The sequence below is a fragment of the Amycolatopsis sp. lyj-346 genome, assembly GCF_046548975.1.
GTDB lineage: Bacteria > Actinomycetota > Actinomycetes > Mycobacteriales > Pseudonocardiaceae > Amycolatopsis.
Map to the genome: position 1 here is coordinate 962728 of NZ_JAJPWT010000002.1, position 113188 is coordinate 1075915.

96 protein-coding genes, 2 tRNA genes and 1 pseudogene (1 of these 99 cut by a window edge) are annotated in these 113188 nt (G+C 72.4%); 44 read left to right on the top strand and 55 right to left on the bottom strand.

Going from position 1 to position 113188, the window contains the following annotated elements:
* Nucleotides 1-749, top strand: partial view of a hypothetical protein gene (locus ACLJQE_RS10845; protein ID WP_410639013.1) — the 3' portion only. It extends 49 nt beyond the left edge of the window; the window shows 749 of its 798 coding nt (coding positions 50-798); the start codon falls outside the window, past its left edge; it ends in the stop codon at nt 747-749.
* A gap of 13 nt (nt 750-762) precedes the next feature.
* Here ACLJQE_RS10845 and ACLJQE_RS10850 read toward each other — a convergent pair whose 3' ends face one another.
* Nucleotides 763-1644 carry a TIGR03854 family LLM class F420-dependent oxidoreductase gene (locus ACLJQE_RS10850; RefSeq protein WP_410639014.1) on the bottom strand — a complete coding sequence of 294 codons (882 nt, stop codon included), beginning with the start codon at nt 1642-1644 and terminating at the stop codon, nt 763-765.
* Between the two features lie 53 nt (nt 1645-1697).
* A complete protein-coding gene (locus tag ACLJQE_RS10855) occupies nt 1698-2135 on the bottom strand; it encodes a MarR family winged helix-turn-helix transcriptional regulator (protein ID WP_410639015.1) in 438 nt (145 codons plus the stop codon).
* Between the two features lie 70 nt (nt 2136-2205).
* Between ACLJQE_RS10855 and ACLJQE_RS10860 the strand changes: the two genes are divergently transcribed.
* Both ACLJQE_RS10860 and ACLJQE_RS10865 read left to right on the top strand, forming a co-directional pair.
* Complete coding sequence (locus tag ACLJQE_RS10860) at nt 2206-2598, top strand: DUF5313 domain-containing protein (protein ID WP_410639016.1); 393 nt, start codon at nt 2206-2208, stop codon at nt 2596-2598.
* A 33-nt stretch (nt 2599-2631) separates the two neighbouring features.
* Nucleotides 2632-3567, top strand: coding sequence for an RluA family pseudouridine synthase (locus tag ACLJQE_RS10865; RefSeq protein ID WP_410639017.1), 936 nt, complete (start codon nt 2632-2634; stop codon nt 3565-3567).
* Between the two features lie 19 nt (nt 3568-3586).
* On the opposite strand, the gene ACLJQE_RS10870 is transcribed toward ACLJQE_RS10865, so the two are convergent.
* Nucleotides 3587-4189 carry a hypothetical protein gene (locus ACLJQE_RS10870; protein WP_410639018.1) on the bottom strand — a complete coding sequence of 201 codons (603 nt, stop codon included), beginning with the start codon at nt 4187-4189 and terminating at the stop codon, nt 3587-3589.
* A 218-nt stretch (nt 4190-4407) separates the two neighbouring features.
* Between ACLJQE_RS10870 and ACLJQE_RS10875 the strand changes: the two genes are divergently transcribed.
* Together ACLJQE_RS10875 and ACLJQE_RS10880 are read left to right on the top strand one after the other, a co-directional pair.
* On the top strand, nt 4408-4983 hold the full coding sequence (locus ACLJQE_RS10875) for a dihydrofolate reductase family protein (protein ID WP_410639019.1): 576 nt from the start codon (nt 4408-4410) through the stop codon (nt 4981-4983).
* A 75-nt stretch (nt 4984-5058) separates the two neighbouring features.
* Complete coding sequence (locus ACLJQE_RS10880; RefSeq protein WP_410639020.1) at nt 5059-5685, top strand: alpha-ketoglutarate-dependent dioxygenase AlkB; 627 nt, start codon at nt 5059-5061, stop codon at nt 5683-5685.
* A 2-nt stretch (nt 5686-5687) separates the two neighbouring features.
* On the opposite strand, the gene ACLJQE_RS10885 is transcribed toward ACLJQE_RS10880, so the two are convergent.
* From ACLJQE_RS10885 to ACLJQE_RS10895, 3 genes are read right to left on the bottom strand one after another with little or no spacing between them, the layout of a single operon-like run.
* Complete coding sequence (locus ACLJQE_RS10885; RefSeq protein ID WP_410639021.1) at nt 5688-6965, bottom strand: cytochrome P450; 1278 nt, start codon at nt 6963-6965, stop codon at nt 5688-5690.
* A gap of 53 nt (nt 6966-7018) precedes the next feature.
* Nucleotides 7019-7663, bottom strand: coding sequence for a class I SAM-dependent DNA methyltransferase (locus tag ACLJQE_RS10890; protein WP_410639022.1), 645 nt, complete (start codon nt 7661-7663; stop codon nt 7019-7021).
* A gap of 11 nt (nt 7664-7674) precedes the next feature.
* The gene (locus tag ACLJQE_RS10895) at nt 7675-9336 is read right to left on the bottom strand and encodes a peptide-N4-asparagine amidase (protein WP_410639180.1); all 1662 of its coding nucleotides are present in this window, start codon (nt 9334-9336) and stop codon (nt 7675-7677) included.
* Between the two features lie 128 nt (nt 9337-9464).
* On the opposite strand from ACLJQE_RS10895, the gene ACLJQE_RS10900 reads away from it, so the two are divergent.
* The gene (locus ACLJQE_RS10900; RefSeq protein ID WP_410639023.1) at nt 9465-10460 is read left to right on the top strand and encodes a LacI family DNA-binding transcriptional regulator; all 996 of its coding nucleotides are present in this window, start codon (nt 9465-9467) and stop codon (nt 10458-10460) included.
* Between the two features lie 81 nt (nt 10461-10541).
* Nucleotides 10542-11750, top strand: coding sequence for an MFS transporter (locus tag ACLJQE_RS10905; protein WP_410639024.1), 1209 nt, complete (start codon nt 10542-10544; stop codon nt 11748-11750).
* A gap of 55 nt (nt 11751-11805) precedes the next feature.
* Here the strand turns inward: ACLJQE_RS10905 and ACLJQE_RS10910 are convergent, their stop codons facing one another.
* Both ACLJQE_RS10910 and ACLJQE_RS10915 read right to left on the bottom strand, forming a co-directional pair.
* Nucleotides 11806-12714, bottom strand: a complete 909-nt coding sequence (locus ACLJQE_RS10910; RefSeq protein ID WP_410639025.1) for an ROK family protein — start codon at nt 12712-12714, stop codon at nt 11806-11808.
* The gene (locus ACLJQE_RS10915; RefSeq protein ID WP_410639026.1) at nt 12711-14135 is read right to left on the bottom strand and encodes an APC family permease; all 1425 of its coding nucleotides are present in this window, start codon (nt 14133-14135) and stop codon (nt 12711-12713) included. The genes ACLJQE_RS10910 and ACLJQE_RS10915 overlap by 4 nt, the downstream gene beginning before the upstream one ends.
* A gap of 136 nt (nt 14136-14271) precedes the next feature.
* On the opposite strand from ACLJQE_RS10915, the gene ACLJQE_RS10920 reads away from it, so the two are divergent.
* A complete protein-coding gene (locus tag ACLJQE_RS10920) occupies nt 14272-14514 on the top strand; it encodes a helix-turn-helix domain-containing protein (RefSeq protein ID WP_410639027.1) in 243 nt (80 codons plus the stop codon).
* On the opposite strand, the gene ACLJQE_RS10925 is transcribed toward ACLJQE_RS10920, so the two are convergent.
* On the bottom strand, nt 14511-14741 hold the full coding sequence (locus ACLJQE_RS10925) for a hypothetical protein (RefSeq protein ID WP_410639028.1): 231 nt from the start codon (nt 14739-14741) through the stop codon (nt 14511-14513). The genes ACLJQE_RS10920 and ACLJQE_RS10925 overlap by 4 nt on opposite strands.
* An 83-nt stretch (nt 14742-14824) precedes the next feature.
* Here ACLJQE_RS10925 and ACLJQE_RS10930 point away from each other — a divergent pair, with 83 nt between their 5' ends.
* From ACLJQE_RS10930 to ACLJQE_RS10950, 5 genes and pseudogenes are all read left to right on the top strand, one after another.
* Complete coding sequence (locus ACLJQE_RS10930; protein WP_410639029.1) at nt 14825-16315, top strand: MFS transporter; 1491 nt, start codon at nt 14825-14827, stop codon at nt 16313-16315.
* Between the two features lie 2 nt (nt 16316-16317).
* Nucleotides 16318-16875, top strand: a complete 558-nt coding sequence (locus ACLJQE_RS10935) for a TetR/AcrR family transcriptional regulator (RefSeq protein ID WP_410639030.1) — start codon at nt 16318-16320, stop codon at nt 16873-16875.
* Between the two features lie 170 nt (nt 16876-17045).
* On the top strand, nt 17046-17597 hold the full coding sequence (locus ACLJQE_RS10940) for a snapalysin family zinc-dependent metalloprotease (protein WP_410639031.1): 552 nt from the start codon (nt 17046-17048) through the stop codon (nt 17595-17597).
* Nucleotides 17598-17706: 109 nt separating this feature from the next.
* Entirely contained in the window at nt 17707-18840 is a 1134-nt protein-coding gene (locus ACLJQE_RS10945) for an alpha/beta hydrolase (RefSeq protein WP_410639032.1), read from the top strand.
* Between the two features lie 237 nt (nt 18841-19077).
* A pseudogene (locus tag ACLJQE_RS10950) lies at nt 19078-20310 on the top strand (family 43 glycosylhydrolase); the annotation flags it as partial.
* Nucleotides 20311-20436: 126 nt separating this feature from the next.
* Here ACLJQE_RS10950 and ACLJQE_RS10955 read toward each other — a convergent pair.
* The 7 genes from ACLJQE_RS10955 to ACLJQE_RS10985 all read right to left on the bottom strand — a co-directional run bounded on the left by ACLJQE_RS10955 (nt 20437) and on the right by ACLJQE_RS10985 (nt 31643).
* Complete coding sequence (locus ACLJQE_RS10955) at nt 20437-22662, bottom strand: beta-L-arabinofuranosidase domain-containing protein (RefSeq protein WP_410639033.1); 2226 nt, start codon at nt 22660-22662, stop codon at nt 20437-20439.
* A 97-nt stretch (nt 22663-22759) separates the two neighbouring features.
* On the bottom strand, nt 22760-25441 hold the full coding sequence (locus ACLJQE_RS10960) for an RICIN domain-containing protein (RefSeq protein ID WP_410639034.1): 2682 nt from the start codon (nt 25439-25441) through the stop codon (nt 22760-22762).
* A 38-nt stretch (nt 25442-25479) separates the two neighbouring features.
* The gene (locus ACLJQE_RS10965; protein WP_410639035.1) at nt 25480-26556 is read right to left on the bottom strand and encodes an RICIN domain-containing protein; all 1077 of its coding nucleotides are present in this window, start codon (nt 26554-26556) and stop codon (nt 25480-25482) included.
* A gap of 120 nt (nt 26557-26676) precedes the next feature.
* Nucleotides 26677-28557, bottom strand: a complete 1881-nt coding sequence (locus ACLJQE_RS10970) for a glycoside hydrolase family 127 protein (protein ID WP_410639036.1) — start codon at nt 28555-28557, stop codon at nt 26677-26679.
* Between the two features lie 49 nt (nt 28558-28606).
* Nucleotides 28607-29410, bottom strand: a complete 804-nt coding sequence (locus ACLJQE_RS10975; RefSeq protein WP_410639037.1) for a carbohydrate ABC transporter permease — start codon at nt 29408-29410, stop codon at nt 28607-28609.
* A complete protein-coding gene (locus ACLJQE_RS10980) occupies nt 29407-30333 on the bottom strand; it encodes a carbohydrate ABC transporter permease (RefSeq protein ID WP_410639038.1) in 927 nt (308 codons plus the stop codon). Before ACLJQE_RS10980 ends, ACLJQE_RS10975 begins: the two co-directional genes overlap by 4 nt.
* A gap of 2 nt (nt 30334-30335) precedes the next feature.
* The gene (locus ACLJQE_RS10985) at nt 30336-31643 is read right to left on the bottom strand and encodes an ABC transporter substrate-binding protein (RefSeq protein ID WP_410639039.1); all 1308 of its coding nucleotides are present in this window, start codon (nt 31641-31643) and stop codon (nt 30336-30338) included.
* Nucleotides 31644-31821: 178 nt separating this feature from the next.
* On the opposite strand from ACLJQE_RS10985, the gene ACLJQE_RS10990 reads away from it, so the two are divergent.
* Nucleotides 31822-32853: a LacI family DNA-binding transcriptional regulator gene (locus ACLJQE_RS10990; protein WP_410639040.1), complete on the top strand. Its 1032-nt coding sequence runs from the start codon at nt 31822-31824 to the stop codon at nt 32851-32853.
* A gap of 12 nt (nt 32854-32865) precedes the next feature.
* Here ACLJQE_RS10990 and ACLJQE_RS10995 read toward each other — a convergent pair whose 3' ends face one another.
* Nucleotides 32866-34773, bottom strand: coding sequence for an RICIN domain-containing protein (locus tag ACLJQE_RS10995; protein WP_410639041.1), 1908 nt, complete (start codon nt 34771-34773; stop codon nt 32866-32868).
* 124 nt (nt 34774-34897) lie between these two features.
* On the bottom strand, nt 34898-35506 hold the full coding sequence (locus tag ACLJQE_RS11000; RefSeq protein WP_410639042.1) for a TetR/AcrR family transcriptional regulator: 609 nt from the start codon (nt 35504-35506) through the stop codon (nt 34898-34900).
* A 155-nt stretch (nt 35507-35661) separates the two neighbouring features.
* Here ACLJQE_RS11000 and ACLJQE_RS11005 point away from each other — a divergent pair.
* From ACLJQE_RS11005 to ACLJQE_RS11015, 3 genes are all read left to right on the top strand, one after another.
* Nucleotides 35662-35730: transfer RNA gene (locus ACLJQE_RS11005), tRNA-Arg, on the top strand.
* A gap of 7 nt (nt 35731-35737) precedes the next feature.
* Nucleotides 35738-35810, top strand: a tRNA-Tyr gene (locus ACLJQE_RS11010).
* A gap of 25 nt (nt 35811-35835) precedes the next feature.
* The gene (locus tag ACLJQE_RS11015) at nt 35836-38067 is read left to right on the top strand and encodes a hypothetical protein (RefSeq protein WP_410639043.1); all 2232 of its coding nucleotides are present in this window, start codon (nt 35836-35838) and stop codon (nt 38065-38067) included.
* Nucleotides 38068-38121: 54 nt separating this feature from the next.
* Here ACLJQE_RS11015 and ACLJQE_RS11020 read toward each other — a convergent pair whose 3' ends face one another.
* Nucleotides 38122-39591, bottom strand: a complete 1470-nt coding sequence (locus ACLJQE_RS11020) for an FAD-dependent oxidoreductase (protein WP_410639044.1) — start codon at nt 39589-39591, stop codon at nt 38122-38124.
* 1 nt (nt 39592) lies between these two features.
* Nucleotides 39593-40495, bottom strand: a complete 903-nt coding sequence (locus ACLJQE_RS11025; RefSeq protein WP_410639045.1) for an AurF N-oxygenase family protein — start codon at nt 40493-40495, stop codon at nt 39593-39595.
* A 103-nt stretch (nt 40496-40598) separates the two neighbouring features.
* Here ACLJQE_RS11025 and ACLJQE_RS11030 point away from each other — a divergent pair, with 103 nt between their 5' ends.
* Nucleotides 40599-42170 (top strand): adenylate/guanylate cyclase domain-containing protein, encoded by a 1572-nt coding sequence (locus tag ACLJQE_RS11030; protein ID WP_410639046.1) that lies wholly within the window; start codon nt 40599-40601, stop codon nt 42168-42170.
* A 46-nt stretch (nt 42171-42216) separates the two neighbouring features.
* A complete protein-coding gene (locus tag ACLJQE_RS11035) occupies nt 42217-43137 on the top strand; it encodes an alpha/beta fold hydrolase (RefSeq protein WP_410639047.1) in 921 nt (306 codons plus the stop codon).
* 36 nt (nt 43138-43173) lie between these two features.
* Here ACLJQE_RS11035 and ACLJQE_RS11040 read toward each other — a convergent pair whose 3' ends face one another.
* Complete coding sequence (locus tag ACLJQE_RS11040; RefSeq protein WP_410639048.1) at nt 43174-44187, bottom strand: zinc-dependent alcohol dehydrogenase; 1014 nt, start codon at nt 44185-44187, stop codon at nt 43174-43176.
* 81 nt (nt 44188-44268) lie between these two features.
* Here ACLJQE_RS11040 and ACLJQE_RS11045 point away from each other — a divergent pair, with 81 nt between their 5' ends.
* From ACLJQE_RS11045 to ACLJQE_RS11055, 3 genes are all read left to right on the top strand, one after another.
* The gene (locus tag ACLJQE_RS11045) at nt 44269-44877 is read left to right on the top strand and encodes a TetR/AcrR family transcriptional regulator (RefSeq protein WP_410639049.1); all 609 of its coding nucleotides are present in this window, start codon (nt 44269-44271) and stop codon (nt 44875-44877) included.
* On the top strand, nt 44874-46499 hold the full coding sequence (locus ACLJQE_RS11050; protein ID WP_410639050.1) for a CocE/NonD family hydrolase: 1626 nt from the start codon (nt 44874-44876) through the stop codon (nt 46497-46499). The genes ACLJQE_RS11045 and ACLJQE_RS11050 overlap by 4 nt, the downstream gene beginning before the upstream one ends.
* A gap of 130 nt (nt 46500-46629) precedes the next feature.
* The gene (locus tag ACLJQE_RS11055) at nt 46630-48552 is read left to right on the top strand and encodes a DNA/RNA non-specific endonuclease (RefSeq protein WP_410639051.1); all 1923 of its coding nucleotides are present in this window, start codon (nt 46630-46632) and stop codon (nt 48550-48552) included.
* A 1-nt stretch (nt 48553) separates the two neighbouring features.
* On the opposite strand, the gene ACLJQE_RS11060 is transcribed toward ACLJQE_RS11055, so the two are convergent.
* Nucleotides 48554-49210, bottom strand: a complete 657-nt coding sequence (locus ACLJQE_RS11060) for a GntR family transcriptional regulator (protein ID WP_410639052.1) — start codon at nt 49208-49210, stop codon at nt 48554-48556.
* A 45-nt stretch (nt 49211-49255) separates the two neighbouring features.
* Between ACLJQE_RS11060 and ACLJQE_RS11065 the strand changes: the two genes are divergently transcribed.
* Nucleotides 49256-49678 (top strand): VOC family protein, encoded by a 423-nt coding sequence (locus ACLJQE_RS11065; RefSeq protein WP_410639053.1) that lies wholly within the window; start codon nt 49256-49258, stop codon nt 49676-49678.
* A 104-nt stretch (nt 49679-49782) separates the two neighbouring features.
* A complete protein-coding gene (locus ACLJQE_RS11070; RefSeq protein WP_410639054.1) occupies nt 49783-50523 on the top strand; it encodes a sigma-70 family RNA polymerase sigma factor in 741 nt (246 codons plus the stop codon).
* Here ACLJQE_RS11070 and ACLJQE_RS11075 read toward each other — a convergent pair.
* The 5 genes from ACLJQE_RS11075 to ACLJQE_RS11095 are packed head-to-tail and all read right to left on the bottom strand — an operon-like array spanning nt 50513 to nt 55980.
* Complete coding sequence (locus tag ACLJQE_RS11075) at nt 50513-51550, bottom strand: acyl-CoA dehydrogenase family protein (RefSeq protein ID WP_410639181.1); 1038 nt, start codon at nt 51548-51550, stop codon at nt 50513-50515. The two genes, ACLJQE_RS11070 and ACLJQE_RS11075, sit on opposite strands and share 11 nt — an antisense overlap.
* 8 nt (nt 51551-51558) lie before the next feature.
* Nucleotides 51559-52479, bottom strand: a complete 921-nt coding sequence (locus ACLJQE_RS11080) for an acyl-CoA dehydrogenase family protein (RefSeq protein ID WP_410639055.1) — start codon at nt 52477-52479, stop codon at nt 51559-51561.
* Nucleotides 52476-53606 (bottom strand): acyl-CoA dehydrogenase family protein, encoded by a 1131-nt coding sequence (locus ACLJQE_RS11085; RefSeq protein WP_410639056.1) that lies wholly within the window; start codon nt 53604-53606, stop codon nt 52476-52478. The genes ACLJQE_RS11080 and ACLJQE_RS11085 overlap by 4 nt, the downstream gene beginning before the upstream one ends.
* Nucleotides 53606-54451 carry an enoyl-CoA hydratase gene (locus ACLJQE_RS11090; RefSeq protein ID WP_410639057.1) on the bottom strand — a complete coding sequence of 282 codons (846 nt, stop codon included), beginning with the start codon at nt 54449-54451 and terminating at the stop codon, nt 53606-53608. The genes ACLJQE_RS11085 and ACLJQE_RS11090 overlap by 1 nt, the downstream gene beginning before the upstream one ends.
* Nucleotides 54448-55980 carry a FadD3 family acyl-CoA ligase gene (locus ACLJQE_RS11095; protein ID WP_410639058.1) on the bottom strand — a complete coding sequence of 511 codons (1533 nt, stop codon included), beginning with the start codon at nt 55978-55980 and terminating at the stop codon, nt 54448-54450. Before ACLJQE_RS11095 ends, ACLJQE_RS11090 begins: the two co-directional genes overlap by 4 nt.
* An 82-nt stretch (nt 55981-56062) precedes the next feature.
* Between ACLJQE_RS11095 and ACLJQE_RS11100 the strand changes: the two genes are divergently transcribed.
* From ACLJQE_RS11100 to ACLJQE_RS11110, 3 genes are read left to right on the top strand one after another with little or no spacing between them, the layout of a single operon-like run.
* Nucleotides 56063-57208 (top strand): acyl-CoA dehydrogenase family protein, encoded by a 1146-nt coding sequence (locus ACLJQE_RS11100; protein ID WP_410639059.1) that lies wholly within the window; start codon nt 56063-56065, stop codon nt 57206-57208.
* Entirely contained in the window at nt 57205-57975 is a 771-nt protein-coding gene (locus tag ACLJQE_RS11105; protein WP_410639060.1) for an SDR family oxidoreductase, read from the top strand. Before ACLJQE_RS11100 ends, ACLJQE_RS11105 begins: the two co-directional genes overlap by 4 nt.
* Before the next feature lie 8 nt (nt 57976-57983).
* Nucleotides 57984-59135 (top strand): acetyl-CoA C-acetyltransferase, encoded by a 1152-nt coding sequence (locus tag ACLJQE_RS11110; protein WP_410639061.1) that lies wholly within the window; start codon nt 57984-57986, stop codon nt 59133-59135.
* A gap of 9 nt (nt 59136-59144) precedes the next feature.
* Here the strand turns inward: ACLJQE_RS11110 and fgd are convergent, their stop codons facing one another.
* The 8 genes from fgd to ACLJQE_RS11150 all read right to left on the bottom strand — a co-directional run bounded on the left by fgd (nt 59145) and on the right by ACLJQE_RS11150 (nt 66464).
* The gene (fgd, locus tag ACLJQE_RS11115; RefSeq protein ID WP_410639062.1) at nt 59145-60149 is read right to left on the bottom strand and encodes a glucose-6-phosphate dehydrogenase (coenzyme-F420); all 1005 of its coding nucleotides are present in this window, start codon (nt 60147-60149) and stop codon (nt 59145-59147) included.
* A 6-nt stretch (nt 60150-60155) separates the two neighbouring features.
* Entirely contained in the window at nt 60156-61211 is a 1056-nt protein-coding gene (locus ACLJQE_RS11120) for an NAD(P)H-dependent flavin oxidoreductase (RefSeq protein ID WP_410639063.1), read from the bottom strand.
* Nucleotides 61208-61939: a CoA-transferase subunit beta gene (locus ACLJQE_RS11125; RefSeq protein WP_410639064.1), complete on the bottom strand. Its 732-nt coding sequence runs from the start codon at nt 61937-61939 to the stop codon at nt 61208-61210. Before ACLJQE_RS11125 ends, ACLJQE_RS11120 begins: the two co-directional genes overlap by 4 nt.
* On the bottom strand, nt 61936-62799 hold the full coding sequence (locus tag ACLJQE_RS11130) for a CoA transferase subunit A (protein WP_410639065.1): 864 nt from the start codon (nt 62797-62799) through the stop codon (nt 61936-61938). The genes ACLJQE_RS11125 and ACLJQE_RS11130 overlap by 4 nt, the downstream gene beginning before the upstream one ends.
* Nucleotides 62789-63529, bottom strand: a complete 741-nt coding sequence (locus tag ACLJQE_RS11135) for an enoyl-CoA hydratase family protein (RefSeq protein WP_410639066.1) — start codon at nt 63527-63529, stop codon at nt 62789-62791. Before ACLJQE_RS11135 ends, ACLJQE_RS11130 begins: the two co-directional genes overlap by 11 nt.
* The gene (locus ACLJQE_RS11140) at nt 63529-64407 is read right to left on the bottom strand and encodes an SDR family oxidoreductase (RefSeq protein WP_410639067.1); all 879 of its coding nucleotides are present in this window, start codon (nt 64405-64407) and stop codon (nt 63529-63531) included. The genes ACLJQE_RS11135 and ACLJQE_RS11140 overlap by 1 nt, the downstream gene beginning before the upstream one ends.
* On the bottom strand, nt 64404-65171 hold the full coding sequence (locus ACLJQE_RS11145; RefSeq protein ID WP_410639068.1) for an SDR family oxidoreductase: 768 nt from the start codon (nt 65169-65171) through the stop codon (nt 64404-64406). Before ACLJQE_RS11145 ends, ACLJQE_RS11140 begins: the two co-directional genes overlap by 4 nt.
* A 78-nt stretch (nt 65172-65249) precedes the next feature.
* Complete coding sequence (locus ACLJQE_RS11150) at nt 65250-66464, bottom strand: helix-turn-helix domain-containing protein (RefSeq protein ID WP_410639069.1); 1215 nt, start codon at nt 66462-66464, stop codon at nt 65250-65252.
* Nucleotides 66465-66544: 80 nt separating this feature from the next.
* On the opposite strand from ACLJQE_RS11150, the gene ACLJQE_RS11155 reads away from it, so the two are divergent.
* Together ACLJQE_RS11155 and ACLJQE_RS11160 are read left to right on the top strand one after the other, a co-directional pair.
* Nucleotides 66545-67282: a TetR/AcrR family transcriptional regulator gene (locus ACLJQE_RS11155; protein ID WP_410639070.1), complete on the top strand. Its 738-nt coding sequence runs from the start codon at nt 66545-66547 to the stop codon at nt 67280-67282.
* A gap of 177 nt (nt 67283-67459) precedes the next feature.
* Nucleotides 67460-68119 (top strand): cutinase family protein, encoded by a 660-nt coding sequence (locus ACLJQE_RS11160; RefSeq protein ID WP_410639071.1) that lies wholly within the window; start codon nt 67460-67462, stop codon nt 68117-68119.
* Between the two features lie 52 nt (nt 68120-68171).
* Here ACLJQE_RS11160 and ACLJQE_RS11165 read toward each other — a convergent pair whose 3' ends face one another.
* From ACLJQE_RS11165 to ACLJQE_RS11195, 7 genes are all read right to left on the bottom strand, one after another.
* On the bottom strand, nt 68172-69377 hold the full coding sequence (locus ACLJQE_RS11165) for a lipase family protein (protein WP_410639072.1): 1206 nt from the start codon (nt 69375-69377) through the stop codon (nt 68172-68174).
* A 30-nt stretch (nt 69378-69407) separates the two neighbouring features.
* Nucleotides 69408-70382 (bottom strand): alpha/beta hydrolase, encoded by a 975-nt coding sequence (locus ACLJQE_RS11170; RefSeq protein ID WP_410639073.1) that lies wholly within the window; start codon nt 70380-70382, stop codon nt 69408-69410.
* A gap of 10 nt (nt 70383-70392) precedes the next feature.
* On the bottom strand, nt 70393-71970 hold the full coding sequence (locus tag ACLJQE_RS11175; RefSeq protein ID WP_410639074.1) for an acyl-CoA carboxylase subunit beta: 1578 nt from the start codon (nt 71968-71970) through the stop codon (nt 70393-70395).
* Entirely contained in the window at nt 71970-78650 is a 6681-nt protein-coding gene (locus ACLJQE_RS11180) for a beta-ketoacyl synthase N-terminal-like domain-containing protein (protein ID WP_410639075.1), read from the bottom strand. Before ACLJQE_RS11180 ends, ACLJQE_RS11175 begins: the two co-directional genes overlap by 1 nt.
* Nucleotides 78647-80398 (bottom strand): fatty acyl-AMP ligase, encoded by a 1752-nt coding sequence (locus ACLJQE_RS11185; RefSeq protein WP_410639076.1) that lies wholly within the window; start codon nt 80396-80398, stop codon nt 78647-78649. Before ACLJQE_RS11185 ends, ACLJQE_RS11180 begins: the two co-directional genes overlap by 4 nt.
* Nucleotides 80399-80490: 92 nt before the next feature.
* Nucleotides 80491-81876, bottom strand: a complete 1386-nt coding sequence (locus tag ACLJQE_RS11190; protein ID WP_410639077.1) for an MFS transporter — start codon at nt 81874-81876, stop codon at nt 80491-80493.
* Nucleotides 81873-83876 (bottom strand): MMPL family transporter, encoded by a 2004-nt coding sequence (locus ACLJQE_RS11195; protein WP_410639078.1) that lies wholly within the window; start codon nt 83874-83876, stop codon nt 81873-81875. Before ACLJQE_RS11195 ends, ACLJQE_RS11190 begins: the two co-directional genes overlap by 4 nt.
* Nucleotides 83877-84158: 282 nt before the next feature.
* On the opposite strand from ACLJQE_RS11195, the gene ACLJQE_RS11200 reads away from it, so the two are divergent.
* The 3 genes from ACLJQE_RS11200 (at nt 84159) to ACLJQE_RS11210 (ending at nt 87371) form a co-directional block, all read left to right on the top strand.
* Nucleotides 84159-85406, top strand: coding sequence for a helix-turn-helix domain-containing protein (locus tag ACLJQE_RS11200; RefSeq protein WP_410639079.1), 1248 nt, complete (start codon nt 84159-84161; stop codon nt 85404-85406).
* Nucleotides 85407-85513: 107 nt separating this feature from the next.
* Nucleotides 85514-86605, top strand: coding sequence for an aldose epimerase family protein (locus ACLJQE_RS11205; protein ID WP_410639080.1), 1092 nt, complete (start codon nt 85514-85516; stop codon nt 86603-86605).
* A gap of 49 nt (nt 86606-86654) precedes the next feature.
* Nucleotides 86655-87371: a transporter substrate-binding domain-containing protein gene (locus ACLJQE_RS11210; protein ID WP_410639081.1), complete on the top strand. Its 717-nt coding sequence runs from the start codon at nt 86655-86657 to the stop codon at nt 87369-87371.
* 5 nt (nt 87372-87376) lie between these two features.
* Here ACLJQE_RS11210 and ACLJQE_RS11215 read toward each other — a convergent pair whose 3' ends face one another.
* On the bottom strand, nt 87377-87886 hold the full coding sequence (locus ACLJQE_RS11215; protein ID WP_410639082.1) for a DinB family protein: 510 nt from the start codon (nt 87884-87886) through the stop codon (nt 87377-87379).
* Nucleotides 87887-88429: 543 nt separating this feature from the next.
* Here ACLJQE_RS11215 and ACLJQE_RS11220 point away from each other — a divergent pair.
* Both ACLJQE_RS11220 and ACLJQE_RS11225 read left to right on the top strand, forming a co-directional pair.
* Nucleotides 88430-89521, top strand: coding sequence for a J domain-containing protein (locus tag ACLJQE_RS11220; RefSeq protein ID WP_410639083.1), 1092 nt, complete (start codon nt 88430-88432; stop codon nt 89519-89521).
* A gap of 22 nt (nt 89522-89543) precedes the next feature.
* A complete protein-coding gene (locus ACLJQE_RS11225) occupies nt 89544-90338 on the top strand; it encodes a LysE family translocator (RefSeq protein ID WP_410639084.1) in 795 nt (264 codons plus the stop codon).
* Between the two features lie 46 nt (nt 90339-90384).
* Here the strand turns inward: ACLJQE_RS11225 and ACLJQE_RS11230 are convergent, their stop codons facing one another.
* Nucleotides 90385-92853: a M14 family zinc carboxypeptidase gene (locus ACLJQE_RS11230; protein ID WP_410639182.1), complete on the bottom strand. Its 2469-nt coding sequence runs from the start codon at nt 92851-92853 to the stop codon at nt 90385-90387.
* Between the two features lie 182 nt (nt 92854-93035).
* Here ACLJQE_RS11230 and ACLJQE_RS11235 point away from each other — a divergent pair, with 182 nt between their 5' ends.
* The 3 genes from ACLJQE_RS11235 (at nt 93036) to ACLJQE_RS11245 (ending at nt 95829) form a co-directional block, all read left to right on the top strand.
* Nucleotides 93036-93692, top strand: a complete 657-nt coding sequence (locus ACLJQE_RS11235; RefSeq protein WP_410639085.1) for a DUF998 domain-containing protein — start codon at nt 93036-93038, stop codon at nt 93690-93692.
* Nucleotides 93693-93898: 206 nt separating this feature from the next.
* The gene (locus ACLJQE_RS11240; protein WP_410639086.1) at nt 93899-95200 is read left to right on the top strand and encodes a cytochrome P450; all 1302 of its coding nucleotides are present in this window, start codon (nt 93899-93901) and stop codon (nt 95198-95200) included.
* Nucleotides 95197-95829: a TetR/AcrR family transcriptional regulator C-terminal domain-containing protein gene (locus tag ACLJQE_RS11245; RefSeq protein ID WP_410639087.1), complete on the top strand. Its 633-nt coding sequence runs from the start codon at nt 95197-95199 to the stop codon at nt 95827-95829. The genes ACLJQE_RS11240 and ACLJQE_RS11245 overlap by 4 nt, the downstream gene beginning before the upstream one ends.
* Here the strand turns inward: ACLJQE_RS11245 and ACLJQE_RS11250 are convergent.
* The 5 genes from ACLJQE_RS11250 to ACLJQE_RS11270 all read right to left on the bottom strand — a co-directional run bounded on the left by ACLJQE_RS11250 (nt 95826) and on the right by ACLJQE_RS11270 (nt 101567).
* Nucleotides 95826-96473 carry a GTP pyrophosphokinase family protein gene (locus tag ACLJQE_RS11250; protein ID WP_410639088.1) on the bottom strand — a complete coding sequence of 216 codons (648 nt, stop codon included), beginning with the start codon at nt 96471-96473 and terminating at the stop codon, nt 95826-95828. The genes ACLJQE_RS11245 and ACLJQE_RS11250 overlap by 4 nt on opposite strands.
* Nucleotides 96474-96672: 199 nt before the next feature.
* Entirely contained in the window at nt 96673-98070 is a 1398-nt protein-coding gene (locus tag ACLJQE_RS11255) for a hypothetical protein (RefSeq protein WP_410639089.1), read from the bottom strand.
* A gap of 99 nt (nt 98071-98169) precedes the next feature.
* On the bottom strand, nt 98170-99042 hold the full coding sequence (locus tag ACLJQE_RS11260) for an LLM class F420-dependent oxidoreductase (RefSeq protein WP_410639090.1): 873 nt from the start codon (nt 99040-99042) through the stop codon (nt 98170-98172).
* Nucleotides 99043-99109: 67 nt separating this feature from the next.
* Nucleotides 99110-100414, bottom strand: a complete 1305-nt coding sequence (locus tag ACLJQE_RS11265) for an alpha/beta hydrolase fold domain-containing protein (protein ID WP_410639091.1) — start codon at nt 100412-100414, stop codon at nt 99110-99112.
* A gap of 151 nt (nt 100415-100565) precedes the next feature.
* Nucleotides 100566-101567: a hypothetical protein gene (locus ACLJQE_RS11270; protein WP_410639092.1), complete on the bottom strand. Its 1002-nt coding sequence runs from the start codon at nt 101565-101567 to the stop codon at nt 100566-100568.
* 59 nt (nt 101568-101626) lie between these two features.
* On the opposite strand from ACLJQE_RS11270, the gene ACLJQE_RS11275 reads away from it, so the two are divergent.
* The 3 genes from ACLJQE_RS11275 to ACLJQE_RS11285 all read left to right on the top strand — a co-directional run bounded on the left by ACLJQE_RS11275 (nt 101627) and on the right by ACLJQE_RS11285 (nt 105981).
* Entirely contained in the window at nt 101627-102208 is a 582-nt protein-coding gene (locus ACLJQE_RS11275) for a TetR/AcrR family transcriptional regulator (RefSeq protein ID WP_410639093.1), read from the top strand.
* A gap of 163 nt (nt 102209-102371) precedes the next feature.
* A complete protein-coding gene (locus ACLJQE_RS11280) occupies nt 102372-105506 on the top strand; it encodes a family 43 glycosylhydrolase (RefSeq protein WP_410639094.1) in 3135 nt (1044 codons plus the stop codon).
* Between the two features lie 142 nt (nt 105507-105648).
* Entirely contained in the window at nt 105649-105981 is a 333-nt protein-coding gene (locus tag ACLJQE_RS11285; RefSeq protein ID WP_410639095.1) for a hypothetical protein, read from the top strand.
* Between the two features lie 219 nt (nt 105982-106200).
* Here the strand turns inward: ACLJQE_RS11285 and ACLJQE_RS11290 are convergent, their stop codons facing one another.
* The 3 genes from ACLJQE_RS11290 to ACLJQE_RS11300 form a co-directional block, all read right to left on the bottom strand.
* A complete protein-coding gene (locus tag ACLJQE_RS11290; protein WP_410639096.1) occupies nt 106201-107079 on the bottom strand; it encodes a CU044_5270 family protein in 879 nt (292 codons plus the stop codon).
* Nucleotides 107072-107662 (bottom strand): RNA polymerase sigma factor, encoded by a 591-nt coding sequence (locus ACLJQE_RS11295; RefSeq protein WP_410639097.1) that lies wholly within the window; start codon nt 107660-107662, stop codon nt 107072-107074. The genes ACLJQE_RS11290 and ACLJQE_RS11295 overlap by 8 nt, the downstream gene beginning before the upstream one ends.
* Nucleotides 107663-107763: 101 nt before the next feature.
* Nucleotides 107764-108243 carry a MarR family winged helix-turn-helix transcriptional regulator gene (locus tag ACLJQE_RS11300; protein WP_410639098.1) on the bottom strand — a complete coding sequence of 160 codons (480 nt, stop codon included), beginning with the start codon at nt 108241-108243 and terminating at the stop codon, nt 107764-107766.
* 151 nt (nt 108244-108394) lie between these two features.
* Here ACLJQE_RS11300 and ACLJQE_RS11305 point away from each other — a divergent pair, with 151 nt between their 5' ends.
* Nucleotides 108395-109231: a S1 family peptidase gene (locus ACLJQE_RS11305; protein WP_410639099.1), complete on the top strand. Its 837-nt coding sequence runs from the start codon at nt 108395-108397 to the stop codon at nt 109229-109231.
* Between the two features lie 2 nt (nt 109232-109233).
* Here ACLJQE_RS11305 and ACLJQE_RS11310 read toward each other — a convergent pair whose 3' ends face one another.
* On the bottom strand, nt 109234-109872 hold the full coding sequence (locus ACLJQE_RS11310; RefSeq protein ID WP_410639100.1) for a TetR/AcrR family transcriptional regulator: 639 nt from the start codon (nt 109870-109872) through the stop codon (nt 109234-109236).
* A 92-nt stretch (nt 109873-109964) separates the two neighbouring features.
* Between ACLJQE_RS11310 and ACLJQE_RS11315 the strand changes: the two genes are divergently transcribed.
* Nucleotides 109965-110564, top strand: a complete 600-nt coding sequence (locus tag ACLJQE_RS11315) for an SRPBCC family protein (protein WP_410639101.1) — start codon at nt 109965-109967, stop codon at nt 110562-110564.
* Between the two features lie 23 nt (nt 110565-110587).
* Nucleotides 110588-110905 carry a hypothetical protein gene (locus ACLJQE_RS11320; protein ID WP_410639102.1) on the top strand — a complete coding sequence of 106 codons (318 nt, stop codon included), beginning with the start codon at nt 110588-110590 and terminating at the stop codon, nt 110903-110905.
* Here ACLJQE_RS11320 and ACLJQE_RS11325 read toward each other — a convergent pair.
* Nucleotides 110886-111638: a ZIP family metal transporter gene (locus ACLJQE_RS11325; RefSeq protein WP_410639103.1), complete on the bottom strand. Its 753-nt coding sequence runs from the start codon at nt 111636-111638 to the stop codon at nt 110886-110888. The genes ACLJQE_RS11320 and ACLJQE_RS11325 overlap by 20 nt on opposite strands.
* Nucleotides 111639-111837: 199 nt before the next feature.
* Here ACLJQE_RS11325 and ACLJQE_RS11330 point away from each other — a divergent pair, with 199 nt between their 5' ends.
* On the top strand, nt 111838-112284 hold the full coding sequence (locus ACLJQE_RS11330; RefSeq protein WP_410639104.1) for a hypothetical protein: 447 nt from the start codon (nt 111838-111840) through the stop codon (nt 112282-112284).
* Nucleotides 112285-112337: 53 nt separating this feature from the next.
* Here ACLJQE_RS11330 and ACLJQE_RS11335 read toward each other — a convergent pair whose 3' ends face one another.
* On the bottom strand, nt 112338-113165 hold the full coding sequence (locus ACLJQE_RS11335; protein ID WP_410639105.1) for an NBR1-Ig-like domain-containing protein: 828 nt from the start codon (nt 113163-113165) through the stop codon (nt 112338-112340).
* Nucleotides 113166-113188 lie beyond the last annotated feature (23 nt).

A 113188-nucleotide genomic window follows, 5' to 3' on the forward strand; every position in this document is an offset into this window, starting at 1 on the left:
CCAAAGGCTTCGGGGGCAACTCCGATGCCACCCAGGCGCTGGTGTCCGCCGCGATCCCGGACGTGCTCTCCCAGGCTTTCGAGCGCGCCGGGCTGCGTGTGCTGTGGGAAACCGCCCTGTTCCCGCACGGCACCGGCGACGGCTACGGCCTGGGTTTCGACCCGCGGTTCCTGCCCGCCGTGGTGACGAGGTTCTTCGACGAGCTCCAGGCCGTGCTCGCCGAGCGGGACGCGCGCCTGCGGTCGGTGGCGCGGTCGGTCCGGCTGCGGATGCGGGCCAGCCTCAACGTCGGTCCGATGCTCGAGCCCGCTCCGGGCACGACGTCGGCGGCCGCCATCGGGAGCGCGGTGATCACCACCCACCGGCTGCTCGACGCCGCCCCGGTGCGGGCGGTGCTGGAGCGCTCGGACCCCGACCAGACGTTCCTCGCGGTGGCGCTGTCCCAGCGGGTCTTCGAAGACGTGCTGGCCAGCGAATACGCGAAACTGCCCGCGACGAAGGTCGTCCCGGCGGACGTCGGGATCAAGGAATACCGCGGCACCGTCTACCTCTACATCCCGAATCCGAGCGGGGACCTGCTGCGCCACGGCGTCGGCGGCGACTACACCGAAGACCTGGCCCTGGCCAAGGCCAAGATCGGGCCGCCGGCGCCGGGCAGCACCACGAACGTCATCAGCGGACCGGTGAGCGGCACCGCGTTCCAGATCGGCCAGGTGCACGGCACCATCCACCACGGGGGACGGCCCTGATCCTGCAGCGGCACTAGTTCTGCAGCGGCACCAGTTCCGCCTGGAACCTGTCCAGGAAGCCGTCGAAATCGCCGTGCCCGGGCCGGATCACGAACTTCGACAGCCCGGCTTCGATGTGCTGCTCCACCAGCCGCCGGGCGTCCGGCCAGCTCGTCGCCACCAGATCGGTCAGCGGGACGCCGGGCCGCCGCCGGGCCGCCACCGCCGCGAGTTCGTCCGGGATGCCCCGGTCCGCCACCATCAGGCTGAGCCCGAAGTGGTCCTCCTCGATCTCGCGTCCCGCGTCCGCCGCGGCCCGCTGGATGGCGATGCGGGCGTCGCGGGCCTGGGACGGCGTGTGGAAACTGCCCAGCCAGCCGTCCGCGAGGCGGCCCGTCCGGCGCAGGGCCGCCGGAGCCGCTCCGCCGAGCCAGACGTCGAGGCGCTTCGCCGGGCGCGGGCCCAGGCGGACGCCGTCGACCTGGAAGAACTCGCCGTGGAAGGAGACTTCGTCCTCCTCCAGGAGCCGGCGCAGCAGCACGAGCGACTCGTCGAACACGGCGGCGCGGCGGCCGTCCGGCACCGGGAACAGGCCGGTCTCGGCCGCGCGGGCCGGGCGGAGGCCGAACACCGGCAGGACCCGCTTGGGCGCGAGCCCGGCCAGGGTGAGCAGCTGCTTGGCGACCAGCACGGGGTGCCGTCCCGGCAGGATCGCGACGCCGGTGCCGACCTTCAGCTTCGCCGTGCGCGCCAGCGCGTGGGCCATGCCGATCATCGGGTCGACTTCGGGCGAGTGGACCAGCTCCGACAGCCACAGCGAGTCGACGCCGGCGTTCTCCAGCCGGGCCGCCAGCCCGGCGAACTCCGCCGGCCCGGTACCGGCCGCGGGCGCGACGCCCAGCCTGATCTTCAGCAAGGTTCCTCCCGGATGGCTCTCCGGGAGCAACGCACCGGGCGGCCGGGAATTCCTCAGGCCGTCGCGTCGATGACCCGGGTCAGCACGCCGTGCAGGGCTGCCAGCTCGGAAACGTCCATGCCGAGCGTCTCGACCACCTTGTACGGGATCTTCTCCGCCTCCGCCCGCAGCGCCCGGCCGGCGTCGGTCAGCTCGACCGTCAGCCGTCGTTCGTCCGAGCGGCTGCGGCTGCGCGTCACGTACCCGAGCGCCTCCAGCCGCTTGAGCAGCGGCGACAGCGTCGCGGGTTCGTGCCGCAGGGCCGCGCCGAGGTCCTTCACCGACCGGGGCGACCGCTCCCACAACGCGAGCATCACCAGGTACTGCGGGTGGGTCAGGCCGTACGGCTCCAGCAGCGGCCGGTAGATCGCGATCACGCTGCGCGAAGCCACCGACAGCGCGAAGCACACCTGCCGGTCCAGCTTCAGGGGGTCCTCACCCAGGTCGATCATGGTCCGATCCTACCGTGTCGTCGATCGCACTAATGATTAGCACACTAAGCATTAGTGTACTGTCGTCAACATGGAACGACCGAACGCGCTCCGCTGGTTCGGGTACGCCGTGGGCGTGCGGCTCCCCGAGCGCTACAACGACTGGGCGTTGCACGACGCGACGTCGAAGCACTGGCGGGCCCGGTACGTGCTCCAGCGGTCGGTCGGCATCGTGCCGCTGTGCGCCGTCTGGCTGCTGCTGCCCGGTTCGATCTGGCTGCGGCTCTCGCTGGTCCTGATGGCCGCACTGGTCGCGTATTTCTACTCGTGCGCGTACATGGACGAGAGCGTCGAGCACCGGCTCGGCCGCCAGGGCTTCCCGCACCACACCGGCCGCCGCATCCGCGCCGAGGCCGCCGAAGCGAAGAACGCCGAGGCGACCGCCCGTTACCTCGCGCGCTACCGGACGCCGTCGGAGGGTTAGCCCCGTAGGCAGGGTTGTTACTGTCGGGGCACGATGAGACGCAAGCTCCGCCCGCCGATCCCCCCTCGCCACGGACTGGACCCCGCCCGGCTGAAACTGCCCGACGGCGAGTGGCCGACCCTGCTGGCGCACCTCGTCGACCGGCTGCCCCGCGTCGCGCCCGATCGCATCGAACAGATGCTGCGCGAAGAGCGGATCCACGGCACCGACGGTCCGCTCGGCATCGACACGCCGTACGCGCCCGGCTCGTTCATCTGGTTCCACCGCGACCTGCCGGACGAGGTGCCGGTGCCGTTCGCGATCGACGTCGTGCACCGCGACGAGCACCTGCTCGTCGTCGACAAGCCGCACTTCCTGGCGACCATCCCGCGCGGGCAGCACATCCTGGAGACCGCACTCGTGCGGCTGCGCCGCGACCTCGACCTGCCGCACCTGTCCCCGGCGCACCGCCTGGACCGCGTCACCGCGGGGCTCCTCATGTTCGTCATCACGCCCGAGCTGCGGGGCAGGTACCAGACGCTGTTCCGCGACCGCCGGGTACACAAGGAGTACGAGGCGATCGCGCCGTACGACCCGTCGCTCGCGCTCCCGCGGACCGTCCGGAGCCGGATCGTCAAGGACCGCGGGGTGCTGGCCGCCCAGGAGGTACCGGGCGAACCGAACGCCGAAACCTACGTCGACCTGCTCGAACACCGCGACGGCCGGGGCCGGTACCGGCTGGTCCCCTCGACCGGCCGCACCCACCAGCTGAGGGTGCACCTGAGCGGCCTCGGCGTCCCGATCCTCGGCGACGACTTCTACCCGGTGCTGCGCGAGAAACCCCTGGGCGACTTCACGAAACCGCTGCAGCTGCTGGCGAAGGTCCTCGACTTCGACGACCCGCTGACCGGGGCGCACCGCCGGTTCACCAGCGGACGGCGGCTGTCCGCCTGGGACGACCCCGAAGCCTGGGCGGCGTCCCCGGCGTGAACCCGGGGACGCCACTGCGTCACTTGCGCCAGAACTTGATGCCGCTCCACTGCACCGTGATCGGCCCCGCGCCGCTGGCCGTGCGGTAGCTGCCGAACTTGTCGTAGTAGCTGCCGCCCGGGCTGGAGACCGAGTCCTTCTGCGAGCCGTTGACATACACCTTGTGGGTGCTGCCGACCTGGTTGATCGTGTTCACCCGGACGCTCGTGCCCACGGTCGCCCCGGTGGCGATGGTGTTCCCGCCGTGCACGGCGTAGAGCCGGCCGCCCTTTTCCACCGCCAGCATGAAGAACGGGCCGGCGTCGGAGCCGTCCCGGAACGTCTGCTTCAGGCTGATCCGGCTGCCACCCATGCCGGTGATCTTGAAGGAGCCCTCGAACTGGTGGGTGCCGCCGCTGTAGGTGGCGTAACGGCGTTCCGCGCGCTGGTCGCCGCTGCCGGTCGAGCAGGTGAGCTTGAAGGTCAGCCCGGAGATGTCTCCGCAGCCCCGCTCCTGCTCGGAGTAGCCCGGCGACTCGGCGGTCCAGGGCCCGGTTCCGACCTGGGCGTCCGCCGCCGGGGTGAGCACCGCGAGCCCCAGTGCCGCCACCGCGAGCACGCCCGCACCGTGAAGTCTGCGCACCGTCAACCTCCTGTGTCACTCGAGGCGGCGGTGGCCCGGATAAAGGTCCAGACCTTTATCCGGCGTTACCGTGACTGTACGAGCCCGGGCCGCGCCGGGCAAGACCCACTTTCCGCCCGTGCGGTGTGCCGGAAGTTTTCCGCGGGTGCCGTGTCGAATCCGGTCTCTCCCGTTCGACAGACTGGTGGAAGCAGGATCGACCCACCGAGGAGCACCCCATGCGCACCCTGATCTCCACCTCGTTCGTTTCGCTCGACGGCGTCGTCGAAGCCCCGGGCGGGGAGCCGGGCTACCGCAACACGGGCTGGACGTTCAAGGACATCGAATTCGACCCGGCCGCCTACGCGATCAAGGGCAGCGAGCAGGAGGAAGCCACGGCGCTACTGCTGGGCCGGGTCAGCTACCAGGCGTTCGCGCCGGTGTGGCCGGGCATGACCGTGGAGTTCGCCGGGTACAACGCGATGCCGAAGTACGTCGTCTCGACCACGCTCAGCGAGGCGGACCTGGTGGACAACTGGGGCGAGACGACCATCCTGCGCTCCCTGGACGACGTCGCGGCGTTGAAGGAGACCGAGGGCGGCCCGATCATCGTGAACGGCAGCGCCACCCTGAACCGCGGCCTCGCCGACGCGGGCTTGATCGACCGCTACCACCTGCTGCTCTTCCCCGTCCTGCTCGGCGCCGGCAAGCGGCTGTTCAGCGACACCGACAAGGACAAGCAGAGCCTGAAGCTGGTCGAAAGCGAGGCCTACGGCAACGGCGTCCAGAAGCTGGTCTACGACGTCACCCGCTGATCCTCGCCGGGGCCGGCCGGATTTCACGATGTTTCACGTAGAACATCTGTTCGAACATCGTGTACGGTCGGACCCATGACGACCCCGGCCCTGCAGGCATCGCTGTTCGGCGAGTCCGGTCCTGTCACGCTGCACGCCCTGGCGCCGCGCCGGACCGAACTCGGCGCCGGTGCGTGGGTCGACGTGCAGCCGGGCTGGCTCGCCGGCGCCGACGAGGTCTTCGCCGGCCTCGTCACCGGCGTCCCGTGGCAGGCGGAGCGGCGCCGGATGTACGACCGTGTCGTCGACGTCCCGCGCCTGCTGTGCTTCTACGGCGAAGCGGCCCCCCTGCCCCACCCCGTGCTGGCGGAGGCCCGCGCCGCGCTGAGCGAGCACTACGCCGGCGAACTCGGCGAACCGTTCCGCACGGCGGGCCTGTGCTACTACCGCGACGGCCGGGACAGCGTCGCGTGGCACGGCGACACGATCGGCCGGGGCAGCACCGAGGACACGATGGTCGCGATCCTCTCGGTCGGCGCGGCACGCCAGCTGGCCCTGCGTCCCCGCGCCGGCGGCGGGACACACCGCTACGCACTCGGCCACGGCGACCTCATCGTGATGGGCGGCTCGTGCCAGCGCACGTGGGAACACGCCGTCCCGAAGACGAACCGGGCGGCCGGGCCGCGGATCAGCATCCAGTTCCGGCCGCGCGGGGTGCGCTGAACTCAGTCGACCAGGACCGGCAGCTCGTCCAGTCCGTACACAATGGACACCTTGCGGAACGACAGCTCCTCGGCGGGCACCGCGAGCCGCAGGTTCGGGAAGCGGCGGATGAGGGCCGGGTACGCCGTGCGCAGCTCCATGCGGGCCAGCTCCGCGCCGATGCAGCGGTGGATGCCGTAGCTGAACGCCAGGTGCGACGTCGGCTCGCGGGTCGCGTCGAACGTCTCCATGTCCGCGCCCAGCTTCGGGTCGCGGTCCGCCGCCGACAGCGACACCAGCACGATGTCGCCCTCGGCGATGCGCACGCCGCCGATCTCCACGTCCTCTTTGGCGAACCGCGGGAACGCCATCTGCACCACGGTCAGGTAGCGCAGCAGCTCCTCGACGAAGCGGTGCACGGACTCGTCGTCGCCGCGGACGGCGTCCATCGCCTTCTCGTCGCGCAGCAGCACCAGCGCGCCCAGCGCCAGCATGCTCGCCGTGGTCTCCAGGCCGCCGGTGAGCACGCCGTCGGCCAGGCCGGCCAGCTCGCGGTCGTCGATCTCGTCGCCGTGTTCCTTGATCAGCATGCCGAGCAGGCCGTCGCCGGGCTGTTCGCGCTGCTTCTTGACGATGTCGAGCAGGTACGTCAGCGACTCCGACATCGCGCCGAGCGAGGCACCCGCGCCGCCGAAGAGGTCGAAGCGGGCGGTGCTCAGCCGCTGGAAGGCCTCGCGGTCCTCATAGGACACGCCGAGCAGTTCGCAGATGGTCAGCGACGGGATCGGCAGCGCGAACGCCTGCCACAGGTCGACCGGGCCGTCGGCCGCGGCCATCGCGTCGAGCTGCTCGGCGACGATCTCGTCGATGCGCGGGGCCAGCCGGTTCAGCCGTCGCATGGTGAACTCCGGCGTGAGCAGCTTCCGCAGCCGCGTGTGCACCGGCGGGTCCGCGAAGCCGAGACCGCCCGGGTTCTGGTCGGCGGTCACGCCGGCGTTGCCGACGAGGTTGCCGAAGTCGCTGGAGAAACCGTTCGCCCGGCCGAGCACGGCCTTGGCCTCGTCGTAGCCGGTGACCAGCCAGGCGTTCATCCCGAACGGCAGGTCGAGCTTGCCGATCGGCGCCTCGCTCCGCTGCGCGGCCATGTCCGGGACCGGGTCGAGGCCGTTCCGCTTCAGCGGCAGCAGCGCCGAATCGGGCAGCATGGCCGACATCTTCTCGAGGTCGAAGCCTTTTTTCGACTGCCGGGCGAGGTAGCGTCGGCCGGCCCAGCCCAGGACCCGTGAGCGGAGACTCCCCATGGGACCGACAGTACCGCACTAGCCCGATCGGGTGACGGGGAGCGAGACGGGGTTCACCCCGGCTTGCGGGCCAGCAGGTAAGCCTGGGGCGTCTTCTCGTACGGACCCTGCGGCTCGCGGACCAGCCGAGCTTCGACGACCAGCCCGGCGGCGGCGCACAGTCCGGCCACGAAGTCCGGCTGCAGCCGGTACGCGTCCAGGGAAACATCGTGGCCGTAGCCGTGGGCGATGTGGCGGCGCTCGTCGCCGACCTGGAACCCCGTCAGCAGCCGCCCGCCCGGCGCCAGCACCCGCGCCAGCTCCGCGACCACCGGCGCCAGCTCCTCCGGTGGGGTGTGGATCAGCGAATACCACGCCAGCGCTCCGGCCAGTGCGCCGTCGGCCAGGTCGAGGGCGGCCAGCGAACCGATCTCGAAGCGCAGGCCGGGATGCGCCCGGCGGGCCGCGTCGACCATGCCGGGCGAGAGGTCCACGCCGAACACGTCGAGCCCGAGCGAGGCCAGGTACCCCGTCAACCGGCCCGGGCCGCAGCCGAGATCACCGACCGGTCCGCGGTCCCCGACCAGTTCGGCGAACGTGCCCAGCACCGCCCGGTCCCACGGACTTTCGTCCAGCAGGTCCCGCAGCTGCTCGGCGTAGGAGTCGGCGACGGTGTCGTAGGCGATCCGGGTCTGGCCCACGAAGGAGGGTTCGGTCACGACCCGGCACCCTAGCGGCGCGGCGGCAGCTCCCGGTTCTCGGTGATCAGCCCGTGCTCGCTCGCGACGTGGTGGAAGTACGGCCGCCCGAGGTCGTCCGAGCCGGTGAACAGCGTCTTCGACCGGCCGTCGGCCTCGGTGTTCACGCCGTTCGTGCGGGCCAGCACGCCCGAGGAGCCCAGCCACTCCCGCGACGCGCGCACCGGCCACCAGTTCCGGCCGTCACCGGTGAAGTCGCCGAGGGTCTTCGTCATGTCCACCGAACCCGAGATGCGCAGGTTCTGGTCGTCGGTGACGTTCGCCGTCGCGTCGGTGGTCAGCGGGTAGGACCAGGTGTGCCGGGCCGCCGAGCGCACCCGGCCGTCCACTGTGGACACCGAGGTCTGCTGCCCCGAGTCGGCCTGGACGACGTGCTGGGTGAAGCCGCCGCCGGTGACGTCGTCGCTGTTGCGGTAGTCGCGGGTGCGCTCGACCCGGGTGAACACCCGGCCGGCGGAGGTGTCGACGTAGCCGGCCGTGACGTCGTGGCGCTTTGCGGTGACGGTGACGTTCACGCCGCCGGAGATGTCCTTGACCGCCGTCTGCCGGGCCGGCGCGGCCGCGACGTCGTCCTGGGTGAGGGCGCCGGAGGTCTGCGCGGCGGTTTTGTCGGTGTAGAGCAGTAGCGTCGGGACGACGGTGAATTCGCCGCCGATGTCCGGGAAGGAGAAGGAGAGGTCATGGGTACCACCGTCGACGAGACGGCCGGCGAACGGTGTCACGTCGTAGGTTTCGGCGTGCAGGCTGAAGGTGCCGATCGCGACCACCGGCCGCCACAGCTGCGGCACGATCCCGCCGGAGTAGATGTGCGGGAAGGTGAACGCGCTCCCGGCGGCGATCCCGTCGATCGCGAAGTTCGCCTCGCGGTAGGGCCCCTTCCCGCAGAGGCCGGCTGCGGGGTACTTCGCGGCCACGTCGTCGGGGACGTCGTCGAACCACTGCTCGTCGCAGCCGTGGCCTTCCAGCGTGACCTCGAGGTAGGCGCGGGTGATGTTGCGCGGCAGGCCCTGTGCGGTGAAGTGCACGGTGGGCGCGGCGGGCGTCGCGTCGGCGTGCCCGAACCCGGCGACGTGATCGGGTGTCTCGGGCGCGGGGTGCTTGCGGTCGGCCTGGTAGTAGGTGAGCGTCACGGTCTGGGCGTAGACGCCGGTGTAGATCGGCGAGGTGTAGTTCTCGACACCGCCGCGGAAGGGCTGCGGGGTGCGCAGCAGCGCGCTGTAGGCCGTGAGGTCCTTGTCGAAGTGGTAGGTGATCGCGCGGCGGCCTTCGCCGCTGGGCTCCTGGGTGGTCCCCCACCACACTTCGGTCCCGCCGATCCGCAGATCGCCGATCCGGTCGTACTGCCGCCCGCTCACGGTGACGGTCTGGTCCATGACGACCTTCGCCCACGGCCCGGGACAGGCTTTCGGCGGAGCGAGGGTGCCTTCGTAGAACTGCGGGCTGCCGTCGGCGGCGTTGGAGCGGAAGCCGTCGGCGAGCGTGACGCTGCAGTGCGGCGTGCCGGGCCGGCTGACCGCGGGCGCGGCGGTGACGGGATTGTCGACATCGCCTTCCACCACCGGCGAAGCCGAAGCGACCGCCCCGGAGAGCACCCACGTCAGCACCAGTGACAGGACGATCGTGAAGATCCGCACCCGGACTCCTCCCAGCGGCTGGCCCACCCGGCTGGAGCCTAGCGGCGTGATCATCCGACCAAACGTCGGTAATCTCATGAAACGTTTCAGAACGTGATAGGCTCACGCCCTCTCAGCGAGGGGGTCCGGTGGTCGGCATCAAGGACGTCGCGAAGCGGGCGGGCGTCTCGATCGGCACGGTGTCCAATGTGGTCAACCGGCCGCACGTCGTCGCGGCCGCGACGCGGAACCGGGTGCTTTCGGTCATCGAGGAGCTCGGCTACGTCCGGGACGAGTCCGCGCGGCAGCTGCGGGCCGGACGCAGCCGCGTCCTGGGGTTGCTCGTCCTCGATCTCGGCAACCCCTTCTTCGTCGACGTCGCCCGCGGAGCCGAGCAGGCCGCGCACGCCGAGGGCCTCAACATCATCACCGGCAACAGCGGGCAGCGGTCCGAACTGGAAGCGTCGTACTTGGCGATGTTCGCCGAACAGCGGGTGCGCGGGGTACTGCTGAGCCCGGTCGCGACCTCCGGCGAAGCCCTGCGGGCCTTCCGGCGCACCGGCACGCCGTACGTCTTGGTCGACCGCAAGGCTCCCGCGTCGGAAGCGAGTTCCGTGTCCGTCGACGACGTCGCCGGCGGGGCGCTCGGCGGACGGCACCTGCTGGAGACCGGGCACCGGCGGATCGCGTTCGTCAACGGCCCCGCCATCCTCACCCAGTGCCGCGACCGCGAGCAGGGGGTGCGCAACGCACTGGCCGGCTCCGGAGCGGAACTGACCGTGCTGGAGGCGATCGGCCTCGACGTCTCCTCGGGCCGCGACGCCGGGGCGCGCCTGCTCGGGGCGAGCCCGCGGCCGACGGCGGTGTTCTGCGCGAACGACCTCCTCGCACTGGGCGTGCTGCAGGCGATGGTCGGCGCGGGCGTCCGCGTCCCGGACGAGATGGCGATCGTCGGCTACGACGACATCGAGTTCGCCGGCGCCGCGGCGGTCCCGCTGACGTCGGTCCGCCAGCCGGCCCGCCGCCTCGGCCGCACGGCCGCGGAACTGCTGCTGGCGGAAACGTCGGACGCAAAACCGGAACGGCAGGCCGTGGTCTTCACCCCGGAGCTGGTCGTCCGCGAATCGACCCGGGTGCGCCGCTGACCCCCGCGGCGAGAACACAGCTCACGTGGCCGCCCGCCAAATCGTTTGGAATTCACCGAACCGTTCGGCAAGCTCGTGATCATGGCGTCCAGGTGGGTGCGGCTGCAGGCCGTCGCGGTGTCCGGTTCGTCCGCCGAAGGCCTGATGCTGGCGGCCATTCCGCTGCTCGCGGTGTCCGTCACCACCGATCCGCGCGAGGTGTCGCTGGTCAACATCGCCGGGCAGGCGCCGTGGCTGCTGCTCTCCCTGTTCGCCGGGGTGCTCATCGACCGGGTGCGCCGGACGACCGTGCTGGCGTGGGCCTACGCCGTGCAGATCGCGGCCGCGGTCGTGCTCGCCGCCGTCGCCTCCGCCGGCCTGCTCGGCCTGCCCGTGCTGCTGGTGGTCGCCTTCGTCGTCACCTCGGCGCAGGTGCTCGGGGACGGCGCCAGCGGCGCGCTGGTACCCGAACTCGTCGGTCCCGATCGGCTGGCCCACGCCAACGCCCGGCTCGTGGTGATCGACCGGGGCGTCGTGCAGTTCGTCGTGCCGCCGCTGACCGGGTTCCTGATCGCGACCGGCACCGGCGCGCCCGCCTGGCTGGCCGCGGCCTGCGCGCTCGTCGCGCTCGTCCTGGCCCGCCGGATCCCGTCGCCGTCCGTCGTGGCGGCCACGACACACCCGCTGCGGGACCTCTCCGGCGGGCTGCGGCACCTCGTCCGGACGCCGCTGCTGCGGTCGATCACGATCAACGTCGCCCTCGGCTCGTTCGCCGCGAGTGCCGGCAACTCGATGTTCGTGCTCTACGCGACGCAGGTCCTGCACGTCGGCCCGGTCGGCTACGGCCTGCTGCTCGCCTGCCTCGCCGTCGGCTGGATCGCGTCGTCGTTCGTGGTGCAGAAGGTGGTGGACCGGCTCGGCTACTCGTGGTCGATGCGGTTCGCGCAGAGCTTCGGCGCCGTGGCGACGCTGCTGATCGCGCTCGTCCCGCCGTGGCCGCCGCTGGTGGGCGCCGTGCTGGTGTCCCTGACGGCGTCCGTGCTGATCTGGAACGTCTGCTCGCAGTCCAGCCGCCAGCGCTTCACGCCGGCGCCGCTGCTGGGCCGGGTGCTCACCGGCCACCGGGCACTGGCCTGGGGCCTGACGCCGCTGGGCGCGCTGACCGGCGGCCTGGTCGCGGCGCACTGGAACCTGCGCGCGGTCTGGGTGGTGGCCGCGGCCATCCAGGCGGTCAGCGCGGTCCTCGTGTGGTTCCAGCTCTCCCCCGCGGCGTTCCGGCGGACCGAGGAACTCGCCGCCGCCCGAGCTTGAAACGCTGCCGCCGGGTGACTTGGTGGCAACGGTTACGTGCCGCGTGGGGGTCGGCCTACGTCTGGCCGGATTGGTCACTGCCCAGTGCCAGCGCCACCGCGCCCAGCAGCGCCGCGTCCTGGTCGAAGCGGGCCGCCACCAGCCGGGGCGGGAACGGCACCGCGTGCGCGAGGCGGTCCGCCAGTGCCGGCAGCAGCACGTCCGCCGACCGCACGAGCCCGCCGCCGACCGCGATGCGCTCCGGGTCCAGGGCGATCGCCAGGTTGGCCACGTGCATCGACAGCTCGTCGAGCGCGGCCGTCACCAGCTCCTTGGCCTCGACGTTCTCCTTGGCCAGCGCGAACAGCTCTTCGGCGGTGACCGGGCGGCCGAGCAGTTCGCTCGCCCGGCCGCCCAGCCCACGCCCACCGGCGGCTTCCTCGAGCGGCGCCGCTCCGCTCGCGAAACCCTCGGTGTCCTGCGGCGAGAGCAGGTTGTACCCGATCTCGCCGGCAGCTCCGTTGGCGCCGGTCAGCACCCGGCCGCCGATCAGCACCGCCGCCGCGATGCCGGTGCCCAGGGAGAGGAAGACCGCGGGGTCGGCCCCGTTCAGTGCGCCCCACCGCCACTCCGCGAGCGCCGCCGCCTTCGCGTCCGTGCCGACTTCGATCGGCACGCCGGGGAACTCGGCGGCCACCAGGGCCCGCAGGTGCAGCTGCTCCCACCCCGGCACGTTCGGCGCGAGCAGGATGCGGTCCGGCAGCACGATCCCCGGGCTGACGACGCCGATGCGGGCGGCCACCGCGCCTTCGCCGTCCAGGAGGGCCTTGGCCGCGGCGAGCGCGCGCACCACCACCTGCCCGGCCCCCGCCTGCGCGTCGGTGTCCAGCCGGCGGGTCGCCAGCAGGGTGCCGTCGCGATCGGCGAGCCCCAGCGCCACCTTCGTGCCGCCGAAGTCGATCCCGAGAATCCGATCCCCGCTCACGCGTGCGCCCCTTCCTCTTCGGCGGCGAAGGCTTCCTTGATCTCCTTGGGACCGAAGGGCCAGGTCCGCTCCGCCTTGGCGTAGACGAGGTAGGCGATCGCGCCCACCGCGATCCAGCCCAGTGACAGCCCGATCGAGAGCCAGGTCGCGGAGACGTAGAGGTAGACCCAGCCGACCAGGGCGATGAGCGTCGGCACCGGGTACAGCCACTGGCGGTAGGGCCGCCTGAGGTCCGGCTGGCGGCGGCGCAGCGTCACGATGGCCGCGACCTGCGCCAGCGACTGGATGACGACCAGCGTGGCCACGGCGGCGTTGATGACGTCGGTCAGGGTGAACAGCGAGCCGATGATCGTGATCGCGCCCATGGTGAGCACGCCGGCGGTGGGCAGGTGGAGCTTCGGGTGCAGCTTGCCGAACACCGGCAGGAACACCTTGTCCCGCGCGGCTTCGAACGGCACGCGGGAGCCGCCGAGCAGCCCGGCGAACACCGAGCCGATCGCCGCGACGACGATGAAGACCGTGACGACCTTCGCCGTGGCGGTGCCCCACGCCTGTTCGAGCACGGTCGAGGCCACCGAGGTGGCGGTCTTCAGCTCCTCGAGGGGAACCGAGCCGAGCACGCCGACCTGCAGCAGGAAGTAGAGGCTCATGATCCCGAGGATCGAGAAGAGGATCGACCGCGGGAGGGTCCGGCCCGGGGTGCGGACCTCGCCGCCGAGGTAGGCGGTCGTGTTGTAGCCGAGGTAGTCGTAGATGGCGATGATCAGGCCGGCGCCGAGGCCGCCCCAGAACGTGCCCGCCCCCGCCGAACTGAACGCGCCCGGGGTGAAGGCGAACGCCTGCGCGCCGCTGAAGTGCGTGTACGCGGCGACGACCGTGGTGAGCACCGCGATCAGCATGACCACGAACAACACCGTGGTGAGTTTGCCGATCTGGCCGATCTTGCGGAACAGCGCGGCGACGATGACGACGGTGATGCCGACGCCGATGATCTTGCCCAGCGGCGTCGTGCCCGCGTCGTCGGTCACGCCGGGGATCAGGTAGCCGAGGTACTGGACCAGGCCGATGATGCCGGTCGACATGATCAGCGGGATGAACAGCACCGCGCTCCAGACGAACAGGAACGGCATCAGGCGTCCGCTGCGGTATTGGAACGCTTCGCGCAGGTAGAGGTACGTGCCGCCGGCACCCGGCATCGCCGCGCCGAGTTCGGCCCAGATGAGCCCGTCGGCCAGCGCGACGATCGCCCCGATGACCCAGCCGAACATCGCCTGCGGGCCGCCCATGGTGGCGACCATCGCGGGGATCGTGACGAACGGGCCGATGCCGCACATCTGGGTCATGTTGATCGCGGTGGCCTGCAGTGGCCCGATCTTGCGCTCCAGGGCGGGCGGTTCCCCGGAACGAGGGGGTGAGCTCACGGCGTGCCTCCGACTTGTAGTTAGTAAAGTTTCTTAACATAGAACGACCGGGCCCGGAAGGGTCCGCGGGTAAACTCGCGGCAACTCAGGAGGACGCGGGGGACGAACCGGGCCGCAGGTCGGGACGCCGGCGAACGTGCGGGCACCGAACCAGCGCCTGGTGCTCGACCGGCTGCGCGCGCACGGCGAAGCGACGCGGCCCCGGATCGCGGCCGACACCGGGCTGTCGAAACCCACGGTGGGCCAGGCCCCGCTCGACCTGGAGCAGCACGGACTGGTCCGGACCACTGGGCGCAGACGGCTTTTCGGGGGTCCGGGTGGCGAAGCCCCGGCCCAGGGCGAAGCCCCGACGGGCGGACTTACGTCCATAGTGGACTAGTCCGACGGTCCCCGCAGCGTCAGCACCACGCGTAGCACGTACTCCACCGCCGTCGGGAACGGAGCGCCGCGTAGTTCGCCGCGGTCGGCGAGGTTGCGGGAGGCGAACTCCAGCTCCCGCTCCGGCCCGCCGCGGCGGACGACGAGGGCGGCGATCTCCTCGAAGTCGAGATCCGGGTGGTCCAGGCGCGTCAAGGCGAACTCGATGATCAGTTCTTCGGCCGTCACGTCCACCCCTTTCGCTGTCTCCAGCTTACCTGTGAGGCGCCTCACCAGCGTTACTGTACCGTCCAGACGGTATAGTGAAGTCCATGACCGCCACCCTGCCGGCTTCCGCCCGGCCGTTGAGCCCCCGGCGCCGCTGGGCCGCGCTGGGCGTCCTCGTCGGCGCCGTGCTGCTGCTCGCGGTCGACGGGACCGTGCTGTACCTGGCCGTGCCGTCACTGACCCGCGAACTCGCGCCCACCGCCACCGAAATCCTGTGGATCGGGGACGTCTACTCCCTGGCGCTGGCCGGGCTGCTCGTCACGGCCGGGAACCTCGCCGACCGCTTCGGGCGCAAGAAGGTGCTGCTCATCGGCACCGCGGCGTTCGGGATCGCCTCCGCGCTGGCCGCCTTCTCCCCCAGCGCCGGTGTGCTCGTCGTCGCGCGGCTGCTGCTCGGTGTCGCGGGCGCGACGATCATGCCCTCGACGCTGTCGCTCATCCGGACGCTGTTCGCCGACCCGCGCGAGCGCACCCGGGCCATCGCCATCTGGTCGGCCGGGTCCGGCGGGGGCATCGCGCTGGGCCCGCTGGTCGGCGGGATGCTGCTGGAGCACTACTGGTGGGGCTCGGTGTTCCTGATCAACGTGCCGATCGTCGTCGTCTTCCTGATCGCCGGCGCCTGGCTGCTGCCGGAGTCGCGCGATCCGGACCCGGGCCGGTTCGACCTGCTTTCGGCCGGGCTGTCGCTGGCGGCGATCGTCCCGCTGGTCTACGCGGTCAAGCACGCCGTCAGCGCGGGCCTCGACGTCCAGGTGGGGTTCGCCGCCCTGCTCGGGCTCGCTGCCGGTGTCCTGTTCGTCCGCCGCCAGCGGCGGGCCGCGGCTCCCCTGATCGACGTCACGCTGTTCCGCCACGGCGCCTTCAGCGGCGCGGTGCTGGCGAACTTCATCGCGGTCTTCGCGCTGATGGGCCTGCTGTTCTTCTTCTCGCAGTACCTGCAGCTCGTCCGCGGCTTCTCGCCGCTGCAGGCGGGGTTCGCGGAGATGCCGGCGACGCTCGCCTCGATCGCCGTCGTGGCCGCCGTCGGCGTGGTCGCCGGACGGCTCGGACGGGGCCGGGCCGTCGCGGCCGGGCTCGCCGTCGCCGCGCTGGGCCTCGCGCTGGTCGCGGTCGCCGAACGGGCACCGCAGTACTGGTGGCTGGGCCTGACGCTCGTCCCGGTCGGGCTCGGCGTCGGGCTGGCGCTGACGCTGACCGTCGACTCGGTACTGTCCGCCGTCCCGCGGGACAAGGCGGGCTCGGCGTCGGCGATCTCCGAGACCGCCTACGAACTCGGGGCGGCGCTGGGCATCGCGATCCTCGGTTCGGTGGTGAACCTGGTCTATCGCGCGTCCCTGCCGGCCGGCCCGCTTCCGGGTGCGGTCCGGGACTCCCTCGCCGGCGCCGTCAGCGTGCTGGACCCGGGATCGGACCTCGCCGGCGCCGCCCGCGAAGCCTTCACCGGCGCCATGCAGGTGACGTCCCTCGTGGCGGCCGCCGTCACCGCCGTCGCCGCGCTGGTCGCCTGGCGTACCATTCCGTCCGGAAAGGACTGACCATGCCTCGCAAGGCCGGGCGCAGCCCGGAAGAGACGCGCCGCGCCCTGCTCGACGCCGCCGCGACGGTCATCCGCACCCGCGGCGTTTCGGCCTCCCTCGACGACATCGCCCGGGCGGCCGGCGTGTCGAAGGGCGGGCTGCTGTACCACTTCCCCGCCAAGGACGCGCTGGTGCGCACGCTGGCGCAGGACCTGCTGGACACGTTCCGCACCGAGGTGCTGGCCGCACTCGACCCGGCCGACACCGCCCCGGGCCGGCTGACCCGCGCGTACGTCCGGGCGTCGCTGGACACCTCCTACGACGAGGTGGCGATCCGCGAGAACATCGCCCTGATCGCCCAGCTGATCTCGATCCCCGAGATCGCCGGGCTCGCCCGCGCGGACGCGGAGCGGTGGGAGCGCGAACTCCACGGCGACGGCCTCCCCGACGACGTCGTCACCCTGGTGGTCGCGGCTGCCGACGGCGCGAGCACGGCGCCGCTGTGGGGTGTGGGCATCGACGTGGCAGCGGCGCGGAAGCTGGAGCAGCAGCTCCTCGCCCTGACCCGGACCGCCTGACCTCAGCCGTCGCACAGCCCGAACCGGCGGTTGTCAACCCGACTTCGGTATTGGGAAATCACCAGATTCCGGCCCTACGTTAGTCGGCTCCCATGAAGGTGTCTTGCGGGTAAATTCTCGACAGCGCGCGCAAATCCGGCAAATCCCCGTCCCCCACGAGGAGTCTTCCGATGTCGAGGAAGTTCGCACTGGCCGGCGCTGTTGCGCTCGCCCTGACCTTGACCCCGCTCGCCGCGGGGACCGCGTCGGCCGCCACCGAGCAGGAAGCCGCCGTCACCACGGTCTACTACAGCACCTCCAGCGCACCGACGTTCCGCTCGGTGATCAACGCCGGTGCCGCCAACTGGAACCGCAGCGTCACCAACGTCCGGCTCGTCGAGCGCAACTCCGGCGCGAGCCTGCGCTTCACCGAGGGCAACGACCCCCGTGGTTCCTACGCCTCGACCAACGGGCACGGCAGCGGCACCATCTTCATCGACTACACCCAGGCCCGCCAGTACAACCCGACCCGCATCGCGGCGCACGAGACCGGGCACGCCCTCGGGCTGCCCGACCACTACTCGGGCCCGTGCTCCGAGCTGATGTCGGGTGGCGGCCCCGGCCCGTCCTGCACGAACGCGGTCCCCAACGCGACCGAGCGCGCCCGGGTCAACCAGCTGTGGGCCAACGGGCTCGTCGCGACCAGCGAGCAGCGGGTGTACGAAACCGTTTACGGCTTCTGAGTCCCACGCAGCTGTGGCCCGGGCCCGGTGCCCGGGCCACAGCCCTGACCGGGTCGATCTCGGTGATCATCCCGATGTGCCCCACCACGGCCGTCAATACGGTCGAAGCATGCGAAAACCCCTTGTCGCCGGGATTGCCGGCGTCCTTCTCCTGACCGCGCTGACCCCGCTGACCGCACTGCCCGCCTCCGCGGCCGCGGCCACCCGGCTCGCGTTGCCCGCGCCCACCGGGCCGTACGCCGTCGGCAGCGTCGACCTGCACCTCGTCGACCACGCGCGGCCGGATCCCTGGGTCGCCGGGACGACCCGGGAGCTCATGGTGACCGTCCGGTACCCCGCGCGCTCCGCCACCGGCCCGAAAACTCCCTACCTGGCGCCGGAAGCCGCCAGGCTGATCGCCGAGGACGACGCGCGGACGCTCGGCATCACCGCCGACCGGCTCGACTACACCTTCCCCACGCACGCCCGCGCCGGCGTTCCCGCGGCCGGCGGGCGGCGGCCGGTCGTGCTCTACTCGCCGAGCGCCAAGTACCCGCGCTCGGTCGGCACCGCGCAGCTGGAGCAGCTCGCCGGCGAGGGCTACGTGACGGTGGCGATCGACCACACGCACGAGCCCGCGGCGGTGGAGTTCCCCGGCGGCCGCGTCGAACGGCGGGTGCTCCCATCGGGCCCCGACGCCGGACGGCAGCTGATCGCCACGCGCGTGGCGGACACCCGGTTCGTCCTCGACGCGCTGGAAACCCTGGCCCGCGGCGGCAATCCGGACGCCGAAGGCCGCGCACTCCCGGCCGGGCTGACCCCGGACGTCTCCCGCATCGGCATGTTCGGTCACTCCGCGGGCGGCTTCACCACCGGCGAAACGATGGTCTCCGACACCCGCCTCGACGCCGGGGCCGACCTCGACGGCAGCATGGCGTACTCCCAGTCGGCCCGTCAGTTCGGCCGCGTTGCCGACGAAGGCCTCGACCAGCCGTTCCTGCTGCTCAGCGCGGGCGACCACAGCGCGGCCTCCGACCCGTCGTGGCAGGAGTTCCTCGCCCACCAGCGCGGCCCGGTGCGCACGCAGCACCTGCCGGACGGCGAACACTTCAGCTACACCGACTACCAGGTGCTCCTCCCCCGGCTCGGCCTCGACCCGGCGTCGATCGCGCCGTTCGTCGGAACCGTGGCCCCGGAGCGGAGCCTCGCCACCCAACGGGCGGCACTCAGCGCATTCTTCGGCCGATACCTCACGCGAGGCTGATTCCGTCACGCAGCGGAGAATAGCCGGTTCCCCGAAACGGGAATCGGCTGTTCTGTTGCCTTTTTCTCTGTTCGCGTCGCCATTTCCGGCGTAAGGTCGCAGGCTCCGGGTTCCTCTCCTTCCGTTCGATGATGCGAGGACACGATGCGGCGATCACCCTGGCTGGCGGCGGCAATTCTGCTGACCGGCCTCTTCGTGGCGGCACCCGCGCGGGCGGCCACCACGTTCAGCAGCACGATGGTGAACCAGGGCAGCGGAAACTGCGCCGAGGTGCCCGACGGTTCGAGTGCGGTGCAGCTCGTCCAGCGCGGTTGTTCTTCCGCGGCGAATCAGAGTTTCACCTTCACCCCTCACCAGAACAGCAGCGACGTCTACACCATCGCGACGATGACCGCGGGCAGCTGCGTCGACATCTTCGGCGCGTCCACCGCCGACAACGCGACCGTCATCCAATACGCCTGCCATTCCGGCACGAACCAGCAATTCCGCCTGCAGGCCACCGGCACGAACACGTTCACCGTCGTCTCGGCCGGTTCCGGGAAGTGCCTCGCCCCCGCGGCGAGCGGTGCCGGACTCGTGCAGCTGCCGTGCACGACGGCGGCGAGCGGGATCTGGCGGATCGCCGCCGGGACGAGCGCGGCCACCTTCACCAACCCGCTGAGCCAGCACGGGCCCGACCCGTGGCTGCAGTACCACAACGGCTACTACTACCTCGCCACGACGACGTGGAACTCGACGATCACCATGCGGAAGTCCCGCACGCTCGGCGGGCTGGCTTCCGCGCCGGAGACGCTCCTGTTCACCCTCACCCGGCCCAACGGTGCGGGGACGATGTGGGCACCCGAATTCCACCTGCTCACCGGACCGAACGGGCCGCGCTGGTACCTGTACTACGTGGCCGGCCGGGAACCCTACGACCTCGGGACCCAGCGCATCCACGTGCTCGAGAGCGCCGGCACCGACCCGATGGGCCCCTACAGCTTCAAGGCCGACCTGCTCGATCCCACGCAGGACAACACCTGGGAGCTGGACCCGAGCATCCTGCAGCTGAACGGCAAGCTGTACCTGCTGGGCACGTTCTACAACGGCGCCCAGCCCAACTTCATCCGTCCCCTGTCCAACCCGTGGACGGCGAGCGGGACGCGGCACGTCCTGTCCAGCCCGAACCACAGCTGGGAAACCGTGGGCGGCGCGGTCAACGAAGGCGCCGAAGTGCTGCAACGCAACGGGAAGACGTTCATCGTGTTCTCCGCCAGTCACTGCTCCACTCCCGACTACAAGCTCGGCATCCTGACCTACAACGGCGGCGACCCGCTGCAGCAGTCGTCGTGGGTCAAGTCGGCGCAGCCGGTCTTCCAGCGCAGCAACACGAACTCGGTGTTCGGCCCTGGCCACAACGGGTTCTTCAAGTCCCCCGACGGCACCGAGGACTGGATCGTCTACCACGCCAACAGCTCCGCGAACGGCGGCTGCGACATGAACCGCACCACCCGCGCCCAGAAGTTCACCTGGAACGCGGACGGGACGCCGAACTTCGGCACCCCGGCCGCACTGGGCACCCGGCTCCCGGTCCCCTCCGGCGAACCCGCACCGCGTTCAGCCGACGACGATCCGGTCGATGTCCGGCGCCCACCCCGACGGGTTGCCGAGCCGGATCGTGTTCGCCCCCGCCGCCAGCGTCAGCGTCACCTGCACCGACCCGACCGTGTCCCAGCCACCCGTACTCGGCGTGGCGACCGAAACCGCGGCACCACCGTTGACACTGACCGTCAACGACCGCGCCTCGCTCGAGGCGTAGAAAATCGTCACCGGACGCGCGCCCGCGGCCGCGTTGACACCGTTGAACTGCAGGTGGTTCGCCGAACCACCACCCACGTACCCGACCAAGGCCCCGCCCGAAGCACCGGACGAACTCCGCACCGCGGCCTGCCCGGCCAGGGTCCCCGCCTCGGCCTCGTACGACGTCCCCGTGGGTGGCGTGCCGGTCAGCCGCCAGTACACCGTGTACCGCTGGTGGTGCGTGGCGTACAACGGCAGCAGGGTGACCGCGCCCGTGCTCGCCGTCCCGGTGAAGCGCAACGGGTTCGCGGGGTCCTGCTTCACCGTCCCCGTCTGCAGCGTCGGCAGCGCGCTCAGGTTCGTCGAGCCGTACTGGCCCGCCAGCACGATGGCGCCGTACTTCACCGCGCCGACGCCCGCGTCGTCGTTGGCCCGCGGGAAGGTCAGCGACGCCGGGAGCGAGACGTCGACGACATCCCCGGACGCCCACGTCCGGTCGATCGTGAAGTAGGACCCCGGGGACGGACTGCCCTGGGCGACGCCGTTGACCTTCACCACCGCCCCGGACGTCCAGCGGGGGATCCGGATCTTCAGCGCGACGTGTCCCGAGCCGCCGATCGTCAGCTTCGTCCCGGACGACGCGGGGAACGTCGTGTCCTGCCGCACGGTGATGCCGCGGCCCGGCCAGGTCAGCACCGACGCGATGAACAGGTTGACGTACAACGTCTCGCCGTTGAAGAAGTAGATGCTGTCGGCGAACTTCGTCTGCGACTCCATGCCGGTGCCGTGGTCGCAGCTGAAGTCGTCGTAGTCGTTGGCGTAGGTCTTGATCCCGCCGGCGCGCAACGGCGTGTAGTAGGTGACGAACCCGTGGCCGGAGTCCGGGTCCTGCTCGCCGAGGATCTGGTTGAACAGCGCCAGCTCGTAGTAGTCCAGGTACTCGGGCACCGGACTGGTGAAGAACAGCTGCCGGGCCAGCTTGAGCATGTTGTAGGTGTTGCACACTTCGCACGTGGTGTCCGAAAGCTGGCTCGCGATCGCGTCGGGGGCCTGGAAGTACTCGCCGTTGGAGTTGCCGCCGATCACGTACGAATGGTGGTCCAGGACGATCCGCCAGAAGTTCACCGCGATGTCGCGGTAGCGGGTCGTCCCGGTGGCGTGGTATTCGCGGATCGCGCCGAGGATCTTGGGGATCTGGGTGTTGGCGTGGAACCCGGCCAGGCGGTCGGAGTTCGCGGCCAGCGGGTCGAGGATCTGGGCGTGGTCGAACCGCTGGGCCGTGGCGAGGTGGTTCGCGTCGCCCGTCACCTGGTACAGGTTCGCCAGCACCTCCGGCATCCCGCCGAACTCCGTGCGCAGCGCCTGCTGCATCTGCGCCGTCGACAGCGGGTCGGTGCGGGCCTTCGTCCAGGCTGCCTTGCGCAGCAGGACGTCGAGGGCCTGCTGGTTGCCGGCGAGGAGGTACTGGTCGAGCAGCCCCGCCATGATCTTGTGCAGCGTGTAGTAGGGCGCCCAGACCTGCTGGCCGCTCTCCAGCCGGTCGAAGAAGTTTTCCGGGAACGCCGAGAGGTAGCCGGCGTGGAAGCCGCGGCCCGGGGCGGCCGCCTGACACGCCGCCAGTGCGTTGACCAGGTAGTCGCCCTTGGTCTTGTACGTGGTGTCGCCGGTGTTGGCGTACGCCTGCGCCAGCCCGGACAGCAGGTGGCCGGTCGAATGGCCGCGCAGTTCGGTGCTCGGGCTTTCCCAGCCGCCACAGGGCCGGGCCGAGCTCGCCAGCCCGGCGTTGGTCCGGAAGGTGTGCAGCAGGCGGTCGGCGTCGACGAACCGGAAGTAGGCCAGCTGCCGGTTCATGTTGTCGAGGAACGGGCCGGCCTGCAGCCGCACCGCACTCAGCGGGAACGGGAACACCGAGACACCGATGTCCGGACGGACGGCGGCCGCGGCGGCGGTGCCGGCGAACGCCGGGGCCAGCGCGGCGCTCGCGGAGAGGGCGCCCACGGCTCTGAGCAGCAGGCGTCGGTCGAAGGTGGGTTCGCGCATCATCGGGAGCCTTTCCTTGAGTGCCGAGGCGCGCGGCCGGTCGTGAGCGGGTAAGGCGGGTGGGAACCCGCCTTACCCACTCACGACGGCTGCGGCGGACTCAGCTCGCGAGGGTGATGATCACCGTGTTCGCGCTCGCGGTGACCGTGTGCGTGGCCGCGTCGTAGCTGCCGCCGCTGACCGAGGTGACGCCGGTGGTCAGGAACACCGGCAGCTGGATGGCGACCGCACCGCCGGGCAGGCTGCCCGACAACGACACCGTGACGACGCGTGCGCCGCTCGAGCCGCTCACCGCGAGGGAGACCCCGTAGGTGGACCGGCTGCCCGAAGCCACGTCGTAGGTGTTGGTCAGGTTGCCCACCGAGATCGTCTGGCCGGGGGTGAGCCAGGCGTTCGGGACACCGCGGCCGAGGTAGAGCGGCCGGGTGAACGTGTACGGCCCGGAGCCACTCGCCGCGAGGCCCTCCGCGACCAGCGACTCCAGCAGGCCCTGCTGCTGCCCGGCGATCGGCCACGCGTACGGGCACGCGCCGAACTGCGGGCCGGCGTGGTTGCCGATCCAGGGGTTGGCCGGGCTCGGCCCGCTGCCGTTGGCCTCCCACCAGGCGTTCGGGCCGCCGGTGGTCATCTTGAGCTGCCAGGCGTAGCTGGTGATCGGCAGGTCGCGGTAGTTGTTCGAGTAGAGCCCGTCGGAGGAGTACGACGTGTTGTACGCCGTCGAGTACCCGCTGAACGCCCCGAACGTCGGGAACGGGTAGCCGTTGGCCGACAGCCGGTTGAAGCCCCACTGGTACATCCGGTCGATCTGGCCGGGGTCGCCCATGATGCCGGTCAGCGTGCCGCCGGACAGCATGGTCGACCACTGGTTCTGCCCCACCCACCCCGGGGAGGCCCAGTTGGCGTCGTTGAAGGTGTTGCAGCGGTTGGCGCTGTTGGGCTTGTCCACCTCACAGGGCAGGTAGTTGAAGCCGTTCGCGGACTGGTTGCGGCCCACCACGGTGTTCAGCGCGGTCAGCAGCGTGTTGTAGGCGGTGTTCGCCCACGTCGCTTCGGCGGGCTGGCCGATCTTCGTCGCGATGTACTTGTACGACGCCAGCATCTGCAACGCCGAGAAGTTGCTGAACAGCCAGCGTCCGGTGGAGTCGTTGTCGAAGTTGGCCCGCAGGGTGCCGTCCGAGGCCAGCTGGGCGGGGTACTTCACCCGGGCGATGGTGCGGAGGCTGGGTCCCCACGCACCGGTGTCGTTGAAGTACTCGCTGACGAACGCGGTGTCGTTCGTCTTCGCCAGGTACGTCGCCCAGGAGCCCATCGTCTTCCAGACGCCGTCCCAGTACCAGTTGGCGCCGACCTCGTCCCAGTTGTCCTGCTGGGAGATCCGCGCGGTCAGCAGCAGGTTGCGCGCGTCCCGGAAGTCGCCGGTCTGGAACTTGGCGGTCAGCTCGCCGGGGACGTCGTGGTTGAGGATCCAGTTGTAGTTGTTGGCGCCGGAGAACTGCGCCTTGCCCACCTGCATGATCAGGTTGTAGATGGTGCCCGCCTTGTAGGCGTTCGTCATCGCGGTGCCCGGGTTCGCCAGGCCACCGGTGTTGGGCAGGGTCGTGTTCGGCAGGCTGAAGGTGTTCGTCTCGGCCAGCCGCGAGTTCCAGTACGACGTCATCTGGCCGTAGGCGGTGTCGTAGTTCGGCGCGTTCGAGGACAACGCCGAACCGGTCGGCAGCGCGACACCGCTGCCGAAGTTGTCCACGGCCACCACGAAGTCGTGGTTGCTGGTCTGCCCGGCCGCGACGGTGTCCAATGTGGACGCGGTCAGCCGGACGAGGCCCGGGCCGGAACCACCCGGCGGGACCGTCACCGGGGACGACCCGTTGTTCTTGATCGACACCCGCGTGTAGACGAGCATGACCGCGGAGCCGTTGATGGTCACCTTGTCCGCGAAGTTCTTGATGGTGATCCCGACGTTCCCGGAGGTGCGGGACGTCGTCATCGCCGGCAGGTAACCGTTGTCCTCGGTCCACTGAACCGACTGGGCACCCGGGTTGCCGCCGTAGGTGTAGGCGCTGAACGAGTACATCCCGCCGCACAGGCCGTTGTACGTCGTGTTCACGCCGCGGGCGAAGAACGAGCCCGACAGGTAGCTGAAGACCGGCCAGTAGTTGCCGTCCCAGCCGATCGCCGTGGTGTTCTGGAAGCCCTGGCCGTAGGGGTCGTTCGGCGTCTGGAAGTTCGTGCCGTACGACCGCGGCAGCCCGGAGTTCTTGCACGCGTTCGGCGCCAGGTTCGGGATGCCCTGGTAGGAGTCGGACGGGCCGGAGGGGTAGCCCGGCACGCGCCAGGCGCTCGCGCTCGAACACGGCAGCTGGACGAGCGCGTTGTTCGCCGGGGTGAGGCACTTGCCGGAACCGACGGCGACGACGGTGAACGTGTTCGTCCCGGCCGGCTGCAGCCGGAACTGCTGGTTGGGCTCCCCGTGGCAGGCGTACTGGATCACCGCGGCGCTGTCCGCGGTGGACGCGCCGTAGATGTCCACGCAGCTGCCCGCGGTGAACGTGCCGATGGTGTAGGCGTCGCCGGACGCCGGGGTGAACGTGTACGACTGGCCGGCACCGGAGGTGCAGGCGGTCTGGGTCAGCTGGACGGCGCTGGTGCCGTTGGGGACGGTGGCGCACTGGCCACTCGCCTGGTTGACCATCGTGCTGGTGAAGGTGGTCGCGGCGGTCGCCGGAACCACGACTGCGAAGCCGGCCGCCAGGAGGACGGCGGCGAGCAGGACAGGTCGTCTCATCGGGTGCTCCGATTCAGGGGGCTCAGGGGCTCAGGGGCTCAGAAGAGGAACGAGCCGTACGGGCCGTTGAGGATCGCGGTCTTCTGGCTCTGGCTGAAGTGCGTGTTCGGGTAGTCGTAGAACGACGCCGACATCGGCGTCCCGTCGGTCGAGGTGGAGTCCGGCAGGCCGAAGGCGTGGCCCAGTTCGTGCACCATGCCGCCGTACCAGCGGTTCATCGGGCCGTTGATCCCGGCCGCGCCGTCGGCGTCGTGCTGGCAGAGGATCACCCAGCCGTTGCCTCCGCCGCCGCCCGCGCCCTGGCCTTCGGCGATGACCTCGCCGACGTTGATCCACCGGCGGTCCCCGACCTTGACGTCGAACCGGCGCAGCAGCTCCTGCTGCATGTTGAACACGGCCCACCAGTAGCGGTCACTGCCGTTGGGCGTGTTCTCGTACCAGCTCTTCACGTGCTCGCCGGTGACGACCTGGACGACGGGTTCGGTGAGCCGGAACGTCTTGCCCAGCTCCTGCCGGTAGTACCGCTGGGCTTCCCGCACCACGTTCGCGATGCCGTCCGGGTAGCGCTGGTCGTACGGCACGTCGGACGGCCGCAGCAGCCACACCCGCACGGTCTTCTCCGGCGGGACCTGCGGATCGCCGCCGGACTGGTAGCCGGGCAGCCGCCAGGCGATCGCGCTCGAACACGGCAGCTGGACGAGCGCGTTGCCCACCGGCGTGACGCACTTGCCGGAAGCCACCGCGACCAGCGTGAAAGCGCTTCCCGTGGCCTGCAGGCGGAACTGCTGGTTCGTCCCGGAGTGACAGGCGTACTGGATCACCGCGGCGTTGTCCGCGGTGGACGCACCGTAGACGTCCACGCAGCTGCCCGCGGTGAACGTGCCGACCGTGTAAACGTCACCGGACACCGGGGTGAACCGGAACGACTGCCCGGCGCCGGAGGTGCAGGCGGTCTGGGTCAGCTGCGCCGCGCTGTTCCCGTTGGGCACGGTCGCGCAGTTTCCGGTGCCCTGGTCGACCACCGTACTGGTGAAGGCGGTCGCGGCCCGCGCGGTGCCCACGGAGAGCAGACCGGCCACCAGGCACAGCACCACGGCGGCAGCCAGCCTCAGCACGCCACGGTTCTGCCGGAATACCAAAGGACGCGTCATCGGGTCCTCGCAATCTTCGGTTTTGTTAGCGTTAACAGGTGGCGGCTGGGTGCGCTCCCGAATGCCGACCGGGGTGGGACGGGACTACTCGACGGCGACCGGGATCCAGACCCGCATCGGGCCGGGCTTCCGGTTGCCCCACAGGAAATACGGAACGGCGGTCAGCTCGACCGGTGCACCGGGCACACCGGCTCCGGCGCCGTACAGCTCGTCCGACGCCGGAGTCTCGATGCGGCCGCGGGCGGTGAGGGCCACCGGCACGTCCGGCAGCGGCCCACCGGAAAGCGGTACCGCCGGGTCGATCCGCACGTCCTCGAGGACGACGCCGTCCGGCAGATCGGCCTGCTCCAGGCAGTACACGAGTGGCCCGCGCGTCACGGCGACGCAGCCGCGCACGGCGTCGATCCGCGGGTGCGGCCGGACGACGCGGGCGGGCATCGGCAGCTCGAGCGTCACCGTGGTGCCCCCCGTCCAGTCGCGCCGCACTTCCGCGTAGCCGTCACGGGCTTCGGCGGGCACGCCGTCGATCAGGGCGCCCTCGGCCCAGCCGGGGACGCGCAGGGACAGCATGAGCGGGGCCGCCGTGGTCACGGTCAGCTCCACCCGGCCGTCCCACGGGTACCGGGTGCGGGTTTCGACGCGGACGTCCACACCGTCCACAGTGGTCCGGATCGTCCCGGCGGCGTACAGGTGCACCTGCAGCCCGCCGGAGTCGGTGGTCGCCACGTAGCCCGACAGCGACGCGACCAGCCGGGCGAGGTTGGGTGGGCAGCAGGCGCACGAGTACCACGGCAGGCGCTGCGACGGCGCGTCTTCGTGCGAGCCGTCGTGGCCGGTCCGCAGGTGCAGCGGGTTGGCGTAGAAGAAGTGCGTGCCGTCGAGGGCGGTCGACCCGGCGATGGCGTTGTACAGCGCGCGTTCCATCTCGTCGGCGTACCGGCCCTCGCCGGTGGCCAGCAGCAGCCGCCAGTTCCACTGGAAGCTCGCGATCGCGGCGCAGGTCTCGCCGTACGCCCGGTCGGGCGGCAGTTCGTACGGGTCGCCGAAGGCTTCGTCGCGGTGGCGGGAGCCCTGGGCGCCGGTGAGGTAGGTCTTGGCGCCGAACGCGTCGGCCCAGAGGCGGCGGGCGGCTTCCAGCAGCACGTCGTCGCGGATTTCGACGGCGACGTCCACGACGCCGGCCAGCAGGTAGAGCTGGCGCACGACGTGCCCGGCCACCTCGTCGGCCTCCCGGACTCCGACGTGGTCCTGCAGGTAGCGCGAGCCGAACCGCTCGCCGTTGAGCAGACCGCGTCCCCGCAGGTCGAGGAAGCGCAGCGCCTGGTCGAGGTACGGCCGGTGCCCGGTCACCCGGTACAGCTCCACCAGCGCGGTCTCGATCTCCGGGTGCCCGTCGACGTCGTCTTCCGCGCCGAACCGCTCGACGATCAGGTCCGCGAACCGCCGGGCGACCGTGACGAGCTGGGCCCCGACCCCGGCCCGTGCCGCGGCGACGGCGGCCTGGATCAGGTGTCCGGCGCAGTACAGCTCGTGGCTCCAGTGCAGCTCCCGCCACTTCAGGTCCGGCTTGTCGACGCCGAAGTAGGAGTTCAGGTAGCCGTCCTCCTCCTGGGCCTTGGCCACCAGCGCCGCGGTGGAATCGAGGAAGGCGCGCAGCTCGGCGTCGTCCGGGTCACGGCCGAGCTGCCAGGCGGCGGCTTCGAGGGTCTTGTAGACGTCGGAGTCGGCGAACCACATGTTGCGGTGCTCGCCGTCGACCTCGCCGGTGACGCGGCGGAGGTTGTCCAGCGCGCCCGCCGCGTCGAGCTGCTCGACGCAGTGCGGCAGGGTCCGGGTCGCGTTGCGCGTCTGCCAGCCGCCCAGGAGGCTGTCCGGCGCGAAGGCGACCGCGCCGAGGAACAGCGGCCGCAGCGCCGACTTCGCGGCCGCCGTGGGGTGGACGGGCCCGAGGATGCGTTCGGTCATCGAGGTGCTCCTGTCTCGGCTTTGGGGGGGTCTCGGCTCTTGGGGGGTCTCAGCCCTTGAGGGCTCCCGAGGTGAAACCGCGGACGTAGTACCGCTGCAGGACGAGGAAGACCGCCACGCACGGCAGGGCGGAGACCACCACTCCCGCTTGCAGGGCCCCGAAATCGACCGAGCCGAGGCTGCCGGACTGGAGGTTGAACAGCGCGACCGGCAGGGTGAACTTCTCACCGTCGGTGAGGAAGATCAGCGGGGCGACGAACTCGTTCCAGGCCGCCAGGAACGAGAACAGCGCCACGGTGACGACACCGGGGAGCGCCCCGCGCAGCAGCACCCGCCGCAGCGCGCCGCCGATCGAGCAGCCGTCGATCAGCGCCGCCTCCTCGAGCTCCACCGGCAGTGCTTCGAAGGAGTTGCGCATCATGAACAGGCCGAACGGCAGCTGCAGCACGGCCATCACCAGGCCGAGGCCGAGCAGCGAGTTCTGCAGGCCGAGCCAGCCGAGCAGGATGTAGAGCGGCACCAGGATCGTGGTGTAGGGCACCATCAGGATGGCCAGGGTGAGCAGGAACAGCAGGGTGCGCCCGGGGAAGGCGAGCCGGGCCATCGCGTACCCGCCGAGCGTCGTCGCCACCACCGTGACGCTCACCGCGACCAGCGCCACCACGGTCGTGTTGAGCAGGTAGGTGCCGAGTCCGCTGCCGTAGTCGGCGAGCCGCCGGTAGTTGTCCGTGCCGGAATCCCCGGCCTGCCGCCCGGTCAGCGACGAGTACAGCGTCCACAGCAGCGGCAGCAGGAACAGCACGGCCAGCGCGGCGCCGGTGACGCCCGCGCCCGCGGCCCGGAGGCGGTTCACTTCCCCTCCCGGCGGATCAGGCGCAGCTGGGCGAAGTTGAGGACGATCAGCACGGCGAGCGTGGCCACCGAAACCGCGGCCGCGCGCCCGAGGTCCTGGGACAGGAACGCCTCGCGGTAGATGTCGATGACGACCGTGGCGGTGTCGTGGCGGCCGCCGGTGAGGATGAAGAACTGGTCGAACGCCAGCAGCGAGCCGGTCAGCGACAGCACCATCGCCAGTGCCAGCGTGGGCCGCAGCAGCGGCAGCGTCACCCGCCACAGGATCTGCCACCGGTTCGCGCCGTCGATCCGCGCGGCCTCGTACAGCGCCGGGTCGATGCCCTGCAGGCCGGTCATCAGGATGAGCATGTAGAACCCGGCGAACCGCCAGGTGATCATCCCGACCGTCGAGCCGAGTGCGTTCCCGCCGGAGCCGAGCCAGTCGACCCGGCCCAGCCCGAGGAAGTCCACGAGGTGGTTCAGCGCCGAGGAGTCGGTGTTGAACAGGCCGTAGAACAGCAGGCTCGTCGACGCGAGCCCGACCGCGCTGGGCAGGAAATAGACGGTGCGGGCGAAGCCGGTCCCCCGCCGCTCGTGCTGCACCAGCAGCGCGAGCCCGAAGGCGACGAGGCTGAGCACGACGGTCGTGACCAGCGTGTACTTGAGCGTGAACCACACGGCGCGCAGGAAGAGCGGATCGCCGAGGGCGTCGTAGTTCTCGACGCCGTTGGGGTGGGACGCGCCGACCAGCGGCCAGTGGCTGACCGACATCCACAGCATCAGCCCGAGCGGGATGACGAAGAAGACGGCGACCAGCACGGCCATCGGAGCGGCGTAGGCGATCCCCAGCCGGCGGCGGCCGCGGGCGATCGAGCCGCGGCGGCGGGGTGCCGGCGCCGGGGCCTCCGGCGCCGACACCCGCGGGGGAAGCAGCGACACCATGATCAGCTGCCACCGGCGAGAGACTCGGTGACGGCCTGGTTGTGCTGCTTGAGGATCGATCCGGCGTCACCGCCGCCGAAGACCGCGTCGATCACCGTCGCCGTCCAGGGCCCGTTGGTGTCGTTGAAGGTCTTGCCGAAGTTGACCGAGATCGGCGTCTGGCCCTGGCTCGCGAGCCGGTTGAACACCCCGAGCCGCGGATCCTGCTTGGCGTGGGTGTTGTCCGCGAGATCGGACCGGACGGTGATGTTCTTGCTCTTCGCGACGACGTCGACCTGGGCCTGGTCGGACAGCGTCCAGGCGATGAAGTCCCACGCGGCCGCGGCGTGCGTGCTGTTGCTGCCGATGCCGATGACGTCCCCGCCGACGAACGACGAGCTGCCGCCGGTCAGGCCCGGGATCGGGGCGACGCCGACCTGCAGGTCCGGCCCCTCCTTCATGCCCTGCAACGCGGTCGCACCCATCGGCTGGATGCCGATCTTGCCGTCGAGGAAGGACTGCGTCCAGGTGGGCCCGGACTCGTTCTTCGCCGACGCCGGCACGACGCCGTCGGCGTAGAGCTGCCGGAGCCAGGAGTAGACCTGCGCCGCCTGCGGGCTGTCGAGCGTGGCCGCGGTGCCCTGCTCGTTCAGCACCGTGCCACCGGAGGCCCAGATCATCGGCCAGCTGGTGAACAGCTGGCAGCCCGGGCAGGCACCGCCGAAGAAGTAGCCCTTGGTGTCCCCGCCGAGCGCGGCGATCTTGCGCGCGGCGGCGGCGATTTCGTCCAAGGTGGACGGTGGCTTCTCCGGGTTGAGACCGGCCCGGCCGAACAGGACCTTGTTGTAGAACACCGCGGACAGGTCGATGTCGTGCGGCACGGCGTAGTGCTTGCCCCCGGCGGTGGCCGCCTTCATGTGCGCCGCGGCGAGGCTGCCCGCGAACGGCAGCTGCGCCACGCGGGCGGAGAGGTCGAGGAACAGGCCCTTGGCCGCGTAGTTGGGCGCGTAGACGACGTCGGCCGCCAAGAGGTCCGGCAGCTGCTTGGCCCCCGCCGCGGTGCCGACCTTCTGCTGGTAGGAGTCGGCCGGGAAGACCGTCAGCTTCACCTTGTTCCGGTGGCTCGCGTTGTAGGCGTCGACCAGCGTCTGGCTGAACGTCGCCGTCGGCGAGCGGGTCCACATGGTGATCGTGGTGCCGTCGTCCACGCTCGTGGTGTCCCCCGCGGCCGCCCCGGACGGGCCGCTCTGGCAGGCCGCGAGGACGAGTACGCCGGCGACGGCGGCTGCGGCACGCCCCCACCGTGCCCTGGTTCGGAGGTGCGAAGTCATCGACTCTCTCCTATCGGGAGGCCGCCGCCTGCGGTGTCGAAGAAAGCAACCGGGAAACTTTCAGAAACCGGTTTCCGACTCAAGCTAGGACCGTTCGACCAGCCCGTCAAGGGGCCGTTTGCCGTAGTGGACGCGAGTTACCTTGGGTCGCGGCCGACCGCGGAGGTACTGTGCCACCATGCCTCCGCGGAAACTTTCGGAAACTCCCGGCGCCGTTGCGAAGCCGGCCACGATCAGCGAGGTCGCGCTGCTGGCCGGCGTTTCGGTCGGCACCGCGTCGAAGGCCCTCAACGGCCGCGGGTCGCTCCGCGCGGAGACCCGGCAGCGGGTGCTGGCCGCGGCCGAGCAGCTGGGGTTCCAGCCCAACCGCGCGGCCGTGACGCTCAACTCCGGGCGCACCTACACCGTCGGCATGATCACCACCGACACCATCGGCCGGTTCAGCATCCCGCTGCTGATGGGCGCCGAGGACGCGCTGGGGGCCGGGGAGATGTCGGTCTTCCTCTGCGACGCCCGCGACGACCCGATCCGCGAGCAGTACTACCTGCGCACGCTGCTGTCCCGCCGGGTCGACGGCATCATCGTCACCGGCCGCCGGACCCAGGCCCGCCCGCCGATCGGGGCGGGCCTGCCGATCCCGGTCGTGTACGCCTTCATCAGCTCGACCGATCCGCACGACTGTTCCGTCGTGCCGGACGAAGCCGGGGGCGCGCGCAAGGCCGTCGAGCACCTGCTGGCCACCGGACGGCGCCGCGTCGCCCACATCACCGGCCCCGAGCGGCACCACTCGGCGACCGTGCGCGCGGCGGCCGCCGCCGGGCGGCTCGCCGAGGCCGGGCTCGACCTGGCCGGCACCCCGATGTTCGGCGAGTGGAGCGAGACGTGGGGCCGGCAGGCGGCGCGGATGCTGCTGGGCGCGGACACGCCGTTCGACGCCGTCTTCTGCGGCAGCGACCAGATCGCCCGCGGTGCGGCCGACGCACTGCAGGCGGCCGGCCGCCGCGTGCCCGCCGACGTCGCCTTGGTGGGCTTCGACAACTGGGACGTGATGGCGCTCGGCTGCCAGCCGCCGCTGACGAGCGTCGACATGGAACTGGAGGCGCTCGGGCGGACCGCCGCCGACCGCCTGCTGGCGGCGATCAACGGCGAGCCCTCCCCCGGACGGCACACCCGGCCGTGCCGGCTGGTCATCCGGGAGTCGACCGCCTGAGCCGGTACCGGGTCAGCGGCGCGCCCACTGCTGGTTGGCGCCGCCGCTGCAGGCCCACAGGATGATCTTCGTGCCGTTCGCGGTCGCCGCGCCGTTCGCGTCCAGGCACAGCCCGGACACCGCGTTCGTGATGGTCCCGTTCGCGTTGAGCGTCCACTGCTGGTTGCGCTGGCCGTTGCAGTCCCAGACGACCACGGCGGTGCCGTTCGCCGTCCCGCTGTTGTAGGCGTCGAGGCACTTGGTGCCGTTGACGACGAGCTGCCCGCGCACCGGCACCCAGGTCTGGTTCGGGCCGGCCGCGCAGTCCCACAGCTGCGCCTGGATGCCGTTGGCGATGCCGTTGTCGTCGACGTCGACGCACCGGCCGGACGGGACACCGGCCACCTGGACGCCGTTGCTGCCGGGCAGCGGCAGGATCGAGACGCCGGACAGCTGCGGCGGGGTGCCGGAGAACGTCAACGTGTTGGTGTTCCCCTTGCCCAGCGACACGACGGCGGAGACGGTCTTCGGCGTTCCCCCGGTCGCCGGGAAGGCGAGGACGGTCGGCTGCTGGCCGTTCACGGCGAGGGTGGCCGTCTGCGTGCCGGTCGCGCTGTAGGAGAACGTGGCGACCGCGAGGCCGGTCGCGGCGGCGGTGACGCCGGTGAACCGGGAGCCGTCGGCCGGGTAGCTCGCCGCGGCGGCGTCGGTGCCCTGGACGGTCAGCAACACGGAGCCGCCGGCCGGGACGGTGACGCTGTAGCCGGTGGCGAAGGCACCGGCATCCGTTGCGGCCCAGACGTTGCGCACGGTGGCCGAGGCCGGGGACAGGCCGAGATCGGCCCACCGCACGGACATCGCCGCCGCCGAGGAGGTCCGGTTGAGCAGCACCACCGCGCGTTTCCCGGCGCCACTGAGGACCTTGGCGTAGACCTGGAGCCCGGCGGCGTCCTCGGCGACCTTGACGCCCTGCAGGCCGCGCGGGTCCTGGTCGACGGCGATGACTTCCCGGTTCGCCAGGATCGACTTCGTGGCCGCGCTCATCGTCGCGAGGTTGTTGCCCGCCAGCAGCGGCGCCCCCGAAACGGCCCACAGGCTCATCTCCGTGCGTGCCTGCGCGTCGGTCAGGCCCGGCATGCCCACGGTCAGCATGTCCGGGTCGTTGACGTAGCCGGTGTGCTGCGACACCGGGTGCTGCGCCTGGTCGAAGTTGGCCAGCACCTGGCCGAGGGTCGCCGTCTGGCCGTAGTAGATGATGTCCGTGCTGGTCCGCCACATCGAAGCCATCCCGGCGCCCCAGTTCCAGGGGTTCTTCTTGCCCCAGTTGCAGATCGAGAGCGTCAGGGTGCGTCCGGTCTGCGCGGTCGCGGCCTTGTTGGCGTCGCTGATGGCCCGGTAGGTGCTCTGCGGGTCGAGGCCCTCGGCGTCGCCACCGCACCAGTCGACCTTGACGAAGTCGAAGCCCCAGCGCTGGAACTGGAGCATGTCCTGGAGGTAGTGGCCTTCGCTGCCGCTCCCGGGCGCCGCGGGCCGCCCGGTCGGGTAGTAGTAGCCACAGCCGTCGCGCCCGGCGTCGGTGTAGATCCCGGCCTTCAACCCCTTGCTGTGCAGGTAGTCCGCGATCGCCTTCATCCCGCCCGGCCATTCGGCGGTGTCCACGGTGATGTTCCCGGCGCTGTCGCGCGTTCCCTGCCACCAGCCTTCGTCGATGTTGACGTGGCTGTACCCGGCGTCCTTCAACCCGGACGAAACGAGCGCGTCGGCCTGCGCCTTGATCGTGTTGTAGTCGATCTTGGCCGCAAAGGTGTTCCACGACGCCCAGCCCATCGCCGGCGGGGCAACGGCCGCCTCGGCGGCGGTCGTGCTCGCCGCGGCGGCTCCGAACCCGGGAAGCACTCCGGCGATGAGCAGGAGCGCGGACAATCCGTGACGCAGCTTCATGGCATCGCTCCGACTTCGTCGTGGAGGATTGTTAGCGTTAACATTTGGGACCAGGTTTGAATTGTCGACGCCCCGCGGAGCCACGTCAAGGGACGGATGGCGGGACTTGCACCGAGGACGGGGACTACGGCCGGGGCTGCTGCCCGAGGTACGCCCGCAGCATCGCCTTGACCGGCTCGAGGAGTTCGGGGTTGCCGTCGCCCCGGAACGCCTCCTGGATGACGGCGTCCGCGGCGAGGAACGCCGTGCGGCACGCCACCGCGGCCGCGTAGTCGTCGCGCAGGAGCTGCTGCGCGACGAGGATGCGGTGCACGCCGGTGGCCATCACGCGCTTGTGCGCGAGGTCGGCTTCCCGGGTGCCGTGGGTGAGGCCGCGGCCGAACCACAGCGCGCGGAACCCGGGCTCCGCGCGGTAGAGCCCGGCGAAGGCGTCGACGAGCAGGCCGACGGGATCGGTCCAGGTCTCCCGCGCCGCCCGCTCGGCGAACGAGTTCATCAGCTCTTCCAGGCGGGTGAGGTAGACCTCGGCCAGGGCCTCGGCGATGGCGTCGCGGTCCGGCAGGTACTGGTACAGGGTGCCCACCGAGACGCCGGCCTCGGCGGCGACCCGGGTCGTCGTCAGCGCTTCGACGCCTTCCGCGCCGAGCAGGCGATCGGCGGCCGCGAGCACCTTGGCCACCTTGTCCCGCGAGCGCGCCTGGCGCGGCACCCGGCGGACCCGGCCGTAGGTCATCCGATCCCCAACCTGAATGTGACTTTGTTTCGGGTTCATCGTAGCCGCGGCCGGCGGCGACGGCGAGTTCACCGCTCGGCCGGACAAGGCCCGCGGCCGGAAAGTCGCTCGCTTGGCGTCCCCTTTGCGGCGTACCGTGCTTTTGCGGGAATGCCCATGGAGTGGATCAGCGGCAGATCGCCCGGCTCGACCGGGGGGCGCGGGTTCGAGTCCCGCCTCCATGTCCCGCAGCTTGGAGTAGTTCAGCAGGCAGAACACCCGGCTGTAACCCGGGAAGGCGCAGGTTCGATTCCTGCCTCCAAGTCTCGTTCGCACCAGGGGGAGTCCACATGGCACAGAAGGCGTCGCCCGGCTACGCCTACGGACAGCTCGAACGGGCACTGGACACCGCTTCGTCCACAGAGGACGAAGCGGTCCGCCGCCGCGCCCACGCCAAGGCCGGGCGGTGGCAGGCGGTGCTCGCCGGCATGGCCGACGGGTCGCTGACGGTCGGCTCGCGGACCCCGGTCGCGGACACCCCGGCGTGGGTGACCCTCGAGGTCGCGCACGGCGGGTTCGCCACCGGCCGGTACCTCGCCGAGGTTCCGGTGCGCCCGGAGGAACTCGCGGCCGTGCCCGAGGGTGCGCCGGGCACCACCGACCGCGAGCGCGTCAACCTCGGGTACCTCACCGACGCCGGGCTCGCCGCCCTGCGCGCGGCGCTGGCCACCGAGGCCTACCGGGTGGAGGTGCCGGAGGACGCCGCCCTGCCCGTGGTCGCGTGGCTGCTCGGCAACGGGCACGCCGAGGCCGCCCTCGACCTGGTGGCCGAGCTGCGGCCGCTGCTGCACCGGCTGCGCCTGGCCCCGCTGCCCGGCGCGGCACCGCGGCCGCCCGGCGCGCTGGTGCGGCTGGCCACGGTCGGCGAGGTCCGCGAAACGCTGCGGTCGGCGACGACCAGGCCCGCGATCGCGGAGATGCTGGAAACGCTGCGCGTCTGGCACCCGCTGTACGACCGGCTGGTCGCGCTCTGGGCGGAAACGGTCGACGGCGAGCTGCCGCGGCTGACCGAAGACGGCGTCACCGGCGGCTGGCCGTGCCGGACGTGGCCGGCCGGGTGGGGTACCCGGCGGGCGCGGTGGCTCGCGGACTACGCGACGGCCTGCGCGCGGCACCACGCGTCGACGTCCCACCGGCAGCCGAAGGGCAACTTCGCGCGGCTGTACCGGGCGCTGACGAGGTGCCAGTTCGCCGGCGTGCAGCTCACCGGCCGCGACGTCGGCTGGATCCGCCGGGCGCTGGCCAACACGATCACCAAGCACGGCGAGCCGGGCTCCGAGCGGCGGGCCGCCCTGCGCGCGGTCCAGGCGGCGGTGGCCGCACGGCCGACGCACGCCGAGCTCGCGGCCGTCCTGGCCGGGCGGCTCGACGCCTACCCGGGCGACGGGGGTCTCCCCGCGCTCGACCCGGTCGTCGAGCCGGCGGAGGTCATCCCGCCGCACCTGGTGGCGAAGGTGGCCCGCGCGGTGGAGGCGCCGGTCGAAGAGCTCGTCGAGCGGGGCGTGATCGCCTCGGGCGAGGTCCTGGCGGCGGTGCTGCCGCAGATCACCGCGCAGCTGATGGCGGCGAACCTCGAGGACGAGCGGCTGGCGGCGCTGTACGCCCAGACGTACGCGGCCTTCCGCCGTCGTCGCGGGCTGCTGCTGCTCGACCTCCAGCACCAGGTCCGGCTGGAGGAGCTGCCGTGGATCCGCGTGCTGGAGCCGTTCCGGGCCCGGCGTCCCGACGTCGCCGGTGCGGCACGGCAGGCGCTGACGCAGACGGTGCTGCTGGCTCTCGGCGCGTTCCCGCAGGCGATCCTGCCGAACCCGCTGGTGCGCGAACTCGGCGCGCTGGCCGGGCAGGCGGGGCTGCCGATGCCGCTGCTGGAGGAGCTGGCGGCCGACATCTTCGTGGGCACCTTCACGGAGAAGTGGCGCACGGCGGCGGCGGCCACCAGCCGCGTCCTGGCGGGCACGCTGTACGCCCGGTACTACGACCTGCCGGACGAGCAGCAGTGGGCGGCACCCCCGCGCCGGCTCCGGTGGCGGACGGCGGACGGCTTCGCGGCGGTGTGCGAGGCCCGGGCGGGCCGTCGGCGCCGCTCGGTGGCGGGCAACGGGATGGTGATCGAGCAGAGCCAGATCCTCACGACGCACAACCTGGCGGTGCTGACGGAGACGCTCGGCCTGGGGCCGCGGCTGCGCGAGTCGGGTCCCGCGCAGGCCGGGCAGGTGTTCACCTGGGTGGTGCGCCGGCTGGCCGGGCAGCGCCACGGCAAGCGGCAGCTGATCAAGAACGTCGCGTACGCCTGGCGGCAGGCGATCTTCTTCCTGAGTTTCTGCGGGGAGGAAGACCAGCGGGCCGCGGTGGCCCGCCTGCGTGAGCTGGTGACCGAGGCGGGCCTGGCCGAGCGGTTCGGCCCGGCGGTGACCGGCCTGGCCGCGGTGGTGGCGGGCGCGAGGTTCCCGGCGGACGGCACGATGCCGGACGGCGGACGACGGCTGCTGGGCTGGACGACCGGCCCGCACTGGTGCCGGTAGCGGCCGCGCAGCGCCGCACTTTCCCCATGAAAGTGCGGCGCTGCGCCCGGCGGCTCAGGCGCGGCCGAGCAACCTCGTTCGCCTGCGCCGCACCGGCAGCCGTCCGGCCACCGCGTCCGCCAGCAACGTCCCGACCGTCTCGCGCGCGCAGGCCTTGTTCGCGCCGATGCCGCCCGACGGCCCGCGCTTGATCCACCCGGCCACGTACACCCCCGGCCGCCCGGGGACCCGGCCCGCCTCGTTCGGCACCGTCCCCGATTCCTCGTCGAACGGCAGACCCGGCACCGGCACCCCGCGGAACCCCGCCGCCCGGACCACCCGGCCCGTCGCGATCTCGACGTCGCCCTCGGGGCCCGACGTCACCACCGCGCGGACCTCCGTGTCGCCGCCGAAGGCCACCGGCGCGGAGTGGAACCGCAGCACGATGCGACGTCCCTCCGGCGGCGGGACCGACCAGTCCACCCGCTCCCGCGGCACGCCCCGCAGCCACGCGGCCTTCTCCCCCGGCTCCGCGCCGTCGATGGCCGCCGGGATGCGCGGGTCGTGCGCGTCCACGACCAACCCGCCGCGGGCCGCCAGCGCCAGGAGCTCCGGGCGCGTGTAGGCCGGCGTCTCCGGGCCGCGGCGGGCCAGCAGCACCACCTCGCGGACCTTGGCCGACCGCAACCGCGCCAGCGCGTCCGGGGCGATCGACGTCGCCGCCAGTGCCTCCGGGTCCGCCGTGAGGATGCGGGCGATGTCCAGTGCGACGTTGCCGGTGCCCACGACGACCACGCGCTCGGCCGACAGGTCGACGGCGTCCGGCTCGACGTCCGGGTGGCCGTTGTACCAGCCGACCACCGTCGCGGCGGGCAAACTCCCGGGCAGGTCCTCGCCCGGGACGCCGAGGCGCCGGGCTTCCGTGGCCCCGACCGCGTAGATCACCGCGTCGTGCCGGCCGGCCAGTTCGGGACCGGCCGCCACGCCGAGCCGCAGGCGGAGCCGCGGGTGGTCGTGGAACCGCGCGAACGTCTCGCCGATCTTCTTCGTCGACGGGTGATCCGGCGCGACGCCGAAGCGGATCAGGCCGCCGGCCACCGGCAGGCGGTCGACGAGCGTGACGCGGGCGTTCGTGTGCAGCAGCAGGTCCTCCACCGCGTACATCCCCGCCGGGCCGGTGCCGACGACGGCGACGTCCAGGGGCGCGAAGTCGCTCGGCAGCACCCGCCCGAACGACGGTGGCGCCCACCGGTGGAAGTTCGGGGCCACCGAGACGTCGGCCAGCACGTCCCGGCCCGCGTAGTACTCCGCGTTGATCTCTTCGTACGCCCGCAGCGGCCCGGTCAGGTCGCCGGCCGGGAAGATCGCGTCGACCGGGCAGGCATCGGCGCAGGCACCGCAGTCGATGCAGGTGGCCGGGTCGATGTAGAGCAGGTCGGTGTGCCCGAATTCGGGTTCGTCCGGCGTCGGGTGGATGCAGTTGACCGGGCAGACCGACACGCACGACGCGTCGGCGCAGCAGGTCTGGGTGATCGCGAACGCCATCTCAGATCAGGTTCGCACGCTTGTAGAACCACAGGGACGGCTTGGTCAGCAGTCCCGCCGAGTGCAGGAACTCCATCAGCCCGGAACAGCTGGACCGCAGCATCGACTTGTGGTGTTCGTTCGCCTTCGCCTCGCGCCGCGCCCGCTTGCCGTCGAGCCCGGCGTTCTCGTACACCTTGCCGTTCACCATGCTCGTGACGATGAAGTACGACGCGATCGCGACGACCAGGCCGTTGATCTGCCGCCGCAGCCACCCGGCGCCCTCGAGCCGCTCGCGGGTCTCTTCGCGGGCGAACTTCATGTGCCGCGACTCCTCCACGACGTGGATGTTGTTGATGGTGCGCACGAACGGGACCACCCGCTCGTCGCGCATCCAGTCGCGCTGCATGACGTCGAGGACCTCTTCGGCGACGAGGATCGCCGCGTAGGCGGCCTCTCCGGTCGCGGTGGCCTTGAAGACCCGGCCCAGTTCGACGACGAACCGGCGCGGCCGGTAGGCGGGCGCCCGCAGCTTCGCCGCACCGCGGGCGAACATGATCGAGTGACGGCATTCGTCGGCGATCTCGGTCAGCGCCCACTGGAACGCCGGATCGGTGGGGTCCTTGGCGTAGAAGTCGCGCAACACCATCTGCTGCAGGATCATTTCGAACCAGATCCCGGTGCTGGCCACCGACGCCGCCTCCTGGCGGGTCAGTTCGCGCTGCTGCCCGGGAGTCATGTCGGCCCAGTAGGAGGTGCCGTAGAGGGTGCTCCACTCCGGACTCGCGCCGTGGTAATCCGTGTCCAGCGGCGTCTCCCAGTCGACTTCCTTGACCGGGTCGTAGGACAGCTGCTCCGACGAGTCGAGCAGCCGCCGCGCCACGATCTCCCGGTCCGACACGCCCGATTCGCTGATGCTCGTCACGACCGACCTCCTCGTCAGGTGTTACTCGAGTTCACTGTTACCAACCGTAACACATACCTCGGCACCCGTCTGCGGGAAGTTCAGTGAACGACCGTACACTCAAATGGTGACCTCAGGACGCTCCCCCGCGGAGCCGTTCGGCTCCGGCCTGCTCGGGCCGCTCGACCAGCACGCCACGGCGTTGCGCCGACGCGTCCAAGGCCTGCTCACGGCCGCTTTGATCGCCACCAACGTGATCGGCGCGCTGGTCGTGGTCGGGCTCGCCGCGCTGCTCATGCCGGCCCCGGGGATGTCCGGTGAACTCGTGCGCGTCACCGCGGTCGCAGTACCCGTGTACGTCGTTTCGGCTGTCGTCGCCGGCACGCTGTGGGGCACGCGTGGTGCCCTCCGGACCCTCCGCTGGGCGGCCGACGGACGCCGTCCGACCGACGCCGAACGCGCCGCGAGCCTGCGCGTCCCGCTGCGGCTGACGTTCGTCCAAGCCGTGCTGTGGGGCATCGCGACGCTGCTCTTCGGCGGGCTTGCGGCGCTGGTGCAGCCGGAGGTCGTGCTCACCGAATTCCTCGTCGTCGCCTTCGCCGCGGTCGTCGTCTGCGCGATCGCCTACCTGTTCGGCGAGTTCGCCCTGCGGCCGTACGCGGCACTGGCGCTGGCGGGCACCGCGCCGTCGCGGCCGGTCAGCGGCGGCGTCAACCGGCGGATGCTGCTGTTCTGGTGCCTGGGCACCGGAGTGCCGGTGGCCGGGCTGGTCGTCACCGCGGTGCTGGCCTGGGTGCGCGGCGACGTCTCCACGACGAAGCTCGCCGTGTCGGTGATCGCGCTCGGGCTGGTCGTGCTCTGCTTCGGGCTGCTGGTCACCGTCTTCACCGCCCGCTCGGTGGTCAACCCGCTCTCCTCGGTGCGTGACGCGCTCGCGCGCGTCCGGGCCGGGGACTTCACCGTCGAAATCCCGGTCTACGACGGCTCCGAACTGGGCCTGCTGCAGGCCGGGTTCAACGACATGACGGCCGGGCTGGCCGAACGCGAACGGCTGCGCGACCTGTTCGGCAGGCACGTCGGCCACGACGTCGCGGTCGAGGCCATGCGCACGTCGGCCGAGCTCGGCGGCACGGTCCGCACGGTGTCGGTGCTGTTCGTCGACCTGGTCGGGTCGACGGCGCTGGCCGCCAGCCGCCCGCCGGAGGAGGTCGTCGGCCTGCTCAACCGGTTCTTCGCGGTGGTGGTCGACGAGGTCGACCGGCACCACGGCCTGGTCAACAAGTTCATCGGCGACGCCGCCCTGGCCGTGTTCGGGGCGCCGGCACCGCTCGGCGACCACGCCACCTGCGCACTGGCCGCCGGCCGCGCGATCGCCCGGCGGCTGGCCGCCGAGGTGCCGGACGGCCCGGCCGGCATCGGCGTGGCGACCGGGGACGCGGTCGCGGGGAACGTCGGCGACCCGCGCCGCTTCGAGTACACGGTGATCGGCGACCCGGTCAACGAAGCCGCCCGGCTGACCGAGCTGGCCAAGAACGCGCCCGGCCGCCTGCTCGCGTCGTGGACGGCCGTCGAATCCGCCGCCGCGGACGAAGCGGCCCGGTGGACGGCGACGGGCGACGTCACCCTGCGCGGCCGCACCCGGCCGACGACGCTCGCCTCGCCCCGGCAGCCGGGCGGGCCTCCCGGCGTGCCCTGACGTACGGTCCGGAGTGGACACCGCAACCGGCGAACAGGGGACACGAATGCTCACGCACCGGACCGTCGAGGCCGGCGGACTCCGCATGCGCATCGCCGAGCAGGGCACCGGTCCGCTGGTGCTGCTGCTCCACGGCTGGCCGGAGACGTCCCACTCGTGGCGGCACCAGATGGGGCCGCTGGCCGACGCCGGCTACCACGTCGTGGCGCCCGACCAGCGCGGCTACGGCGGCACGGACAGTCCCGCCGACGCGAGCCAGTACACGCTCCTGCACCTCGCCGGCGACGTCGTCGGGCTGATCCACGCGCTCGGCGAGCGCGAGGCGATCGTGGTGGGCCACGACTGGGGCGCACCCGTCGCGTGGCACACCGCGCTGCTGCGCCCGGACGTCGTCCGCGGCGTCGCCGGCCTCAGCGTGCCGCCTGCCCTGCGGGCACCGGCGCCGCCGCTGAGCCTGCTGCGCCGCCGGTTCGGCGACGGCTTCTACCAGCTCTACTTCCAGCGCCCCGGCGTCGCCGAAGCCGAGTTCGGCGCGAACCTGCGCACGACGTTCCGCAAGCTGCTCGGCGGCACGGCGGAGGCCCCGGTCGTCCGGGACGGCGAGGGCTTCCTCGACCGGTTCACCGAGCCGGCCGAGCTGCCGTCCTGGCTGAGCGACGAGGACATCGACGTCGCCGTCGAGTCGTTCGGCCGCTCGGGGTTCACCGGCGGGCTCAACTGGTACCGCAACATCGACCGCAACTGGGACCTCCTGTCCGCGTGGCGGGACACGCCGATCACCCGCCCGGCGTTCTACCTGTGCGGCGACGGCGACTTGACCCGCGCGTTCACCGACAGCACCCGCATCGCCGAAGCCGCGGCCGACCTGCGCGGCGTCGTCGATGTCGCGGGCGCCGGGCACTGGGTCCAGATGGAACGCCCGGACGTGGTGAACACCGAACTGCTGACGTTCTTCAAGCAGCTCTGATTTCGAACGGCTCTGATTTCGAACGGCTCTGAAGGATCAGCGGCGCGGGTCGATGTGGACCTTCGGCCCCGCGCCGCCGATCCGCTCGCCCGCCAGCACCGAGCCGGCCTCGCCCAGCCCCACCGTCGCCGCGACGAGCGGCCGAGGGGCGACAGCGCCGCTCGCGTACGCCGCGATCGTCTCCGCCAGCCCCGGCGACGCCGACAGGACTCCGACCGCCGTGACGTCCTTCAGCACCAGCTCCCGGGTGTCCACCCGGCTGGGCTGCCCGGACAGTCCGATGTAGACGACCCGGCCCGCGGGCTCCACCAGCTCCACGGCCAGCGCGGGCGAGCCGGCCGCACCGGTGGCGTCGACGACCGCGTCGAACGGCAGGTCCGGCAGGGTCTCCCGGGTCCACGTGTTCGCGAACCCGAGACCGCGGGCGAATTCGAGGGAACCGACGCCCAGCACGTGCACCTCGGCGCCCGCCGCGCGCAGGAACATCGCCGTCAGGAGCCCGATCGTGCCGGGCCCCAGTACCAGCGCCCGGTCTCCCGGGCCGGCGCCGGCCGCGCGGGCCGCGCGCAGGGCATTGCCGCCGGGCTCGACCAGGGCGCCGAGCACCGCGTCCACCGCGTCGGGCAGCGCGTGCAGCGACCACGCGGGCACGGCGAGGCGTTCGGCCAGGGCGCCGGCCCGGCCGCCGCGGATGCCGACCTCCTGGCGCTGCTCGCAGGTGTGCTGGTGGCCCTTGCGGCAGCGGCGGCACGTCCGGTCGCCGAGCATCGTGTCGCCCATGACGCGGCGGCCGAGCCAGACCGGGTCCACGCCCTCCCCCACGGCCGTGACGGTGCCCGCCCACTCGTGGCCGAGGCGCATCGGGTACGCCGAGTGTCCCTGGTGGAGGTACGCCATCTCACCGGTGAAGAACTCGACGTCGGTACCGCACACCCCGGCGCGTTCGACGTCGACGACGACCTCGCCCGCGACGGCCTCGGGCACGGGGACCTCCTGCACCGAGCACTCGCCCGGCCCGGTGAGCACGAAGGCCCGCATGGTCGAAGACATGCCCGCATGATCGCATCCCGCCGCCGCGGGCGGTTTACCGAACACTTGCTATTTTCTTGACACCTGTCCATTATCGACGGCGTGGACGGCGACTGGACGACCGAAGCACCCGCGAAGGACCGGCGGGTGCGCCGCTCGCGCGCGGCGCTGATGCGGGCCGCGGTCGAGCTCGTGTCCGAACGGGACTCCACCGCCGTCCCGGTGTCCGAGATCGCCGAGGCGGCCGACGTCAGCCGCCAGGTGCTGTACCAGCAGTTCGGCGACCGCGACACGCTGCTGCTGGAGGCCGCGCTCGACCTCGTCCGGCGCGAACTGCTCGGCGAGCTCGGTGGCCTCGCGTCGGCCACCGGCGAGCACGCGTCGCTGCTGGCACTGGGCCGGCACTTCGCCCGGTACCGGCGCTTCTACCGCCCGCTGCTGACCGGGGCGTCCGCGTTCGCCCTCAACAAGGCGCTGACCGGGCTGTTCCTCCCGGTCAACCGCGAGCACCTCGGCCGCGCCCTCGGCGGCCGTCTCGACGCCGAAGGCATCGAGGACCTGGCCACCTTCCTGACCGGCGGCGCCGGCGCGGTCGTCAACACGTGGGTCGTCGACGGGCCGGACCCGCTCGACCCGGAAGAGTTCGCCGGCCGGCTGCTGCGGATGCGCTCGGTCGTCACCGCGATGATCACGAAGGAGGCCGGCCGATGATCAGCCGTCTTGTCGAACGCCTGCTGAGGCTGCCCGCGCCGGCCACCCGGCGCCTCGTCGTCCAGCGGGACCTGCGGGTCCCGATGCCCGACGGCGCCGAACTGCTGGCGGACCACTGGGCGCCGCGCGCCGGGGGTGCGGGCCTGCCGACCGCGGTGCTGCGCACGCCCTACGGCCGCCGGGGCCCGCTCGGGGCGATCCTGGCGCGGCCCCTGGCCGAGCGCGGCTTCCAGGTGCTGGTCCAGAGCACTCGCGGTGGCTTCGGCTCAGGCGGCGTCTTCGATCCACTGCGACAGGAGCGCGAGGACGGCCTCGCGACGTTGGACTGGATCGTGAAGCAGCCGTGGTTCGGCGACGCGATCGTGCTCGTCGGTCCCAGCTACCTGGGTTACGTGCAGTGGGCAGTGGCCGACCGCCTGCCCCCGCAGGTCAAGGCGATGGTCCCGCAGGTCACCGAGTCCGGGCTGACCCTGGAATTCCTGCGGGAGGACGGCCTTTCGCTCGAAACGCCGTTCGGCTGGGGCGTCCAGGTCGCGACCCAGGAGCGCCGCTTCGCGCTGCTCCGGCAACGTAGTCAGGCGAAGAAGCTGGAGCAGGCGCTGAACACGCTGCCGCTCGCCCAGGCCGACGTCGTCGCCATCGGCCACCGCTCCGACTACATCCAGGACGTCATCGCCCACCCGGAAACCAGCCCGCGCTGGGCGGCGATCGACCACCGGAACAGCGTCGCCGACGTCACCGTGCCGGTCAGCTCGGTCGCCGGCTGGTACGACATCTTCCTGCCCGGCCAGCTGCGTGACTTCCGCACGCTGCAGGAGGCGGGCCGCCGTCCCCGGCTCACGGTCGGGCCGTGGACCCACGCCGGCCGCTCCGACCTGCTCGGCAGCATGAGCGAAACGCTCCGGGAGACCCTCGAGTTCGGGCTCGCGCACGCCCGCGGCGAGGAACCGCCGGAGCGCGCGCCGGTCCGGCTGTTCGTCATGGGCGAGGAAGCCTGGCGCGACTTCGCTTCGTGGCCGCCGGAAGGCTATGCACCGCAACGGTTCCACCTGCAGGCCGGGGGCGCGTTGGCCCCGGACGTCCCCGGCGGGTCCGTGCCGGACCGCTACCGCTACGACCCGGCCGACCCCACCCCGGCGGCCGGCGGTGTCCGGATGGCCCCGGACGCGGGCCGGGTGGACAACGCGGCGCTCGAAGCCCGTGCCGACGTCCTCACCTACACCACGGTCGTGCTCGGCGAAGACGTCGAAGTGATCGGTGACGTCAGCGCGGAGATCTGGTTCCGGTCCAGCCTGCGGTTCGCCGACGTCTTCGTCCGGCTCTGCGACGTCGGCCCGGACGGCCGTTCGGTCAACGTCTGCGACGGCCTCACCAGCCTGCGCGAGGCGGACGAACTGGCCGCCGTCACGGTCCGGCTGTGGCCGACGGCGCACCGGTTCCGGCGCGGGCACCGCATCCGGGTCCAGGTTTCCAGCGGCGCTTTCCCGCGCTACGCCCGGAATCCCGGCACGGGCGAGCCGCACGCCACCGCCGTCACGCTGCGCCCCGCGGACCAGGAGGTCCACCACGACCCCGCGCACGCGTCGGCGATCGTGCTTCCGGTGCGGGATTTTCGGGAATAGCTCCGATCGCGCGAAAACACGGCAAGGCGGGGGTGAAAAAGAATTCCCGGCGACGCGCCGGAAATGGTGTAACACGGTCGGCGGGCGGGCGACTAACGCGGTGTTTCCGCCCCGCCCGCCGGGAGGCATCGTGGACGTCAAGACGGACCGGCAGTCCGAGCAAGAGCAGGCCGCGGCCGCGCGTGCCGCCGAGCGCACCGGCGAGCGGCAGGCCAAGATCGCGTTGCTGCGCAAGCCCGGCGGCATCGCCGAGGCCGACGAGCCGAGCCGGGTGGCCACCCGGCTCGACCGGCTCGGCCGCTACTACCCCGACGTCCGGCCGGTGAGCCCGGCGGCGATCGCGGCGGGCGACCCGGCGGCGATGACGGCCGCCGGCGCGATCCTCGAACGCATCGTCCACACGAACGACCTGCTCGGCGTCGGCTACCTCGAGGGCGGCGTCACGGCGTCGGCCGCCGTCGGCCGGGTGAACATCCGCAACGGCCAGGGCCGGCTGGTCGGCTACGGCACGGGCTCGCTGGTGTCGCCGGAGCTGCTGCTGACCAACCACCACGTGCTGCCGGACGCGGCGGCCGCCGGGTTCAGCGTCATCGAATTCCACTACCAGGACGGCATCGACGGCCTCCCCCGGCCGGTGCGGGCCTTCGCGCTCGACCCGGACCGCTTCTTCGCCGCCGACCGGGCGCTCGATTTCGCGCTCGTCGCGGTGAAGGCGACCACCGACGAACTGCACCCCTTCGGCTTCAACCGGCTGATCGGCAGCGAGGGCAAGGCGATCATCGGCGACTTCGTCACCATCGTCCAGCACCCCGGCGGCCGCAAGAAACAGGTCGCCCTGCGGGAAAACCGGATCGTCGACGTCCTCGACGAATTCCTGCACTACGAAACCGACACCGAACCCGGGTCGTCCGGCTCACCGGTGTTCAACGACCAGTGGGAGATCGTGGCACTGCACCACGCCAGCGTCCCGGCGACGGGCCGCGCGGAGTACGGCGGTTTCCTCAACGAAGGCATCCGGGTCAGCAAGCTGCTGAAGTTCCTGCGGGCGCAGCCGTTCGCGCCGGCCCAGCGGGCGCTGCTCGACCGGCTGGTCACCCGTCCCGAGCGCGCGCTCCCGGCCGCCGACGGCGCCGCACCGGTGCTGACGGTCTCGATGCCGTTCGACATCCGGCTGCGCGCCGAACCGGCCACCGGCCGGATCGACCCCGACTACGCGAACCGGGCGGGCTACGACCCGGCCTTCCTGCCCGGGCACGCCGTGCCGCTGCCCGGCCTGTCCGACGCGCTCGCCGGGCTGGCGGCGATCAACCGGCAGGCCACCGGCGAGCCGCGGTACGTCCTGCCGTACCACCACTTCAGCGTCGTCATGCACCGGGAGCGGCGCCTGGCGATGTTCACCGCGGTCAACATCGACGGACGCACCAGCCGGTCGTTGCGGCGCGAGGCCGACCACTGGTCGCTCGACCCGCGCGTCGCGGTGACCGAGCAGATCGGCGAGGAGGTCTACCGCGACAACCCGCTCGACCGCGGGCACCTGGTCCGCCGGCTCGACCCGGCGTGGGGCAGGACGGAGCCGATCGCCCAGCTGGCCAACGACGACACGTTCCACTTCACCAATTGCTCGCCGCAGCACAAGGACTTCAACCAGAACAAGACCACCTGGGCCGGGCTCGAAGACTACGTGCTGAACAACGCCGACAACCACGACCTGCGGGTCAGCGTGCTGACCGGCCCGGTACTGGCCGCCGACGACGACCACTACCGCGGCGTCCGGCTGCCCCGCCAGTTCTGGAAGGTGGTGGCGATGGTGAAGACCGACGGCACCCTGTCGGCGACGGCGTACCTGCTGAGCCAGGAAGAACTCATCCGGGGCTTGGAGACCGCGGCCGGGTTCGACTACGGCGCGTACCGCACGTACCAGGTCCCGGTCCACCGGATCGCCGAGCTGACCGGCCTGTCGTTCGGCGACCTGCCGGCCGCCGACCCCTTGGCCGGCCTGGAATCTACGAGCCAGGCTCAGGAGATCCGCACGCCGGCGGACCTGGTGCTGTGAGTCAGTCCGTCCGTCCACTGAGGATTTCGAACGCGTGGCGGCGGTGCTCGGCGAACAGCGCGAGAGCCGTCTCGCGGTCGCGGGCGCGCAAGGCCGTAACGAGCTCGCGGTGTTCCGCGGGGATGCCCACGAGGTAGCCGTCGGTGGCGACGCCGATCCGGGTCAGCAGGAACAGGTGCACCTGCGAGCGGATCGCCTGCCAGGCCTCACGCAACCGGCGGTGCCCGGCGGCCGCGTAGACCGCGTCGTGGAACTCGAGGTCGCACCGGACCATTTCGTGCTCGTCGAGCGCGCGTTCCATGCGCCGCACCACGGCGTCGATCGCGGCCAGTGCCTCGTCGCCGGCGCGCTCGACCACCAGCTCGACGGCCAGCTGCTCGAGGGCCGCCCGCAGGCTGTCCAGCTCGGCGACGTCCTCGTCGGACAGGGTGGTCACCGTGGCGCCGCGGTGCCACTCGCTGCGGACGAGTCCTTCACGCTCCAGCCGGAGCAGCGCCTCCCGCACCGGCCCGCGGCTGACGCCCAGCGCTTCCGCCAGCTCGACCTCGCGCAGCTGGCTGCCGGGAGCGTAGACGCCGTCGAAGACCGCGTCGCGGATCCGGTCCGCGACCTCGTCGGCCAGTCCACGGCGCCGGGCGGGAACGAGCGAGCCACTCATGTCGTAATGTTAACATTCAGACATGACTTCGGCGAAGGGAGCCCGATGACCCCGACGATCCCCCGCTTCCACCTGGCGATGCCGGTGGACGACCTGACTGCGGCCCGCCGCTTCTACGGTGAGGTCCTCGGCCTCGAGCAGGGCCGCAGCGCGGACACGTGGGTCGACTGGAACCTGCACGGCCACCAGTTCGTCACCCACCTGGCCCCGGCCGGGCCGCGGCGCATCCACAACCCGGTCGACGGGCACGACGTGCCGGTGCCCCACTTCGGGCTGATCCTGACCGTGCCGCGGTTCCAGGCCCTCGCCGACCGGCTGCGCGCGGCGGGCACGGAGTTCGTGATCGAGCCGTACGTCCGCTTCGCGGGCCAGCCCGGTGAGCAGTGGACGATGTTCCTGCTCGACCCGGCGGGCAACGCCCTGGAGTTCAAGGCCTTCGCCGACGATGCCCAGGTGTTCGCGGTCTGACGAGCTCACCCGATCGGGCCGACCGGCGATGCCGGACGTCGCTGTCCCGGTTGCTCGGGGTACCCGGGGTCACACGGAGCGTGCCTGACCCCGGGGAGACCGCCATGGAACCAGCCGACGACGAGCCCGACGCCGTGCTGCTCGCCGCCCTGCGCGCGGGCGATCTCGACGCCGCCGGACGGCTCTTCCGGCGGCACTTCGAGCCGCTCCGGCGGCTCGCCGGGGCCTGGGCGCGGCAGCCCGCCGAACGCGACGACCTCGTGGCCGAGACGTTCGCCAGGGTGCTGACGATCGTGCGCACCGGCGGCGGCCCGCACGGCGACCTGCGCCCCTACCTCGTGGTGACCATGCGCAACCTGGTGTCCCGGTGGAGCAAGCAGCGCAGCCGGGTGGAACTGTGGGCCACGGTCCCCGAAGCGGCCGCCGGGGGTGCCGACGAACTCGCCCTGCACCGGTCGAACGCCCGGCTCGGGTGGCTGGCCTACTGCACGCTGCCCGGCCGGTGGCGGACGGTCCTGTGGCGGACCGAGGCCGAGGGCAGCACCCCGACGGAACTGGCGCCCTCGCTCGGGCTGTCGCCGAACAGCGTCGCGGCGCTGGCGATGCGGGCGAGGGAAGGGCTGCGGCAGGCCTACCTGCAGGTCCAGGTGCCCGAGCCGGACGAGCCGGGCTGCCGCGAACCCCGCCGCCGGATGGGTGCCTGGGTCCGCGGTGCCCTACCGCCGCGCAAGGCCCACGCCGTCGCCGAGCACGTCGCCGGCTGCCCCGCCTGCCGGCTGGTCGCCCGCGGCCTGGACGAAGCGAACCGCGAACTGCCCGGCTCGGCCGCCCGGCTCACGGGCTGAGCGGCAGGTCGGGCCCGCCGAAGAGCAGCGCGGTCCCGTGGGCCCGTTTGAAGTACAGGTGGGCGTCGTGCTCCCAGGTGATCGCGATGCCGCCGTGCAGCTGGATCATTTCTGCGGCCGCGTGGGCGAACGCCTCGCCGCACACCACCTTCGCGGTCGCGACGGCCTCGGGGTCGCCGTCCACCAGGGCCGCGTACAGCGCGGACCGGGCCGCTTCGACGTGGACGTGCACGTCGGCCATCCGGTGCTTCAGCGCCTGGAACGACCCGATCGGGCGACCGAACTGACGGCGTTGCTTCGTGTATTCGACCGTCAGCTCCAATGCCCGCGCGGCCGCCCCCACCTGCTCCGCGGCGACAGCGATCGTCGCCGTGTCGCGCAGGTGCCGCAGCGGCTCGGTGAACCCGCCCGCGTCGAGGCGGCGGGCCGGGGTCGAAGCGCATTCGACGACCGCGAGGCGCCGGCCGGGGTCGAGGCTCGTCACGCGCGAGCGGCGTACCCCTTCGAGGGGAACCTCGAACAGGCCGGCACCGTCGTCCGTGCGGGCCACGGCGAGCAGGACGTCGGCGATGTCGCCGTCCAGGACGTAGCAGGCGCGGCCGTCGAGGCCCGCCTCCGACGCACGCAGGGCCGTCGTCCACTGTCCGTCCACATCGGACCAGGCCAGCGCCGCCAGTGTGGTGCCCGCGGCGATGCCCGGCAGCAGCCGCTCGCACGCTTCGTCGTTTCCGGAGCGGAGCAACACTTCGCCGCACAGCACGGCCGAGCCCAGCATCGGCGCGGGGGTGAGCGTCCGGCCGAGTTCCGCCAGCACGACGCATGCCTCGGCGAGCCCGGCGCCCACGCCGCCGTAGTGTTCCGGGATCGCCAGTGCGGCGACCCCGATCTGCTCGCAGAGCGTCGACCACAGCTTGTCGTCGTAGCCCAGCGGCGACTCCATCGCCGCGCGCACCGCCGGCGGCCCCGACCGGCGCGTCAGCAGGGCCCGGACGGCGTCCCGCAGCGCCCGGGCTTCTCCGGTGTCCATCGGGTCGGTCACCGCAGGACCCGCTCGCGGTGGAACGACCCGGTCCCCCACGCCCCGGCCAGCGCCCGCACCTTCGTCAGCCGGAGCCCGAGGTCGTGCTCGGCCGTGTAGCCGATGGCGCCGTGCACCTGCAGCGCGGTCCGCGCGGCGAGCAGGGCGGCCTCGCCGGCCATGACCTTCGCCGCCGAGACGTCACGGGCGAAGGTCTCCCCCGCGACGGCCGCGCCGTGGAGCAGCGGCCGGGCCAGCTCGAGCCGGGTGACGACGTCGGCGAGGAGGTGCTTGATCGCCTGGTACTCGCCGATGAACCGGCCGTACTGCTTGCGTTGTTTCGCGTACGCCACCGAGGTGTCGAGCAGCCACTGGGCCGCCCCCAGCAGCTGGGCGGCGACGGCCAGCACCCCGCGGTCGAACGCGGCGCCGTCCGATCGGCCGGCCTCGGCGGGGACCCGGAACAACCGCCGCGGCGGATCGATCGAACGCACGGGCTCGGTCCGGGCGCCGGGGCACTCCGCGCCGGTGAGGTCGAGGACCACGCCCGCGATGTCGGCGTCGAGGGCCAAGGGCACCTCCGGCGGCGCGACGACGGTCGCCACGAGATCACCCTCGGCGAGGGAGGTGAGCCGGTGGCCGGTCAGCAGCGCCGGGGCGACCGCCGCCGACTCGACGAGCGGGCCGGGGACCGCGTGGTAGCCGAGCGCTTCGCAGGCGACCACCAGGTCCACCAGTCCGGCGCCGAGGCCACCGTGCTCCTGGTCCACCAGCAGCGCGAAGACACCGACGTCGGCGAGCGCGCCCCAGAGCTTGAGGCCGCGGTCGTGTTCCCCCGCCGCCCAGGCCCGGGCGGCGGCCGCGGTGTCCGCGCCGCCCAGCAGCTCGTGCAGCGTCGCGGCGAACTGCCGTTGCTCGGGCGAGAGCCGGAACATCATCGGCGAGCCTCCCTCGGGAGCTTCAGCAGCCGTTCGGCGATGGTGTTGCGCTGGATCTGGTCGGTGCCGCCGTAGATCGGGCCGGCCAGGGAGAACAGGTAGCCGTCGACCCAGCTCTGCGCGGTCTCCGCGGCCGGGCCGAGCACGTCGAGCGCGGTCTCGTGGAGTTCGACGTCGAGGTGCGACCAGAACAGCTTGTTGACGCTCGACTCGGGCCCCGGCTCTTCGCCCTCGGCCAGCCTGCTGACCGTCCCGAACGTGTAGAGCTGGTAGGCGCGGGCGCCGATCCAGGCGTCCGCCACCCGGTCCCGGGTGGCCGACGGCTCGCCGCTGTCGCGCCAGAGGTCCACCAGCCGGTCGGCGGCGGCGAGGAACCGGCCCGGGCTGCGCAGCGACAGGCCACGCTCGTTGTTCGCGGTCGTCATCGCGACCCGCCAGCCCTGGCCGGCCTCCCCGATCACGTCCTCGTCGGGGACGAACACGGAATCGAAGAAGATCTCCGCGAACCCCGGCTCTCCGTCCAGCTGCGGGATCGGCCGGACCGTGACCCCCTCGGCCCGCAGATCGGCCATGAAGTACGTCAGGCCGTGGTGGCGCTGGGCTTCCGGGTCGGTCCGGAACAGCCCGAACGCGCGGTCGGCGAAGGTCGCCCGCGAACTCCACGTCTTCTGCCCCGACAGCAGCCAGCCGCCGTCGGTGCGCACCGCCGTGCTGCGCAACGCGGCGATGTCACTCCCGGCCTCGGGCTCCGACCAGGCCTGGGCCCACACCTGCTCGCCGCGGGCCATCGGCGGCAGGACGCGATCGCGCTGTTCCCGGGTGCCGTGCGCGAACAACGTCGGGCCCAGCATGAAGATGCCGTTCTGCGACACCCGCCCCGGCGCGCCGGAGGCGTAGTACTCCTCCTCGAACAGCAGCCACTGCAGCATCGACGCGTCCCGGCCGTGGTACTCGCGCGGCCAGGACACCACCGACCAGCGTGCCTCGGCGAGTTCGGCTTCCCACTCGCGGTGCGCCTCGAACCCCTCGGCGGTGTCCATCGACGGCAGCACGCGGACGTGCGCGGCCAGCCAGTCCCGGGCCTCGGCGCGGAAGGCCGCCGAAGCCTCGTCGACGTCGAGGTCCATCAGGCCCCCTTGTTCGCGTCGCGCATCGACCGCGCGGACTGCCCACCCAGGGCGTCTTCCGAGGTCTCCGCGTTGTGGGCGTGCGCGAAGTGGTGCAGCCCGAACACCGAATCCATGCCGGACCGCAACCCCATCAGGTCCTCGGCCTGGTTGACCGCCTTCTTCGCCAGCGCCAGCCCGAACGAGGGCATCCCGGCGATCTTCCCGGCGAGTTCCAGCGTGTGCTCCTCCAGTTCCGCGCGCGGCACGATCCGCGTGACCATCCCCCACTCCTTGGCCTGCTGCACCGTGAACCGCTCGCCGGTGAACAGGACTTCCTTCGCGGCGCGGGGACCCAGCACCCACGGGTGCGCGAAGTACTCGACTCCCGGAATCCCCATCCGCACGACCGGATCGGCGAAGAACGCGTCGTCGGAAGCGACGATGAGGTCGCAGACCCAGGCCAGCATCAGCCCGCCCGCGATGCACGCGCCCTGGACGCTGGCGATCATCGGCTTCGGGATTTCCCGCCACCGGCGGCACATCCCCAGGTAGACCTCGGACTCGCGGGCGAACCGCTGGTCACCGCCCGCCCGGTCGGTGTGGTCCCACCACAGCACCGCCCGCCGGTCGAACGACTGGTCCGCGTCCCGGCCCGGGCTGCCGATGTCGTGCCCCGCCGAGAAGTGCTTCCCTTCGCCGGCCAGCACGATCACCTTGACCTCGGGATCGTTCACCGCCTCGGTGAAGGCGTCGTCGAGGGCGTAGGTCATGGCCGAATTCTGGGCGTTGCGGTATTCCGGCCGGTTCATCGTCACCACCGCGACCGGTCCCCGCCGCTGCGACCGGACCACCGATTCACTCATGCGTTCTCCTCGGTCAGCAGCCGCTTCAGCACCTTGCCGGAAGCGTTGCGGGGCAGTTCGTCCAGGAACTCGACGAACCGCGGGGTCTTGTAGTTGGCGAGCCGCTCGCGGCAGAAGGCGACGACCGCCTCCTCCGTCAGCCCGGTGCCGACGACGAACGCCTTGCCGACCTCGCCGAGCCGCTCGTCCGGGACGCCGACGACGGCGACGTCCCGGACGCCGTCCAGTTCGGTCAGCGCGTGTTCGACCTCGGCCGGGTAGACGTTGAAGCCGCCGCAGATGTACATGTCCTTGAGCCGGCCGGTGATGGTGAGGTTGCCGCCGTCGTCGAGCTCCCCGACGTCGCCGGTGTGCAGCCAGCCCTGTCCGTCGACGGCTTTCGCGGTGGCCTCCGGGTCGTCGAGGTAGCCGAGCATCACGTTCGGCCCGCGCACCACGATCTCGCCCGGCGAACCCTGGATCGCCACCTCGAAGCCCGCGGTCGCCCGGCCCGACGTGCTCGCGACGAGTTCCGCGGCGTCGCCGGGGCGGCACATCGTCACCACGACGGCTTCGGTCAGGCCGTAGGCGGTCAGGACCGTCTCGAACCCGAGTTCGGAGCGCATCCGGCGCACGAGCGAGGCGGGCACGGTGGCCGCTCCGGTGACCGCGAGCCGCAGCGACGAGAGGTCGCCCTTGCGCGGTTCGTGCAGCAGGGACTGGAAGATCGTCGGCGCGCCGGGGACCACGGAGATCCGCTCCCGTTCGATCACCTTCAGCGCCTCGCGGACGTCGAAGACCGCCTGCGGGACGATCGTCGCGCCGGTCAGCAGGCCGACCACGATGCCCGCCTTGTAGCCGAAGCTGTGGAAGAACGGGTTGATCACCAGGTACCGGTCGTCCGCGGTGACCTGACCGCACTCCGCCCACGCCGCGGCCACCTCGACCGTCTGGCGGTGGGCCGAAAGCACGCCCTTGGACCGGCCGCTGGTGCCGGAGGTGAAGAGGACGTCGCTGACGTCGTCCGGGCCGACGGCGTCCGCCCGTGCCTCGGCTTCGGACGGCGGGACCCGCTCGGCCGTCGCCAGGAACTCGTCCCAGCCCAGCGTGCCCTCGACCGGCCGGTGCGGCTCCTGCAGCGGCACCCGGACGACGGTGCCGAGGTCCGGCAGCCGCGCGCCGGTCTCCCGGATCGCGGCGTGGCGGTCGGTGCCGAGGAAGTCGGCGGCCACGACGAGCGCCTTCGCCCGGCCGCGGACGAGCAGGTCGACCGTCTCGGTGGCGGTGAAGCGGGTGTTGACCGGGATCAGGGCGGCGCCCGCGTAGAGGGCACCGAGCGCCGCGACGACCCAGTGGTGGGTGTTGGGCAGCGCGATCGCGACCCGGTCGCCCGCACGGACGCCGGCCGCGGCGAACGCCCGCGCGGCGGTTTGAACACGTTCCAGAAGCTGGTCGTAGCCGAGCCGCACCGGGCCGTCGACCAGTGCCTCCGCGGACCCGAACTTCGCGGCGGCATCGCGGACGACGGCCGGGATCGTGGTCTGTCCCACCACAGCCTCCTCTGGACCGGCAAAGTAGAACGTGTTCTCATTACCCTAGGTGCCGGACCGGCCCGGCAGCAAGGAGGCGTGCGTGGCACTTACGCGATTCCGCAGCGAAGTCGCGGGCTGGCTCGCGGGCAACCTGACCGGCGAGTTCGCCCGGCTGCGCGGGCTCGGGGGCCCGGGACGGGAGCACGAGGAGTTCGACCTGCGCCTCGCGTGGGAGCGCCACCTGGCCGCGGCCGGCTGGACCTGCGTCGGCTGGCCGGCCGAACACGGCGGCCGCGGGCTGTCCCTGGCGGAGCAGGTCGCCTTCCACGAGGAGTACGCCGCGTCGGGCGCCCCGGCGCGGGTCAACCACATCGGCGAACAGCTCCTCGGGCCGACCCTGATCGCCTTCGGCACCCCGGACCAGCAACAGCGGTTCCTGCCGAAGATCGCCGCCGTCGAAGAACTCTGGTGCCAGGGCTACTCCGAACCCGGCGCCGGCTCCGACCTCGCCGCCGTCTCGACCTCGGCGGTCCTGCGCGACGGCGAGTGGGTGGTCAACGGCCAGAAGATCTGGACGTCACTGGCCCACGTGGCCGACTGGTGCTTCGTCGTCGCCCGCACCGAACCCGGCTCGCAGCGCCACCACGGCCTGTCCTACCTCCTGGTCCCCCTGCGCCAGGACGGCGTCACGATCCGGCCGATCCGGCAGCTCACCGGCACTTCGGAGTTCAACGAGGTCTTCTTCGACGACGCCCGCACCGCCGCCGGCCTGGTCGTCGGCGAGCCCGGCGAGGGCTGGAAGATCGCCATGGCCACGCTCGGCTTCGAACGCGGCGTCTCCACGCTGGGCCAGCAGATCGGGTTCCGCCGCGAGCTCGACGACATCACCGCCGAAGCGAAGCGGCTCGGCACCTACGACGACCCGTTGCTGCGGGCCGACCTCGCCCGCGCCCGCATCGGGCTGCGCGTCCTGCGCGCGCACGCGGTCCGCACCCTCGGCCGGGCCGCCGGACCGGAGGTCGCCGTCGGCAAACTGCTGTGGGCCCAGTGGCACCGCGGGCTCGGCGAGCTCGCCGTGCGCGCCCGCGGCGCCCGGTCGATGACCGCCGAGGGCGCCGAACTCGACGACTGGCAGCGGCTGTTCCTGTTCACCCGCGCCGACACCATCTACGGCGGCTCGGACGAGATCGAACGCACCATCATCGCCGAGCGCGTGCTCGGCCTGCCCAGGGAGGCCCGCCCGTGATCCCGACCTACCCGCCCGGCCACGACCTGCTGCGGGGGAAGGTCGTCGTGGTCACCGCCGCCGCGGGGACCGGGATCGGCTCCGCCGTGGCGAAACGCTGCCTCGAAGAGGGCGCGAGCGTGGTCGTCAGCGACTGGCACGAACGCCGCCTCGCCGAGAAGGCGGCCGAACTGGCCGAGCTGGGCAAGGTGCACGCCATCACCTGCGACGTCACCCGCGAAGACCACGTCCAGGGCCTGGTCGACGGCGCGGTGGACCACTTCGGCCGCCTCGACGTGATGATCAACAACGCCGGTCTCGGTGGCACGAAGTCCGTGCTGGAGATGGCCGACGAGGAGTGGGCGAAGGTCCTCGACATCACCCTCACCGGCACCTTCCGCTGCACCCGCGCGGCCTTGAAGCAGTTCGTCGCCCAGGGCGGTGGCGGATCCATCGTCAACAACGCGTCCGTGATCGGCTGGCGCGCCCAAGCCGGGCAGGCGCACTACGCCGCCGCCAAGGCCGGAGTCATGGCGTTGACCCGGTGTTCCGCCCTCGACGCCGCCGAACACGGCGTGCGGATCAACGCCGTCGCGCCGAGCCTCGCCATGCACCCGTTCCTCGCCAAGGTGACCAGCGACGAACTCCTCGAAGACCTCACCAAGCGGGAAGCGTTCGGCCGCGCAGCCGAACCGTGGGAAGTCGCCAACGTCATGGTCTTCCTCGCCAGCGACTACGCGAGCTACCTCACCGGCGAAGTCGTCTCCGTCAGCAGCCAGCACCCCTAGGAGCCCCCGTGCCCGAAGCCTTCCTCCTCGACGCGGTCCGCACGCCCGTCGGACGGCGTGGCGGCGCACTGTCCGGATGGCACTCCGCCGACCTCGGCGCGCACGTCATCAAGGCCGTCGTCGAGCGCGCCGGCGTCGACCCGGACCTGGTCGACGACGTCATCCTCGGCTGCACCGACACCCTCGGCCCGCAGTCCGGCAACATCGCGCGCACCGCGTGGCTCGCGGCCGGGTTCGGCGACCACGTGCCGGGCGTGACGGTCGACCGGCAGTGCGGGTCCAGCCAGCAGGCCGTGCACTTCGCCGCCCAGGCCGTCATGTCGGGGACGCAGGACCTGGTGCTGGCCGGGGGTGTGCAGAACATGAGCCGCATCCCGATCAGCGCGGCGATGCTGGCCGGGCGCGAGTACGGCTTCGACGACCCGTTCTCGGGTTCGAAGGGCTGGCAGGAGCGCTACGGCAGTGCCGAGGTCTCGCAGTTCCGCAGCGCCGAGATGATCGCCGGGCACTGGGACCTCAGCCGCGCGGACATGGAGGAGTACGCGTTGCGCAGCCACCGGCGGGCGCTGTCGGCCATCGACGAAGGCCGGTTCGACGCGGAAACCGTGCCGGTCGAGGACTTCCGGCACGACGAAGGGCCGCGCCGGGACACCAGCCTGGAGCGCATGCGCGGCCTGAAGCCGCTGAGCGAGGGTTCACGGCTGACGGCGGCGGTGGCCAGCCAGATTTCCGACGGCGCGAGCGCGGCCCTCCTGGCGTCGGAGGCGTTCGTGGAGGAGCACGGCCTGACGCCGCGGGCGCGCATCCACCACCTGTCGGTGCGGGCGGCGGACCCGGTGTGGATGCTGACGGGCCCGATCCCGGCCACGGCGCACGCCCTGCGCAAGAGCGGGCTCACCGTCGAGGACATCGACCTGTTCGAGGTCAACGAGGCGTTCGCCAGCGTCGTGCTGGCCTGGCTGGACGAGACCGGCGCGGACCCCGACCGGGTCAACGTGAACGGGGGCGGGATCGCCCTCGGCCACCCGATCGGGGCCACCGGCACCAAGCTCCTCGCCACGCTCCTGCACGAGCTGGAGCGCCGCGGCGGACGTTACGGGCTGCAGACGATGTGCGAAGGCGGCGGCACCGCCAACGTCACCATCATCGAACGGCTCTGATCGCCGGGGTCAGCCGAGGGCGCGCAGCTTCGGCAGGACGTCCTCGGAGAACTGGGTCAGGAACCGCTCCTGGTCGTGGCCGGGGCCGTGGAACACGAGGTGGTTGAGGCCCGCGTCGAGGTACGGCTTGATCTGCGCCACGGCCTCGTCCGGGTCCGACGCCACGATCCACCGCTTCGCGACCTGCTCGATCGGCAGCTCGTCGGCCAGCCGCTCCATCTCCTCGGCCGAGGACACCGTGTGCTTCTGCTCCGCCGTCAGCGACAGCGGCGCCCAGAACCGCGTGTTCTCCAGCGCCTGCTCGGCGTCCCGGTCGTAGGACAGCTTGATCTCGATGGTCCGGTCGATGCTCCCGGCATCGCGCTCCGCGGCGGAAGCGCCTTCCTTCACCGCCGGGATCAGCTTCTCGGTGTAGAGGTCCATGCCCTTGCCCGAGGTGCAGATGAACCCCTCGCCCGAACGGCCCGCGTACTTCGCGACGACCGGGCCGCCCGCGGCGACGTACACCGGCACCGGCTGCTCCGGCCGGTCGTAGATCTTGGCGTTGACCAGCTGGTAGTAGTCGCCTTCGAAGTTGACGTTGTCGCTGGTCCACAGCTCGCGGATCAGCTTGATCGACTCCCGCAGCCGGGCGAAGCGCTCCTTGAACTCCGGCCATTCCCGCCCCGACACGGCGATCTCGTTCAGCGCCTCACCGGTGCCGACGCCCAGGATCACGCGGCCGTTCGACAGCAGCGACATCGTCGCGAACGCCTGCGCGATCACCGCCGGGTTGTACCGGAACGTCGGGGTCAGCACGCTCGTGCCGATCTGCACCCGCTTCGTCCGCTCGGCCACCGCCGGCATCCAGGCCAGCGCGAACGGGGCGTGGCCGCCTTCGTGCCGCCAGGGCAGGAAGTGGTCGGACACCCAGACCGAGTCGAGACCCACCTCTTCGGCGCGCACGGCGTACTCGACCAGGTCCCGCGGCCCGAACTGCTCCGCAGACGCCTTGTATCCGACCTTCAACGCCACGCTCTCTCATCCTCCCGTTTGCCGGCCGAGCCGCCGCAGGATCTCACCCGCCTCGGCCACCGTGCCGTCGACGATCTGCGCCACCGTGGGCAGGTCGTGGATCATGCCCACCACCTGTCCCGACGCTAGCACTCCCGCGTCCGTCCGGCCTTCGACCAGTCCCGCCCGCAGCAGCATCGGGGTGTTGGCCGCCATGACCAGCTGGTTCCACGTCAGATCGTTGCCGTGCTTCATCGCGAAGCCTTCTCGCAGCATCGCAACCGGGGACAGGCCGGTGATATTCCGGAAGCGCACGGCGTTGCGGGCGGCCTGCGCCAGGCCGCGGACCCGGCCGGCGCGTTCGAGCTTCTCGACGAGGTCGGTGCGCAGCACGCGGTGCGGGAGCCCGTCGACCCGCCGGGTGACGACCGTCCCGTTCAGACCCTGCTCGAGGTAGCGGCGCTTGACCTCGTCGGGGACCGTGCTCTCCTTGCTCAGCAGGAAGCGGGTGCCCATCGCGACCCCGGCCGCGCCGTAGGCGAGGGCGGCGGCGAGCCCGCGGCCGTCGAAGAAGCCTCCGGCGGCGACGACCGGGATGTCGACGGCGTCCAGCACCGAGGGCAGCAGCAGCGTGGTGGCCACGCCTCCGGTGTGCCCGCCGCCTTCGCCGCCCTGGACGATGACGGCGTCCGCGCCCCAGGCGGCGACCTTTTCGGCGTGCCGGGCGGCGCCGACCGACGGGATCACGACGATCCCGTGGTCCCGCAGTTTCGCGATCATCTCCTTCCGCGGCGCGAGTGCGAACGAAGCGACCTTCACGCCCTCGCGGATCAGCAGGTCGACGCGCGCACCGGCGTCGGCCGCGTCGGCGCGGAGGTTCACGCCGAACGGCTTCTCCGTCCGTTTCCGGACCTCGGTGATGGCCGCTTCCAGTTCGCCGAACGTCATGGTGGCGGAGGCGAGGATGCCGAGGGCGCCGGCTTCCGCGGTCGCCGAGACCAGCCGCGGCCCGGCGACCCAGCCCATGCCGGTCTGGACGACGGGGTGCTCGACGCCCACCAGCCGGGTCAGGGCCGTCTTCACGCGGGAACTTCCTTGTCGCGCAAGCTCTTCGGGTCCAGCACCTCGCGGATCAGCCGCAGTTCCTCGTCGGCCGGTGCGCGGCTGGTCCCGGTGCCGGTGAAGTCGATCTCGAACGTCGTCGCCGCCACGACCTCGTCCCGCGTGACCCCCGGGTGCAGGGACACCGCCCGCATGGCGTGCTCGGGGCCGCCGAAGTCGAACACCCCCAGGTTGGAGACGACCCGGTGCACGTCGTGGTACTTCTGCGCCGACGGACCCGCCTTCGCCGCGTTGTCGTAGCCGACGCCCGACACGACGTCCACTGTGTCCACGAACACCCGCGTGGAGTGCCGGGGCACCCAGTAACTGGTGCGGTGGTTGACGGTGTTGCCCGGCGCGCCCCGCACGCCGAGCAGCTGCTTCTTCGGGCGGGCGTGGTCGCCGATGGCGGAGATGTTCTGGTTGCCGTACCGGTCGATCTGGTTGGCGCCCATCACGACGTGGCGGCCTCCGTGCGGGACGATCGTGTCCAGCATCTTCCGGAACGGCTGCCAGCCTTCGACCACGCCGCCGGTGGTCATCAGGGAGGCCTCGCCGTCGGACATGAGCAGGTCCGGCTCGAAGGTCAGCCGCGCGAGCTTGGCGCCCAGCTGCGGGATGAGGCCCATCGGGCTGGCCACGATCTCGCCGTCGCCGCGGAACACCTCGGCCATCGCCACCACGACGATCTCGGCCCGGGTCGCGCTCATGCCGCCTCCGCCTCGAATTTGTCCACTTCGGACAGATAACCGCGCTCGTCCCCCGACAGGAACCGGTCCACGAAACCCGGCCACGCGTCGAGGTCCTTCGCGCAAGCCGCGTAGTGACGCTGGAACCGTTCATCGCGCCCGTAATCCGGCACTGCCGTGGTGAAGTGCGCGCCCCGCGGCGCCTCCACCACCCCGGCGACGGCTCCGCGGTTGAGCAGCAGCGACTGCACCGGCCCGCCCGCGGTCAGCTCGGCCGTCTCGACGACCTTTTCCACCGACACGAAGCACTTTCCGGCGGCCAGGGCGAACAGCTCGTCGAAGTACGGGTCCGGGCCGAGGTACTGGGCGTTGCCGCGGGCGTCCGCGCGGTTGAGGTGCACCAGCGCCACGTCCAGGTGCTGCGCCGGGACCGCCACCAGCTCCTCGCCGTCCTCGTACGGCGAACGCACCGTGCGGAGGCCGGGGTTGGCGCGCATCACCTCCGAGCCCAGCCCCGCCCGCGTGGGCAGGAACGGAAGCCGCTGCATCGCCGCCGACAGGGCCGTGCCGAACATGCCCTCGTCGTACTCGGTCACCTCGATCGCCCCGGTCTCGCGGGCGCGGCCGAACCACGGGTCGAACGGGATCGAATCCAGCGTGACGAACCCGAACAGGACCCGCTTCACCTTGCCCGCCGCACAGAGCAGGCCGACGTCCGGGCCGCCGTAGGAGACGACGGTGAGGTCCCGCACCGGGCTGCGCAGGATCGCCCGGACCAGGGCCATCGGCTTGCGCCGGGAACCCCACCCGCCGATCCCGATGGTCATGCCGTCACGAAGCTCGGCCGCCACCTCGTCGGCGGTCGTGCGCTTATCGGCCATTCAAGAACTCCTCGCGGGCTTCGTCGGACGCGCCGAGCAGGTTGAGCTCGAAGGTGAAGCCCTGCTCGAAGCGGTAGCTGCGGTGCACCTGCTGGGTGTCGATGCCGTTCAGGGCCTCTTTCGCCGCCCGGATCACCCGCGGGTCCTTCTTCGCGATGTCCCGGGCGATGTCCAGGGCCGCGTCGTCGAGGTCCGCGCGCGGCACCACCCGGTAGACCGAACCGTGCGCGTGCAGCTCGGCGGCGGTGATCTTGCGGGCGGTGAAGTACAGCGTGCGCATCAGGTGCTGCGGGACGAGCCGCGCGAGGTGCGTGGCCGCGCCCAGCGCACCCCGTTCCACCTCCGGGACCCCGAACGTGGCGTCGTCCGAGGCGATGATCACGTCGGCGTTGCCGACCAGGCCGATCCCCCCGCCCAGGCAGAAGCCGTGCACCGCGGCGACCACCGGCACCGCGCACTCGTAGACGGCGCCGAAAGCCGCGTAACAGCCCCGGTTGGCGCCGACCAGTGCGTCGTAACCGGCACTGCGCTGGATCTCCTTGATGTCCACGCCCGCGTTGAACCCGCGGCCTTCCGCGCGGAGGACCACCACGTGCACCTCGGGGTCGCGGCCCGCCTGCGTGAGCGCGTCGGCGAGGTCGAACCAGCCTTGCACCGGCAGCGCGTTCACCGGCGGGAAGTCGACCGTGACGACCTCGACGTGGCCATCACGCTTGGTCAGGATGCCCATCAGTTCGCTCCGTAGACGGGTTCGGGCTCGGGCGCGCGCTCGAGCAGCTCCTTCACCACGGCGCCGAGTTCCGCCGGGTCCCACCGCTCGCCCTTGTCCACGACCGGGCCGTGCCGCCAGCCCTGCGCCAGGGAGACCTTGCCGCCCTCGACCTCGAACACCCGCCCGGTGACGTGCCCGGACTCCGCGCTGCCCAGCCACACGACCAGCGGCGAAACGTTCTCCGGCGCCATCGCGTCGAAGCCGGTGTCCGGCCGCGCCATCGAGGCGAACACCGCCTCGGTCATCCGGGTCCGCGCGGCCGGCGCGATCGCGTTGACCGTCACGCCGTAGCGCGCGAGTTCCGCGGCCGCCACCACCGTCAACCCCGCGATGCCCGCCTTCGCCGCCGAGTAGTTCCCCTGGCCCACGCTGCCGAGCAGCCCGGCGCCCGAACTCGTGTTGATCACCCGGGCACTCGGCGTCCGTCCCGCCTTGGCTTCGGCCCGCCAGTGTTCCGCAGCGTGGCGCAGCGGCGCGAAATGTCCCTTGAGGTGCACGCGCACGACCGCGTCCCACTCGTCCTCGGCGAGGTTGACCAGCATCCGGTCCCGGACGAACCCCGCGTTGTTGACCAGCACGTCCAAGCGGCCGAAGCTCGCCACCGCGGTGCCGATCAGCTGTTTCGCCCCGGCCCAGTCGGCGACGTCGGAGGTGTCGGCCACCGCCTTCCCACCGAGCGCCTCGACCTCCGCGACGACTTCGGCGGTCACGCCCTCCTCCACGTCGTTCACCACCACCGACGCGCCTTCGGCCGCGAACGCCAGCGCGTGCGCCCGTCCGATGCCGCGGCCGGCGCCGGTCACCACGACCACCCGGTCCTGGCACAACCCGCTCACGAATCCTCCCGATGGTTGACGTCGGCCGCGGCGAGGAACGCCGGGAGCTCACCGCCGCCGTGCACGCGCAGGGTCGCGCCGGAGACGTAGGAAGCCAGACCGGAGGCCAGGAACGCGGCGCAGGCACCCACCTCTTCCGGCTCGGCCAGCCGGCCCAGCGGGACGGTCTTCCCGACCGCCTCGACGGCGGCCTCGCTGCCGTAGTGCAGGTGCGCCTGCTCGGTCCGCACCATGCCGACGTCGAGGGCGTTGACCCGGACCTTCGGGGCCCACTCGACCGCCAGGCTCGCGGTGAGGTTGTCCAGCCCGGCCTTGGCGGCGCCGTAAGCCGCCGTTCCTGGCGACGGCCGTGTCCCGCTCACGCTGGAGATCATCACGATCGAGCCGCCGGCGTCCTGGCGCTGCATGACCGCGTTGGCGTGCTGCGCGACCAGCAGGGGGGCCAGCAGGTTGAGCTGGACGATCTTCTCGTGCAGGCGCGGCGGTGCCTCCGCTGCCGGCACAAACGGCGCTCCGCCCGCGTTGTTGACGACGACGTCCAGGCGCCCGTGCCGCTCGACGATCCCTTCGACCAAGGCGGCGACCTGCTGCTCGTCGCGGACGTCGCACGCGACGAACTCCGCCTCGGTGGGTGCTTCGCGCCGCGCGCACACCACGACGTGGGCGCCGTGGGCGAGGAACACGCCGGCGATGCCCCGGCCCACGCCGCGGACGCCGCCGGTGACCAGCACCACCGTCCCGGCCAGGCCCAGCTCCGTCTTCACCGGCACACCACCTTCCGCCCCCAAAACTAGAACATGTTCTCGCCGGGGACAAGGTGGGGAGCCGGGCCGGGACGCCGCCTACTCGTCGGGAGGGGAGAACTCGTTCCGGGCGATCCGCAGGCCGGACGCGCGCAGCGCGGCCTGCATGGCGAACCGCGCGTCGGGATCGTCGAGGCGATCACCGAAGGCCTGCTTCAGCTGACGCACGCGGTAGCGGACCGTCTGGGGGTGCACCGAAAGGTCGACCGCGATCTTCTCGGAGTTGCCGCCGTTCTGCAGCCAGGACAGCAGGGTCTCGCCCAGCCGGCGACGCGTCCGCTCCGGGAACTGTTCGAGCGGGGCCAGTTCCTGCCGGGCGACCTGCTCGGCCAGCGGCGAGTCCGACAGCAGCCACAGCTCCGTCAGGTGGTCGGTGCACCACGTCACCGGGGTGTCCGGGAGCGCGCCGTCCGCCACCAGCCGCAGCGCGGTGCGGGCCCAGCGCAGGGAATGCGCCGCCGCGCCGAGGTCCGTCGGCGGCCCGACCGCGACGCGCGTGCCGAGCCGCGTCAGAGTGCGTGCGTCCACCGGGGCGGGCAGCAGCAGGTACGGCTGTGGTGGGTCGAGGTCGGCGAGGACGTCGGACCCCCAGGAGGTGCCCACCGTCGTTTCCGCGGCGACCGCCGCCACCTCGCGGGGCACCGGCCAGCCCGCCGCCGCCGCGAGTTCGGCGAGCACCGCGTCCGGGATGGTGCCCGGGCCGGTCAGCAGCCGCAGCAGCCGCCGCCGCAGGCCCGCCCGGGTGCCCTCGATCTCCGTCCACGTCTCGCGGTGGCCCCGGCTCGACATCCGGGCGAGCTCGTCCGCGTAGCCGAACAGCATCTCGGCCAGCTGCGCCATGACCGCGGAGGAGAGCCGGTGCCGCCGGCCCAGCCGCATGATCCAGCGCCAGCCGACGCGGGTGCCCACGCGGTAGGCGGCCTGGAGGTCGTCGAGGGTCCGACCCTCGCGCGCCTCGCCCGCGCCGAGCTCGCGGCACGTCTCGTACAGCCGGTCGCGCGAGGCCAGCGGATCCTCGACGAGGTCCACGAAGAGCGCGACGGCGCACTCGACGCCGTGCCGGGCCACGCGGGCGTACGAACCGTCTCCGGGCCGGGCGTAGACCGGGACCGCCCGCAGCACCTCCCGGACGATCCAGTCGGTCAGCGCCGGCAGGGCCGGGCGCATCAGCGCGGCCAGCTCCTTGCGCCGCAGGACTTCTTCGCCGGCGTCCCGGGGAACCGGGACGGGTTGCCGAGCACTGTCGCGGGACACCAGGGTTTCCTCCACCGGGGACGGCGACGGAGCAAGCTTTACCGGTCAGTAAAGCTGGGGAGACCGTAGAGTACACCTCCATGAGCCGGCAGAGTTCCCCTGATCGATCCAGCGCTCGCCGCAGCCCGGCCGCCCGGCCCACCGACGACGAGCTGCTCGACGCCGCGCGCGCCGTCTTCGCCGAGCGCGGGTACGCCCAGGCCACCATGGGGCTGATCGCCGACCGCGCCGATTCCACCAAGCCGACCCTCTACGCGCATTTCGGCGACAAAGCCGCCCTTTTCCGCGCCACGGTCCGCCGGGAAGTCGCCACGTTGCGCACCTGGGTGATCAGCGCGTACGAAACGGCGAACGCGCGCCCGCTCGAGGAACGCGTCCGGCTGTCGGTGATGGCCATGTTCGGCTACGCCGGCGCCCACCCGGAGAGTTTCCGGCTGCTGTTCGATTCGGCCGTCGACGAGATGTCGAACGAGCGCCGCGAGCTGGCCGATTCCATCGCCGCCCACGTGGTCGGCCAGGTGCGCGAGCATCTGCTCGCCCACGGGCGCCCGGCCGGTTCCGGCGCGGACCTGCTCGGGGCGATGATGGTCGGCCTGGTCGGCCGGGCCGCGATGCACGTCTCCCACTCGCCGGGGCTCGACCCGATCGCCGCGGGGGAACTGGCCGCCGGGTTCGTCATGGCCGCGCTGCGCGGGCTGGATCCCGCGCTGCTGGAGCGCCTCGACCGTCCTGCGGGGGGTCCGGGTGGCGGAGCCCCCGGCCCGGGGCGAAGCCCCGGACGTCACAGCCCGCAGCAGGCCCGGCAGTGCGCCACCTGAGCGTCCACACCGGACCGTTTGTCACCGGCTGAACAATTACCGGGCCGCCGGGAAACCGCCTCTTGCCGGGTTCGGCAACCACTGCGACGCTGCGCTTACCGCAAGCGACGCACGTATTTCCGCCCCCCACGGAAAGCGCTTGCCGACCCCTTTTCCCACAACGAGGTGTGATCAGCCATGATTCGCGTCCCCAAGAAACGCCTGCTCAACGCCGCACTCGCCGTCGGCCTCGCCGTCGGCGGGCTCAGCGTGGCCACCGCGCCGGCCGCGTCGGCCGCCCCGTGCACCGACATCGACGTCCCGGTGGCCCGCGGCACGGGCGAACCCGGCACGCTGGGCATCATCGTCGGCGACCCGGTCTTCCGGGCCGTGCAGAACCGGCTGCGCCCGCGGTCGGTGAGCAGCTACCGCGTCAACTACCCGGCCGACCTCGGCCAGCCCGCCTCGGTGCAGCGCGGCAACACCGACCTGGTCAACCACGTGCGGACGCAGGCCGCGGCCTGCCCGCAGCAGCGGTTCATCCTCGTCGGCTACTCCCAGGGCGCCAACGTCGTCGACAACTCGATCGGCATCAGCAGCGCCGGCGCGGTCGTCGGCGGCCCGATCGTCGCGACCATCCCGGCCGACCTGGCGCCCCGGATCGCGGCCATCCTGTTGTTCGGCAACCCGATCCGCGCGATCGGCCGTTCGGTCACCGGCACCTACCAGAGCCGCACCAAGGACTACTGCGAATTCGGGGACCCGGTCTGCCAGGCGGGCGGCTTCAACATCCTCGCCCACCTGAGGTACGGCGACGACGCCAACGACGCGGCCAACTTCGCGGCGGGCAAGGTCTGACGGAACGGTGCGGGCCACCTCGGACTTCCCGAGGTGGCCCGCACGCCTTCCCTCAGCAGTTCGACGGCGCCGGTTCCCCGTTGAACCGCTTCACGATCCACTGGTGCGCGTCGGCGTGGCCGGCGAGGATCCCGGTGGCGTGTTCGGCCAGGTAGGTGGTCCACTGCTCCCGCACACCGGCCGCGCAGTACGCCCGGTGCAGCGTTTCCGCCTGCGGGGTGTTCACGATCTCGTCGACGCTCGCGTGGTACTGGAACACGGGCACCCGCGGCGGGTGCGCGCCCAGCTTGTTCTGCGCCAGCCGCGCCTGCCACTGCGGTGTCCCCAGCGGATTCGACGTCGTGAAATCGCCGATCTTCTTGAAGGAGTAATTGAGCAGCAGTTCCGCGGTGCACGCGTTCTTCTTCGCGTCGGCCAGCTGCCGCCGGCCGGTGTCGTTGAGGAAGGAATCGAGCCTCAGCTCGGGGTACGCGGCGTCCAGCCCGAGCGCGGCGAAGGCCAGGAACCCGAAGCCGAGGTAGCCGTCGAGACCCTTCGCGACCTCCGTCAGGTCGGCAGGCACCCCGCCCGCGACGACGCCGACGACGTGCAGTTCGGGTGCGTACGCGGGCTGCTTTTCGCCGGCCCACATCGATCCGCCGCCACCCTGCGAATAGCCCTGGAAGATCACCTTGGCGCTCTTCGGGAGCCGGGCGAGCGGGAGGTCCTGCGCCGCCCGCACCGAATCGATCACGGCCGGCCCCATGGACTGCCCGGTGATGTAGGTCGGCACGGTCGACGGCGAATAGCCCTCGTAGTCGGTCACCGCGACCGCGTAGCCGCTGGACAGCGAGTCGTTGATGGCGGGCTGGTCGTAGAGCGTGCCGCGTTCCATCGCCTTGGACGCCGTGCACTTGAACGCCGGGCCCTGCGTGCCGACGGCGTAGCCGACGATCGCCTTGGCCGGTTCCACGCCCTTCGGCACGAGGATCGTCCCGGTCACCGCGTTCCGGTTCCCGAGCGCGTTGGTCGACAGGTACATGACCTGCCAGGCGTCGGCGTTGAGCGCGTTCAGCAGCGGAACCGACGGCCGCCAGCGGATGACGTCGCCCGGTTTCCCGGCCGGCAGCGGTGACGGCGGGGTGTAGAACGAGTCGTCGAACGGTCCCGGCAGCAGCGGCGTCGCGCCGGCGGGCGGGCTCGCGGCCACGGCTCCCAGCGCCACCAGGCAACACGTGAGCAGCGCCGAAAGCACGGCGCGACAACGGGCATGCTTCACCACAACCTCCATCGGGGGAAAGGGATGCGCTCAGGCCGGGAGGCCCAGCGCGCCGGCCAGCACCGGCCAGGACCGGTGCAGGGCCCGCTGCCAGTAGGGCCAGCTGTGGGTGCCGGGCCCGTAGAAGTCGACGGTCGCCGGGATGCCGGCGGTCCGCAGGCGGTCGGTGAAGCTGGTGGACGACAGCAACGCCGCCGGCTCGAACGGGTCGCCCTGCCCGGACGTGTCGAGCGGACCGAGTTGCCCGTTGCCGCAGGAGATGTAGAGCGCCGTGCCGCGCAGCTTGCCGATGTTGTCGTGGGGGTTGTTCGCCGACCACATCGGCCGCATCAGCAGGTCGCTGCCCCAGAGGTCGAGGTAGGCGAAGATCCCCGCCCGGAGCAGGATGCCCTTGATGAACACCGGGGCACCCCCGGCCAGGGTGTTCGGCACGCCGCTGTAGGACGCGGCCGCGCCGAACATCCCCGGGTGCTTGAAGGCGTACGCCATCGCGCCGTACCCGCCGATCGACAGCCCGGCGACCGCGCGGCGGGTGCCGCCGCGGTAGCCGCGTTCGACGATCTGGCGCACTTCGGCCGTGTGGAACGTGTCCCAGTCGGGGGTGTTCTTCAGGCCGAAGTTCCACCACTTCGTGTACATCCCGGCCGGGCCGTCCGTCGGCATCACGACCAGGGCGTCCTTGGCCGCGGTGAACGCCTTGACGTCGGTGAACTGGTCCCACGAGCGGTAGTCGACCGGCTCGCAGCAGCCGTGCAGCAGGTACAGCACGGGCCAGGTCCGGGTGGGCTGCGCCGCCCAGCCGGACGGCACGAGCAGCCGCACCATCCCGGTGGTGCCCAGCGCCGGGGAGCTGATTTCCAGGTCGACGGTCCGGGAGTCCAGCCAGGTTTCCCGGACGACCTTCGCGCCGTCGTCGGCCACGGCCGGGCTCGCCTGGGCGGGCGCCACGCCGGCACCGGCGATCAGGAGGACGACGGACAGCGCCAGCAGGGCGATCCGCTTCATAGGGGACTCCTCAGAGGGGGATGTTTCCGTGTTTGCGAGCCGGCAGGCTCTGCCGTTTGGTGCGCAGCATCCGCAGCGCCCGCGCCACCTGGAGACGGGTCTGGGACGGCGTGACGACCTGGTCCACGTAGCCGCGTTCGGCCGCCAGGTACGGGCCGCCGTGACGTTTGCGGTATTCATCGGTGAGCCGACGGCGCGCCGTCTCCTGTTCTTCGGCCGGAAGACCGGCCAGCTCGCGCCGGTAGAGCACCCGCACCGCGCCTTCGGCGCCCATCACCGCGATTTCCGCGGTGGGCCAGGCCAGCACGACGTCGGCGCCGAGGTGCTTGGAGCCCATCACCGCGTAGCCGCCGCCGTAGGCCTTGCGGACCACCACGGTCACCTTCGGCACGGTCGCCTCGGCGTAGGCGTAGATCAGCTTGGCGCCGCGGCGGATGATCCCGCCGCGTTCCTGGCCGGTGCCCGGCAGGTAGCCGGGGACGTCGGCCAGGGTGAGCAGCGGGATCGAGAACGCGTCGCAGAAGCGCACGAACCGCGCGGCCTTCTCCGACGCGTCGATGTCGAGCACGCCGGCCTGGTGCCGCGGCTGGTTGGCGACGATGCCGACCGTGTGGCCCTGCACCCGCCCGAAGGCGCAGATCACGTTGCGCGCGAAGGCGCCGTGCACTTCGGTGAACTCGCCGTCGTCGACCAGCGCGGCGATCAGCTCGGCCATGTCGTAGGTCTGGTGCGGCGAATCGGGCACCAGCCGGTCGAGCTCGAGGTCGGCGGCGGTGAGCCCGGGGCTGGTTTCGTCGGCGTACGCGGGCCCGGGATCGAGGTTGTTCGCGGGCAGGTACCCGAGCAGCGTCTGCACCCAGTCGACGGCGTCCTGTTCGTCGGCAGCGCGGTGGTGCGCGTTGCCGGCGACCTCGCTCTGCACGGCCGCGCCGCCGAGTTCCTGCGCGCTGACTCGCTCACCGGTGACGGCGTGCACGACGTCCGGGCCGGTGACGAACATGTGCGAGGTGCCGTCGACCATCACGGTGAAGTCGGTCATCGCCGGTGCGTAGACGGCACCGCCGGCGCACGGGCCCATGATCATCGAGATCTGCGGGATGACCCCGGAGGCGTGCGCGGTGCGGCGGCCGAGCTCGGCGTAGTAGGCGAGCGAGACGACGCCTTCCTGGATCCGGGCGCCGCCGGAGTCGTTGATCCCGACGACCGGGCAGCCGATCGTCATGGCCAGGTCCATCAGCTTGAGGACCTTTTCGCCGGAGACCTCGCCGAGGCTGCCGCCGAAAACGCTGAAGTCCTGGGAAAACACGCAGACCTGCCGCCCGTCGACGGTGCCGTGACCGGTGACGACGCCGTCGCCCCACGGCCGGTTCGCGTCCATTCCGAACTCGGCGCACCGGTGCCGCGCGAGCTGGTCGGCCTCCACGAAGGACCCGGGGTCCAGCAGCAGCCCGATCCGCTCCCGTGCGGTCAGCTTCCCCTTGGCGTGCTGCCGGTCGACGGCCCGCTTTTCCGCGATCCGCACGGCTTCGTCCTGGCGGGCGGCGAGATCGGCGATCCGGAACGCGGTGGTCGGGGTCAGCTCGTCCATCACCGCACCACCGCCCCGAGCCGTTCGGCCAGCACCGCCACGTGCGGTGGATCGATCATCGACACGTGGTCGCCGGGCACCCGCACGACTTCGAGGTCGCCGCAGTGCGCGTCCCACCCGAGGGCGTCGTCCGTGCGCAGGTACCGCGGGTCCAGCGCGGTGGTGAGCGGGTGCGGGTCCCGGGCACGCAGGAGAACCACCCGCCCGTCGTAGCGTTCCGGCGTGTACCGTTCGGCCACCCGTGCGTCCACATAGGACTCGTACTGGTGCCGGAGGACGCCGTCGCCCATGTCCGGCACCTGTTCGGCGAGCCGGGCCATGACCCAGCCGATCTGGGCGTCTTCGTCCAGCTTCGCCAGTTCGTCGCGCGGGATGCCGAACGGCACCCCGTAGGTCCGGGAGATGTGGGCGGCGAACCGGTCGAAGCGGTCCAGCAGTGCGTCCGCCGGGTGGCCCGTGGCGGGCAGCGGCAGGATGGTGTCGATGAGGAAGACGAGTCCGGCGCCACCGAGGCGGCGTGCGGTCTCGTAGGCGAGGCAGCCGCCGAACGACCAGCCACCCAGCCGGTGGGGACCGTGGGGCTGGACGTCCCGGATCAGCTCGGCGTACCGGGCGGCTTTGCCTTCGACGGTGTCTTCGTCGTCGAGGCGTTCGAGCCCGTAGACGGGCAGGCCTTCCGGAAGCAGCCGGGCGAGTTCGCGGTAGACGCTCGCGGTGCCACCGGCCGGGTGGAAGAGGAAGACGGGCTCGCCGGCAACCCCATCCCGCAGCAACCGCACGGGGCCCCCACCGTGGCCTTCGAGCTCGGCCCGCACAAGATCGGCCATGGCGGCGATGGTGGGAGTGGCGAACAGCCGGTCGGTGTCCGGGACGGCGGTGAGGTGCCCGGCGAACGCCGCCCGCAGCTGCCGTGCCCGCGCGAGATCGCCGCCGAGGGTGAAGAAGGAGTCGTGGACGCCTGGGTCGACGGCACCCAGGACGGCTCGCCAGTGCCGGGCAACCCAGCGTTCGGCGGGGTCCCGCGGCCCGGTGACCACGGAGGCGGCCGTGGCGGTTGGGGCGGCTGGAGCGGCTGGAGCGGCTGGAGCGGCTGGAGCGGCTGGGGCATGATCAGCCGCCTCGGGCTGCTGCCGCGAGACGGCGTCATCCGGCCCGGCGGCCTCCCGCGCCTCAGCCACCGGCGCCGCAAGCCCCACACCGGTTTCCGCAGCGACCTCTCGCGCCCCGGCCACCGGCGCCGCGAGCCCCACACCGCTCTCCCCGGCGACCTCCCGCGCCCCATCCCCCACCGGCGCGGCGGGCCCGAACCCCGCCTGCTCCGCCAGGTGCCCGGCGAGCTCGGCCAAACTGGCGCCCCGCAGCAGCAGCGGGATCGGCAACGGCAGCCCGAAGTCCCGTTCCACCGCGCCACGTGCCCGCATCGCCGACAGTGAATCCAGCCCCAGCCGGGTGAGCGGCACCGTCCGGTCGACCTCCGCCAGCCCCAGCAGGTCCGCGACCAGGCCCGCCAGGTGATCCGCGATCGCCGCGCGGGCCGCTTCCGGTGTTGCCGGACGCAGTGCGTCCAAACCGTCCCAAGTGGACGATGTGGCCCGCGGCGAGAAGAGCGTGAAGAACGGCCGCTCCCCCAGCCGGGGGAACAGCTCCAGCACGGTCCCCGCGTCCACCCGGGCCACTCCGGTCGCCGCGCGGTCGCGTGCCAGCACGGCCTCCAGCGCCGACAACGCTTCCTCGGTGCCGAGCGGGGCGAGCACCGGGTTGACCGAGCCGGCCGCCGCGCCCACCTCGCCCCACGCGCCCCAGCCGATCGTCGCCGCCGGGAACCCTTGCGCCCGGCGCCACGCGACCAGCGCGTCGGCCCACGCGTTCGCCGTCGCGTACGCGGTCTGGCCCGGCGAGCCGAACAGGGCCGCCGCCGACGAGTACACCAGCCACCAGTCGAGGTCGTGCCCCGCCGTCGCTTCGTGCAGCCGCCAGGCTCCCAGCGCCTTCGGCCGCCAAGCCGCTTCGAGCGCGTCGCCGTCGAGGCTGATCGCGGCGCCGTCGGCCAGGACGCCGGCGGCGTGCAGCACCCCGCGAAGCGGCACACCACCCTCGACGGCCACCGCGACCAGGGTCTCGGCCGTGCCCGGGTCGGCGATGTCGCCGGGCACCACGCGGACGTCGACGCCCAGCTCGCCGAGGCCGGGATCGGCGGCGTGCCTGCCGTTCAGCACCAGCCGCGTCGCCCCTCGCCCGGCCAGCCACTTCGCCGCCGCCAGGCCGAGGCCGCCCAGGCCGCCGGTGATGACGTACGCGCCATCGCGGACCGGCCGCCGCTCCGGGTCGCCGAGGGTGGGCCGGATCAGGCGCCGCGCGTACCGCACGCCGCCGCGCCAGGCGATTTCGTCGTCCGGCCCGTCGGCGCGGACCTCGTCCCGCAGCCGGTCCGCGCCGCCGTCGACCTGGCTCACCCGCAGCTCGGGGTGCTCGAACGCCAAGACGCGCACGAGCCCGCGCAGGGCGGCCGTCCCGGGATCGCCCCGCTCGCCGGGCTCGACGGCGTGCGCCCCGGCGGTCACCAGCCACAGCCGCGGCGCCACGGGCAGTTCGGCCAGTTCGGCGACGACGCCGGCCAGCGTCTCGACCAGCCGCGCCCCACGCGCCGGGTCGGGCTCGGCGGCGTCGCCCAGCAGGGCGAGGACCGCGGTCGGTTCCCCGTCGCGCAGCAGCTTGGCCAGCTCGGCCCGGTCGCCGAGGCGGGCGGTCCGGACGTCTTCGCCGTCGAACTCCCGGCCGGCGTCGTCGGACAGCACGATCCAGCGGTGCGCCCGTTCCGGCCCGCGGGGGCGCCCCCCGTTTTCCACGTTACCGGCCGGCACCGACAATTCCGGCGCGGCGGGCAGCGGCGCCGGCTGCCAGGCCGCCTCGAACAGCAGCCGCGTCAGTGCCGCGTCGCGGTAGCGGCGGCAGTAGACGTCGCGGAACTCGACCAGGACGACGTCGTCGGCGTCGACCAGCTGGACACTGCCGAGCACGCCGTCACCGGACTCCTCGGCCGGGCCGAGGACGGCGTCCACCCGCACACCGCGGCGCGGGTCGCCGCCGACCACCACTTCACCCACGCTGAGCGGCAGGTAGAGGGCGTCCGCCTCGCCGACCGCCGCGGCCAGTGCGTGCAGGCAGGCGTCGGCGAGCGCGGGGTGCAGCACGTAGGCGGGGTGGTCGGCTTCCGGCTGCGCGATCGACGCCGACGCGCGCCCGGGTGCGGCGGTCACCCGGCGCAGGCCGCGGAAGGCCGGGCCGTAGGACTGCCCCAGCTCGGCCAGCGCCCGGTAGACGTCGACCGGCTCCCCGGCGGTTTCCCCGAACGGTGCCGACGGCGTGCCGCCGGTGCCGATCCGCGCGGTGGCGTGCCGGACCCACCGCCCGGCTCTCGTGTGGACACTCAGTTCGGCCCCGCGGAGGGTGGTGGTCACCTCGGTGTGGTCACCGAGCGGGAGGACCTCCTGCAGTTCGAGGTCGTGGACGCGGCCGCCGGGCCCGGCCGCGGCGAGCGCGAGTTCCAGGAAGCCGGTGGCCGGGAACACCGGGGTGTCCCGGACGGTGTGGCCGGCCAGCCACGGCAGCGCGGCGGTGCCGACGTCACCGCGCCACAGGTGCCCGCCGCCGGGGTCTTCGATGTGCACGCCGAGCAGGGGATGTGCCCCGCCGCCGCGGACGGTCCGGCGCGGCCAGAAGCGTTCGTGCCGCCAGACCGGGCCGGGCAGCTCGACCGGCGGCGTCTGCGGACGGCCGGCCAGCACGCCGGGCAGGCGGATCTTTCGGGGGTCCGGGTGGCGGAGCCCCCGGCTCGGAGCGGAGCTCCGGTTGTCACCGCCGAGCACGTGCAGCCGGGCGAGGCTGGTCAGGAACGCCGTCCGCTCGTCGACCCGGCGGCTCGCCGAGGGCAGGCCGAGCACGCCGGACTGCTCGATCGCGGCCAGCGCCACCGGGTGCGGGGAGATTTCGACGAAGACGGTGTGCCCGTCGGCGGCCGCCGCGGCCAGCGCCTGGCTGAACCGCACGGGACGGCGCAGGTTGGCCGCCCAGTAGCCGACGTCGAACGCGGGCTGGTCGCGCGGATCGTCGAGAACACTGCTGTAGCACCGGATTTCGGGCGTGCCCGGGACCAGCCCCGCCACCGCGGCGCGGAACGGGCCGAGCACCGGCTCGACGGCGGCGGAGTGCCCGGCACCCCCGACCGGCAGCCGCCGGGCGAGCCTGCCGAGGCCTTCGGCGTGCGCGACCACGGCCTCGACGTGGTCCGCGGCCCCGCTGATGGTGCACTGGGTCGCCGACGCGTACACCGCGATGGTGACGTCGGGGAATTCCGCGAGTTCGGCCGGCGAGAGCTCGACGAGGGCCATCGCCCCGCCCCCGCGCCGGTCGAGCTCGGCGAGCAGCCGCGCCCGGGCGGCCATGACCCGCAGCCCACCGGCGACATCGAGCGCCCCGGCCACGACGGCGGCGGCGACCTCCCCCATCGAGTGCCCCAGCACGGCGGCGGGACGGACACCGTGCGCCCGCCAGAGCGCGGCCAAGGCGAGCTGCATCCCGAACAGGGCGAGCTGGGTCGCGGCAAGGTCGGGCAGGTCGTGCTCGAGCGCTTCGCGCAGGGAGAACCCGGCTTCGGCGCGGAAGACGGGATCGAGGGCCTCGATTTCGGCCCGGAAGGCGGGCTCGGAGCGGAGCAGCAGACGCCCCATCCCGGACCACTGCGAGCCATAACCGGAGAACACGAAGACGACACCGTCCCCCGCACCAGCCCCGCTCCCCCAGCGCCCCAATGTGGCCTTCGGTGCATCCAACGCACCCAATGTGGCCTTCGGTGCGTCCAACGCACCCAATGTGGCCTTCGGTGCGCCCAACGCACCGAAGGCCACATTGGGGCGCTCGCGGTCCTCGGCCAGGGCTCGCAGTGCCTCGACCACTTCGGCCCGGTCCTCGGCGACCACCGCACCGCGCACCGGCAGGTGCTCACGCCGGTGGGCCAGCGTCGCCGCGACCGCGTCGAGCGGCAGCTCGCTCTCCGCCAGCCAGTCCGCCAGCTCGGCCGCCCTCGCCCGCAGCACCTCCGCCGACCGGGCCGAAAGTGCGAACACCTGCGGGCCGCCGTCGCCCGGACGGGGCGGGAACGACGCCGCGGGCCACTCCTCCAGCACGACGTGCGCGTTCGTCCCGCCGAACCCGAACGCCGACACGCCCGCCCGCGCCGTTCCGGAATAGCGCGGCCAGTCCCGTCCCGACTCGACCACCCGCAACCCGGTGAAGTCGATGTGCGGGTTCGGCTCGCGGAAGTGCAGGCTCGGCGGCACTCGCCGGTGCGTCATCGCCAGCACCACCTTCACCAGCCCGGTGATCCCGGCCGCGCCTTCGAGGTGGCCCAGGTTGCTCTTCACCGAACCGAGCAGCAGCGGCCGCTCCGGGGCGCGGCCCGCGCCGAGGACCGCGGCCAGCGCGCCGGCCTCCAGCGGATCGCCCAGCGGTGTCCCGGTGCCGTGTGCCTCGACGTAGTCCACCCCGGACGGGTCGACGCCGGCCGTGGCGTACGCGTCGCGCAGCAGCGCCGCCTGGGCTTCCGGGTTGGGCGCCGTCAGGCCGTTGGACCGGCCGTCGGAGTTCACCGCGCTGCCGCGGATCACCGCCAGCACCCGGTCACCCGCCCGCCGCGCCGCCCGCAGCGTCTTCAGCACGACCACGCCGCAGCCCTCGCCGCGGGCGATCCCGTCGGCGCCCGCGTCGAACGGCTTGCAGTGGCCGTCCGCGGCCAGCACGCCCGCCCGGTGGAAGCCGGCGGTGATGCCGGGCGCGAGCAGCACGTTCACCCCGGCGGCGAGCGCGGTCTCGCTCTCGCCGCGGCGCAGGCTCTGCACCGCCTGGTGCACCGCGACCAGCGAAGACGAGCACGCGGTGTCGAGGGTGAGGCTGGGCCCGCGCAGGTCCAGCAGGTACGACAGCCGGTTCGCCGCGATGCTCGCCGCCGCGCCGGTCCCGGACCAGACGTCGACGCCCGCGACGTCGGTCATCGTCAGCGAGCCGTACTCGGTGGCCGACAGCCCGACGAACACCCCGGTCCGGCTGCCGCGCAGCGTGGACGGCGGAATCCCGGCGTGCTCCAGCGCCGCCCACGCGACCTCCAGGAGGATCCGCTGCTGCGGGTCCATCGCCTCGGCCTCGCGGGGGGTGATGCCGAAGAACTCCGCATCGAACCCGGCGACGTCGTCGAGGAACCCGCCGCGCGAGGGCACGCCGGCGAGGTCTTCGGCCGGGGCGAACGTTTCCCACCGGCCTTCGGGGACGTCGCCGATGCCGTCGCCGCCCGCGTCGAGGAAGCGCCAGAAGGCCTCCGGGGACTCGATCCCGCCCGGCAGCCGGCAGCCGAGGCCGATGACGGCGACCGGCTCGCTCTCCTCGCGCAACGGCACGGCCACCGGCACGGCGTCCACAGTGGACAAATGCGCGGCCAGCGCGGTGATCGTCGGGTACTGCCACACCAGGGTCGGGGCCAGCGGCCGGCCGACGAAGCCGCCGAGGTCGGCCGCCAGGCTCGTCGCGTCCCGTGAGGACAACCCGGTCTCGTGCAGTGGCCGGTCGGGGTCCACGTCGCCGAGCCGCGCGGCCAGCCAGGCGCGGATCGCGGCGGCGTCCGGCGCGCTCATCCGAGCCGCCGCGCGGTGAGCGTGCCGTCCGAATAGGACATCCGGCACCGGGCCCGGCTGATCTTGCCGCTGGAGGTGCGGGGCACCTCGCCCGGTGGCAGGAAGACGACGTCGTGCAGGCGCAGCCCGTGCCCGGCCGACACCGCCGCCCGCAGGGCCGCGGTCGCCGCGGCGATGTCGGCCTCGGTGTCCTTCGCGCGTTCGAGGACGACGACCGCGGCTTCCCCGCCGTCGCCGTCGATCGCGAAGGCCGCGGCCGAATGCAGCCGGACGGCCGGGTGCTCCTCGACGGTCTGCTCGATGTCCTGCGGGTAGTGGTTGCGGCCGTCGACGACGACCAGGTCCTTCAGCCGGCCCGTCACGAACAGCTCGCCGTCGAACACCACGCCGAGGTCGCCGGTCGCCAGCCAGCCTTCGCCGGTGTCCGGGTCGAGCGGGGGCAGGCCGAAGGTGGCCGCCGACGCTTCGGCCCGCCCCCAGTAACCGCGGCCGACGTTCGGGCCGCTGACCAGGATTTCGCCGACCTCGCCCGGTTCGGCGGGCTTCCCGGTCACCTGGTCGGCGATCCGCACGCGCTGGCCGACCGGGCGGCCGCACGAGACGAGCGTCGTGGCGGCCTCGCCCGCGGCGGCAGGCACCGCGTAGCCGGCGGCGAGCCGGGCCCGGTCGAACGTGACCTGCCGGGGTGGTTTCCCGGCGTCCGTCACCGAGACCAGCACGGTGGCCTCGGCCAGGCCGTAGGAGGACCGGTGCACCTCCGGCCGGAGCCCGCATTCGGCGAAGGCCGCGTGGAACTTCGCGATCGTGGCCGGCAGCACCGGTTCGCTGCCGTTGATCAGCGAGACGACCCGGCTCAGCTCGAGGTAGGTCTTGTCGGCCTCGGTGACGCGGGAAGCGCAGTAGGCGTAGGCGAAGTTGGGGGCCGCGCTGATCGCGCCGGGACTGGCCGAGAGCGCGCGCAGCCAGCGCACGGGCCGTTCGAGGAAGGCCAGCGGGTCCATCAGGACCGACTCCAGCCCGCCGGCCATCGGCGCGCCGATGCCGAGGATCAGCCCCATGTCGTGGAACAGCGGCAGCCAGCTGATCGCCGACGTGGTCACGCTTTCGGCGCCGTAGGCGGCGCACGCCTGGCGGGCGTTGGCCAGCACGTTGCGGTGGGTCAGCACCACCCCGGCGGGCGAACGCGTCGAGCCGGACGTGTACTGCAGGTAGGCCGGGGCGCCGGGATCGGGCACCGGCCAGCCGGGCGTCCCGGCCGCGATCGGCGGCACGGCGTCGACGTCGACCACCACCGGGCCGATCGCGGCACCGGCGAGGAACCGGGTGACCGCCTCGTGTTCCCCGGCCGTGGTCAGCACCACGCGCGGGCCGCAGTCGGCGAGCGCCGCGGCCAGCCGTCCCGCGTGCCCGGGCAGGCCCGGCGCGAACAACGGCACGGCGACCAGCCCCGCCCGCAGCGCGGCGAGGAACGCGACGACGTAGCCGGTGGACTGCCCCGCCAGCACCGCCGCCCGCTCGCCCGGACCGGCCACTTCGGACAGCCGGGCCGCGACCGCGTCGACCCGTTCGTCGAGCTCGCGCCAGGTGAGCGTGACCGCCCGGCCGTCCGCGCCGTCGCGGTGGTCGAGGTGGGTCACGGCGATGCGGTCGCCGAGGAGGCGCGCCCAGTGACCGAGCAGGGTCGCGAAGGACTCGCCGCCGTCGACGGTGCCACCGGTGACGGGAACCGGCTGGGAAATGGTTTCCATGCATCCTCGCAGAGAGCGTTTACCGGCGCAGTGAATAGCCGCGCCGGTGCGGTTGTCAACGAATCAATCCCGGATACTCATGGGGAAACGGGTTAGGGGACCGCACGTTTGTCACGCGGCGACGAGGTCTCGGCGGGCCGGGCCGCCGAGAGGCGAACGGCCAGCAGCGCGCCGGCGAACGTCAGCCCGGCCGCGGCGAGCAGGCCCGCGGTGTACCCGCCGGCCAGCGCCGCCCCGGCGGGGGCGCCCGCGTCCAGCCGGGCCGCGCGCACCGCCGTCAGCACCGCGCCGATCAGGGCGACGCCGAGCGCGCTCGACAGTTCCCGGGCCGCGGTGAGCAGGCCCGACGCCGTGCCGGCGTACCGCTCGGCCACCACGTCCAGCGCGTGCGACGTCATCGGGACGGTGAAGGCCGAGCCCGCGCCGATCAGGACCATGCCGGCCACGCGCGGCCACAGCGCGGGGACGTGGTTCACCGCGGCGAGGGCGAGCAGCCCGGCGCCCACCACGGCCAGCCCCGCCGCCACCGTCCGAAGTGGACCGTGCCGGGCGACGGCGGACGGCACCAGCGGGGTCGCGGCCACGACCGCCACCGCGACCAGCACCAGCGGCAGCCCGGCACCGGCCGGGCCGAGCCCCAGGAACTCCTGGTGCAGCAACGGCGTGAAGAAGAAGATCCCCGAGATCCCCAGTCCCCACAGCAGCTGCAGCCCGAGCGAGCCGAGGAACACCCGGTTCGCGGTGAGCACCGCCGGGACGAGCCGCTCCCGCGCCCGCCGTTCCCGGACCAGGAACGCGACGCCGGACACGGTCCCGGCGGCGAGCAGCGGGATCCGGAACCGGGGTTCGGCCAGCGCGGTGGTGAGCAGCACCAGGCTCGCCGTCGCCAGGACCATCGCCGACGCCGGTGGCGCGCGGGTCCCGTGGTCGCGGCCGGGCGGCACGGTTCCCGGCAGCAGGACCAGCATCGCGGCCACGAACGGCAGGTTGACGAAGAAGATCCAGGCCCAGCCGCAGTATTCGCTCAGGACCCCGCCGAGTGCCGGGCCCAGCGCCAGCGCGGCCGCCAGGCAGGCCGTCCACACCGCCGCGCCGAGCGTCCGGCCGCGCGCGTCGAGGTTGGTCCGCAGCAGGCTCAGCAGTCCCGGCACCAGGAACGCGGCCGCCACGCCCTGCAGCACCCGGGCGGCGACCAGCAGCCACGCCGCGCCCGCCAGCCCGCCCGCCGCCGCGCCGGCGCCGAACGCGAGAAGAGCGCCGGTCAGGGCCGGGCGGCGCCCCCAGCGATCGATCAGCGCGCCCGCCACCGGCAGCAGCCCGGCGAACGGGAGCATGTACCCGAGCGCGATCCACGACAGGGCCCCGACGTCCAGGGCGAGGTCACGGGCGATGGACGGCGCGCCCGCCGCGACGATCGTGTTGTCCAGCGTCGTGACGAACGCGCCGAGCGCGAGCACGGCCAGGGTCCGGCGGGTCATCGCGGGCTCCCTGCCAGCTCGGCGGCGGCCACGGCCTTCCGGCGCGGGAACCACCAGTTCGCCGCGCCCAGCCGGGCCATCACCGCGGGCACGAGCACGCACCGGACGACGACCGCGTCCAGCAGCACGGCGACGGTCAGCCCGACGCCCGCCTCCCGCACCACCCGGGCGTCCACGAAGGCGAACGACACGAACACCAGCGCCATGATCAGCGCGGCCGCGGTGATGGTCCGGCCGGTCGCCGCGACACCGTCGACGACGGCCGCCCGCGTGTCGCCGTGCCGGCGCCACGCCTCCTGGATGCGGGCGATGAGGAAGACCTCGTAGTCCATCGACAGCCCGAACAGCCCGGCGAACAGGAACACCGGCAGGTACGGCTCGATCGGGCCGCCGAAGGCGAACACCACCGCGCCGGTCGTCGCGGCCGCAGTCAGCAGGTTCATCACCGCCGCGGTGAGCGGGATCAGCACGCTGCGGAACACCCAGGCCAGCAGCAGGACCGAGATCCCGACGACGGAGGCGAAGAACAGGGGCAGGCGGTCGGCGATCGCCGCGGAGAAGTCGGCACGGGCCGCGACGACCCCGCCGACGTGCGCGTCAGGGCTGCCGATGACCCTGGCCATCACCCGCGTCGAGGCGAGCAGCTCGCCGGTGGCCGGATCGCCGGGGCCCGTCCGCGGGAGCACCGTGAGCAGCCACCCTCCCCCGGGCAGCGCGGTGGGCGGCCCGACGTCGGCGCTCGCCAGCAGCGCTTCCCGCAGCTCGCCCACCGAGTCGCCGCCGCCGGTCCCGACCACCAGCAACGGCGCGTCCGCGCCCGGTCCGAAGCCCTCTTCCAGCAGTTCGGCCGCGGTCCGCGTGACACTGCCGGGCGGGTCGAGCGCGGCGTCCGGCACGCCGAGCCGCAGGCCGGTCATCGGGAGCGCCAGCACGGCCACGGCCAGCAGGGCGGCGAGGGTGTACGGGCCGGGGCGCGCGGTCACCGACCGCGCGAGCCGGGCCCAGCGGGCGGCGCCGCCCGCTGGGCGCAGGCTCATCCGGTGGGCGACGGGCCGCAGCAGCGCGGGGAGCAGGGTCAGCGCGGCGAACGCGGTCAGCAGCACCGAGACCGCGGCGGCCACCGCGATCCCGTCCAGGAACGGCATGCCGACGGTGAACATGCCGGCCAGCGAGACGCACACGGTGAGGCCGGCGAAGACCACGCTGCGGCCGGAGGTCGCGGCCGCGACGGCCAGCGCCGCCGCCGGTTCGGCGCCGTCCCGGCGGCCCTGCCGGTAGCGGGTGAGCACGAACAGCGCGTAGTCGACGCCGACGCCGAGCCCGAGCAGCGCGGCGATCTCGGTGCTGATCTTCGGCACGGTCATGACGTGCGACAACAGCGTCACGGCGGCCAGTGCGCAGCCCACCGAAACCGCCGCGGTGAGGACCGGCAGCAGGACGCAGGTCACCGAGCCGAAGGCCACCAGCAGCACCACGGCCGCGGCGAGCAGGCCGATCCCGGCGTTGCCGAGGTCGGGTGCGGCGGCCGTCATCGCGGCGAGTTCCCCGGACGCCCCGGCGGTCAGTCCACCGGCGTCGCGGACGACGGCGGCCAGCGCGTCGGCCGTCTCCTGCCCCAGGTCGGCGGCCGGCGCGTCGAAGCGGACGGTGAGCACCGCCGTCCGCCGGTCGGCGGACACTTCGCCGGGCGGCGGGCCGACGGACACCACGTGCGGCAACGCCGCCAGCCGGGCGGCGAGCGCGTCGAGCCGGGCGCGGCCCGCGCCGCTGTCGACCGGCCCGTCGGGCGAGCGCACGACGACGCGTTCCCCGGCGCCACCGCCACCGGCGGTGCGCAGCAGGTTCGCCGCCGCCGTGCTGTCCGCGGCGGGCAGGTCCACCGTGTCGCGGAAGGTCGCGCCGGTGTGCAGCGCGGCGCAACCGAGCCCGCCCAGCGCCACCAGCCAGAGCACGATCACGACGCCGGCCCGGCGGAAGCACCAGGAAACGAGCGCCGTCATCGGTGTTCTCCTCCCGGGGGCCGGTTGAGCACGCTAACCGCGGGGAGGTCCGCGAAGATACCGCCGGAGTTCACAAATCGGCTTCCGAAAACCTTTGCCGCGGTTAGTGATCCGAGTTTGTCCGGCAGGTGACAAACTCCGGTGCGGCCGTTGACCCCGGCGTGACAGAACCCGCTCCGGGCGCAGGAACGGCGGTTGCCAAGTCCGATCCCGTGTGAGTACATGACCTCCGCGCCGACGACGGTGCGAACCCTTCACGAGGCGCGGCAAGGGGTGTGAGCCATGACCCGGACGATCACGCAGGCGACGATCCCGCACCCGCGGGGCACCGGCCGGGCGCGGCAGCTGTGGTGCTCGCTGCCGACGGAACTGGCGCGGCGGTTCCGGCCGCACGCCGACCCGCTCGCCCGGCGGATCCTCGAGGAGGTCCAGCGGGCGGTCCCCGAGTACGCCAAGCCCCTCGAAGGCGAATTCGGCAAGATGATCGTGCTCGCGATCGAGCAGGCGGTGCTCAGCTGCATCGACAGCATCGAAGACCTGGCGTCCACCCAGGACAATTGGGCGAAGCTGTTCGTGGAGGTCGGCAAGCGCGTGCACCACGACGGCGGCAGCCTCAATTCCCTGCAGGCCGCCTACCGCGCGGGTGGGCGGGCGGCGTGGCGCTACGTGGCCGAACTGGGGCAGGCCCACCGTTTCCCGGCGGCCGTGCTGTGCGTCGGCGCGGAAGCCATTTTCGCATACGTGGAAGAGATTTCCTCGTACTCGGTCGAGGGGTACACCTTGGCACAGGCGATGGCGACCGGCACGGTCGAACGACGGCGGCGCCGGCTGCTCGAACTGCTGCTGGCCACCCCGCCGTCGTCCCCGGCCACGCTGGCGACGATGGCCAAGGCGGCGCAGTGGGCGATGCCGGAGCGGGTCACGGTCGTCGCGCTCGACCCGCGGACCGAGCAGCACCCGCCGCCGTCCCCCCAGCTGGCCGGCGACGTGCTGGTGGACCTCGACGGCCCAGAGCCGTGCCTGCTGACCCCGAACCCCGACCGCGACCTCCGGGGACTCGAAGGCCGCCTGCCGGGCTGGCGCGCGGCGGTCGGCCCCCGGGTCCGCCCGGCGGAGGCGGCGACGTCGCTGCTGTGGGCCCGCCGCACCCTCGACCTGGCCCGCCGCGGCCTGGCCGGCGACGGCCCGGTCACGCACACGGCCGACCACCTGGCGACGCACTGGCTGCTGATCGACCGCTTCCTGCTGGACGAGCTGTCGGCGAAGGCACTGGCGCCGTTCGCGGGCCTGACGGTGAAGCAGCGGACCCGGCTGGCCGAGACGTTGCTGAGCTGGCTGGAGCACAACGGGAACACGCCGGAGATCGCCAAGGCCCTGCGGGTCCACCCGCAGACGGTCCGCTACCGCGTGAGCCAGCTGAGCGAGCTGTTCGGCGACCGGCTGGCGGACCCGGCGAAGCGCCTGGAGATCCAGATGGCGCTGGGTGCCCACCGGCTGCTGGGCACCCAGCCACCGACCGGCGAACGCTGACCGGCCGCCTCCTGCCGCCGGTGTCGCGACCCGGCTGACAGCGGCAGCGCGGTCGGCTATGGTCTTTCGAGGCTGTTAGCGCTAACAGCCGGTGGGAGGAAGCACCGATGACCGCACCCGAGCTCACCCGCGAGTTGTTCGGCCAGGCCGGCGGCAGCGACGTCCACCGGTACACGCTGGGCCGGCCCGGCGGGCCGGTCGTGCGCGTGCTCGACTACGGCGGCGTCATCCAGTCGCTGGAAGCGCCGGACCGCGACGGCCGGCCCGGCAACGTCGTCCTCGGCTTCGCGGACCTCGGCTCCTACGTCGCCAACAACCGGCCCGGGGCGGACCGGGTGTTCCTGGGCGCGGTGATCGGCCGGTTCGCCAACCGGATCGCCGGCGGCACGTTCACCCTCGACGGCGTCCAGTACCGGGTGCCGCTGAACAACGGCAAGAACAGCCTGCACGGCGGCCCCGCCGGGTTCGACACGCGGGTCTGGGCGGCAACCGAACTCCGGGACGGCGACGGCGTCGCGCTGCGGCTCACGCTGGTCAGCCCGGACGGCGACCAGGGCTACCCCGGCCGGCTCACCACCGAGGTGACTTACCGCGTCGACGCGCGCGACCGGCTGCGCATCACCTACCGCGCGACCACCGACGCGCCGACCGTCGTCAACCTGACCAACCACACCTACTGGAACCTGGCCGGCGAAGGGACGGGTGACGTCCACGAGCACCGGCTGGAGATCGCCGCGAGCCGGTTCTGCCCGACCGGCGACGACCTGATCCCGGCCGGTGACCCGGTGCCGGTCGAGGGCACGCCGTTCGACTTCCGCCGGGGTGCGCCGATCGGCGCCCGCGTCGGCGAACCCGACCCCCAGCTGGTGATCGGCCAGGGCTACGACCACAACTGGGTGCTCGACGACGGCGCGCCGTTCGCCGCACGGGCGTGGGACCCGGCGTCCGGCCGCCTGCTCACCATGTGGACGACCGAGCCGGGCCTGCAGTTCTACTCGGGCAACTACCTCACCGCGGACCTGACCGGCACCGGCGGCCGCCCGTACCACCGCGGGGCCGGCTTTGCGCTGGAGGCCCAGCACTTCCCGGACTCCCCCAACCGCCCGGAGTTCCCCAGCACGGTGCTGCGGCCCGGCGAGGTCTACCACCAGGAGACGGTGTTCGCCCTGACCACCGCGGACGAGCCGCCGGTGGCGTGAGCGACAATCGCGGGGCGCCCGCCCAGTCCCGCCGATAGCCTCGCCGGTCATGGGAGAGCTTTCCGCCGTCGCCCGCGACCTCGCACCCACCGGCACCCTGCGCGCCGCCGTCAACCTCGGCAATCCCGTGCTCGCGCACGGCACGCCGGCGGAACCGGGCGGGATCACGGTCGACCTCGCACGCGAAGTGGCCGAGCGGCTCGGCGTCCCGGTGGGGTTCCGCTGCTTCGACGCGGCCCGCAAGTCGTTCGAGGCGCTGACCTCGGGCGCGGCCGACCTGGGCTTCCTGGCGATCGAGCCGGCTCGCGCGGCCGAGGTGGCGTTCACGGCGCCGTACGTCCTCATCGAAGGCGTGTACCTGGTCGCCGACGGCTCGCCGCTCGCCACGCCGGCCGACGTCGACCGGCCGGACGTCCGGATCGGGGTCAAGGAGGGGTCCGCGTACGACCTGTACCTGACCCGGACCCTCCGGCACGCCGCGATCGTGCGCGGCGAGGACGGCGTCACGGCGTTCGAGGCCGAGGGCTTGGAGGCCGCCGCCGGGATCCGCCAGCCGGTGACGGCCTACGCCGCCGCCCACCCGGGGACGCGGGTGCTCCCGGGGCGCTTCATGGAGATCCGGCAGGCGGTCTGCACCACCCCGGACCGTCGCCCGGAGACGGTCGCGTTCCTGCACGAGCTGGTCGAGGAGCTGAAGGCGAGCGGGTTCGTCGCCGACGCGCTGCACCGCGCGAACCAGGACGCCACGGTCGCCCCGCCCGCCTGAGGGCCTCACTTGCCGGTCACCCCGTCGATCAGCTCGCGGCCGACGTCCAGGTGCCCGGCGTGCCGGGCGAAGCTCTGCACCAGGTGGCAGAGGATCCAGGCGAACGTGGGGTGCTCTTCGGCGCCGCCGCGGCGGGTGGTGCGGACGGCCCGGGCCGCCAGCGGGGTGACCGCGGCGAGCCGGGCGCAGTTTTCGCGCTCCGCCAGGAAGAAGGCCGTGATGTCCGCCGAGGGTTCCGCCGGCGCGACGAACCACTCCTGCTCGGCGGTGCCGGGCCACGAGAAGTCGACGTCCTCACCGGCGAACAGGTACCGGATCCAGAAGCGTTCGGTGCAGGCGAGGTGCTTGACCATGCCCAGCGGCGTCCAGCCCGACGGCAGCACGCTCCGGCGCAACTGAGTTTCGGAGAGGCCCTCGAGCTTGCGCAGGACGGCGGTGGCGTTGTGGTCGAGGTAGCCCAGCAGCAGCGCGCGCGGATCGGCCGTGGTGGGTGGGGGTTCGGGCGTCTCGACCATGATCGAAAAGCTAGTGGGCGACCGACGGCGAAGCCGTGTTCCCGCGCGCCCACGACGGGGTGACCCGTGTCAGACCGACGTGGCCGCCCAGTGCTCCGGACGGAGATGCCCCGCGAAGTCCGCCATCTGCCAGAAGATCCAGGACGGGGGTGACGGGCCCGCTGCCGAGGTGGGGTGGCGGTGGGCCCGTCACGTCTGGGGGAGGTCGAGGACACGGCTCTAGCGTAGCCGAGGATTCGAACACATGTTCACGGCCGTTCGGGTGGAGTGCGACTACGAACCGTCACCGCAACCTCGTCTTTCTTCCGCACAGCAACACTTCCGGGTGACACACTGTCCTCAGTGGACACCGCGGGACCCGGCGAACGAGCCACGGGACGCCGTCACCCGGTCGCAGCGTCCGAATCCCCGCCCCCGGCGGCAAAAGCTCCACACCCGCCCTGACCTGCGCCGAGGACCATCACCCTGGCGCGCCCCCGAGGCGGTGACAGCGCCCGCGACCGGACCCCATAAAGTCTTCGCGCAGCCATCGGAGGTGACCGCGTGCCCGACGTCGACTACTACGAGGTGCTCGGCCTCCGCCGCGACGCCACGGCGGCCGACGTCAAGACGGCCTATCGCCGGCTGGCCAAGACCATGCACCCGGACGGCGGCGGCACGGTCGGCACGTTCCGGCTGCTGCGCGAGGCCTACGACGTCCTCGGCGATCCGGTGGCCCGCGCGCGCTACGACTCCGGCGGCGCGACCGTGGTGCCGGTGCCGGTCCGGCCGCGTCCCCGGCGGCGCTTCGGCGACGAGCCCGGCTTCGTCCCCGACCTGCCCGAGCTGGACGCCGAGGACCTGAGCTGGTGGCACTTCGCCGGCGAGGACACCCGGATGCGGCACGGCCGCCGCCGCGGGCCGGGGCACACGCCGGTGGTCGCCGCGGTGGCCGGGATGGTGCTCGTGCTGCTGCCGCTGGTCACCGGGGCCGGGTTCTCGCCGCCGATGCTCGTCGTCTGGCTGCTGCTGACGGCGGGCACGGCGCTGCTGGTCCAGCGGCTGGCGCGCGGGTACCTGCGGGCCGCGAAGGCGCGCGAGGCGTACGCCGAGGAGTTCGGCGGCCGCACGGTGTTCGGCGCGCCCGGCATCGAGCGCGACGAGCTGGCCGAGCGGCTCACCGCCGACCTGCTCGAGGGCTACCTGACCCGGCTGCCGGGCGCCCGCATCTTCCACGGGCTCGCCTGGCCGGGCTCGGTGTTCGCCGACGTCGACCACGCGGTGCTGTGCGGCAAGCGGCTGGTGCTCATCGAGTCCAAGCTGTGGCTGCCGGGCCACTACGAGACGGCGGAGGACGGCAGGCTGCTGCGCAACGGCCGCCCGTTCCGCGGCGGCGGCAGCCGGCTCACCGAGAGCCTGGCGGCCTACCGCGGCCTGCTGCCGGGCGTGGCGTTGCGGGGCGCGATGATCGTGTACCCGAGCCGCAGCGGCGACCTGACGACGGCCGACCCGGGTGACCTGCCGGTCGCCCCGATGACGCCGGAGGAGTTCCTGCACGAGATCGGCGAGTGGCTGGCGGCGGATCCGTCCACAGTGGACCACGAGATCCTGCGAACGCTGCGCGACCAGGTGGTCGGCGGCGGCCGGGCGGCATGAGCCCGGTCCCGAGCGCCCCAATGTGGCCTTCGGTGCGCTCAACGCACCCAAGGTGGCCTTCGGTGCGCTCAACGCACCCAAGGTGGCCTTCGGTGCGCTCAACGCACCCAAGGTGGCCTTCGGTGCGCCCAACGCACCCAAGGCCACCTTGGGGCGCTCGCCGGCGCGGGAGTCCGGTCCGCCTCGACTCGGCGCCGTGAGCCCCGCCGCGACCCTCGGCACCGTCCTGCTCGCCTACCTCCCGGCCGCGGTCACGCCCGGCCCCAACTTCGTCCTCATCGCCCACACGGCGGCCACCGGGACGCGGCGGACCGCGATCGCGCTCGCGCTCGGGGTCGTCGCCGCGGGCGGGCTGCTGGCCGCGGTGGCCGTCTTCGGGCTGGGTGGCGTGCTCGCCCGCACGCCGTGGCTGGCGACGGCGTTGCGCGTCGCCTGCGGCGGTTATCTGGCCTGGCTGGGGGTGCGGCTGTGGTGGCGGGCCCCCAAATCCGTGGAGCCGCCGGGCCGGGACGGTGTGGCAGCCCCGCACGGCAGCGCGTTCGGCCGCGGGGTCCTCAGCAACCTGACCAACCCCAAGGCCGCCGCGTTCTTCGGCAGCGTCCTCACCGCGGCCCTCCCGCCCACCGAACCCACCGCCGTCAAGGCCGCCGCCGTCGCGCTGATCGTCGCCGCCTCGGCCGCCTGGCACCTGAGCGTGGCCGTGCTGTTCTCCTCCCCCGCCACCCAACGCTGGTACACCCGCGCCGAACCGGCCCTCAACCGCGTCGTGGGCACGATTCTCGTCGTCCTCGGCGTCATCCTCGCCACCACGCCGTGAAGGCCTCCCCGCGCGAGCGAGGAGGCCTTCACGGATTACGCGGGAACTACCGGACGCCGCCCGAAGCGCGCTGCTTCTGCGCGTGCGCGGAGCGGGTGCAGACCTCGCCGACGTCGACCGTCTGGCCGCGGTCGACGAAGACGTCGGCCACGCCGACGAGCTTGCCGTTCGGCGACGAGCAGGTCAGCTGGTAGGCCTCCTTCGTCCCGTAGGTCGGCGGGATCGGCGACGAGAACGACACGTCGCCGGTCCAGTCGTCGACCGCATCCGGGTTCGCCTGGTCGTAGTTGACCACCACGGCCTTGTAGTCGCCGGCCGGCGGGTCGAACAGCACGGCGTGTTCGGCCGTCGTGCCGCCGTTGGCCGACGAGCTGACCAGGTTGCCCGCCGAGTCGTAGATGTACAGGTCCCAGTCGGTCGAGGTGCTCGCCCAGTTGATGTTGACGCTGAACTTCCCGTTGTCGACCTTCGGCAGGCCGTCGACGTGGAAGGTGAACGAGTCACCCGCGGGGTCGGCCGGGTAGTTCTGGTTGATCGGCGGCACGCCCGCCGGGTTGGTGACCGCGAAGCCCTGCTGCGCGGGGCCCTGCGGGTCGCGCCCGTACCGACCGGCCACGTACGGCCGCGTCGACGGGTTGACCGACCAGGCGAAGCGCCCGCCGGTGGCGGTGAACTTCGAGGTCAGGTCGTCGGTGATGTAGATCGGCGGCTTGGTGGTGCCGTCGGCCTGGATCACCGGCGACGTCGGCGTCTGGAACGTCTTGTGCAGCTTGAGCTGGTAGTTCTTCGGCGCCGAGCCGATCAGCGTCGAGTGCTGCTGCGGGTCGGCCGCGTTGCCGAGCATGTCCAGGAACGCCTGGCGGTTGCCGCCCTTGCCGGCGCCGGTCGACGGGGCCAGGCCCGCGTACTCGGCCACGACGCTGTCGGCGTAGGGCCCGTGGAAGCCGTTGCCGCCGACCTCGATGGTGAAGCCCCAGCCGCCGGTGGCCCAGTACGACCAGTCCTCGGTCGTGCCGGTGGTGTCGTAGAGCGCCCAGCTCGGCTCGCTGGTGTAGCCGTTGCGCGAGGCCAGCTTGTCGCCGAGGGCCTTGTACTGCGGCTCCTCCAGCGGCGGGCGGACGTCGGCCACGCCCGGCGGGCGCAGCACCAGCGCCGCGACGGTGTGCATCGTGATCAGGTTGGTCACCTGGCGCGAGGACACGATCGAGCGCACGTTGCGCACCTCGGGCTCGCTGAACGGCGCGGACCCGCGGTAGGTGTCGCCGCTCCAGGTCAGCTCGGCACCGGCGCCGCCCCAGAAGCCCCCGTAGTTGCGGTTGGGGTCGGTGCCCCGGACGCGCCCGCCCGGGTTCGCCTTGCACACGCCGGTCGCGAACTGCGGCGGCGAGTCGTTGACGTTGCAGTTCTTGCGCTTCATCTCGTAGTCGAACCGGGTGAAGTCGCCCTTGGGCTCGGCCTCGCGGGAGATCTCGAAGCCGTCCGGGTTGATGATCGGCACGACGATGTTGCGCGTCTTGCTCACCAGCCCGCGGATGGACGCGTCGCGCGAGTAGCCGTTGACCAGCTCGTACGCCCACTCGATGACGTGCTCACCCGCCGGCCACTCGCGGGCGTGGTGCACGCCCATGGTGAAGTTCACCGGCTTGCCGTCGGTCACGTTCTTGACGTCGGTGGCGATCTCGACGCCGACGACGTCACGGCCTTCCCACGTCGGCTCCGGCAGTGTGAAGACCGAGACCAGGCCAGGGTTCTTGCGGGCCAGCTCCTTCAGCTCGAAGTTGTACTCGTAGAGGTGCCGGTAACCGGTGCGCCCGGACGGCAGCGCCGAAGCGGCGGTCTGGGCGGCGTACTGGCGGTCGGTCTTCGCGTCCTGGACGGACTTGGCCGACAGGTCCGCCTCGATGACCTTCGACTTGAAGCCGCTGTCCTTCAGCGTTTTGCGGTCGGCGTCGCCGGCGAGGACGACCTCGACCCCGGTCGCGTCACCCTTCTCCGTGACGTCGAGGCCGAGGGCGGTCAGCTTCTTCTTGTCGGCGCGCGTGGGCGTCTCGACGCGGACGAGCTCCGCGCGCTGGGTCGCCGGCGCGGCGCCGGTCGGCGTGCCCTGCGGCGTCAGCGCCAGGAAGTCGACACCGAGCTGGGCCTGGCCGGCCGAGCCGCCGTACCGGCAGCCCTGGACGACGAGCTCCTGCCCCTTCTTCACGAAGCTTTCGGCGAGTTCGTAGCTGCGCAACGCCGTCGAGGCGGCGACCACGGCGCCGGTGGTCTTGTCGAACACGGCGACGTCCCAGTCGCCCGCCGCACCCTGCGCCGGCTTGAGCCGCGCCTGGACGAGGCCGTCCACGGTGGACGTCAGTTCGCGGCGATCGGTGCCCGCGGTGCCCTTGGGCAGCACTTTCGCGAAGCACGAGCGGGCCACCGGCTTGTCGGCGCGCAGGATGTTCTGCGCCGCGCCCGCCGTGCCCGAAGGCAACGCGACGAACGCTCCGGCCAGTGCGACGGCCGAAGCCAGCATCACCAGCCGTCTTGGTGAATTCCCCACAGGAAGCGACCTCCTTGACAGGCCGGCACGCACGGACGTACCGGTAGCGGAGGACCATAATGGAGGAAATCCGGCCGCGGACACCGCCGTAAGTCGGACAGCGTTCAACCGGATTTTCACGGGGAGTTCAACCACCGGTCGGCTACTGTCGGTCCATGGTCACGTTCCCTGCGCGACGGGTGTCGGTCGCGGTCTCGCTGACGGGCATCGCGGCCTTGGTGATCGGCGCCGGCCTGGTGCTGTTGCTGCAGGTCATCCCGCCGACCGACCAGATCAGCGTCACCCGCCGCACGATCAGTGAATACGGCTTGTCCGACCACAAGTGGGTCTTCGACACCGCGGTGCTCCTGGTCGCCCTCGGCTCGGCGGCCGGCCTGCTGGTCCTGCACCGCCAGCGTCGGCTGCCGGTGCCCGCGGCCATCCTCGGGACACTGTGGACAGTCGGGCTGCTGGTCATCGTGGCGTTCCCCAAGCCGGACTGGGCGACGGTCTCCCGCGCGGACTTCGGCGGCACGCTGCACCGCATCGCGAGCGTGGTGGCGTTCGTGGCCCTGCCGCTGGCGGTCCTGGTCGCGGCGCGCACGGCGTTCCCGTCGTCACCGGGCCGCCGGTGGCTGGCGATCGTGCTGGCCATCGGGTCGCTGGGCTGGTTCGCGGTGATCGTCGGCGCGGTGGTGGTGGCGGCACTGGAGGACGGCCGCTGGTGGACGCTCATCCCGCTCGGCCTGGTGGAACGCGGGATGGCGCTGACGGAGCTGGTCGCGCTGGGCGTGCTGCTGGCGCCGGTGGGCGCACCCGCGGACGATCGGTGATCAGGCGAGATCCGGCTCCACGGTCTCCACCAGCCGCGGGCCGGGTCGCCCGCGTCGGCACTGTGGCGCAGCAGCGCGATCAGCTCGTGGTGCTGGTCCGCGAACGCGGTCATCGTCGCCACCACCTCGTAGTGCGGAAGTGATCGAGCACCAGCTTCTGCCGGGCGATAACCTACGCTGTAGGCACGCCGACCGGAAGGGACGCCATGACCGCAGCACTGGCCTGGACGAAACCCGTCGTCCGCTGGGGCCTCGGCCACGCGCTCCCCCGGACCGTGCTGCGCCGCGAAGCCCGGCGCGGTGACCTGCAGGGACGGATGGTGGTCGCCGCGGCCGAGGGCCGGGACCTGACCGGCCTGTTCGAGGAGATCCGCGACGCCGGCCCGCTCGCGCGCACCCGCTTCGGCTGGATGACCACCACGCACGCCGCGGTCCGGGAAGTGCTCGCGAGCGAGGACTTCCGCGTCGGCGTCCTCGGGTCCGACGGCTCGGCGCTCGGCCGGCTGGTCGAGTGGTCGGCCGGCCAGCACCTGCACCCGGTGCGGCCGCCGTCGCTGCTGGCCGTCAACCCGCCCGAGCACACCCGCTACCGCAAGCTGGTCACCGGCGTGTTCACCGTGCGCGCGGTCGAGCAGCTGCGCGGCCGGGTGCAGGAGATCGCGGACGGCCTGCTCGACGCGCTCGACCCCGGCACCCCGCTCGACCTCGTCGAGGCCTACTGCGGGCTGCTGCCGGTGACGGTCATCAGCGAGATCCTCGGCGTGCCGCCGTCGGACCTCGGCAAAGTGCTTTCACTGGGTGCGGCCGCGGCACCCAGCCTCGACCTCGGGCTCGGCTGGCGCACGTTCCGCCACGTCGAGACGGCGCTGGCCGAGTTCGACACCTGGCTCGGCGAGCACCTCGAGCACTTGCGCCGGAACCCCGGCAACGACCTGTTCAGCAAGCTCGTCGCGGCCCGTGACGGCGGCGTCGGCCTCACCGAGACGGAGCTGAAGTCCACCGCGGGCCTGGTGCTGGCGGCGGGTTTCGAGACGACGGTCAACCTGCTCGGCAGCGGCATCGCGCTGCTCGCGGGTGATCCGGAGCAGCTCGCCGTGCTGCGCGAACGGCCGGAGCTCTGGGGCAACGCCGTCGAGGAGGTGCTGCGGTACGACCCGCCGGTCCTGCTCACCGGCCGCGTGTCGACGCGCGCGACCGAGGTCGCCGGGGTTCCGCTGCCGCGCGGGGCGCTGGTCACGACCGTGCTGGCGGGCGCCAACCGCGACCCCGGCGTGTTCGCCGAGCCGGCCGTCTTCGACGTCACCCGGAGCGGCGCGCGCGACCACGTGTCGTTCGGCGCCGGCCGCCACCACTGCCTGGGTGCGTCGCTGGCGCGCATGGAGGGGGAAATCGGCCTGCGCACGATCTTCGACCGGTTCCCCGGCTTGCGCGTGCTGCCCGGGGGCCGCCGCCGGTCGACGCGCATCCTGCGGGGTTACGAGAACCTGCCCGCGGTGCTCGTCCCGTGACCACCCGGCGTGGCCGGCCACCCAAGAGCGTCTTGTCACGCGACCGGATCCTGCTCGCCGGGCTCACCCTGGTCGACGAGGAGGGCTTGGCCGCCGTCAGCATGCGCAAGCTTGCGCGGCGGCTCGACGTCGACCCGATGAGCCTGTACAACCACGTCGACGGCAAGGACGCGCTGCTGGACGGGATCGCCGAGATCCTGCTCGCCGCGATCCCCGCGCCGCCCCCGGATGCGGGCCTGCGGGACACGATGTCGGCGCTGGCGCACGGGTTCCGGGCCGCGATGCTCGGGCATCCGCGGGCGGCACCGCTCGTGCTCACCCGCCGGCTCGCGTCGGTGACGGCACTGGCGCCGGTGGAGGCGGTGCTCGCCCCGCTGCTCGCCGCGGGCTTCCCGCCCGAGCGCGCGGTGCACGGGCTGCGGGCCGTGCTGGCGTTCCTCATCGGCACGTTGATGCGCGAGGTCGACGCCGCGCCGACGTTCGGCGGCAGCGCCCGCCGGCTCGCGGACCTCGAAGGCTCCGGGCTGCCCGCCGTTTCCGCGGCGGCGCCGTACCTGGCGGTGTGCGACCACGAAGCGGAGTTCGAATTCGGGCTGCGGATCATGCTCGACGCCCTCGGCGAGCCTTAGCGGATCCGTTCGTGCAGCGCGGCCATCCGGCTGTCGAGGTCGGCCGCCGTCCTGGCCGCCGCCGCGAGTTCGCCGGCGAAGTCGGGCGGGACGCTGTCGGGGTACTTGTACGAAAGCTTGTGCTCGACCGCCGCCCAGAAGTCCATGGCGATGGTGCGCAGCTGCACCTCCACCTTGACCTTTTCCACCCGGTCGGACAGGAAGACCGGGATCCGGACGATGAGGTGCAGGCTGCGGTAGCCGTTCGCCTTCGGGCTCGCGATGTAGTCCTTGGTGCGCAGCAGTTCGACGTCGTCCTGCACGGTGAGCATCCGGGCGACTTCGTGGACGTCGGAGACGAACGGGCACACCACCCGGATCCCGGCGATGTCGTCGAGCGCGGCGGCCGCGGAGACCCAGTCACCGGTCAGCCCACGGCGACGCACCTTTTCCTTGATCGCCTCCGGCCGCTTGACCCGGCTCGTGATGTGCTCGATCGGGTCGTGCCGGTGGACGAAGTCGAACTCCTCGCTGAGGATCCGCAGTTTCGTCATCAGCTCTTCGATGGCGAACTTGTACATCAGGAGGAACCGCGGGAGCTGCCCGGCAACGGCGAGCTCGTCGGCCGCCTCGCGCAGGTCCTCGGCCGCCGGGTCGGTGGTCACTCAAGCCTCGTGCTGTCGTCGGTCGTTTCCGGGCGCCAGGGTACTGCGCGCTGCCCGGAGAACGAACGGCGACGGGCCGGAGTTCCCGCCGGTCACCGGTTCGGGTCACCATGGGGTGCACCGTCGGTCCGGCCCCGCGCCACCGGTGCGGCCGGTCCCGGACCGGGGCGTGGGGCCGCCGGTCCGGGTCCGGTGCTGCTCAACGTCCCGCGGGCGCCTTTCCGGCTTCGGCCACCGCGGCGGCGACGCACTGGGCCGCGGCCGCGCCGGCCGCCTCGGCCTTTTCGCCGGCGTTGTCGTCGGCGTTCTCGGCGTCGGCGTTGTTCTCGGCCTTGTTCTCGGCCTTCTGCTCCTGGGCCTTCTGGTCCTGCGCGTTTTGCTTCTCTTCGGCGGCCATGCCCTGCTGCTCTGCGGCAGCGGGATCGACGGCCTGGGCAACGCAGTCCAGGATGCCCGCGCAGTCCTGCGCGGAGAGGACGATCTTGGCCGCGCCTTGCTGCTCACCGGCCATGCCGTGCTGCTTCGCCGCGTCCTTCTGACCGGCGGCTTCCTTCTTGGCGGCCTTGCCGTTCTCGCCGGCACCGTTCTCGTCGGCCCCGTTCTCGGCCGCCATGCCGTTCTCGTCGGCCATGCCGTTCTCGGCGGCAGCGTTGTTCTTGCCGGCCTTGCCGTTCCGGTCGGCGGCGGCGCCCATGCCGTTCTCCGCGGCCATCCCGTCCTGGCCGGCCTCGTTCTCCGCAGCCATGCCGTTCTCGTCGGCCGCGCCCTGCTGGTCGGCCATGCCCTTTTGGGCGGCTTCGCCGTTTTCCTCGGCCTTGCCGTTCTCGTTCGCCATGGCGTTTTCGCCGGCCACACCGGTGGCCTGGGCCAGGCACTTCTCGACCACTTCGCACGCCTGGACGGCAGCGGCGTCCTGAGCAGCCGCGTCCTCACCGGCCATGCCGTTTTCCTCGGCCGCGTTTTCCTCGGCCGCACCCTTCTCGGCCGCACCCTTCTTGCCGGCCGCACCGTTCTCGGCCGCCGCACCCTTCTTGCCCGCCATGCCGTTCTCGGCCGCCGCACCCTTCTCCGCCGCGATGCCGTTCTCGTCGGCCGCGCCGTCCTCGGCCGCCATGCCGTTCTCGTCGGCCGCGCCGTCCTCGGCCGCCATGCCGTTCTCGTCGGCCTCGTTCGCCGCCGCCTTGCCCTTCTGCTGTGCCTTTGCGGCACCGGCTTCACCCTGGTCGGCAGCCTCGTCGCGAGCCTCGGCCGCGTTCCCGGCCTCGACGATCGCCGCGCACTGGGCGGCCACCTCGTTCGCCGCCACCTGGTTGGCGCAGCCCGCTTCCTCGCGTTGCTGCTCGATCTGGTCGACCACCGCCTGGCGGTTGGCCATGCGGGCTTCCGACTGGGCGTCCGGGGCGGTGCGCTGGCTCGCGATGAACGTCAGGTTGTTCCGCAACGCCGTGTCCAGACCGCCGCACCGCTCCGTGGCCGCGTTGCTCGCCGGGCTGGTCAACGCGATCGCCGTCGCCGTTGCGCCCGCTACGCCCACCAGTGCGGCGAGCCCGATCGTCGCGGGCTTGCGGTGTCGTCCGGTCGTGCGCACGTGGGGCATATGCCCCTCCTCTCTGGTCGCCACCTCACCAGGGCACACGGACAAAACGGCGAAGCGGTTCACCCGAAAGGAGAATTCCTCCGGTGTCCATTGTGGACGTCAGAGTTCGGCCAGCTGCGGCACGGCCGGAGCCATGCCCTCGATCCACGCGGCGGGCGAACCCGTGGTCGGGGTGACGATCGCCGTCTGCACGCCGAGTTTCGCGTAGCCTGCCATCGCGCGGACGAAGTCGTCGCGGGTTTCCGGTGCCGGACGCGGGTTGTTGGCCAGGATCGTCTTGCGGATCGCGTCGTAGTCGCGGCCGAGGTCGTCGCAGTGGCGGCGCAGCACGTCGAGCTTGTGCGCGACGTCCTCCGGCGACGTACCGAAAAGGTTGCACGCGTCGCCGTACTGGGCGACCAGCCGCAGCGTCTTGCGCTCCCCGCCGCCGCCGACGAGGACCTTCGGCCGGTTGATCGGCTGCGGCGAGCACAGTGTTTCGGCCAGCCGGTAGTGCTTGCCCTCGAACGGGCCGTTGTCCGCCGGGTCCCACATCTGCGCGCAGACGCGCAGCGTCTCCTCCAGCCTCTCGAACCGCTCGGCGATCGGCGGGAACGGCACGCCCATCCCCCGGTGCTCGCGCTCGAACCACGCGGCCCCGATGCCGAGGACGGCCCGGCCGCCCGAGAGGACGTCGAGGGTGGTCACGATCTTCGCCAGCAGCCCGGGGTGCCGGTAGGTCACCCCGGTGACGAGCAGGCCGAGGTCGATCCGGGACGTGTGCGCGGCGAGGTAACCGAGCGTGGTGTAGCCCTCCAGCATGTTCGACTCGGCGGGCAGGCCGGTGGGCTCGATCTGGAAGTAGTGGTCCATGAAGGACAACCAGGTCGCCCCCGCCTCCTCCGCCGCGGCACCCACGCGGGCGAGCTCACCGGCGATGGCGGTCGTCCCGCCGTCGATGTCGAAAATGGGCAGGTGGAAGCCGAGTTCCATGAAATGCACTCCTGAGGTGGTCGGTGTGCTCCCACGCTAGGACCTGGAGCGCGCTCCAGCGCAAGCCTCAATTCACGGCCGCGGCGAAGAAGTCCGCGACCGCGCGTTCGGACACCGGGCCCTCGGTCACCGGCACCCCCGCCGCACGCAGGCGGGCGGCGAACTCGGCCGACTTCCGGCCGCCGTTGCCCAGCAGGAACGGCGGTGCGCCCGGGCCGGCGTAGGTCAGCGGGCTCGCGGCGCGCAGGGCCGACGGCGAGCGGCCCAGCGCCATGAGCACCGACGCGCGGGTGAGCGGATCCAGGCCGGCGAGGTCGAAGCCCGCTGGAGCCGCCAAAGCCGCCACCGCGCGGACCGTGCTGTCCTGGCCCGGGTACTGGCCGGCGTCCTGACCACGCGCGACGCCGAGCAGCGACGCCAGGGTGCCGCCCGTGCCGGTGCCCGCCACCGCGATCCGGGCCGGGTCGACGGCCAGCGCGGCCGCGTTGGCCTTGAGGAACCGGACCGCGCACCGGGCGTCGGCGAGCGGGGCGGGCCACGGCGCCGCGGGCGCGAGCCGGAAGTCGATCACGGCGACCGCGAACCCGCGGGCGGTCAGCTCGTCGCGCAGCGGGCCCCACCGCGAGCCGGCGAGCAGCGCCCCGGGCCCGGTCGGCTTGCGGTTGCCCAGGACCAGCCCGCCGCCGTGCAGGAGGAGCACCACCGGGACCGGCGGCCCGCCCGCCCGCTGCCGGTGGATGTCCATGGCCAGCGGAACTCCGCCGGGACGGCAGTACTCGACCGTGCCAGGACCCGGGTCGAGCAACGTCGAAGCGGCGGGTCCGGTGCTGCTGTCACCGGCCGCGACGGCACCCGCCACGCCGGTCGCGAGCACCGCCACCAGCACGGGGAACAGCACGATCCACGCCGTCACCCGCCGCGCCGCCGACGGCCACGGGTGCGCCCGCCGCCGGGCCACGACGAGGAAGCCGAACACCGCGACGACCTGCAGCCCGGCGGCCACGTAGTCGGTGAACCCGGCCACCGTGTCCGCCGGCTGCCAGGGGTCGAACCGCGTCAGCAGCCCCAGCGGACGGCTGACCACCCACAGCGCGAGCGCCCCGGCCGCCGCGAGCGCGCCGAAGTGCGCCGTCTTGCGCGTCGGCCACCCGAGCGCCGCGACGGCGGCGATGATCCCGACGGCGGCCACCGCGCCGAACAGCATCGCGTACAGCTGCCAGACCCGCCACAGCGCGGGCAGCGCGGCCGCCGGGACCACCGCGCCGCCGAGAGCCGCGAAGACGGCCGTGACCAGCACCGGACCGCGGCGCAGCGCCGTCGGCACGGTCGACGGCGGGCGGTACGCACCACGCTGCCCGCCGACGACCGTCATGCCGCCAGTGTCACCCCACTCGCGCGAACGCGCACCTACTTGCGGGCCGCCGTGTGGTTCCGGAGCAGCAGGTGGGTGGCGAGCGAACGCGGGGCCGTCCGGCGGGGGCGGGATTCCGGGCATCGTCGGTGTGTCTTTGCCGCGACGGAATTCATCGGACCGCGTAGCAGCCGGCCAGCGCTCCGAACGCCGCCTTCGGCTCCCACGGGACACCCGGGTACGTCGTCCCCGATCCCTCCTCCAGCACCTTCACCACGCCCCAGCTCGCCATGTCCAGGTCGGTCCGGGGATCGGCCCGGTGCACCAGCCCGTAGCACACGAACGTGCAGGCGAACGCCGCGTCGACACCTTCGGCCGTGAAGATCTCCACGAGCTCGCGGAGGTAGCGGGCCTGCTCCCCTTCGTCCCGGACGTAGTCGCCCTTCAGCCGGACCGGGACGCCGTCTTCGTGCTCGAGGATTTCGCCGCAGCGGGCCCCCAGCTCCGCCGCGCCCCGGTAGGGCGTCACGCCGAACTCCGTGATCGCCACCGGCTTGCCCGCCGCGACCAGGCTGCGGACGCCCTCGCGGTAGAGGTGCTCGACCTCCTTCGAACGGTGCGCGTCCACCGAGACGATGTCGAAGGGCGCCCAGTCGACGCGTTCCAGGGGAATCGCGGCGTACGTGACGCGGCCGCCGAACCGGGCCCGCACCACCTCGGCCGCATCGGCCAGGAACGCGTTGATCCGGTCCGGCAGCCCGGCGAGGAGCTCCCGCGACGCCAGGACGTTGTCCAGCCGCTCGGTGATGCTGCCGCCCGGCAGGAAGCCGTGGCAGAACAGGCTCAGCTCGGCGCCGGTGACGAACACGATCTCGGCGCCCGCCTCGCGGAGGCGTTCGGCCCGCGCGGCTCCGTCGGCGAAGAGGGCCAGGAGCTCTTCCGGGCCGCGGTCGCACGGGAACGGCGAGAACCACACCTCCAGCCCGAGTGCGGCCGCCTCGCGGGCGGCGAACTCGATCCGGTCCAGGTCGGTGCCGATCAGCCGCACCGCCGTGCAGTGCAGGTCGTCGCGGATGATCGTCAGCTCGCGGCGCACGAGGTCCGGGTCGAACGGACGGTTGACGCGCCCGCCGAGCTCGAATCCCGTGTCGTAACCGATGCCCTTGGCCCGCATGATTCCTCCGGTCTTTAGGGTACGGTCCGTACCGTACCTTAGAGGGCTAGGATGGTTCCATGGCGACACCGAAGACCCGGCGCCGGGGCACCGAACTGGAAGAGGCGATCCTGCGCGCGGCGGCGGCCGAACTCGCCGAAGCCGGCTACCCCGGCCTCACCATGGAACGGGTCGCCCAGCGCGCCGGCACCAACAAGAACGCGATCTACCGCCGCTGGCCGAACCGCGCCGCGCTCGGCGTCGCCGCCTACCGCCACCTGGCCGGGGACACGCTCAAGCCGCCCGGCACCGGCAACCTCCGCGAAGACGCGCTGACCCTGCTGCGAGCGATCAACTGCGGCCAGACTTCGCCCGCCGCGCGAGCTCTCCGCGGCCTCCTCACCGGCGTGGGCGAAGAACCCGAACTCCGGGAGCAGCTCCACGAACAGGCCGCCGCGGGGGGCGCCGCCGCTTGGCTGACCGTCGTCGAGCAGGCGGTGCACCGGGGCGAAGCCCGGCCGGAAGCCCGGCGCCCACGCGTCGCCACCGCGGCACTCGTGCTGCTGCGCAACGAATACCTCACACACGGACTGACCACAGTGGACGATGACGTCCTCGTCGAGATCGTCGACGAGGTCTTCTTGCCATTGGTGCAAGCCTGACGTCCCGCGCGGCGCACATCACGGAATTCCTGGCCCGCACAGGACCGGGCCCATCCTTCCGGCTCTTGACCACCGGAGGTACGCGACCTAAAGTCAGCGTACCCGTCCGCATGTTAACGTTAACATGCGCAGGTCCCCGACGTGCCCGAAGGAACCGACAACGATGAAGTTGTTCTCCCCACGCCGTTTCGGCGTCGTGCTGGCCGTCGCGGCCGCACTCGTCCCCCTCGGCGGCGCCGGTGCCGGCGCCGCACCGTCCGCCGGCACCGGCGTCCGCGCCGCGGCGAGCACGCTGTCGGTGCCCGGCATCGACGACGTCCGCGGCAATCTCACGCTGCCGGCGAGCGGCCCGGACGGCACGAGCGTGGCCTGGACGTCGTCCGCGCCGTCGGTGATCACCCCGACCGGTGAGGTCACCCGCCCGCCGACCGGCGCGGCCCCCGCGAAGGTCGAACTGACCGCGAAGGTCAGCCTCGGCCGCGAAAGCACCACCCGGCGGTTCACCGCGACCGTGGTGCCCAAGCCGGCCCAGGAACCCCTGGCCGGCTACAGCTTCTTCTACTTCACCGGCGAAGGCACCTCCAACGGCGAGCAGATCTACTCCGCCCTCAGCAAGGGCAACGACCCGCTGAACTGGACCGAGCTCAACAACGGCCAGCCGGTGCTCAAGTCGAGCCTCGGCGAACTGGGCGTGCGCGATCCGTTCATCCTGCGCTCCCCCGACGGCGACAAGTTCTACCTGCTGGCCACCGACCTGCGCATCTACGCCGGCCGCGGCTGGGACGCCGCCCAGCGCACCGGCAGCCGGTCGATCATGGTCTGGGAGTCCACCGACCTGGCGCACTGGTCGCGCCAGCGCAGCGTCCAGGTGTCCCCGCCGACCGCGGGCAACACCTGGGCCCCGGAGGCCTTCTGGGACGCCAAGCGCGGCACGTACGTCGTCTACTGGGCCTCGAAGCTGTACGCGGAGAACGACCCGAACCACACCGGGGACAGCTACAACCGGATGATGTACGCGACCACGCGCGACTTCGTCACCTTCAGTGCGCCGCAGGTGTGGATCGACCCGGGCTACTCGGTGATCGACTCGACGGTCATCAAGAACCAGGACACCTACTACCGGTTCACCAAGGACGAGCGCAACAACACCTCCTCGACGCCGTGCAGCAAGTTCATCACCGAGGAGAAGGCCACCGACCTGCTCGACCCGCGCTACGGCTTCGTCGCCGACTGCATCGGCAAGGCCACCGCGACCAGCCCCGGCCTGTCCGCGGGCGAAGGGCCGACCGGGTTCAAGTCCAACACCGAGAACAAGTGGTACCTGTTCATAGACGAGTTCGGCGGCCGCGGCTACGTCCCCTTCGAGACCACCGACCTGAACTCGGGCAAGTGGACGATGTCGGCCGGCGCGCACCTGCCCGCGTCACCGCGGCACGGCACGGTCCTGCCGGTCACGCAGGCCGAGATGAACCGGCTGAGCGCGCCCCCGGCGCCGGCGAAGGCCGACTCGAACGGGCTCGTCGCGCACTGGCCGCTCGACGCGAAGTCGGGCACGGTCGCGACCGACTCGACCGGGCACGGCTACGACGGCGCCCTCGCCGGTGACGTCTCCTGGGCCGGCGGCGCGCTGGCCTTCGGCGGCAAGAACGGGCACGTCCAGCTGCCGGACAACCTGCTCACCGGGGCCGCCGCGGCCACCGTGTCGGCCGACGTCCTGGTCGATCCGAACCAGCAGACGCCGTACTTCCTGTGGGGCCTGGGCAACACGGCGAAGGACGGCACCGGCAACGGCTACCTCTTCACCACCGGCGGCACCGCGAGCGGCGGGTTCCGCGGCGCCATCGCGACCGGCAACTGGACCACCGAGCAGGCGGCCGGAGCCGGCGGGTTGCCGCGCGGGGTGTGGAAGAACGTGACGCTCACCGTCGGCAACGGCGTCGAGGTGCTCTACCTGGACGGCGTCGAGGTGGCCCGCAACACCAGCGCCACGATCAAGCCGTCGGACCTCGGCGGCGGCGTCACGGCGGCGAACTACCTCGGCCGCTCGGTGTACGCGGGCGACAAGACCCTGACCGGCAAGATGAAGGACGTGCGGCTCTACAACCGGGCGCTGTCCGGGCTCGACGTCGCCGCGCTCCCGTCGAACAGCACCGCGATCCGGTCGGTGCAGCTCGACGCGCTCAAGACCCCGGCCGTCATCGACGCCGGTGCCGGGACGGTCGTGCTGCCGGTCAAGCCGGGCACCGACCTGCGCCGGCTCGCGCCGAAGTTCGGCCTGGCGCCGGGCGCGACGATCAAGCCGGACAACGGGAAGGCCGTCAACCTCAGCTCGCCGAAGCAGTTCACCGTGACCGGCGCCGGCGGCGACCGTCGCGTGTGGACGGTCGAGGCGCACGAGGTGCGCAGCCCGGTCCTGCCGGGCTACCACGCCGACCCGAACATCGTCGCATTCGGCGACACGTACTACCTGTACCCGACGACCGACGGCTTCGACGGCTGGAGCGGGACGAAGTTCTCGGCGTGGTCGTCGAAGAACCTCGTCGACTGGAAGGACGAGGGGGTCATCCTCGACCTGGGCAAGGACGTCAGCTGGGCGGACAAGAACGCCTGGGCGCCGACGATCGCGAAGCGGGACGGGAAGTACTACTTCTACTTCTGCGCCGAGGCCAAGATCGGCGTCGCGGTCAGCGACTCGCCGACCGGCCCGTTCGTCGACTCGGGCAAGCCGCTGATCGCGACGAACCCCGACGGCGGTCAGGCGATCGACCCGGCGGTGTTCATCGACCACACCGGAAAGCCGTACCTGTACTGGGGCAACGGCAACGCCTACGTCGTCCCGCTGAACGACGACATGGTGTCCTACGACCCGGCGAAGATCACCCGCCTGACCGGCCTGAACGACTTCCGCGAGGGCCTGTTCATGGTCGAGCGGAAGGGCACGTACTACCTCAGCTGGTCCATCGACGACACCCGCAGCCCGGACTACCGCGTCGGCTACGCCACGGCGCCGAGCCCCACCGGGCCGTTCACCAACCGCGGCCTGATCCTGAGCAAGGACGCGCACCTGGGCGTCCTCGGCACCGGGCACAGCTCGATGCTGCAGGTCCCGGGCACCGACGACTGGTACCTCGCGTACCACCGCTTCGGCATCCCGGGCGGCGACGGCACCCACCGCGAGACGACGATCGACAAGCTGACGTTCCGCCGCGACGGCACGATCGCCCCGGTCGTCCCGACGCTGGAAAGCGTGCGGCCGCAGCGGATCCCGTGGCACTGCGGAGCGGTCCGGGCCAGCTGACCCGAGGTGGGCCACTCGTCCGGGTGGCCCACCCGATGCGGTGAGACGGAGATCACGAGCGACGGCGTTTACCCCGGCTGGGCCGGGGTAAACCTCCGCCGTTCGGGTTGCTCCAGCTGCTTTCCGCCTCGGGAGTCGTTTGATGACCAGCGTCCTGACCGACAACCTCGGGAACTCGCGTCCGCTGTCCCGGCCGCGCCCGCGTCCGGTCACGTCCGACACGCTCGCTCAGCTCGGCCGCCTCGCCGCGCTGGCCGAGCTCGCCCGGCGCTCCTCGCCGTCCCTCATGCACCACGCGATCCTCGCCGGCACCTCCCCCGCCACGGTGGCGACGGCCGCGAAGATCGGCGTCGCCGAAGCGCACATCCGCCGGCACGAATGGGCCGACACGGCGGTCGGCCGAGACGAGTACCTCCGCGTCCACACCGCCTTCGCCGAAGCCGTCGTCGCCCGCCACACGGCCGTGGAGGAGTAGCCGTGCCCGTCACCACCGAAGAAACGACCCTGGCCGACCTGGCCGCGCTCGGCGACGCGGCCACCGAGCTGCTGGCCGAGATCACCGAACAGCTGGCGACCGTGGCTTCACGGCGCTGAGGCGCTTCACGGCGCTGAGCCGGCCGGCGCCGCCACACGGCGACGTGCAGGATCACCGCCAGGCACCAGCGTGAAAATTCCGGCCGCCGGCGCGCGGATGTCAGGGACGCTGCCCCACCTGGTCGACGTAGGTCTTCACCGTCACCGCGCTGTCGGTCGTGCCCAGGAACTGGTACGTGGTGGCGTCGAAGACCATCACCATCGGCTTGGCCGTCGAGAGCGAGCCGGGGGGATTCGGGAACGTGATCCCGACGCCCGGGCGCCCGGCGCCGTCGGTGACGTGGTCCAGGGCCGTCAGCCCCGGCACCTTCGCCGCCGCCTCGAACAGTGCCGCGTAGGACGCCGGCTGGAGGGCCTGCTCGGAGGCGAGGCCGTACACGTCCTTGCCGATGTAGGTGGCTTTGCCGTCGCGATCGCCGACCTTCTTGTTGAGGTAGGCCAGCATCGCGTCGGCCGTCGTCGGCAGGTCCGTCCGGTAGGCCGGCGAGGGCCGGCAATCCTCGAGCTTCCCTTCCGCGCGCGGGTCGTTCGTGCCGTACATCGGCGCCTTGCCGTCGCGGCAGCCACCGATCTTGGTGGTGCCGATCAGGCCGTCGCGGGTGCCGTCGACCGAGAACCAGACCTCGCGGTGGGGAGGAATGGCGTATTCGGTCTTCACGTACAGGAACTGGTCGGGGCGCGGCGGCTTGGCCGGCTCCTTCAGCGCGGTGCTCGCCGCCGCGGTCAGCACCTTGACCGGGTCGGCGTGCGCCACGCCGGGCCCGACACCGACCTGGTCGGCGGGGCCCAGCGCGACGACCGCGGTGATCGCCGCGGCCAGGCCGATCGAGGCGCCGGCGATCCAGAACCAGCGTCGCGGCCGGTGCCGCCGTTCGCCGCGCGCGGCGGCCAGCAGCCGCTCGCGGGCCGGGGCGAGGTGCTCCGCCGGCGCGAAGCCGACGGTTTCCGCGCGCTCGCGGATCAGGTCCAGTTCATCCATGATCCGAGGTCTCCTTCACGAAGTCGAGGGCGCCGAGCTCGGCGCGGACGCGGCCGCGAGCCCGGTTGAGCCGTGATTTGACGGTGCCGACGGGGATGCCGAGTGCCTCGGCGACTTCCTGGTAGGCCAGGCCTTCCGCGGCGACGAGCAGCAGGACGTCCCGTTCGCGGGGCCGCAGGGCGGCCAGGGCGCGGTCGAGCCGGTGGCCGAGGGCCTGGGCGCTGACCTGGTCGGCGACCCGGTCGGCGTGCCCTTCCTCGGTGGGCGGTGGCCCGACGGCCTGCCGGAGCTTCAGTTCGCGCACTTCGGTCCGCCGCTGCCGCGAGACGAGGTTGGTGGCGATGCCGTAGAGCCACGGTCTCGCGTCGGACCGGGCCGGGTCGAACTTCGCGCGCTTGTCGAAGGCGATCAGGAACGTGTCCGCCAGGACGTCGTCCGCGGCGGCCGGGCCCAGGCGCCGGGCCAGGTAGCGGTGGATGTGCCGGGAGTGGCGGTCGAAGATGACCGCGAACAGGCTCGGCTCGTGCCGCGACCGCGCCATCACGCTCGCGTCGTCGTCGGCATCGGTGTCTTCCGGGGTCATCGCCCGCCTTTCGATCCAGCCAGTGTCATGGGCTGTTCTCAGGCGGCGCGGAACGGGTTCCGGAATTCCCCGGGATCGGCGGCGGAAGTGGCGCAGGTCACTCAGGAGCAGCCGTCGGCGTCCCCGTCCGCGAGCATGCGGCGGTTCGCCTCGCCGAGGCCGTCGGCCAGCGCGCGCAGCTGCTCCGGCGACAGGACGTCGATCAGCAGTTCGCGGACCAGCGCGACGTGCCCGGGTGCGGCCTGCTCCAGCAGGGCCGCGCCTTCGTCGGTGAGCACGGCGTAGACGGCACGGGGATCGCTCGCGCACGCGCGGCGGCGCACCAGGCCGGCCCGCTCCAGCTGGCCGATCTGGTAGGTCAGCCCGCTCTTGGAGTTCGAGACGGCGCAAGCGAGCTCGGCCATCCGCAGCTCGTGGTCCGGGGCGCCGCTGAGCCGGGCGAGGATCACGTACTGCAGGTGGGAGATCCCGGAATCCTGCTTGAGCTGCTGGTCCAGCCGTCGGTTGAGCAGCTCGTAGGTGCCGAGGAACGCGTTCCAGGCGCGCTTCTCCTCGACGTTCAGCCACCGCGGACGACCCATGTCACAACCGTACCTGTTGTTCAAATTCGAACTCAAGGATGCGTTCGGGAGCCGACGACCGGCCCCGGCACGCAACCATTCCGGGCTCCCACCCGTGCATAAGAGTGTGAGGACCTCTTCGGATCGACGACGGCAGTTCCGGGCACGAGCGGTGACGGTCGCGGTGCTGGCCGGAGCGGGCCTCGCGTTCGCCCACGCCGTCACCGGGACGCCGTTCGCGGGCCCCGTCCTGGCCGCGGGCACCGGCGGGCACAGCCTGCCCGACACCGCGGCCCCGGCTCAGGCTCCGGCGCGGGAGCCGGTGACGACGTCCGCCCGGCCGGCCCCGAACCCGGTCCTGCCGTTCAACGCGAAGCTGACGTCCGACGACATCCCCGTCCCGGGCGGCGGGGTGCGCAGCGGCGCCTGCAGCGGGGCGCTGGTCGCGCCACAGTGGATCATCACCGCCGGGCACTGCTTCCACGACCTGGAGGACGCCCGGATCGGCGGGCCGCCGCCGTACACGATGACCGTCACCGTCGGACGGCTCAAGGACACCGACCCCGGCGGGTACACGACCGAGGTGGTCGACGTCCGGCAGTCGCCGGTGAACGACCTCGCGGTGGCGAAGCTCGCCACGCCGATCGACGACATCGTCCCGGTGGCACTGGCCACCACCCGGCCGTCGATCGGGAAGCAGCTCCAGTTCGCGGGCTGGGGTTCGCTTTCGGCCACCGTGCTCGGCCCGTCCGACCACCTCAAACGCGGGCGGTTCACGGTGTCGGGCATCAACCAGGCGACCCTGGAGGCCCAGCCGGTCGGCAGGCGCACGGTCGAAAACGGCCCGTGCCCGGAGGATTCGGGCGGCCCGTTCTTCGTCTCGGACGACGACCGCACCGGGACACTGGTGGCCATCGTCAACTCCGGCCCGCCGTGTCCGCAGCCCGGCGCCGAGACGATCGCCAGGGTCGACGTCGTGGCGGACTGGATCCGCGAACAGACCGGCTGAGTTCACCGCTTCCGCAGGGCGGCCAGTTCCTCGGTGATCAGCAGGTCCGGGTCGAACTTCATGCCGGCGAAGTGGCCGGCCAGCTCGAGGGAAAGCACGCCGTGCAGGCGGGTCCAGAAGGACAGCGCGCGGTGCAGGGCCGCCACCGGCGCGGGGTGGCCGCCGGCCCACTCGCGGTGCGTCTCGAGGTGCGTGCCGAACGGTGTCGGCGGCTCGTCGCCCGCCTCCTCGGCGCAGGCTTCGATCAGCACGGCCATGACCTCGGACGAGATCGCGGTGGTGTCGCCGGGCGCGTGGTAGCCGGGCACCGGCGTCCCGTAGATCAGGAAGTACCGCTGCGGGTCGCTGCGCGCCCATTCGCAGATCGTGCGCGCGAGTCCGGGCAGGCCCGCCCCGGCGTCCCGGGCGGCGCGGACGGTGTCGGCGAGGCTGCGGTAGGCGTCGCGGATGAGCGCGGTGATCAGTTCGTCGCGGCTCGCGAAGTACCGGTACAACGCGGGGCCGCTCATGCCCACCTGCTTGGCGATCGCGTTGAGCGACAGCGCGGGCACCCCGGCCGCGGCGATCTGCTCCCACGCGTGGCGCTTGATCTCCTCGCGCACCTGGGCTCGATAACGCTCTCGCGGGCTCTCGGTCGTCACCGTTAGAGGCTATCACTTTTCCTATTGACACTCACTCCTGTCCAGTTATAACTTCTAACCATCACAACAGGCACTAACCAACGGAGGACACCATGATCGCCACCCGGCTGCGTTCCGCACTGCTCGCGCTTTCGGTCACCGCGGGGCTCACGGGTACCGCCGTCTCGGCCGAGGCCGCCTCGGTGACGGCCCTGAGCTGCCGCGGTGTGGGCATCGATCCCGCCGCGCAGATCCACCACCGCACCGAAAAGCTGATCAAGGCGCCCGCCGCCGCGGTCTGGAAGCTGCACACCGACGTCGCGGGCTGGCCCGCGTGGCAGCCCGCTGTCACCAGCGCGAAGCGGCTCGACCCCGGGCCGTTGCGGCCGGGTTCGCGGTTCCGCTGGACCACGCCGGTGCCGCCGACGCCCACGACGCCGGCGACCACCCTCGTCATCACCTCCACGGTCGAGCAGCGGCAGCCGGGCCGGTGCGTCCGCTGGACCGGGCCCGCGATCGGTGACGGGCTGCGGATCGACCGCGGCGTGCACGTCTGGACGTTCACGCCGGTGCGGGGCGGCGTGCTCGTCCGCACCGAGGAGAGCTGGACGGGCGAACAGATCGAGGCGGATCCGGCCACCGCCGTCCGCTACCTGGCTCTTGGGCTCGACGCCTGGCTCGCCGACCTCAAGACCACCGCCGAAGCCCGCTGAGCCCCTTCCCCGAGGAGAAGACGATGACTGTCACCACCCCGCAACGCACTTCGAAGGCCGTTCTCGTCGCGGCCTGGGCCGTCCCGGTCCTGGTGACCGGCCAGTTCGCCCTGGTGGCCGGCGTGCCCATCGCCGTCGTGCTGATCGGTTCGCTGCGCCGTCGGACGCACCGCTGGTGGGCCGCCGCGCTCGCCGCGGTCTACGCCGCCGCGCTGGTGCTGTGGCTGGCCGGGCCGAGCAGCGCGCCGAGCCTGTCGAAGTACCTGAGCCCCGTGGCCACGGCGTTGTTCACCGCCGTGGGTGTCGTGGTCGCGGTCGCGGTCAGCCGGCGTGCCCGATGACGAAGGCCGTCAGGAAGCCGATGGTCGCCAGCAGGCCGGTGTAGAGCTCGGTGCGTTCGAACGCCTCGGGGATCATGGTGTCGGCGATCATGGCGAGGATCGCCCCCGCGGCCACCGCGGTGATCGCGGCGACGGTCGCGGGGGACGCGGTCCGCAGCAGGAGGTTGCCGGCCAGCGCCGCGGTCCCGCTCGCGAGCGCGATGCCGCTCCAGACGCCGAAGACGTACCGGGCACTCCGTCCGGCGGCCTTCATGCCGGCGGCGCTGGACAGGCCTTCGGGCACGTTCGAGATGAACACGGCCGCGAGCACGGTGACGCCGATCCCCCCGCCCCCGAGCAGGGACACGCCGAGCACCACGGATTCCGGTACCCCGTCGAGCAGGGCGCCGACGGCGATGGCGGCCCCGCTGCCCACGGTGTCCTGTTCGGACGGTTGCTGCCCACCCGAGCGCTTGCGGTGCCGGGCACCCCGCCGGGCGAGGAGCACGTTGATCAGGACGTACACCGCGGCGCCGCCGAGGAAGCCGGCCGCGGTCGGCCAGAGCCCGCCGTCCCGCTGGGCCTCGTCGACGAGGTCGAAGGCGAGCGCGGAGATGAGCACGCCGGCCCCGAAGGCCATGATCCCGGCGACGACCCGCCGCGAAACCCGCACCCACCAGGCGACGGCGGCGCCGAGCACCAGCGCCGCCCCGCCGACGAGGCCCCAGAGTCCCGCCTCCACCCATTGCGGCACGAAAGCCACCCTCCGCCGAGTCGATGATCGTCCGGGAAGGGACTACCCACGACGGCCGTCGCGGACACAAAACATTGTCCTGATGTGCGAGGACATTGCCCGGACATTCGCCGTCTTGTCCCGCTTCCCGGCGCGCTGCCAGGCTCCGGCGGCACCGGCACGAACCCGCCGGTCGTCGAGAAAGGAACCGAACAACCTCATGCGCACCAAGAGCAGCAAGCCCGTCCGCGGCCGTGCGGCCGCCGTCGTCGGGACGGCCGTCGCGCTGGCGACCCTGTCGGCGGGCCTGACCGCCGCACCGGCCGGAGCCGGCACGCTCGGCACGTCCGCCCTGTGCTCCGGCACGGCCACCGGTGCGGTGGCCAAGTGGGGCCCGGTGTCCAAGCACTGTTCGTACACCAGCCCGGCGAGCGGCTGGCGCGGGAAGCTGCGGGTCGAGTGGAACACGCAGTCGGGCACCAACCAGGCCGCGTGCGTGGAGGCCCGGATGGGCAAGGCGGCCCACCCCGACGCCTGGCAGGGCATCGGCTGCGGGAAGTCCGGGGTCGGGACGGTCAAGTGGCCCGCCAACACCGCGTCGAACCTCGAGGTCCGGGTGAAGGGCATGGGCACCAGCCTCATCGCCAACGTCGACTACTTCATCTGAGCACTCCGAGCGGCTGACGCCTCCCGGCCTCGCGGGCTCCCGCGGGGCCGGGCTCAGCCCGCCACTTCCACCTGGAAGTAGATGCCGCTCGACTGCGGCAGGTAGAGCCGCCCGCCGGCGTCGACCATCTTCCAGAACACCTGGCAGGGGCCCGGCGTGCCACGGGCCTGGACCGGCACGCTGACCGTCACTTCCGCACCGGGCTCGGCGTCGGGCAGTGGCACGCGCGGCTCGGTGTGGCAGACGTCCAGGCCGTCGAGCGGGGGCAGGCGCTGCAGGAACCGGCCGTGCCACCCGACCGTGCCGGCGTTGCGCAGCAGCCACGTCTTGACGAACCGCTGGTTCACCGAGACGCGGCTGCCGTCCGGGTACGTGACGTCGGCGACCAGGCTGGAGGCGTCGCCTTCGATCGGCAGCGACGGTTCCCCGCCGCCGGACCACGGCCGGCTCACGGCGACCACGACGCCCGCCGCCACCACCACGACGGCCACGGCGGCCGGCAGCCACCCGCGGCGCCGGGGCACGCCGTCCGGCTCGGCCGTTCCGTCGCCGCCCTGCCGGGCGGCGAGCCACCGGGACCGCCACTCGCTCCGGGTCTGTTCTTCGTCCCCGCCGAGCACGGTGACGGCCAGGGGCCGCACGAACTCCCAGGTGGTTTCCCAGCTGGGCAGCTGCACCCCGCGCGCGGCCGCCGCCAGCGCCGATTTCGAAGCCACCGCCCCGAATTCGGTGCGCATCCGGTCGTAGGACGGGTCACCCGCCGTCTCCTTGAGCACCAGCAACGCGTGGGCGAACCCCGCGACCGGGCCGCCGTCCGGATCGGGCCGGTGGGCCCGGCGGCCCCGTTTGCGCACCGGTCCGCCCGCCTGGTCGATCGTCATCCGCCGCCTTCCCCCGACACACC

Excerpts from the sequence above, each read along its gene's own strand:
- ACLJQE_RS10855 (WP_410639015.1), bottom strand. The coding sequence starts at position 2,135 with ATGATCGACCTGGGTGAGGACCCCCTGAAGCTGGACCGGCAGGTGTGC.
- ACLJQE_RS10860 (WP_410639016.1), top strand. The coding sequence starts at position 2,206 with ATGGAACGACCGAACGCGCTCCGCTGGTTCGGGTACGCCGTGGGCGTG.
- ACLJQE_RS10865 (WP_410639017.1), top strand. The coding sequence starts at position 2,632 with ATGAGACGCAAGCTCCGCCCGCCGATCCCCCCTCGCCACGGACTGGAC.
- ACLJQE_RS10875 (WP_410639019.1), top strand. The coding sequence starts at position 4,408 with ATGCGCACCCTGATCTCCACCTCGTTCGTTTCGCTCGACGGCGTCGTC.
- ACLJQE_RS10880 (WP_410639020.1), top strand. The coding sequence starts at position 5,059 with ATGACGACCCCGGCCCTGCAGGCATCGCTGTTCGGCGAGTCCGGTCCT.
- ACLJQE_RS10885 (WP_410639021.1), bottom strand. The coding sequence starts at position 6,965 with ATGGGGAGTCTCCGCTCACGGGTCCTGGGCTGGGCCGGCCGACGCTAC.
- ACLJQE_RS10905 (WP_410639024.1), top strand. The coding sequence starts at position 10,542 with ATGGCGTCCAGGTGGGTGCGGCTGCAGGCCGTCGCGGTGTCCGGTTCG.
- ACLJQE_RS10930 (WP_410639029.1), top strand. The coding sequence starts at position 14,825 with ATGACCGCCACCCTGCCGGCTTCCGCCCGGCCGTTGAGCCCCCGGCGC.
- ACLJQE_RS10935 (WP_410639030.1), top strand. The coding sequence starts at position 16,318 with ATGCCTCGCAAGGCCGGGCGCAGCCCGGAAGAGACGCGCCGCGCCCTG.
- ACLJQE_RS10940 (WP_410639031.1), top strand. The coding sequence starts at position 17,046 with ATGTCGAGGAAGTTCGCACTGGCCGGCGCTGTTGCGCTCGCCCTGACC.
- ACLJQE_RS10945 (WP_410639032.1), top strand. The coding sequence starts at position 17,707 with ATGCGAAAACCCCTTGTCGCCGGGATTGCCGGCGTCCTTCTCCTGACC.
- ACLJQE_RS10955 (WP_410639033.1), bottom strand. The coding sequence starts at position 22,662 with ATGATGCGCGAACCCACCTTCGACCGACGCCTGCTGCTCAGAGCCGTG.
- ACLJQE_RS10960 (WP_410639034.1), bottom strand. The coding sequence starts at position 25,441 with ATGAGACGACCTGTCCTGCTCGCCGCCGTCCTCCTGGCGGCCGGCTTC.
- ACLJQE_RS10970 (WP_410639036.1), bottom strand. The coding sequence starts at position 28,557 with ATGACCGAACGCATCCTCGGGCCCGTCCACCCCACGGCGGCCGCGAAG.
- ACLJQE_RS10980 (WP_410639038.1), bottom strand. The coding sequence starts at position 30,333 with ATGGTGTCGCTGCTTCCCCCGCGGGTGTCGGCGCCGGAGGCCCCGGCG.
- ACLJQE_RS10985 (WP_410639039.1), bottom strand. The coding sequence starts at position 31,643 with ATGACTTCGCACCTCCGAACCAGGGCACGGTGGGGGCGTGCCGCAGCC.
- ACLJQE_RS10990 (WP_410639040.1), top strand. The coding sequence starts at position 31,822 with ATGCCTCCGCGGAAACTTTCGGAAACTCCCGGCGCCGTTGCGAAGCCG.
- ACLJQE_RS10995 (WP_410639041.1), bottom strand. The coding sequence starts at position 34,773 with ATGAAGCTGCGTCACGGATTGTCCGCGCTCCTGCTCATCGCCGGAGTG.
- ACLJQE_RS11000 (WP_410639042.1), bottom strand. The coding sequence starts at position 35,506 with ATGACCTACGGCCGGGTCCGCCGGGTGCCGCGCCAGGCGCGCTCGCGG.
- ACLJQE_RS11015 (WP_410639043.1), top strand. The coding sequence starts at position 35,836 with ATGGCACAGAAGGCGTCGCCCGGCTACGCCTACGGACAGCTCGAACGG.
- ACLJQE_RS11020 (WP_410639044.1), bottom strand. The coding sequence starts at position 39,591 with ATGGCGTTCGCGATCACCCAGACCTGCTGCGCCGACGCGTCGTGCGTG.
- ACLJQE_RS11030 (WP_410639046.1), top strand. The coding sequence starts at position 40,599 with ATGGTGACCTCAGGACGCTCCCCCGCGGAGCCGTTCGGCTCCGGCCTG.
- ACLJQE_RS11035 (WP_410639047.1), top strand. The coding sequence starts at position 42,217 with ATGCTCACGCACCGGACCGTCGAGGCCGGCGGACTCCGCATGCGCATC.
- ACLJQE_RS11040 (WP_410639048.1), bottom strand. The coding sequence starts at position 44,187 with ATGTCTTCGACCATGCGGGCCTTCGTGCTCACCGGGCCGGGCGAGTGC.
- ACLJQE_RS11050 (WP_410639050.1), top strand. The coding sequence starts at position 44,874 with ATGATCAGCCGTCTTGTCGAACGCCTGCTGAGGCTGCCCGCGCCGGCC.
- ACLJQE_RS11060 (WP_410639052.1), bottom strand. The coding sequence starts at position 49,210 with ATGAGTGGCTCGCTCGTTCCCGCCCGGCGCCGTGGACTGGCCGACGAG.
- ACLJQE_RS11065 (WP_410639053.1), top strand. The coding sequence starts at position 49,256 with ATGACCCCGACGATCCCCCGCTTCCACCTGGCGATGCCGGTGGACGAC.
- ACLJQE_RS11070 (WP_410639054.1), top strand. The coding sequence starts at position 49,783 with ATGGAACCAGCCGACGACGAGCCCGACGCCGTGCTGCTCGCCGCCCTG.
- ACLJQE_RS11075 (WP_410639181.1), bottom strand. The coding sequence starts at position 51,550 with ATGGACACCGGAGAAGCCCGGGCGCTGCGGGACGCCGTCCGGGCCCTG.
- ACLJQE_RS11080 (WP_410639055.1), bottom strand. The coding sequence starts at position 52,479 with ATGATGTTCCGGCTCTCGCCCGAGCAACGGCAGTTCGCCGCGACGCTG.
- ACLJQE_RS11085 (WP_410639056.1), bottom strand. The coding sequence starts at position 53,606 with ATGGACCTCGACGTCGACGAGGCTTCGGCGGCCTTCCGCGCCGAGGCC.
- ACLJQE_RS11090 (WP_410639057.1), bottom strand. The coding sequence starts at position 54,451 with ATGAGTGAATCGGTGGTCCGGTCGCAGCGGCGGGGACCGGTCGCGGTG.
- ACLJQE_RS11125 (WP_410639064.1), bottom strand. The coding sequence starts at position 61,939 with ATGAGCGCGACCCGGGCCGAGATCGTCGTGGTGGCGATGGCCGAGGTG.
- ACLJQE_RS11130 (WP_410639065.1), bottom strand. The coding sequence starts at position 62,799 with ATGGCCGATAAGCGCACGACCGCCGACGAGGTGGCGGCCGAGCTTCGT.
- ACLJQE_RS11135 (WP_410639066.1), bottom strand. The coding sequence starts at position 63,529 with ATGGGCATCCTGACCAAGCGTGATGGCCACGTCGAGGTCGTCACGGTC.
- ACLJQE_RS11155 (WP_410639070.1), top strand. The coding sequence starts at position 66,545 with ATGAGCCGGCAGAGTTCCCCTGATCGATCCAGCGCTCGCCGCAGCCCG.
- ACLJQE_RS11160 (WP_410639071.1), top strand. The coding sequence starts at position 67,460 with ATGATTCGCGTCCCCAAGAAACGCCTGCTCAACGCCGCACTCGCCGTC.
- ACLJQE_RS11170 (WP_410639073.1), bottom strand. The coding sequence starts at position 70,382 with ATGAAGCGGATCGCCCTGCTGGCGCTGTCCGTCGTCCTCCTGATCGCC.
- ACLJQE_RS11175 (WP_410639074.1), bottom strand. The coding sequence starts at position 71,970 with ATGGACGAGCTGACCCCGACCACCGCGTTCCGGATCGCCGATCTCGCC.
- ACLJQE_RS11180 (WP_410639075.1), bottom strand. The coding sequence starts at position 78,650 with ATGAGCGCGCCGGACGCCGCCGCGATCCGCGCCTGGCTGGCCGCGCGG.
- ACLJQE_RS11185 (WP_410639076.1), bottom strand. The coding sequence starts at position 80,398 with ATGGAAACCATTTCCCAGCCGGTTCCCGTCACCGGTGGCACCGTCGAC.
- ACLJQE_RS11190 (WP_410639077.1), bottom strand. The coding sequence starts at position 81,876 with ATGACCCGCCGGACCCTGGCCGTGCTCGCGCTCGGCGCGTTCGTCACG.
- ACLJQE_RS11195 (WP_410639078.1), bottom strand. The coding sequence starts at position 83,876 with ATGACGGCGCTCGTTTCCTGGTGCTTCCGCCGGGCCGGCGTCGTGATC.
- ACLJQE_RS11200 (WP_410639079.1), top strand. The coding sequence starts at position 84,159 with ATGACCCGGACGATCACGCAGGCGACGATCCCGCACCCGCGGGGCACC.
- ACLJQE_RS11205 (WP_410639080.1), top strand. The coding sequence starts at position 85,514 with ATGACCGCACCCGAGCTCACCCGCGAGTTGTTCGGCCAGGCCGGCGGC.
- ACLJQE_RS11210 (WP_410639081.1), top strand. The coding sequence starts at position 86,655 with ATGGGAGAGCTTTCCGCCGTCGCCCGCGACCTCGCACCCACCGGCACC.
- ACLJQE_RS11215 (WP_410639082.1), bottom strand. The coding sequence starts at position 87,886 with ATGGTCGAGACGCCCGAACCCCCACCCACCACGGCCGATCCGCGCGCG.
- ACLJQE_RS11230 (WP_410639182.1), bottom strand. The coding sequence starts at position 92,853 with ATGCTGGCTTCGGCCGTCGCACTGGCCGGAGCGTTCGTCGCGTTGCCT.
- ACLJQE_RS11235 (WP_410639085.1), top strand. The coding sequence starts at position 93,036 with ATGGTCACGTTCCCTGCGCGACGGGTGTCGGTCGCGGTCTCGCTGACG.
- ACLJQE_RS11240 (WP_410639086.1), top strand. The coding sequence starts at position 93,899 with ATGACCGCAGCACTGGCCTGGACGAAACCCGTCGTCCGCTGGGGCCTC.
- ACLJQE_RS11255 (WP_410639089.1), bottom strand. The coding sequence starts at position 98,070 with ATGCCCCACGTGCGCACGACCGGACGACACCGCAAGCCCGCGACGATC.
- ACLJQE_RS11260 (WP_410639090.1), bottom strand. The coding sequence starts at position 99,042 with ATGGAACTCGGCTTCCACCTGCCCATTTTCGACATCGACGGCGGGACG.
- ACLJQE_RS11265 (WP_410639091.1), bottom strand. The coding sequence starts at position 100,414 with ATGACGGTCGTCGGCGGGCAGCGTGGTGCGTACCGCCCGCCGTCGACC.
- ACLJQE_RS11270 (WP_410639092.1), bottom strand. The coding sequence starts at position 101,567 with ATGCGGGCCAAGGGCATCGGTTACGACACGGGATTCGAGCTCGGCGGG.
- ACLJQE_RS11275 (WP_410639093.1), top strand. The coding sequence starts at position 101,627 with ATGGCGACACCGAAGACCCGGCGCCGGGGCACCGAACTGGAAGAGGCG.
- ACLJQE_RS11280 (WP_410639094.1), top strand. The coding sequence starts at position 102,372 with ATGAAGTTGTTCTCCCCACGCCGTTTCGGCGTCGTGCTGGCCGTCGCG.
- ACLJQE_RS11285 (WP_410639095.1), top strand. The coding sequence starts at position 105,649 with ATGACCAGCGTCCTGACCGACAACCTCGGGAACTCGCGTCCGCTGTCC.
- ACLJQE_RS11290 (WP_410639096.1), bottom strand. The coding sequence starts at position 107,079 with ATGGATGAACTGGACCTGATCCGCGAGCGCGCGGAAACCGTCGGCTTC.
- ACLJQE_RS11295 (WP_410639097.1), bottom strand. The coding sequence starts at position 107,662 with ATGACCCCGGAAGACACCGATGCCGACGACGACGCGAGCGTGATGGCG.
- ACLJQE_RS11300 (WP_410639098.1), bottom strand. The coding sequence starts at position 108,243 with ATGGGTCGTCCGCGGTGGCTGAACGTCGAGGAGAAGCGCGCCTGGAAC.
- ACLJQE_RS11315 (WP_410639101.1), top strand. The coding sequence starts at position 109,965 with ATGATCGCCACCCGGCTGCGTTCCGCACTGCTCGCGCTTTCGGTCACC.
- ACLJQE_RS11320 (WP_410639102.1), top strand. The coding sequence starts at position 110,588 with ATGACTGTCACCACCCCGCAACGCACTTCGAAGGCCGTTCTCGTCGCG.
- ACLJQE_RS11330 (WP_410639104.1), top strand. The coding sequence starts at position 111,838 with ATGCGCACCAAGAGCAGCAAGCCCGTCCGCGGCCGTGCGGCCGCCGTC.
- ACLJQE_RS11335 (WP_410639105.1), bottom strand. The coding sequence starts at position 113,165 with ATGACGATCGACCAGGCGGGCGGACCGGTGCGCAAACGGGGCCGCCGG.